Source organism: Lichenibacterium dinghuense (assembly GCF_021730615.1).
Classification (GTDB): domain Bacteria; phylum Pseudomonadota; class Alphaproteobacteria; order Rhizobiales; family Beijerinckiaceae; genus Lichenihabitans; species Lichenihabitans dinghuensis.
Genome location: NZ_JAJLMN010000001.1, coordinates 2187805 through 2299253, shown reverse-complemented (window position 1 = coordinate 2299253; position 111449 = coordinate 2187805). Strand labels below are relative to the sequence as shown.

The window sequence follows — 111449 nt, the reverse complement described above, 5'->3', positions numbered from 1 at the left end:
GCGGGCTATGCGGATTTCGGGCGCTGCGCCGGTCGAGCAGTCCTTGTGCACCACTGCGAACACGCCGAGGCGGACGTCCTTGCCGGGATCGGTGCTGATGACCTGAGGAGCCGCCGCCCCAGCCGGCGAGGCGACAACCAGGGCGGCGAGGGCGAATGCGAGGCGCATGGGCGAGATCCGGCGCGCCACGGCGGCGCGTGCACGAGGCTACCGCCGGCCCAGCCCGCTTGTCACGACCGCGCGGCGACGCGGCGCGCCTGGTGCCGGTCGGCTGCCATCAGCGCCACGAAATCGGCCGCCTCGGCGCGCGTGAGGCGCAGCTCCAGCGGCGTGCCCATCCTGGTGCGCAGCGTCACCATAAGCCTGTCCGTACCCTCGATCGGAGCGGCCGAGACGAGTTCGACGTCGAGCACGAGGCGGGGCAGGTCGGCGTCGAGCATGGCATTCCCCGGAGTGGGCGTCTTCGAGGATGCACTGCCGGTTGTTTCGCACGCGTCTGCGTCTGAGCTAAAATGTTTCACGTCTCGCCGACACGCGCCGCGGACGTCTCACGCCGTCTTCTTCGCCCTACCCCTCTTCGGCACCGGCGCGGCGGCTTCGGGCTCCGGCTGGGGCGCGGGGGCGGGCTCAGGGTCCGACATCGACTGCACCGACTTTCGACCCAGCCCCATCCCCTTGGCCAGCGCCGATCGTGCCTTGGCGTAGGCGGGCGCTACCATCGGGTAGTCGGACGGCAAGCCCCACTTGGCGCGGTAGTCCGCCGGCGTCATGCCGAGCCCGGCCAGGTAGCGCTTCATCGCCTTCAGCTTGCGGCCGTCCTCGAGGCTGACGATGTATTCGTCCGTGACGGACTTCTTGATCGGCACGGCCGGCACGAGCGGGGCGGCCGGTGCCTCGACGGGCTCGGGCTTGCCGAGCGACGCCAGCGTGTCGTGCACGGCGCGGAGCAGGTTGGGCAGTTCGCCCACCGGAACGGAGTTGTGCGCCACATAGGCGCCGACGATCTCGGCCGCCTGTTCGGTGAAGTTCTATTCCATCCGCTGTTCCTGCCCTCGGGTCGACGGCACGGCGCCGCCGTTGGGCAGAAAATGCGTCGGACGAAGCTGACGTGCAATGAAGGAGGAGGCTGACCGAGCAACTATTGCTTCAGCTTCGCGCGGTCCTGTTTGCCGGGATTGCACTCCCGGTTCGTGCCTCTGACGTAGAACTTGCCGTCCGGCGACGGATCGGTGCCCCCTCCGCATCCCGGCATGCCGTTCGACAGACCATTACCGCCGTCTGCTCCGTTGTGCTTCGGCAGGCGTTCAGCTGCCCCAGCCGTTGAGGCGATCGCCAGAGCGACGATGATGAGGGTGAGACGCATAGGGCAAGTTCCGGTGGCGTGCGCAATCAGGCGCTGGGCTGCGTAGGAGCGAGTTAGGGCGGCGCTGGGGATGGTGTCTTATCAGGGCACGACATCGACGTGCACGGTATAGTGCGACGTCCCGCTGTTCGTGTGCCCGGTCTTCTGGCTCATAGTTTCGCCGGTCCGCTCGAAAACAAACTGATCTGACCCTGTATAGCCGCGTTGCGACACATATTCGATACGATGCGGTTCCGGGATTATTACGGTTCCGTGTTGCGCTTGCTGATCTAATGTCGTGCCAGTCGTTCCACCGATATTACGCGACATACCTCGGCCGCCCGTTCTCATCGTGATGCCGCAGCGCTGCCCTGACTTGACGGTCATGTGCGCATCGGTGTCGGCGCCGAACACTGTCGAGAACGGGTCGACGTGGCAACCAGCGGCGAATGCCGGTGATCCAGAGACAGCCAGCATGGCCACGAAGCCGAAGGAGCGGAGCGACATGGGAACACTCTGATTTGAAGCAGCCTGTGTCTATTCTGAGATGGAGCTAAGCAGTTTTGCAAGCCTCCCCGCTCCAGCCCCGCGCCGTAGCCCTGGGAGTCGCCATTCCGAGCCCGCCCCGTGCTCATCCCCGCCCGCACCGCTGGCTCTGCCCGATCAACTGGCGCGAGCTGCGGCATTCGATCCGCCTCGGCCGTACCGGTCGCCGGTGCGATCGCTGCGGCCGGTCGCACGGTCAGGATATGCTGCAGCCCGACGACGGCTTGTAGTGGGACGAGGATCTGAAGGCTGTTCTGAACCAGGGAGGGTGGCCCCACCGGAGCCGTCTGCAGATGAACGGCAGGAGACTCGCGACGAGCGTGGCTCAGCCACGGCCGGGCGAGTCGACGCTCTCAGGGCCGGGAATGGCCCAGCGCCTTCGGGGTTGCGCTGCGACGGCCGGTCAGTTCGTCCGACCTTCGTTCGTACGGCCCCGCTCTACTCGGCCGCACGCCCGGCCAAGGCCGAGGCCAGCGGAGGCCGCGCCGACGACCTGCCTCTCAGGAACCGGAGAACCGGCTTCTCGACCCACAGGTGGACGCCGACTGCGACGAGGACGGAGGCCGACAGCATGGCCAGGAAGACGAGCCCATCGGGGACGGACTTCAAGATCGGAAGGCCGAAGAGCCTGATCGTCACCGACCCGACCGTCGTATGGAACAGGTACAGGACATAGGAGCACCCGCCCAGGATCCTGATCTGATCCTGGCAGGGAAGCGCCCGGCGTCTGTCGAAGCCCGTCGCACCGAAGATGACGATCGCGGAGGCTGCGAGGTAGAGGAGCGGGCTGGCGATCCCGCCCAAAGGCAGCTGTGTCGGGGAATAGTCGGACCGCCCGAGGTACCATTCCGCCGCGAGGCATGCGGCGAAGAAGGCGAGACCGGCGAGCGCGATCGTTCCGGGGCGGGACGGTCTCCAGCGGTCGGCCGCCCAGGCCGTGGCGATGCCGAGGCCGAACCCGATGTTGTAGATGTAGAAGAAGGGCATGAGGGCCTGCGGAAGCGTGCCGGAACAGGCTGTGCCGACGATCAGCACCGCCCCTTGCCAGGCGACCAACACCGCCGTTCCGATCCGCAGGTTCCAGATCGCGACCGCGAAGAGGGCGTAGAAGACCACTTCGTGCCGAAGCGTCCAGGATTGCTGTATGATCCCATCCCCGTCGGTGGGGAGCAGCAGGCCGTCGAGCACGAGGTCGGCCGCGTCGATCACACGGTGGCCGCCGAGGCCCAGAGGCGCGAGGAACCCGATGAGAAGCGGGATCCAGATGATCCAGAACACGGGATAGATCCGCGTGAAGCGCTTGACGGCGAAGGAGCCGAGCGTGCCCTTCCGCCCCAAATCCCCCCGATGGATGAAGAAGATGATGAACCCGCTGAGGACGAAGAAGAATTCGACCCCTGCGTGACCGCCCCTGAACGCCATGCCGAAGACCGGCACGCCGCGGAGGTTCACGAAAGCGAAGGAGAAATGGAAGCACGCCACCAGGACGGCGGCGACGAAGCGGCCGGCCTCGAGGCTGAGGAGGCGATGCCGCGTGTCTTCCCGAGAGGAACGCAAGTGGGGAGCCTCCGCCTGTGTGGGATGCTCGGAGCGGTCCGCCGCCGGGTTGAGGCGAACACGCCGGCGTCGGCCGCCCAAGCCTCCTGCCGGCATCCATCATAGGATCATCCTGGTCGAGAGGACCGGCGAGACACGTCCCGTCTTCCGACAGAGTTAATCTCCGCATCACGGGACAGGGGAACGGGCCGGACGCGAGCGACGGTTCCGGCGGCCGACGAGCTTGGGGCTGTTGTGAACTGGCGGCTACGTGGTCCGCCGCATGTGCGAGCGCGACCGCGCGAAGTGAGGCAGAGTCGGCGATGAGGATGGCACTGAGCCGGCGCCGTGCGGGCGCCGAGCCGCAACTGCTGCGACGCCGACGGCGACCATCACCTTCCGACAGGGATCGTTGCCGGACGTGTCCTCGCACGCCTTAACACGGTCTCACACCGTCGGCGGCTCTCCCGCTTTCAGCAGTCGAGGCCCTGGCGAAGCGCCTGGCATAGTCGGACGCGTGTCGACGCCCAGGCTCGCCGCGCGCTTCTGGCGGACGTCGGGCCACAGCGGCACGACGTGCATCTTCCGCCCGCCGCAGCGGGGGCAGACCAGCCGCAGCGATCGGCACAGGTCCAGAAACACCTCGTCGTCGGACACCCCGAGCCCATCGAGCGGCAGCGTCACCGTGTGGTGGCAGGTGTGGCCCTGCCACAGGCTGAGGCACTTGGCCGAGATGCCGATGCATCCCTGCCGGCGCACTTGGCCGAGCGTCGGCGGCGGCCCGTCGGGGCCGAGGCGCTTGCGCTTAGTGCCTTCCGACGGTCCTGTGCGAGATTCCCCGGCCCGAGCCGGCGCATCGGCTGGCAGCGGCTCGGCCGGCGGCACGACGTAGCGGATCCCGCAGCGAGCCTCGTACTGGCGCGGTTTCTCGCCGGGCTTCATCAGGGTGCAATCCGCCGCAATGAGTTCCAGGAGGCGGGCGAGCGGCACCGCGGCGCCGTAGCGCTCGGCGAGGCGCGCGAGCCGGTAACGCCCGAGGCGCGGGCACAGCGAGCATTCGACGTCGACCAGCACCAGCGGCCAGTCGACGAGGTGGCGGGGGCGCTTCGCCGCTGTCCCGAGGTTCATGGCCGCGTCTGTTTGATTACGTTACGAAATCAAATAGGGGACACGGCAGGATGGCAAGGGGTGAGATAGCCTCCCCTATCGACCGGCCACCTCTCCCGCGACAAGGCCGCGATCCGCGCCGAGCTGGAACGGCTGGCGCGGGCCCGGCGCGTCGTCACCTACGGCGAGGCCGCATCCCTGGTGGGACGCTCGGCAGCGGCGCTGATGCCTGTCCTCGCCGCGATCCGGGCCGAGGACGCGAGGCGGGGTCGGCCCGACCTGACGTGCCTCGTGGTGGCGGAGCAGGAGGGGTGTTGAAGGCGTGGGCTGTTGCGCTCATCGGTTGAAGGAGTAGCTTCCTTTGCCGGAGACTTCGCCATGCCCGACAAGCCCACCCCCGAATTCTACGACGTCATGCGGGTCGGAGAGGAAACTTACGCCGTGGTCTACGACGGCACGGACACTGTCGTCGTGCTCGACGGCGTTCCTCAGGTCGGCTTCGACATCCAGGATGCATACGATGTGGCGGAGAGCCTTGAGGCCATCAGGCACATCATGCCGAGTCGAGTCACGCGGACGGTCAACTGACCCTCACGGCGCCCGCCCCGCATTCGTCACATCGATCACCCTGTAGGGCACCCCTCCCGGCGACGCACAGCCGGAGAGGAGCAAGAGAAGGATGAGGGCGACGTAGCGCATGGGCCTGAAAACCAAAGTGCCGCACTCGGCTTCAGCTTGAACCGCGTTCGGCGTCCTCCATCCTCGTTGTAGCGATGGAGGATTGCAATGCTGCGGTTCTACTTCGATTTGTACGACGATTTATCGTCCATACCCGACGAACACGGCGAGGTCTTCGCGACGCTGGGCGAGGCCAGAGAGCAGGCCGTGGCCATCGTGCTCGACGTTTTGTCCGAAGCTCATGCCTTCCGACCTGCTCGGCACGGCTGTCGCATCCGAGGGGAGCACGGAGAGGCCTTCTGCGATGTCCGCGTGACCCTCGAGGTCATCGCTCAGCAGCCAAGCCCTGCCGCGTGACCGCGGCCCGGCCGGAGGCGCCCCGCCGGACCGCGGGCTCCGCACGGCGGCACCGCGCTCGGCTGTCAATCTTGTCACCATTCGGCGCCGCGCTATACATCTACGACGCGACGACCCGAGAATCCTTTGGGTCTCGGATGCGGAAGTTATCGGTGATTCGGGATGAGAAGCGACTGAAGTGCTTCGGGACCGTTTCCTTGAGGAATGTCAGGATCGCCTCCGCGAAGTCCTTGAATGTGGCATAGTACCGGTTGTGGGTGATGTTCTGGTGCATCACGCCCCAGAGCCGCTCGATCGGGTTGAGGTGAGGGCAGTAACTCGGGATGAAGTGAAGCACGATGCGCCGTCCCGGTTGCCTCATCCAATCCTGAACAGCACGGGCATGATGATAGCGGGCGTTGTCCAGATAGACATGGATCCGACGCATCGTCGTGTAGGCGTTCTCGATGGAGGTCAGAAGCTCGATCGTGCTTTGCGCATCGACCGAAAGCACTTCCTTCATCCGCGTCGCGCCGGTCTCCAGGTCGATCACACCATGGATGTTCATGCGATCACGGCCCGACGCCGCAGGAACCGCGACGTCGGCGCCACGCGGCATCCACACGCCCGCCGGTCGCGTCTGATGGGTCGGGTGAACGGCATCGCCGTAGACGATCGCTTCGTCGGCCCCAAGGCCGTTGCGGAGCCGCTCATGCTGCTCGATGAACGCTTCCTGCGCCGCAAGGTCGAGATGCGAGGGCACAAGGTCAGGCTTGCGCCAGACAAAATCCAGCGCCGCCATCAGCTTGATCAAACCGGATCGCGTGTACGACATGCCATACGTCGTCCGGATGTGATGACCGATCGCGCGTGTCGACGCCGGAAGCGCCTCCGTGGCCCAGGCTTTCAGGGCCGTGAGCTGCTCCACCGTCAAGGCGCGGTGCCCGCCCGCCAAGTCGAAGCGCGCCAGAGCCGGTACGCCGCCCTCGCGATAAACCTTGAACCAGCTCCGGATCGTGTCGTCGTCCAGGAGGAGAGCCTCCGAAACCTGCTCGCAACTCCAGCCCTTGTCCAACAAAAGGATCGCGTTGGCGCGCCGGGCGACCCGATGCTCCTCAAGCCCATCCCGCGCGATGCCCGTCAGCCGCGCACGATCGTCCTTGCTCAGGAAATGGCGCTTGATCATCGACACAAAACCGAATCGAAAGCGACCCCGCCGTCAACCCCGCATCCTCACGGAATCGGGCTATACAACTCTCGGATGCCCGACGCGCCCGCTCTCCGCGAGATCCTGAATGACCTCCGGGCTCTCGCTGATCGAGCTCAGAATGCCGGCTCCCCGAAGCTCCGAGCATTCATCGGCACGCTGATCCCGGTGGCACAGGCGGAGGCCGAAGCTGCGGAGCGGGGAGCTCCGGCTCGGCGGCCCGAGCAGGTAGCGCGGCGATTCGGGGAGGGGTGAGCTGAAGTCCGCCGCTACGCGAACGGGTTTTTCTTTTGCGTCACCGACGCCGCCTTCGGGACAGCCGCCCGCGCCGGTAGGTTCTTCTCGGCTTCCAGGGCAGTGATGACGCCGTCGAGCGTGGCCCGCAGCGCCCTGGCGTGGTCCAGCCCCTGGCTGTCGCGGGCGAGATCGAGGGAGCCTGACAGGCTGACGCGGTCGGTGCCGTTCTCGACCGTGAGGCCGCCGATCGTCAGCGCGCCTGCGTCGTCGGCGAAGGGTTTGAAGGCGTCGGCCATGGCGCTGCTCTCCTCAGTAGCGGCCGCGGGTCGGCGGCGGCAGGTCCGGCGCCGCGGCCTTGACGCCGGCGGGGAGTGCCGGAAACGGGTCGACGCCGGTCAGCTTCGTCAACTCGTCGATCGAGACACGCCGGTAGTCCCACCCCGGCCTGTTGTCGGCCACATAGGCGCCAGCTTGGTTCGGGACGGGGTCGTAGACGGCCTTCCAGATCCCGGTCGGGACATAGACGCGGTCCTGCAGCACGGCGATGTCGGCACCTTGGTAGAGCGGGCCCGTCACCACGTAGACCTCGCCGTCCGTCACGGCCGTATTCCGGGTCGCCTCCTCGATGGCCGACCACAGGCCCGCGTTGTTGGCGTGGTTCTGCGGGACCATGTTGGCCAGGCTGAAGCTGTCACCCTGGCTCGCCGCGTCGCCCATGTCGCCGTTCGGGGCCATGTGGCCTCGGTCGTAGCCGCTCCGGCGGTAGTCGCTCAGCTCGCTGCGGACGTCGACGGGCAGCCTTGGCTCGGGATGGAATGTGTCCACCCGCACCATGCCCCGCGCCGCCTCGATCCGGGCCGCCGTGAGGTGCTCGGCCGAGTAGACCGGCGTGCGAGTCACGCCGGAGAACAATGTGGCGAAGCCGGCGAGGCAGAGCGGATAGGTGCTGACGGCGACCTTGGGGTTCACCACACGCGGCGGGCGGCCGCCCACGAAGTCCTCCGGGCAGGCTGTGGCGGACGCTGCCGGCGCGGCGGGGCGGGGCTTCGGCACCCGGGGGTGCGCGCAGTGGAGGTGGAACGCGCAGAGCAGGGCGTCGAGCATAGGCAGATAGTCGCGCGGCGACCGGCTGACGGCAAGGCGACACAATGCTACTCCGGGTTAGAGTTGCCCGGAGTTCCGTATGCGCTTTCCCTGCCTCATCACCATCTCAATGCTGGTGCTCGCGTTACTGCTAATCACGGCCGACGCTCATCCGGGAGCGCTGGACGCCAACGGGTGTCACCGGGTCCGCAAGACTGGGCGTAGAATCTGCCACGCGGGCCACATCAGGCCCGGAGAGCATCGCCGGTACGTCGGCTTCGATGGAGCGGTGCGGCATTACAGCCATTGAGCCACTGCGGCGAGGGTTCAATCGATCAAGGCGCCGACGGACCGCTGTCATAGAGCACTTGGTCACCCTCAATCCCCATCTCCGTCCCGACCGACACGGCCGCGAGCATCTCCTCGACAACCTTTGCCAGCCGCGCCTTCTCGGCGGCGAGTTTGGTCAGGGCTTCGTGGCAGACCTCCAGCACCGGCGTGCTGGCGTGGTCGGCCCATTCCGCCATGGTGCGGCAGGTCGGGTCGGAGCGCCCGAGTTCGCGCAGCAGCTTGATGATGTCGGAGGCCTCGATTGTCACAATGGGGCGCCAATCAGGGGACGCCGTGCAGGCCCACGAGCCAGTCCTGGATACGGATGCCCCGGCCCGGCGCCGGCTCGCCGCCGTCTTCCCATGTGCCCGCGAGTAGGCGCTGGCCGTGGCGCGAGATCTCGCGCGGACGAGGGAAGCGGTGGATCGTCGCGGCTCGCCGGCTGATCCAGCTCTATCGCTTGCTGACTTTATGCTGACACGAGCCGGGAGTGGCCCAGTATTGCGTCATCTAAGTAATTGAAAACGTTGGTGGGGTGCGCAGTCGCGACAAACCTCGTCTCCGGTATCCTGCATTCCCTGCCACGCGGGAAACAGCAGGGAAAACGCGCCACCAGAGCCATCCTGGGCACGAGAGCGCGGTCGATAACCGTTCCGCGGCAGCAGGTTAGGATGCCATTTCCCTGCTTGGCGGATCAGGGAAGCTTTTCGATCGATCAGGGAATGATCTGCTGCGATCAGGGAGCGACCGCAGGCGCTCAGGTCACCCCGTATGCGGAGCACCCTTTGCCGGTATTCGGTGGTGCGACGCCGATCAGCCCGACGTCCCCGACACGATCCTGTCGTGCGTGGGTCGAAGGCAGTTTCTCAGAGCGACATCGGGATCTCGCTTGAGACCATCCTTCATGGGGACGACCTCCAGGCCAGGACGCGCCTCTCCAGAGCGGCGAGCAGCGCCGAGCTGCCGTAGCCGACCGCGCCGAGGACGATCACGCCGGCATAAAGATCGGGCGCTCTGAAGGAGCGGGCCGACAGCAGGATCCAGTTACCCAGGCCCTCGCGCGCGGCCAGCATCTCGCAGACTACGGCCAGGATCAGCGCGACCGTGAGCCCGAGCCGCATGCCGGCGAGGATGTCCGGGCCGGCGGAGGGGAGGGCGATGCGGGCGACGGTGGCCGCCCGGGACAGCTGCAGGGCGCGGGCCACCTCGTAGAGGCGGGGTTCGACCGAGGCGAAGCCGTGCACGGTCGCGAGCAGCACCGGCCAGAGCGAGCCGAAGGCGACGACGGCGAGCACCATCCCGTCCGACAGTCCGAGCACCGCGATCGCGACGGGGATCAGGGCCGAGGCGGGCAGGGGGCGCAGGAACTCCAGCAGGGGCCCGAGATAGGCCCGAAGGCGGGGCGAGGTGCCGATCACTGCCCCGAGGGCGACGCCGACCGCGGAGGCGAGGATCCAGCCCAGCACCATGCGCTCGACCGTGCCGAGGAGGTTGGCGGTGAGCGTGCCCCGCTCGAAGCCGCGCAGCAGCGCCGCCCAGGCGCGGTCCGGCCCGGGCAGAAACACGGGCGAGATGAGGCGATGGTCGGCGACCGCCTGCCAGAGTCCCACGAAGCCCGCCGCGACGATCAGGCTCGCGAGCAGCCACAGGGCGCGCCGGAGCGCCCTCACGGCCGCGCCCCCGCGGCGGCCGGCCCGAGCAGTCGCCCCTGCGCGACGCCGAGCGCCGCATTGAGGGCGAAGCCGATGAGGCCGATCCAGAGCAGGTAGGCCAGCATCAGGGCCGGCTGGAGCGCCTGCTCGGCCACCATGATGGCGTTGCCGAGGCCGCGGGGATCGGCGGCGATCTCGACCGTGACGGCCACCACCAGGGCGACGCCGACCGCGACCCGGAGCGCAACGAGGAGGCGGGGCAGGGCGGCGGGCAGCACGATCTTGACCACGCGCGCCCCGAAGGACAGGCCCAGCGCTCGCGCGACTTCCAGCAACTGCGGCTCGACGCCCGCGACGGCGGCGCGGGCCAGAATCAGGATCGGCCAAACGCAGGAGAAGGCCACAATGGCGATCTCCATGCCGGGGCCGAAGCCGAGCACCAGCAGGGCTATGGGGATCAGCGCGATCGACGGGATGGGACGGACGGCCTCGACCGTGACTTCGAGCAGCCGGTCGGCGGGGCGGCTGAGGCCGAGGAGGATGCCGAGTGCGAGGCCGACCGCACCCCCGACCACCAGGCCGAGCGCCGCGCCGTACAGCGTCTGCCCCGTGGCGGCCAGCATCGACCCATCGCGCAGCGCGCCGATGAGCGCGAACAGGACCGCGCTCGGCGGCGCCAAGGCGTCGCTGCGGAGGCCCGTCGCCCTCAGGGCCACCTCGGCGGCGAGGAGGAGCGCGGCCGGCACGGCGAGGCCCTTCAGCACGGCGTCCGGCATGGCGTCATCCTTCAGCTTGGTGGATGAAGTCGAACAGCGCGCGGCGGAGCCGCAGGAACTCCGGATGCTCCCGCGTCGCGAGTTGGTCGCGGGGCCGTGGCAGGTCGACGTCGAGCGTCAGCCCGACGCGGCCCGGGTGGGGCAGGAGGCCGATCACGCGGTCCCCGAGGTAGACGGCCTCCTCGAGGTCGTGGGTCACGAAGAACACCGTCGCGCCCGTGTCGGCGACGATGGACAGCATCTCGTCTTGCAGGCCCTGGCGCGTCATCGCGTCGAGCGCGCCGAAGGGCTCGTCCATCAGCAGGACGCCCGGCTCCTGGGCGAGGCAGCGCGCGATCTGCAGGCGCTGCTGCATGCCGCCCGACATCTGCGACGGATATTTGTCGCCCTGGCCGGCGAGGCCGACCCTGGTCAGCAGCGCGTCGATGCGGCCGGCCCGCTCCGCCCGCGGCACGCCGCCGGCTTCGAGCGCCAGGGCGACGTTGCCGGCGGCCGTGCGCCAGGGCAGGAGGGCGCGCCCGTAGTCCTGGAACACGATGGCGATGTCGCGGCGCGGCGCCGTGACCGGCCTGCCGCGGTAGAGGATGCTGCCGGCGCTCGCCCGGACGAGGCCGGCCGCGAGCCGCAGCGCCGTGGTCTTGCCGCAGCCGGACGGGCCGACGACCGACACCACCTCGCCCCGCCGGATCGTCAGGTCGAGCCCGGCGATGATGGTTCGGCCTTGGAGGTCGAGGCGGACGCCCGAGAAGGCGATCAACGGTTCGGGACCGGCGCCGCTCGGGGCACCCACGGCGGCGGGTGCTGCGAAGCCTGGAGCCCGCCCCTCGTCGATCGCCCGCGCATCCGCGGTGGCAGTCCGCGAAGAGATCCTCACGCCGCGCCCTCCGCGCCTTCGCCGTAGACGGTCGCCAGCGTCTGATCGAGGTGGCGTGCGAGGCCCTCCTGCGCGGCCTCGGCCTGCCGCGCGAGCACGAGTTCGGCGAGCGCCTCGTGCGTCTGGAGGAAGCGCTCCGGCGCCCCGAGGCGGTTCATCATCACCCGCCGGTACCGGTAGGCCTGCGCGTAAAGGTCGTCGTGGAGGGCGAGCAGCCGCGCCGAGCCGCAGCCGGCCAGGAGGGCGCGGTGGAACTGCCTGTGGCAGCGGTCGAACTCCTCCGACCCTTCCGCCATCCCCTCCGGGGCGCGCTCCAGGCAGAGCCGCAGGCGGTGGAGCGCCGCCACGATGCCGACCTCCCAGGCGTCGCCACCGCGAGCCATGGACGTGGCCAGCGCCTCGGTCTCGACGAGGACGCGCACGCGCGTAATGTCCTCGAGATCGGCGCGGCTCACGTCGGCGACGCGGAAGCCTCGCTGCCCGACGGCGGTGACGATGCCGCGCGCGACCAGCCGTGACAGCCCCTCGCGCACCGGCGTCGTGCCGATCGCGTAGGCGCCCGAGAGCGCGTGCACGCCGAGGCGGAGCCCCGGGGCCAGCGCGCCCGACAGGATGTCGCGTTCGATCAGCGACGCCGCGCGCTCGCCAAGCGTCTCCTCTGCGCGCGCTTCCCGCGCTCGGCCGACCTCGCCCGTAGATGCGGTGGCGGTCACGGGACGAGCAGCGCCTTCACATCTAGGCTGCCCTGCAGCATGTCCTGCTTCTTCATCGTATCCACCCACCAGGCGAGGCCCGGCTCGGTGAGGACCGGGTCCGACACCGAAACCTTCATGGTCCTGACGAGGTCGAGCGGCAGCTTGGTGAAGCGCGACAGGGCGGCGCGCGCCCGGTCGGGGTCGGCGTTGACGGCACTCGCGGCCTCGGCGATCGCCGCCCGGAAGTCGGCGACGGTCTTCGGGTTGGCCTCGGCCCAGGCCCGCGTCGCCGCATAGAGGATCTGCGGCTCCTTCGGCGGCACATCGGCCAGGAACTCGGCCGCCACCGTGCCGGTGCCGGCCCTGACGATCCGCCCCAGCACCGGCTCCGCCGTGACGACGGCGTCGACGGATCCCGACTTCAGCACGTCGTTCATCGTCGGGAACGTCACCTCGACGAAGGACACCTTGGCGGGGTCGACGCCGTGCCCGATGAGCCAGCGCCGGAACAGCACGTCGAGGAAGGCGCCGATGCCCGGCACCCCGACCTTCTTGCCGACGAAGTCCTGCGCGCTCTTCACGGTCTCGCCGGCCCGAACCACGGTGGCGGCCGTGTCGGCGGTCGCGGGCGAGGTGGAGGAGGCGCCCGCCACGCCCACGAGGTCGAGCCCGCCGTCGACCGCCTGCAGGAACACGGAGGGCGTCGGTCCACCGATCTGCAGCGAGCCCGACATCAGGGCCGCCGGAATGTTCGAGTTGAGGCCGATCAGGGTCAGGGTGGCATCGAGGCCGTGGCGGGCGAAGATGCCGTCCTCGACGCCGAGGGCCGCCGAAGCGCAGTCGGTGGTCGCCGTGCAGCCGATCGCGAGCGGCGTGCCGGCACGCGCCGCGATGCCGCCGGAGAAGGGACCGCCGGCGAGGAGCGCGAGGAGCGCGAGCAGCCCGGCCGGGCCCAGATGCTTGGCCATGTCGTCCTCCCTCCGGCGAGCCCTTGACAGCGAGCCCTTCCGCGTTTCTGCATAGAAGCGCAAAATATATATATTCGCAAGGGAGGACGGGGATGACGAAGCTGGCGACCTATCGCCGGGGCGGCGAGATCCGTATCGGGATCGTGCACGGGCCGGACGACCGCCTGTTCGACCTCGCCGCCGCGGCCGGGCGGGCCGGGGACGGCGCACACCCGTTCGGATCGATGCTGGACCTCATCGACGCCGGCCCGGCAGGCCTCGACCGGGCGCGGCGCCTGTTCGACGATCGGGGGCGGGACGAGGACCTATCGGCGGAGCTCCGCGACGTCGAGCTCCTGGCGCCCGTGCCGGAGCCGCGCCAGATGCGCGACGGCATGAGCTTCGAGACGCACATCCGCCAGTCCGGGCGCGGGGCGATGCACCTCGCCGCGGGGGACGACGCGGAGGCCCGCGCACGGATCGATGCCGAGCCGCTGCCGCCGCTGGCCGACGTGTACCGGCAGATGCCGATCTACTACATCACCAACCGGCTCATCGTGCGGGGACCGAACACCACCGTGCGCTGGCCGCGCTACAGCCGCGTGATGGACTACGAGCTGGAGTTCGGGATCTTCCTCAGCCGGACGGGCACGGACATCTCCGCCTCCGCGGCGCGGGACCACGTCTTCGGCTACACGATCTTCAACGACTTCTCGGCCCGCGACCAGCAGATGCGCGAGATGGCCGGCCGCCTCGGTCCCGCGAAGGGCAAGAGCTTCGACGGCGCCAACGTGCTCGGCCCCTGGATCGTCACGCCCGACGAGATCGGCGATCCCTACGACCTCGCCATGACGGCGCGAGTCAACGGCGAGACCCGCTGCACCAACCGCACGCGCGACATGCTGTTCTCCTTCGAGGAGATCATCGCCCACATGTCGCGGGACGAGACGCTGTTCGCCGGCGAGTTCATCGGCTCGGGCACGGTGGGGAATGGCTGCGGCCTGGAGACGGGCCGCTTCCTCGAACACGGCGACGAGATCGAACTGGAGGTCGAACGGATCGGCGTCCTCAGGAACAGGGTCGAGCGCCAGAACTGAAGCCGGAGCTGAAGGGAGAACACGCCATGGCCCGCAGGATCATCGACCTCTCGGTCCCGCTCGCGAACGACATCCCGGCGGATCCGCCGATCCAGAAGCCCTCGATCGAGTACATCGACCACAGGGCCTCGCTGCCCGGCCTGCTCGGCTTCTTCCCGGGCCTGAAAGGAGAGGATCTGCCCGACGGCGCCGGCTGGGCGGTGGAGCGCGTCGCCATCTCGACCCACAACGGCACCCATCTCGACGCGCCCTGGCATTACCACCCGACCATGAACCGGGGGGAGAGATCCATGACGATCGACGAGGTCCCGCTAGACTGGTGCCTGCAGCCCGGGGTCAAACTCGACTTCCGGCACTTCCCGGACGGCTACGTCGCCACCCCGGCGGACGTTGAGGCAGAACTCAAACGCATCGGCCACGCGCTCAGCCCGCTGGAGATCGTCGTCGTCAACACCGCGGCGGGCCTGCGTTTCGGGCAGGACGACTACGTCGCGAGCGGCTGCGGCATGGGCTACGACGCGACCATGTACCTCCTCGACCGCGGCGTGCGGGTGACGGGCACCGACGGATGGAGCTGGGATGCGCCCTTCGTGCACACGGCGAAGAAGTATGCCGAGACGGGCGACGCCTCCCTGATCTGGGAAGGGCACAAGGCCGGGCGCCACACCGGCTACTGCCACATCGAGAAGCTGCACAACCTGGAACAGCTGCCGGCGACGGGCTTCACGGTGAGCTGCCTGCCGGTGAAGATCGAGCGGGCCTCCGCCGGCTGGTGCCGGGCCGTCGCCATCATGGACGCGGACTGATCCGCGATCAGGCTGAACAAGCCGGATCGCGGATCGGAAGACCGCGCGGCGCTTCCCGCGAAGCCCGTCCTCGCATCGCGAAGCGGTCGAACCGGGACGGCATGACGCGCCCGACTGGACGGCTCTCGCCGGGCCTCGTTCATTGCCCCGCCAGGAAGGGTTCGACCGCGGCGAGGAAAGCCGCCGGGTCCTGAAGCTGGGGCACGTGGGCACAGCCGTCGAGCACGGCGAGTCGGGCATCCGGCAGCAGGGCGGCGAGTTCCTGGGACATGGCCGGCGGCGTCGCCTCGTCCTGCCCGCCGACCAGCACGAGCACCGGGACGCGAACCTGCCCGGCTTCCGCCCTGAGGTCGAGCGTCGCCAGAGCATGGCAGGCCGCGACGAGCACGTCCGGAGCGGTTCGGAGAAAGGCGGCGCGCCGCCCCGCCATCAGGTCCGGATGCGTGTCCTGAAACTCGGGCGCGAAGAGGCGGCGCATGGCGACATCGGCGATCTTCGCCGGCCCTCCCGCCTCGACGCCGGCCGCCATGGCGCGGAAGGCCTGACGTCCGGGTTCGGAGAAGCACGCCCCGCAGTCGGCCAGCACGAGGCCGCGCACGAGGCCGGGATGCCGGATGGCCATCTGCAGCGCCACGAACCCGCCGTAGCCGTTCCCCAGCACGACGGGAGTTTCGCCGCCCCGGTCCCGCAGCGCGTCGGCCATGCGGTCGGCGACGGCGGCCAGGCCGCCCGGAACGGGTGATGACGCCCCGAAGCCGGGCAGCTCGGGCAGGTGGACGGCGAACCGCTCGGACAAAGGTCCGCGCACGGCGGCGAAGCTGTCCCGATCCGCGAGGAGCGAGTGGAACAGCCAGAGCGGCGGCCCCTCGCCACTGAGCGAAACCGACACCGTGCCCCGCGCAAAAACCTCGTCCATTCCGCTCTCCTGATCGACAGGGAACCCCCGCTGCCAGCGACGATAGGCTGGAAGCGCACGATGCGGAAGTCGTGCATTTCACTTGACGTGATATTTCAGCAATGCCATTTTGCATCCTGTATGAACGACAAGCCATCCTCCCTCCGCGACAACGTCTACGCCGCCATCCGGTCCGAGATCCTTCTCTGCCGCCTAGCGCCGGGGGAGGACATGCGGGAGGCCGACCTCGCAGCGCGCTTCGAGGTCAGCCGCCAGCCGGTCCGCGAGGCGCTTCTGCGGCTCGAACAGGAGCGGCTCGTCACGGTGCTCCCGCGGCAGGGTTACCGGGTCAACGCCGTGTCAGTTTCGGACGCCCGCGACCTCCTGCGCTTTCGCCAGGCGCTGGAGCCGGCCTGCGTCGCCGAAGCCTGTGAGGCTGCCTCGGCGGAGACACTCGACGGGCTCGACGCCTTCCGCAGCTTCGCGGATGACAGCGAGCACGACGCCTTCATCGCCTATAACCGCGACTTCCACGCCGCCCTCGCCGCCGCGAGCGGGAACCGCCGCATGGCCCGTGCGGCGCGCGAACTCATCGAGCAATCGGACCGGCTGACCCGGGCGAGCCTGTCCGGCATCCGGGGCCGCGACCCCGCGCAACTCGTCGCCGAGCACGTCGCCATCATCGACGCCGTACAGGCGCGGGACGCCCGTACCGCTGCGCGCTTGGTGCGGGACCACGTCGCCAAGGCAGAAAAACGGATCCTGGCGGCGCTGTCGCGCGCCGCCATCGTGAACTGACGTGACCCGCGTCCCGCGCACCCGCCGGACGCTCGAACGACAATAAGGGAGGACAGCATGAACGCGCTCGACAAGGCGGCCGGACGGGTCGAGGAGCACGGCAACTTCGTGGACGGTGCCGAGATCGAAGCCGGCACGGGCGAGATGATCGACGTCCGCAATCCGGCGACTGGCGTGGTTATCGCCCGGATCCCGAACAGCGGCCCGGACGACGTCGACCGCGCCATGAAGAGCGCACGGGCCGCCTTCGAGGGTCGCGAGTGGGGCGGGATGGACATCCGCGCCCGCGCCCGCCTGGTGAACCGCATGGCTGACGCCTTCGAGGCCAACCTCGACGCGCTCTACCGGCTGGAAACGCTCAACAACGGCCGGCCCGTCAATGAGACGCGCGCCCAGCTCGCGCGCCTGCCCGACTTCTTCCGCTACTTCGCCGGCCTCGCCCTCGCGCGCCGCGACAGCGTCATCCCGGTCGAGGGACCGTACCTGAACTACACGCTGCGCAAGCCCATCGGCGTCGTCGCGAACTGCACGCCCTTCAACCATCCGCTGATGATCATGTGCAAGTCGCTGGCCGCCGTGCTGGCGACAGGCTGTACCACCGTGGTGAAGCCGTCCGAGTACACGCCCCTGACAACGCTCAAGCTCGCGGAGATCTTCAGCGAGGCGGGTCTGCCGAAGGGCGTGTTCAACGTGGTGCTGGGGCTCGGGCCCACCACGGGCAAGCACCTGGCCGAGCACCCCGACATCAACAAGCTCGTGCTGACCGGTGGCACCGAGGCGGGGCGCATCGCCGGCGCTGCGGCGGCGCGCGTCTTCGCCCACCAGACGATGGAACTCGGCGGCAAGACCCCGGTCATGGTCTTCGACGACTTCGACGTCGACCAGGCGGTGAACTACGCGGCCTTCGGCGCCTTCATCGGGGCGGGCCAGACCTGCGTCTGCGCGAGCCGCCACATCGTCCAGGCCTCGGTCTACGACGAGTTCGTGGAGAAGCTCGCGGCCAAGGCCAAGTCGATCCGCATCGGCGACCCCTTCGACCCCTCGACCCAGCTCGGCCCCGTCATCTCGGGCAGGCAGCGCGACCGCGTGCTGAGCTACGCGGGCTACGGCAACGGCGAGGGCGCGCGACTGGTGGCCGGCGGCATCGCCGCGACCGTGCCGGGCCACGAGGGCGGCTACTTCGTCGAGCCCACCGTCTTCGCCGACGTGTCGGCGAACATGCGCATCTTCCAGGAGGAGGTGTTCGGCCCCTTCACCTCAGTCACACGCTTCGAGACCGAGGAGGAGGCGCTGCGCCTCGCCAACGACTCGCCCTTCGGCCTTGCCGCGGCGGTCAGGACGCGCGACGTCGCCCGCGCCCACCGCGTCGCCGGGGCGGTCAAGGCCGGCATCGTGTGGATCAACGACCACCATCGCCTCGACCCCGCGTCCCCGTGGGGCGGCGTCGGCGACAGCGGCATCGGCAGGGAGTTCGGCACCGAAAGCTTCGACGACCACTTCGAGGTCAAGAGCGTGATGCTCGGCACCGCCGACCGCCGCGACTTCGACTGGTACCGCGACACGGCGGGCCAGGGGCGCCTCAACTGACATCTGGAGGCGCGGGGAAGGACCTCCTCGCGCCGCCCGGCACCCCAACCGGAGAGCCGGCCCGCGCCAAGACGGGTGCCTCCACTACAATCTGACGGGAGGACATCGTCATGACGGACGCGGTGAACGCAGGGGGCCGCCTGGACAGGCTGCCCATCGGCAGGTTCCACCACCGGATCATCTGGCTCATTGGCGTCGGGATGTTCTTCGACGGCTTCGACATCTACACGGCCGGCACCGTGCTGGGGGCGACGTTGAAGGGCGGGTTCTCGACGATGGGGCAGAACGCCCTGTTCGTGTCGGCCACCTTCGTGGGCATGATGGTCGGCTCGTTCATGACGGGCTTCCTCGGCGACCGGTACGGCCGTCGCTTCACCTACCAAGCCAACCTGCTCGTCTTCGGCCTCGCCTCGCTGGCGGCCGCCTTCGCGCCGAACATGGAAGTGCTGATCGTCCTGCGCTTCGTCATCGGCATCGGGCTCGGGGCCGAGAACGTCGTCGGCTACTCGACGCTGACCGAGTTCGTGCCGGCCCGGTCGCGCGGCCGTTGGCTGGGACTCATGGCCGTGTTCGTGGTAACGGGCCTGCCCATCGCCTCGCTCGTCGGCTGGCTGATCATCCCGGCCTTCGGCTGGCGTGCCATGTTCGTCATCGGCGGGCTGGGCGGCCTCGTCGTCTGGTACGCCCGCAAGAGCCTGCCCGAGTCGCCGCGCTGGCTCGAAAGCGTCGGTCGCACCGACGAGGCTGAAGCCTTGCTCACGGCCATCGAGCGCGAAGCCGAGGCGGCGACGGGTCCGCTCCCCCCGCCAGCCCCCGTTCTGCCCGTAGGAGTGCCGGCGAGCCTCGGAACGCTGTTCGCGCCGCCGCTGCTGTCGCGCCTGCTGGTCGGATGCCTGTGCTTGGTGGTCATCAACACGGTGCTTTACGGTTTCGTGGCCTGGCTGCCGACCTTCTTCGTCAAGCAGGGGCTCAGTGTCGCGCAATCGTCCGGCTTCGCGCTGCTGATGGGCCTGGGTGCCCCGGTCGGTTCCGGCATCGGCGCGCTGACCGCCGACCGGTGGGGGCGCAAGCCGACTATCATCGGCGCCTCGCTGCTGGCCTCCGCCCTGGCCATCGTTTACCCGGCGGTGTCCGACCCCGTGGCGCTGACGCTGGTCGGCTTCGCCCTGACGATCCCGATCTACGTGCTCGTGGCCCTGCTATTCGGCATCTACATCCCCGAGCTGTTCCCGACCGAGGTGCGGCTGCGCGCCTCCGGGCTCTGCAACACGCTCGGCCGCGGCGCCACGGTGGTGACGCCCTTCCTCGTGGTCTGGCTGTTCAACGCTTACGGTGTCGCCGGTGTGCTCGACCTGATGATCGGGCTGCTCGTGATCCAGAGTGTTGTCGTGTTGTTCTTCGGGATCGAGAGCCGCAACCGCCGCCTCGAAACGCTGCGGGACGACGGCGCGCCGGCCACCCTGATCATTCCCGCGACGCTCGGTGGTATCGGCGGGGAAATATCCCGACGTCCGTGATGTGCCGTTCTCGAAAGAAGACCTCAAGGGTGCGGCGGCATGCAGGCCCGACCGGGTTTGAGTCGAGCGGCGACATAGGAATTTGTTCGACGGCGCTGCCGCATCATCTTTGTTGATGAGGGGGATCAGGAACGATCATTTCGTGCGCGGGGGGGGCTCACGATAGGTCGAGGTCACCTTACCGGCGCGGCGGAGAGCTGCGCGGCGTAACGCATCCGGCGTGTGCAGTCGTCCGCATCCCGGGACGTCAGGAGTGATCATGTCGAGCCTTTCCCTGGCTGTGTCGGACAGGATCGCCGAAGCTTGCCTTTCTGAAGGCGTCGCGCGCGGCTTCGCACCCCTGACTGTCGTGGTCCTGGACGCGGGTGGGCACGTCAAGACGGCCAAGCGGAGCGACGGCTCGGGAATCCTGCGCTTCGAGATCGCCCTGGGCAAGGCATGGGGAGCGCTGGGCATGGGCCTGCCATCCCGTGCGCTGGCCGAGAGAGCCGCGTCCGCACCGGTGTTCTTCGGGGCGCTCGCGGCTGCTTCCTCCGGGCGGATGATCCCGGTCCCCGGCGGCGTGCTGGTGCGGCAGGACGGGGAGATCGTGGGCGCCGTCGGCGTCAGCGGAGACACGTCGGACAACGACGAGACCTGCGCCGTCGCAGCCATCGCCGCGACGGGCCTGGAGCCCGACTGCCGGGTGCGCTGAGGAGCGCGACGACCGGGACCATGGGAGGGAAGCGATGGCACGATATCTGAAGCGCGGCCGGGACGCGGAGGCCGCAGCCGCCGCAGATGCCGCGACGCGGGCCACGGTGGAAGGCATCCTGGCCGACGTCGGCGCACGGGGCGACGCGGCCGTGCGCGACCTGTCGGCGAAGTTCGACCGCTGGTCGCCGGACAGCTTTCGCCTGTCGGAAGGCGAGGTGGAGCGGGCCCTGTCGCGGGTGTCCGCCCGCGACCTCGACGACATTCGCTTCGCCCAGGACCAGGTGCGGAACTTCGCGCGGGCCCAGCGCGCCTCCATGGCGGACGTGGAGGTCGAGACGCTGCCGGGCGTCGTGCTCGGCCACAGGCACATCCCCGTCGCGGCGGTCGGCTGCTACGTCCCCGGCGGCAAGTATCCGATGGTGGCCTCCGCGCATATGAGCGTGGTCACCGCCAAGGTGGCGGGGGTGGGGCGCGTCGTCGCCTGCGCGCCGCCCTTCGGCGGGGAGCCTCACCCCGCGATCGTCGCCGCCATGCACCTCGGGGGCGCCGACGAGATCTACGTGCTCGGCGGCGTCCAGGCCGTCGCCGCCATGGCGCTCGGGACGGAAACGATCGCCCCGGTCGACATGCTGGTGGGTCCGGGCAACGCCTTCGTGGCCGAGGCCAAGCGCCAGCTCTTCGGGCGCGTCGGCATCGACCTCTTCGCCGGTCCGACCGAGACCCTGGTGATCGCCGACGACAGCGTCGACGGCGAGATCTGCGCGACCGACCTCCTGGGCCAGGCGGAGCACGGCATCAACTCGCCCGCGGTCCTGCTGACGACCTCCGAGAAGCTCGCGCGCGACACGATGGCGGAGATCGAGCGTCAACTCGGCACCCTCGGCACGGCCGACCTCGCGGGCCGGTCCTGGGCCGACTACGGCGAGGTGATCGTCTGCGCGGACGACGAGGAGATGGTGCGCGAGGCCGACCGAATCGCCTCGGAGCACGTCCAGGTGATGACGCGCGACCCGGACTTCTTCCTCGCCCGCATGACCAATTACGGAGCGCTGTTCCTCGGGCCCCGCACCAACGTGGCCTACGGCGACAAGGTCATCGGCACCAACCATACGCTGCCGACCCGCAAGGCCGCGCGCTACACCGGCGGGCTCTGGGTCGGCAAGTTCCTCAAGACCTGCACCTACCAGCGAGTCACGACCGACGCCGCGAGCGCGGCCGTCGGCGAGCGCTGCGCGCGCCTGTGCCGGCTCGAGGGCTTCGTCGGCCACGCCGAGCAGGCCGACATCCGCGTGCGGCGCTACGGGGGCCGGAACGACGGGTGAAGGTCTCCGCGGTCGGGAACGGAAGGGCAGGGCGATGAGGCTGCACCACAGGATCGAGGGGGACGGGCCCTGGGTCACGCTCGCCCATTCGCTGGCGAGCAACCTCACGCTCTTCGACGACCTCGCGGCGCGGCTGGCCCGGCGCCACCGCGTGCTGCGGCTCGACCTGCGCGGGCACGGCGCGAGCCCCGCCCCGAACGGGCCCTACGCGATGGCGGAGCTTGCGGGGGACGCGGCTGAGCTCCTCGACGGGCTCGGGGCCGCCGGGACGGCTTGGGTCGGGGTGTCGCTCGGCGGCATGGTCGGGCTGACGCTGGCGCTCGACCGCCCCGACCTCGTCGCCCGCCTCGTCGCTGCCGACACCACCGCCGGCTATCCGGAAGCCCTGCACGCCGGCTGGCGGGCCCGCATGGACGCCGTCCGCGCCGGCGGGACGGAGGCCGTCGTCGACGGCACCCTCGCCCGCTGGTTCACGCCGGAGTTCCGTGCTGCGAACCCGGGGCTGGTGCGCCGCTTCGCGGAATCCATTGCGGCCACGCCGGCCGAGGGCTTCCTCGGTTGCTGCGAGGCCATCCTGGGCTACGACATCGCACCCTGCCTCGCGCGGATCGCATGCCCGACCCTGGTCGTGGTCGGCGAGGCCGACGAGGCGACGACGCCCGCCATGGCGCGCGCCCTCGCCGACGGCATCCCTGGCGCGGCCCTGTCGGTCATCCCCGCGGCGGCGCATCAGGCCTGCGCCGAGCAGCCGGAGCTGTTCGCGCGGACCGTGGAGGGCTTCCTCCAGGCGGCGTGAGGCTCCTTGACCTCTCGAGGGTCGCCGTCGGGCCGCAATCAGGGAGCGCAGCCTGCGCCCGCATCGTCCCAGCGCGCGTTGAGCCGCCGCCCCTCCTCGACGAGGCGCGCCAGGAAAGCATCGGCCGGGGGGGACAGGGTGCGGTGGGTCGGCTCCACCACCACGAGATCCAGCTTGAGGACCGGCGCCGAGAGCGGGTTGATGACGAGGTTCTCGGGTTCCGCGTCGCCCGCCATCATGATCCCGGGCAGCACCGCCACCCAATCGGAGCGGCCGACCAGATCCAGCGTCCCCAGCATGGCGTCGAGCTCGATCAGGCGTTCGATCTTGACGCCGTTGGAATCGAAATAGCGGTCGATCGTCATCCTCCGCGTGTTGACGCGGCTCGGCACCACCAATCGGAGCGGCCCGAGGTCGCGGGCGCGGACCGGGTCGAGGCTGCGGCGGCCGGCATGGCTCTTCGAACCGACCAGCACCTCGGGCGTGGTCAGGTAGTGGCGGCTCCGGAGCCCCACGAAGCCGGCCGTCGCGGGCAGGACGGCGAAGTCGAGCTCGGCCGCCTGGACGAGCTTGGTCAGCGTCCCGCTGTAGCCCTCGACGATGCGCAGCGACACGTTGGGATGGGCGTCGCTGAAGGCGGCCAATGCGGGCGCCAGGACACAGCGCGTCATCGTCGGCATCAGGCCCACCACCACGTCGCCCGCGAGGCCCGTCGCAAAAGTCTGGGCCACCTTGGTGGCGGCGTCATGGGCGCGGAGCACGTCCAGGGCGCAGCGGTAATAGCTGTCGCCGGCGGGCGTCGGCGTGATGCGGCCCTTGTCGCGCGTGAACAGGTTGATCCGAAATCGCTCCTCCAGCTTGCGGATGTGCTGGGACACGCCCGACTGCGTCGCGTTCTCGCGCTGGCCCGCCGCCGTGAACGACCGCTCCTCATAGGCAGCGACGAAGAGCCTGATGTCTTGAAGCGTCCCAACCATCGCAGTCTACCCGCGGCTCATCCGATTTTCTGATGCAGATAAGAAGAAACAATCATTTTTCGTTCCTCGGCATGGCGCCTAGCTTGCCGCCATGACGATGACATCCCTTCCCCTCGACCAGGCCGGCGCCGACCCGCGCCTCCTCCGGAACGCGCTCGGGCGTTACGCCACCGGCGTGACCGTGGTCACGACGCAGATGGACGGCCGATATGAGGGGCTCACGGCCAACTCCTTCACCGCGGTGTCGCTCGACCCGCCGCTGGTCCTGTGGAGCCTTCGCCTGCTCGCCCCCTCGCTGGAGCGCTTCAAGAGTTCGGGCCATTTCGTCGTCAACGTCCTGTCGAGCCGGCAGACCGACGTGTCCCGCCATTTCGCCACGCCGCGGCACGACAAGTTCGAGGGCGTGGACTTCAGCCCCGGCATCGGCGGCTGCCCCATGCTCGACGCGAGTCTGGCCATCTTCGAATGTCGGACCGAGAGCACGATCGAGGGCGGCGACCACGTGATCTTCGTCGGGCGGGTGGTCAGGGCGCATTACCGCGATGGCGATCCTCTGGTCTTCGCCGGCGGCCGTTACGGCACGCACCTGCCGCTGTCCGCCGACGCGTGACACCCCGCGATGGCGGCCGCGAGCCCGCCTTCCCATGCCGGCCGCGGGCCGACTCCTGAGGAAACCAACAGATGATCGATGCTGCCGTCGTCGGGCTCGGGTGGTGGGGCCAGCACATCATCCGGCGTATGGCCGGATCCGAGGTTCTGCGCATCGTCAGGGCCGTCGACCGGGACCCCGCCCGCGCCGCGTTCGCGGCCGAGCACGGCGTCGGCTTCGCGTCCGACCTGTCGGAGGTGCTGTCCGACCCTGGGATCGGGGCCGTCATCCTGGCGACGCCGCACGCGCTCCACACGGCGCAGGTCGAGGCCGTTGCGCGGGCCGGCAAGCACGTGTTCTGCGAGAAGCCGCTCGGCCTCGCCCGCGCCGACGCTGAGCGCTCCGTCGCGGCTTGCCGCGATGCGGGGGTGATGCTGGGTATCGGCCACGAGCGGCGTTACGAGGCGGCGATCGGCGAAGCCCGGCGCCTGCTGCGCGAAGGGGCCATCGGCACGATCATGCACGCCGAGGCGAATTTCAGCCACGACAAGCTCGCGCATGTGCCCGAAGGCGATTGGCGGGCCTCCCCCCGCGACGCGCCCGCCGCCGGCATGACGGCCATGGGCATCCACCTCACCGACCTCTACCTCGACCTGATCGGGCCCGTCGCCGAAGTCTATGCCGCGACCGCGAGCCGCGTCGCCTACCGCCACACGGGCGACGTCATCTCGGTGCTGATGCGCTTCGCGTCCGGGGCGACGGGCTACATTAACGCCATCCTGGTGACGCCGATGTACATCGGCCTGACGATCTTCGGCTCCGAGGGCTGGATCGAGATCCGCAACCACACCCACCCCGACACGCCGGGCCCGACGAGCTTCACCCTTCAGCGCCGCGATGGCAGCCGCGAAACGCGCGACTATCCCTGGACCGACACGGTGCGGGCCGGGCTCGAAACCTTCGCACGGGCCGCCGAAACGGGGTCGCCCTACCCGTTCACCGACGGGCAGAAGGTCGGCAACGTCGCCGTGCTGGAAGCCGTGTGCCGCTCGGCCGCGGAGAACCAGCCCGTCGCGGTCGAAGCCTGACGCCGCTCGACACCGGCCCCCGCGCCTTCCGGAGACCACCATGCCGCGCCTCGACGACATCGATCCCGCGACGCTGCCGCCCGAGGGGCGCCGCGTCTACGACGCCATCCTGGCGGGTCCGCGGGGTGTCGTGGAGGGGCCGCTCCGCGTCTGGGTCAACAGCCCGGGCCTGGCCGACAAAGCGCAGGCGCTGGGCGCCTTCTGCCGCTACGGCACGAGCCTGCCGGCCCGCCTGTCCGAACTCGCCATCGTGGTCACCGGCGCGCATTGGCGGGCCGGCTTCGAATGGGCCGTCCACGCCCCGATCGCGCTGGCGGCCGGGCTCGATCCCGAGGTCGTCGAGGCGATCCGGCTCGGCCGGGAGCCCGGCTTCGCCGCCGCGGACGAGCGCGCCGTCTACCGCTTCGCCGTCGAGCTGCTGCGCGACCGTCGCGTTTCCGACGAGACTTTCGCGGGCGCCGTCGCGGAGCTGGGCCGCGTCGGCGTCGTCGACCTCGTCGGCGTGCTCGGCTACTACGGCCTGATCTCCATGACGATCCAGGCCTTCGAGGTTCCCTTGCCCGCCGGTGCTCCCGAGCCGTTCACGGCGCCGTGACGGCGCCGTCGGCGGGTCGGTGGCGCGTCCGCCAGAACGAGGGCAGCGCGGCCCCGTCCCGCGCGTCCCAGCCCGCCGAGGCAGCCTCGTCGTAGACCGCCAGCGTGGCTTCGGCGAGCGGCAGCCTGGCTCCGAGGGATCCCGCTTCGGCCACCATGGTGCGGAGGTCCTTCCGGATCGATGCCACGTCGAAGGTGGTCGCCGGTGCACCCCCCGCCAGCGCCTCGGCGATGGCCGGCCCTCGCCCCTTCAGCACGTTGGCGCCTCCGGACGTCTCGGAGAAGAAGCCGACCAGCCATCCGGGATCGAGGTCGAGGTGGCGGCACAGTGTCAGGGCCTCACCGAGCGCTTGGTAGAAGACGAGCAGGGGTAGGTTGATGGCGAGCTTCATGCTGGCGCCGGATCCGACGGGGCCGACATGCTCCACCCGGCGGCACAGCGCGTCGAGCACGGGGCGGGCCCGCGCTACGTCCTCGTCCGTTCCTCCGGCGAGGCCGAGCAGGCTGCCGCTCCGCGCCGGCCCGACGCTCCCCCCGACGGGGCATTCCACGAAGGCCCCGCCGCGCTCGGCCACGGACCGGGCGAGCGCGACCTCGACCTCCGGGCGTACGGTGCTCATCTCGATCACGAGCTTGCCGGCCAGCGGCGCCGACAGGACGCCGTCCAGCCCGTGATAGCAGGCCTCGATCGCGGCGGCGTCGGTCAGCATGGATATGATGACCTCGACCCCGTCGGCGAGCGCGCGCGGACTCGCGGCCTCTTCGCCCACGCTTCCATCCAGCCGACCGGGCGTACGGTTCCATCCCACGATCACGTGCCCGGCCTCATGCAGCCTTTCGGCCATAGCCTGCCCCATCCGGCCGAGTCCTATGATTCCGACGTGCATCGATCACTCCGCTATTTATCTATCGATAAAAAACGATATCATGCTCCGTAAGCACGACAAGCGCGATCACGGCGCGTCACGGGACAGCGGGAGGCGGGGCCATGAAGGGCAGCATTGGGATCATCGGCCTCGGCATCATGGGAGGTGCGATGTCCCGCAACCTCGTCGCCGCGGGCTGGGATGTGGTCGGCTTCGATGTGAGCGAGGCGCGTCGCGCGGAGGCCGAGGCGGACGGGGTGGCTCCTGCGGCGGACGTCGCTGACCTGGCCCGGCGCGCGCCGCTCATCCTCACCAGTCTGCCGAGCGCCGCAGCCGCGGCCGCGACGGCGGCCGCGGTGGTGGCATCTGGGGCCGAGGGGCGGGTCGTCGCGGACGCCAGCACCCTCGCGCTCGAGGACAAGCTCGCCTTCGCGCACGTCCTGTCGAGGGCCGGCCACCGCCCGCTCGACTGCCCCGTCTCCGGCACGGGCGCCCAGGCCAAGGTGAAGGACCTGGTCTTCTACGCGAGCGGCGAGGCGGCCGCGGTTGCGGAGATGATGCCCGCCTTCGCCGACCTCGCGCGCGAAGCCCACGACCTCGGCGCTTTCGGCAACGGGACGCGCATGAAGCTCGTCGCCAACCTCCTCGTGGCGATCCACAACGTGGCTTCGGCCGAGGCCATGGTGTTGGGCATGCGGGCCGGGCTGGACCCGCACCAGATCGTCAAGCTCGTCGGAGCCGGCGTCGGCAACTCCCGCGTCTTCGCGTTGCGCGCGCCCATGATGGCCGAGGATGTCTACGAGCCCGCGACGATGAAAGTGTCGACGTGGCAGAAGGATATGGACGTCATCGGGCGCTTCGCGGCCGAACTCGGCGTCGACGCTCCCCTCTTCAAGGCGAGCGCCCCGGTCTACGACGACGCACTCGCGCGCGGCTTCGCGGACCTCGACACGGCGGCCGTGTGCCGCGTCCTCGAAGCCCGTGCCGGGATGGCACGTCGGGCGGAAGGCGGCACAGCCATCACGCAATCTGATCGGGCGGGCGCGATCATATAATTTGTACGCGCGAAGCCCGCTTCTACGGTGGTGGCAGGTCGGAAGCAGCCCCCGGATCCCCGGTGGGCCACGATGAGGACGCGGACGCCAAAAGGCGCCGCGCATGTCGGGGGAGGACACCATGACCACACGCCGCCAGATCCTCAAAGGCGGACTCGCCGCGGGCGCCGTCGTGGCGATGCCGGCGGTGCTGCGCGCGCAGGCCGAGCCGTTTCGCATCGGGCTGCTCACGGTCCGCACGGGGCCGCTGGCGCAGGGCGGCCTGCAGATGGAACAGGGCCTCGCGACCTTCCTGAAGGAGAAAGGCTCCACGCTCGCCGGCCGTGCCGTGGAGCTCATTGCGGCCGACACAGGCGGAAACCCGGCGGGCGCTCGCACCAAGGCGCAGGAACTCGTCGAGCGCAACAAGGTCGGCGTCATCCTGGGGCCGCTCGCCGCCTTCGAATTGCTGGCCGTCACGGACTACGTCCGCGCCCGCAAGGTTCCGCTGATCAGCCTCGCGGCGGCGGAGGACGTCACGCAGCGGCATGTCAACCCATGGGTGGTCCGCCCGGCCGCGAGTTCGGGCCAGTGCTCGCACGTCATGGCCGACTACGCCCTGAAGGAGATGCACCTCAAGCGCGTGGCGACGATCTCCGAAGACTTTGCCTTCGGCTACGAGCAGGTGTCCGCGTTCCAGCGCGTCTTCGAGGACGAGGGCGGCAAGGTGGTGCGCAAGCTGTGGCCGCCGCTGAACGCCCCGGACTTCACGCCCTTCATCGCCCAGATCGGTCAGGTCGACGGCGTCTTCACGGGCTTCGCAGGCTCGAACCCACTGAAGTTCCTGCGCGCCTACGCTGACGTCGGCCTCAAGGGCAAGGTGCCGGTCACCGGCGGGTGGACGGCCTTCGACGACGCGCTGCTGAAAAGCTTCGGAGACGAGGCCGTCGGCGCCTATTCGTCGACTTTCTACACCTCCGACTACGGGTCGGACAGCAACAAGCGCTTCGTCGCGGCGATGGACAAGGATTACGGCGTCGTGCCCGGCGCATACTCGGCCGGCATGTATATCGCCGGTCAATGCGTCGAGGGTGCCATCGCCAAACTCGGCGGCAAGACGGATGACAAGGACGCCTTCATGGCGGCCCTGAAGGGCCTTTCCCTGACCGATACGCCGCGGGGGCCCTTCACCTTCGACACATACGGCAACGTGGTGGGCGATGTCTTCGTGAGGCGCTGCGAGCGGCAGGGCGGCAAGCTCGTCAACGCCACCGTCAAGACCTACGAGAAGGTCAGCCAGTTCTGGACCTATGATCCGGCCACATTCCTCAAGGAGCCGGTCTACGCGAAAGACAGCCCGCCTGCGAAGAACTTGGAGTGATCGACATGTGGTCGCTGCTCACGATCAACAGCATAAGCTTCGGTGGTCTGCTGTTTCTCCTGTCGGCCGGGTTCTCGCTCATCTTCGGCCTGATGCGCATCCCCAACCTGATGCATGGCTCGTTCTTCATGCTCGGCGCCTATGTGGGCGCGAGCCTGGCGCAACGCGGATACGATTTCTGGCTGGCCGCCCTGGCCGGGGCCGGCGTGACGCTGATCGTGGGTGGGCTCGTCGAGCGCGTCCTGTTGCGGCGCCTCGCGGGCCAGCCGCTTGCCCAGGTGCTTCTGACTCTGGGCCTCTCGTTCATCGTCGCCGATCTCTGCCTCATGATCTGGACTGGCGATCCCATCCAACCCGGCACCCCGGCGGGTCTGCGGAGCAGCGTCGCCGCGCTCGGGACCACCGTGCCACTGTATCGGCTCGCCGTCGTGGTCCTCGCCGTCGCGGTGGCGGCCGCCCTCTGGCTGCTGATCGAGCACTCTCGGCTCGGCGCGATGATCCGCGCCGGCGTCGATGACGCGCCCATCGCCCGCGCCATGGGCATCCGCGTGTCCAGTCTGTTCACGTTCGTCTTCTGCCTGGGCGCGGGCCTCGCCGGCTTCGCGGGCGTGGTCGGCTCACCCATCCTGTCTGTCTATCCGGGCCTCGACGCCGACATGCTGCCGCTGGCGCTGATCGTGGTGATCCTCGGCGGGGCGGGCAGCCTCGTCGGCGCCCTGCTCGGCAGTCTTCTGATCGGCTTTCTCTATAACTTCGGGCAGGCCATGCTTCCGGATCTGTCCTACGTCATCCTGTTCCTGCCGATGCTGATCGTGCTTCTGGTGCGCCCGCAAGGCCTGCTCGGGCGGGTGGCGCTATGAGCCGCGTGAACGTCATCCAGGGCGTAGCCCTGCTGCTCGGCACGGCGGCGCTGGCCACGCTGCCCCTGTGGCTGGCGGACAGCTATTACGTCAACATAGCCACGCAGATCCTCTTCTACGCCGTCTTCGCGCTCGCGCTCAACGTGCTCGTGGGCTACGCGGGTCTCACCTCGCTCGGCCACGCCGCCCTGTTCGGCGTGTCGGGCTACACGGCCGGCCTTCTCCTCGCGTCCGGCCAGGGCCAACTCGCCTCCGTGCTGGCAGCGCTCGTCGTCACGGTGCTGATGTCGGCGTTGTTCGCCGTGCTGTCGCTCAGGGCGACGGGCATCGGCTTCCTCATGATCACGCTGGCGTTGGGCCAGATCCTTTGGGGCCTCACCTATCGCTGGGCCAGCCTCACCAACGGCGACAACGGTGTCACGGTGGCGGACCGGCCGTCGCCCTTGGGCCTGAGCCTCGCCGACCCGTCGGCCTTCTACTGGCTGACGCTGCTGGCCTTCCTCGTCTGCGCGGCTTCCATGGTGCTGTTCGTGCGCTCGCCCTTTGGGGCGAGCCTGCGCGGCACGCGCGACCAGCCCCGCCGCATGAGCGCGCTGGGCTTCGACGTGTGGACGATCCGCTTCCTAGCTTTCACGTTGTCGGGTTTCTGGAGCGCGGTCGCGGGCCTGCTGTTCGTCTACTACAACCAGTTCATCAGCCCTCAGGTGATGTCGCTGCAGAGCTCCGCCGAAGTGCTGCTGATGGTCATCTCGGGCGGTACCGCGACCCTGGCCGGCCCCGTCGTGGGAGCCGCCCTCGTCGTGATCATGAAGAACGTGGTCAGCGCCTACGTCGAGCGGTGGAACATGGTCCTCGGCATCGTCTTCGTGCTGATCATCAGCTTCATGCCCGAAGGGCTCGTGCCAGGCACGGCCCGGCTCGTCCGCTCCGCCTACCGCGGCCTGTGCGGGCCTGGGAAGGCGGAGGTGCCGGCATCCGAGGGAGCCTCCGAGCAGCCCCGCGAACTGCGCGTCCGCGCCGAGGCGGGCCGATGACCGCGTCCACGAGCGCCCTCGCCATCCGCGGCCTCAGCAAGAACTTCGGCGGCCTCAAGGTCACCCGTGACGTCGACATGACCGTGGAGCCCGGCGAGCGTCGCCTGATCATCGGGCCGAACGGCGCGGGCAAGACGACGCTGTTCAACCAGATCACCGGCGACCTCCGGCCGACGAGCGGCACGATCTCGCTGATGGGGCAAAACATCACGCGGGAGCCGAGCCGGGCGCGCGCCCACCTCGGCCTCGCCCGCACCTACCAGATCATCACGCTGTTCGGCGCGGACACGATCCTGCGCAACGTCACGCTGGCGCTGCTCGGCCTGTCCCCGCTGCGCTGGAATCCCTTCGTCTCGCTCGACCGCCAGCATGCCCTCGCCGAGCGGGCCGAGGCCGCCCTGGCCCGCGTCGGCCTCGCCCACCTCAGGCATCGGCTCCTGTCCGAAACCTCCTACGGCGAGCGTCGGCGCATCGAGATCGCCATGGCGCTGGCGCAGGAACCGAAGGTGCTGCTGCTCGACGAGCCCTTCGCGGGCCTGTCGAGCGACGAGCGCCACGACATCGCGCGCCTGCTGTCGGAGATCCCGCGTGACGTCACCGTGCTGATGATCGAGCACGACATGGATGTCGCGCTGGGCTTCGCGGACCGGATCACCCTGCTCAACTTCGGTGAGGTGGTCGTGGAAGGCTCCCGCGCCGACGTCGTCGCCGACCCGCGCACCCGCGAGGTGTACCTTGGCCACTGACATCCTCGCCCTGTCCGCCGTCCAGGCCTTCTACGGCGACAGCCACGTGTTGCACGGCGTGTCGCTGCGCCTCGGGGCGGGGCGCCTGCTGGGCCTGCTCGGGCGCAACGGCGCCGGCAAGTCCACCTGCCTCAACGCCATCGTGGGGCTCGTGCAGACGCGCGGGGGCAGCATCGCCGTGGCGGGCGAGACCGTCCGCCGCCCTTCGCCCGAAGCCATGGCGTCGAGGCGCGTCGCGATCGTGCCGCAGGGGCGGCGCATCTTCCGCAGCCTGACCGTGCGCGAGAACCTCGCGGTGGCGGCGCGCCGGCCCGCGAAGGACGCGCCGGTGGCCTGGTCGCTCGACTCGGTCTTCGCGATGTTTCCGCGCCTGCGCGAGCGGCAGTCGCAGCATGCGGGCCTGATGTCGGGCGGGGAGCAGCAGATGCTCGCCATCGGCCGCGCGCTCATGACCAACCCCCGCGTGCTCCTGATGGACGAGCCTTCGGAAGGTCTCGCGCCGCAGATCGTGGCCGAGGTCGGGCGAATCATCGCACGGCTGAGGGGCGAAGGCCTGTCGATCGTGCTGGTCGAGCAGAACATCAAGCTGGCGCTCGAGCTCTGTGACGACGTCGCTCTCATCAACACGGGCTCCGTGGTCTTCACCGGCACGGCCGCGGCGCTCGCCGCCGACGAGGCGACGATCGCGCAACACCTCGGGGTGTTCTGACGGGATGGCCGCCCCGCCCCGGTCCCTTCACCTCTCGTGCGAGCGGTCGGATCTTCCAGCCGCTGGCCAGCGCGAATGCGCGCCGCCGCTCGTGCGGCGTGACCAGCCGTCGACGATCCACCGTCGACGGCGGCTGATATCAGGAGCATCACATCCCATGACCGCAACGACCGAGATCTGGAACCGCTACGTCGCCACCGAAGCGCGTAGCCACGACAAGCCTGGGCGGCAGTTCCGCCCGCGAAGCCTCACCTTCGATGCCCATGCCCACATCGCGGTCGCGGCGGCCGGTGCCTTCCTGAAGCCGCACCTCGACATGGACACGATCCCGCTCGCCCGCTGGCAGACGCCGGAAACGCGCGCCGTCAACGACCGGCAGGACGAGGATGTGAAGGTGCGCCTGTTCGACCAGGACCACAGGATCCGCAACCTCGACGCCATGGGGGTGGACATGCAGCTCGTCATGCCGACGCCCAACCAGTGCTGCTACGCGGTATCCGGCGAGGTCGGCGCCGAGGCGGCGCGGCTCGTCAACGACGGCCTGCGCGACTTCGTCGCCCGAAGGCCGGACCGCTTCGTCGCCTTCGGCACCGTGCCGATGCAGGACGCCGAACTGGCCGTGCGGGAGCTCGACCGCTGCGTAAACGAGCTCGGCTTCAAGGGCGTGCAGATCCTGACCACGCTCGCCGGGCGCGAGGTATCCGACCCGTCCCACGAGCCGTTCTGGAAGCGCGCGGAGGAACTCGGGGCGACAGTTTTCATCCATCCCAACGGCTTCACCGAGGGGGCGCGCTTCCAGCGCTTCTACTTCAACAACGTGATCGGCAACCCGCTGGAGACGACGCTGGCCCTGCATCACCTCATCTTCGACGGCGTGCTGGAGCGCTATCCCGCGCTGAAGATCGTCGCGGCCCACGGCGGCGGCTTCGTTGGGGGATATTGGGGCCGCATCGATCATGCCTGGGGAGCGCGCTCGGACTGCCGAGGCGACCTGCCCAACCCGCCCTCGAGCTACCTCAAGAAGGTCTACGTCGACTCCGTGGTGTTCACGCCCGGCCAGCTCGAGAACCTCGTGACCCTGTTCGGCGCCGACCACGTCCTGATGGGGACCGACGATCCCTTCGACATGGGCGAATACGACCCGGTCGGCCACATCGTCGGCTCGAAGCTCGACGAAGCCGCGGTCGAGGCGATCTGCGGCGGGAACGCCAAGCGGCTCCTGAACCTGTAGCGGGTCGCCGCGCCGCCGCGCACGGCGGCGCGGGCTATTCAGGCCGCGAGGAAGTGCAGCAGGGCCGTCTCCGCCATCACGGCCTCGGGCGAGCGGTGGCGCTCCGCCCGGAGACGCTGGTCGGCTGTCGCGAAGTCGCGCGTCATGTAGGCGCCGAGGTGCCGCCCCTGCGCTACGATGCGCTCCCCCACCGGCCCTCGCTCGGCCGCGAAGCGCGCGAGCGCAGCCCGAGGGTCGGTTTTGGCCCGGAGCGCGGCGGCGAGCGCCATCGCGTCGTCGCAGGCCTTGGCGGTCCCGGCCCCGACATGGGGGCGGGCGACGAAGGCGGCGTCGCCCACCAGCGCCACGCGGCCTTCGGCCATCCGCGGCGCTTCGAGGTCGTAGATCGGCTGCAGGAAGGGTTGCTCGGTCAGGCGGATCAGAGTCCGGAACTGGGGTGCGAAGACCGCGTCGGCGTGTCGCCGCATCTCGTCCACCACAGCCCGCGCGATGAGCGGAGGCGGGATGGAGATGTCGTGGGTCTGCCCAGTCTCGTCCGTCAGCAGCCGCGCGAGGTCGTCCGTGCCGGCCGGCCGGTACCAGACGAAGTTGTAGCGGCCGCGGCCCGCCCCGGCCTCGTTCCCGTCGGCCGCCACCGGGTAGCCCAGGATCTGCTCGTCCGGCGGCAGCCCGAAGCTGAAATGGCCGAACATGTCCCGGTGCGTGTCCGGCGGCAGCGCCTCCTCGGCCACGAGCCCGCGCCAGGCCACGTAGCCGGCGTAGAGCGGCTCGACGGTGGGGAACAGCAGTCTCCGCACGTTGGAGCGGAAGCCGTCGGCCCCGACGACGAGGTCGCCCCGCACCTCGCCCTGCCGGGCGAAGCGCGCCGTCACGCCCCCCTCGTCCTCGGCCAAGCCCGCGAGATCGTGGTCGAGGTGGTAGCGGTCGTCGGGAAAGCCCGCGCGCAGCACGCCGAACAGCCTGTTCCAGGACGTGGCGATGAGCGGATCCGTCGCGGTGGCGACGATGCGCCCGGCGCGGTCCAGCGTTTGGCGCCGGGACACGTCGACCCCGAAGCCGTCCGGCACCACGAGGCCGAGCGCCCCAAGCGTGCGGCGCACCTGGGGCTGGGCGATGATGCCCGCGCCCCGGCTCGACAGCGGGACCGGCGATCGCTCGAACACCTGAACGTCCCAGCCGTCCTGCAACAGCGCCGTGGCGACGAACAGGCCGCTCATCGAGCCGCCCACCACCAATGCGCGCCGTGCCGCCATCGTCCCACTCCCCTTGGTTATCAATCGATAAAGGAGTGCGCGTCCGGGATCAAGCTGGGCGACGGTGCTCCCACACCGTCCCTATCCCCTTGGCCGACGGCCGCCTGCACGGCAGCCGGAAAGCCGTCCAGGAAGCTGTCGATCGAGGCCTCCAGGAACTCGCGCAACGGCAGGTGCGGCGTCACCTCGTACATGTGCTTCCTCATGCCGTAGTAGAAAACGCCCCCGTGGAAGAGCCAGTAGATCTCGAGCTCGGCGGGCTGGATCGGGACGAGGTCCGGCGACGGCAGCCCGAGGCCGTGCCGGATCTCCGCGCAGATCCGGACGAGCACGTGCTCCTCCAGAAAAGCGATCCACCAGCGGTTCATGCCGAGCCCACGCAGGCCGGAGAACAGGTAGATCCGCATCCACTCCGGCTGGAAGATCACGTCCGTGTAGCGCTCGTAGAAGTCGATCAGCCGATCGCGCAGCGGCACGTCTCGTCGCTTGATCGCGTCGAGCCATTCTTCACGCCAGCGTCCGATATAGACTTCGTCGTAGACGGCCTTGATCAGTTCGTCCTTCGACGGGAAGTAGCGGTAGATCAGCGGCTGCGTGACGCCGAGCCGCTCCGCTAACGCGCGCGTCGCCCCGTCGAAGCCGACTTCGGCGAAATAGGCCACGGCGGCCTCAATGATCTGTCGCCGCCGGTCTGCGGGCGTCATGCGGCGGTAGCTCTTCTTCGCCGGACGCGCATTTGTCTGACGCGCGATCTCGACCGGGTCCATGCTCACGTCCGCCCGTCCCCTCACTGGGGCTCACGGACCCCGCCTTCGCCTTGACACTGCCGAGAGAGGTGATCAACTGATAAACAAGGCGGTGTCCAACCGCTTCTATGGGGAGTCACGACCGTGGCGCAAGGGATGACGCTGGGCGACCGGACCGAAACCACCGGCATGAATGAAGCGCTGATGGCCGAGCTTCGCGCGTCGCGGGGGAACGGCTGCGTGGGGACGGAGCTCGTGTCGGAGACGGACCGGGTGCGGGTGTGGTTGATCCGCCTCGCGCCCGGCGAGCGGATCGGCTTCCACGAGCACGTGCTCGACTATTTCTGGACCGCCATCACGGCGGGTCGGGCGCGGTCCAACCACGATGACGGGAGCACCTACGAGAAGACCTACGCGGCCGGTGAAACGCAGCACGCCACCTACGCGGCCGGCGACTCCAAGATCCACGACCTCACGAACATCGGCGACGCGGATCTCGTCTTCTCGACCGTCGAGTTTCTGCAGAGTGCCAACCGGCCTCTGCCGATTCCAGAGGCGATACGGCGGCGCGACGCGGGATAGGACTCCCGTCGGCCTCAGGACATGGCGGCGATGACGCGGTCGCGCGTGAGCGGGAGGTCGCGCACCCGCACGCCGAGCGCGTGAGCGATGGCGTTGCCGATCGCCGCGGCCGTGGGGCCGAGGGCCACCTCGCCGATCCCGAGCGACGGGTGCTCTGCCGCGCCGACGAAGTCCACGTGGACCTCCGGCACTTCGGAGAAGCGCAGGATCGGGTAGCGGTCCCACGTCGCGGTGGCGACCCGGCCTTCGTCGAACAGCACTTGTTCCTTCAGAGCCCAACTCGCCGCCTGGATGATGCCCCCCTCGACCTGGTTCGCGGCTCCGTCGGGGTTGACCACGAGGCCGGCGTCGACCGCGGCCCAGACCCGCCTCACCCGCACCTCGTCGTCGACATCGACCTCCGCGACCACGGCCGCATAGGCGGCCCTGTTCTTGTAACGGCTGAATGCGATGCCGCGCCCGGAGCCCGTGCCTCCCTGCGCGTTGAGCGCCCACCCCGACAGTGCCGCCGCGCGCTCCAGGACGTGGCGAGCCCGTCCGTCCGACAGCAGCGACAGGCGATAGGCCAGGGGGTCGCGCCCGCAACGGACCGCGATCTCATCGATGAAGCTCTCGATGGCGAAGGCGTTGGCGAGCGCGCCGAGCCCGCGCATCGACGAGGTCCGTGCCGGGTGGTCCCAAACGAGATGGTGGGTGATGTCCTGCGGCGGCAGGTCGTAGAGCGCGAAGGCGTTGCGGACGGCGCCACCCCCGCGCTCGTCGGGCACATCGCAGGGTTCCGGCCCGGGCCAGGGCTCGGCCAGCGCCGTGGCGGAAAGAAGGTTCACCCCTCCGTTCATGCCCGGCCGCGAGCCGTGGATGGGGCTCCACAGGTCGAGGGACCAGTCGAGCGGACGCCCGTCGGGATCGCAGCCGGCCTCGATCTCCACGACGCCGGCCGCACCGAAGGGCGAACTCGACATCTCGTCCTCTCGGCGCCACAGCACCCGCACCGGGACGCCGGCGCGCCGCATGGCCACCAGCGCCGCGTCGAGGGCGGCATCGTCGGCGCCATTGTGGCCGTAGCAGCCCGCACCCTGCCGGTGATGAATCACCACGCGGTCCGGCGCGAGCCCGACGACCCGGGCGATCGCGTCGCGCAGGGGCACCACGCCCTGGGAATGCGTCCAAACGTCGAGCCGGCCGTCGTCGAGGCGGCCGCGCTCGAACAGCGCGACCGCGCAGGATGGGCCGATGGCGCCGTGTGCGATGAACGGGCGGGAATAGCGCGCCTTCAGGCGGAAGGCGGCCCGCGGGTCCGCGATGGAGGGCGCGCCGAGGCGGCGGTCGCGCGTCGGCCGTTCCGTCAGCCGCCCGGCCTCGCCGTGCTCGGGCCGCAGCGGCGTGCCGCCGTCCCAGGCGAGCTTCTCCCAGGCGCGGGCGAGCGCTTCGGCGGCCGCGGTCTCGCCGTCCGACACGAAAGCCACGAAGTCGCCGTCGCGCACCACCGCGACGCCGGCCCCGGCCACGCGGGCGATCAGGGCATCGGGGCTCGCGAGGCGCGCGCCCGGCCAGGGGCGGTGCAGCACGGCGGCGTGGACGAGGCCGGGCAGCCGCATGTCGTGCACGAAGGGGCTGCCGAACACCTTTTCGGGCAGGTCGAGGCGCTGGAGACTCCGGCCGACCACGCGGTGCTCCTCGACGCGCTTCGGCGCCCTGGTCCCCGGGACGGGGGAAGCGAGGTCGAGGGCGAGCGACCAATAGCCGAGCCCCGTCGCTTCGCCGTCGGCGGCGACCTCGCCCGCCGCGATCCGCAGCCGGCCGGGCTCCGCGCCGAGCCGCTCCGCCGCCGCGTCGACCAGCCGCCCCCGGATCTCCGCGCAGACGAGGCGCACGGCCGCGCCCGACACCTCGACCGACAGGGAGCCCGCCGTGTAGCCCTCGTCCGGCGACAGCGCTGTGTCGCCCGACACGAGGCCCACCTGCGTCGGCTCGACGTCGAGTTCCTCCGCCGCGATCTGCCGAAGTGCCGTCAGGATGCCCTGGCCGAGCTCGACCTTGCCGCTCTTCAGCGTCACCCTGCGGTCTGGCGTGAACGCGACCCACTGGTCGGGACGCGGGTTGTCGACGAGCCCCTGGGGCAGCGCGTTCGGGATCATGCATCCGCTCCGGCCATCGCCCTCGCCGCGCATTCGACCGCCCGGACGATGCGGTTGTGTGCGCCGCAGCGGCACAGGTGCGGCTCCAGCGCTTCCACGATCTCGCGGCGCGAGGGCGCGCGGTCCCGCGCGAGCAGCGCTGCTGCCGAGATCTGGATTCCGGACAGGCAATAGCCGCACTGGCCGGCCTGCCCGTCGATGAGGGCGGTCTGGATCGGGTGAGGGCGCTCCCGCGTGCCGAGCCCCTCGACCGTGACGACGGCGCGATCCCCCACCTCTCCGACCTGCAGCGTGCAGCTGTAGCGCGGCACGCCGTCGACGAGCACCATGCATGCGCCGCACTGCTCATGCCCGCAGCCGAAGCGTGCCGAACGCAGATCGAACTCATCGCGCAGGACAGCGAGCAATGGCGTGGCATCCGGCGCCGCGACGCGCCGCTCTACCCCGTTCACGCTGATCGACCGCTGCGCCGCGACGGCGCTTCCACCGACCTCGTTCATGACACCTCGCTTGATCGTTTCCGCCGCCTGCGCTCGATCGGTCGCTTGACGCGATCTCACACTTATTTATAGATTGGTCAACAAGACGGGCCGCTGATGCCCGATCCCGCGGACGGCGGGGCGAGGGAGGGAGGACGATGGGACGGCAGCGTTCGGGCGCGTCCATCCGCTCCGGCCAGGATCGCTCGCGGCCCGCGACCCTTTCCCGACATCCGAGCAGGCCCACCACGATGACCATCGATATCGGCGCCGGCAAAGCCGCCATCTACGAAGCGGCGGAGAAGCTCAAGAATTGGGGCCGGTGGGGCGAGGCCGACCGGATCGGCACGCTGAACCACGTCACGCCCGAGATGATCGCCGCCGCGGCCGGGCTGGTGCGCAAGGGCCAAGTCTTCGCCATGGGCATCCCGCTCGACCGCCACGGGCCGCAGACGGGCCTGTTCGGCGGGCGGTGGAACCCGATCCACACGATGCTGGCCACCGGAACGGACGCCGTGGCGGGTCGGTTCGACGAGACCAACAAGCTCCGCTTCGCCGACGACGCCCTGAACATGCCGGTGCAGGCGGCGACCCACTGGGACTCGCTCGGCCACATCTTCCTCGACGACAAGATGTACAACGGGCTCGACGCCAAGCTCGTGGACGGCGGTGGCGTGCGCGAGCTCGGCATCGAGCACACCCGCGCCAAGATGGTGGGCCGCGGCGTGCTGCTCGACGTGGCGCGCCACAAGGGCGTGCCGTGGCTCGAGGACGGCCACCCCATCTCCAACGACGACCTCGACGCGACCGCCGAGGCACAGGGCGTCGAGGTCGGCCGCGGCGACTTCGTGATCGTCCGCACCGGCCAGCAGGAGCGCTGCCTCCACGAAGGTCAGTGGGGTGGTTACGCCGGGGGCGACGCGCCCGGCGTGCGGTTCGAGAACTGCTACTGGTCGCACGCCAAGGAGATCGCGGCGATCTGCTCGGACACCTGGGGCGTCGAGGTCCGGCCCAACGAGACGAGCGAAGTCCAGCAGCCCTGGCACTGGGTGGTCATCCCGGCCATCGGCCTGACGATGGGCGAGATGTTCTACGTCAAGGAACTCGCCGAGAGCTGCGCGGCGGACGGCGTCTACGAGTTCCTGTTCTGCGGGCCGCCGCTCGTCATCACGGGCGGCACCGGCTCGCCCATCAATCCGCTCGCGATCAAATGAGAGGATCGTCCCAGCCGGGCTGGGGCGAGGTGAGCATCACGGATCGAACCGATTGAGACGGGAGGAGGGAGCATGGTGGACGAAGCCGCGTCGGACGCCGTGGGACGCAGGGCGGTGCTCACGGCCGCGGCCGGCGCCCTCGCTTTCGCGGCGACGCCTTTCGGCGTCCGCAGCGCGCGTGCGCAGGAGCGACCGATCAGGATCGGCTTCCCGACCCCGCTGACGGGACCCTACGGCGCCGAAGCGCAGAACCAGGTGGCGGCCGCCCAACTCGCGGTCGCGCAGTTCAACGAAGCGGGCGGCCTCGCTGGGCGGCAGGCCGAACTGCTGGTGCGGGACGATAAGCTGAACCCCGGCGAGGCCGCCACCCGCACGCTGGAGCTGATCGAGAGCGAGAAGGTCGACTTCATCGTCGGGGGCCTGTCGGCCTCCGTTCAGCTCGCGGTCAACAACATCACGCGCGAGCGCAAGGTCCTGTTCAATTCGATCAGCCAGTCGGACGTCATCAACGAGGCGAAGGACTTCAGCCGCTACACGTTCCACGAGGCCCTGAACCCGCACATGACCGCGGGCGCGGTGGGCCGCTATGCCTTTGGTCGGTTTGGCAAGAGGGTCGTCTACCTGACGGCCGACTACGCCTATGGGCACGAGATGGTACGCGGCTTCCAGGCGGTCGGCGACGCCATGGGCGTCATGACCCTCGCCGACATCAGCCACCCGATCGGCACCACGGATTTTTCGACGCTGATGCCCCGCATCCAGGCGCTCAAGCCCGACATCCTGTGCCTTTGCAACTTCGGTCGGGACCAGCAGATCGCCGTCAAGCAGGCCGCGGACTTCGGACTGAAGCGCAACATCAAGATCATCACACCGATCCTGGTCCATACCGCGAGGGTGGCGGGCGGACCCGCAGCCTTCGAGGGCGTAGTCGGCGGCACGTCCTATTATTGGGGGCTGGAGAGCACCATCCCCACGGCGAAGAGCTTCAACGACGCGTTCCGCCAGCGCAATGGCGGCCGTGTGCCGACCGATTACGGCAGCATGGCCTACGGCGGCGTGCGCAGCGTGCTCGCCGCCGTGAAGGCGGCCGGTACGGCCGATACCGAGCGGGTCGTGGACGCGCTGCAGGCGCTCCGCTACGACTTCTACAAGGGTCCCGAATATTACCGGGCCTGTGATCACCAAGCCGTCCAGTCGGTGTTCATCATCACATCGAAGTCGAAGGACATGGCTAGTCCCGAGGATGTGTTCTCCGTCCTGTCGACCGAGGCCCCCGACGAACTCCACCTCCGCAGCTGCGCGGAGCTCGGCCATGCGTGAGTTTGGGCACGATGGGGGGCGGTCATGCTCGACGGCCTGACCTGGGATCTCGTCGCCCTCCAGCTCTTCACGGGGCTGGCGCTCGGCGCCGTCTACGTCCTGCTCGCCGTCGGCCTGTCTCTCATCTTCGGCATGCTGACGGTGGTCAACTTCGCGCACGGCGCCTTCTACCTGGTCGGTGCCTACGTGGGCTACGAGGTGCTGACGCTCGGAGGAAGCTTCTGGCTGAGCCTCGCCGTCGTGCCGGCCGCCGTGGGCCTTTTGGGCCTCGCGGTCGAGCGGGTGCTGATCCGCCCCCTCTACGGGCGCAGCGTCGACGACCCACTGCTGCTGACCTTCGGCCTTGGCTACGTCATCACCGAACTGGTCCGCATCGCCTTCGGCAAATCGGGCCTGCCTTTCGACACGCCCGACGCGCTGCAGGGCGCGGCCGATATCGGCATCGGCTTCTTCCCGCTCTATCGCCTGTTCGTCATGGCCGTGACGGCGGCCGTTCTGCTGGCGCTGTGGGTGGCCCTGGAGCGGACGCGCTTCGGCCTAATCATCCGCGCTGGCGCGCGCGATCCTGTCATCGTGCGCGTGCTCGGCGTCGACGTCGCCACCGTGTGGCTCGCCGTGTTCGGCATCGGCACGGCCATCGCCGGTCTCGCGGGCCTGATGGCGGCCCCACTTCAGGGCGTCGCCCCCGAGATGGGCTCGACGATCCTGGCCGAAGCCTTCGTGGTGACCGTGGTGGGCGGCATGGGATCGCTGGCGGGCGCCGTGGCGGCGGGGCTGGTCGTGGGCGTGGTGGTCTCGATGACGTCCCTGGTCGCGCCCGAGATGGCCAAAGTGTCGATCTTCGCCCTGATGGCGGTCGTGCTGCTGGTGCGCCCGCAGGGGTTCTTCGGCCGCGCCGGGCTGATGAGCGGCTGAACCGTGGCGGTCTCATCCATCCTCGCGCGTCCCGCGGCGGCCGTCACGTCCCCATGGCTGCTGGCGGCAGTGCGGCACCGCTTCCTGCTCGCGGCCGCCGCCCTGCTGCTCATGCCGGCGCTGGTGCCCTTCACCGCGTTGGCGACTAGCATCCTGGTCTACGGGCTCTACGCGGTGGGCTTCAACCTGATGTTCGGCTACCTGGGCGCGCTGTCGTTCGGCCACGCGGCGCTGTTCGGGGCGGGAGCTTACGGTTGCGGCATCGTGCTCGCGAGCCTCGGCTGGCCGTGGTGGCTCGCGCTCGCAGCGGGTACAGCGAGTGGGTTCGCCATGGCAGCCGCGCTCGGCACGATCGCGATCCGTGCCCGCGGCATATACTTCTCCATGGTGACGCTGGCACTCGCCCAATGCGTCTACTACGCCTTCTACCAAGCGGCGGGCGTGACGGGCGGCGAGAACGGCCTGATGCTGCCAGCCCTCGGGCGCATCCGCGTCGCCGGCCTCGCGCTCGACGGTGACGCTCCGCTCACACGCTACTACATCGTCGCCGCCTTCGTGATCCTGGCGCTGTTCGCCCTGTCGCGCATCCTCGCCTCGCCTTTCGGCGCGGCGCTGGAAGCCGTGCGCGAGAACGAGGCCCGCGCCCGTGCGTCCGGCTACGACGTCGCGGCGACACGGCTCCTCGCCTTCGCGCTGTCGGGCGCTTTCTGCGGCCTCGCCGGCGCGCTTCAGGCCCTGCAGCTGTCGATCGTGCCGATCGAGACTCTGTCGATCGACACCTCGGGACTCGCCGTCATGATGTGCCTGCTCGGCGGGGCGGGCACCTATTTCGGTCCCTTCGTCGGGGCCGCGGCCTTCCTGCTGCTGGAAGCTTCGGTGTCGGTCTGGACCGTCCACTGGCAACTCGCGGTCGGCGCGGTCTTTGTTGCCTGCGTTCTGTTCTTCCGGCGCGGCCTGTGGGGTAGCGTCGTCGCCTGGGTCGGCCGATGAGCGCCGCGGCATCCGCTGCCGACGTGCTCGTGGCCGACGGCGTCGGTCGCTCCTTCGGCCGTTTCGTCGCGCTCAAGGGCGTGTCGGCGTCCTTCCGCCGCTGCGCGCTGACGTCGATCATCGGGCCGAACGGGGCGGGCAAGAGCACGCTCTTCAACGTCCTGTCGGGCGGCGTCCGGCCCACGAGCGGGCGAATCCTCTTCGAAGGAAACGACATTACCGGCCTGCCGCAGCACCGCTTCGCCCGCCTCGGCATCGCGAAGTCGTTCCAGATCACCAACGTGTTCCCGCGATTGTCAGCTTTCGAGAACGTCCGCGTCGTCAATCAGGCGCTCGCGTCGCGCTTCGACCTGTGGCGCGCCCGCGCGAGGCTGACGGGGCCGGCCGAAGAGGCGGAAGCGCTGCTCCATCGCGTTGGCTTATGGCACCGCCGGCACGAGCCCGCCGCGGCTCTGGCCCACGGCGAGCAGAGGGCTTTGGAGATCGGCATGGCTCTGGCGAGCCGGCCACGCCTGCTGCTGCTCGACGAGCCCACCGCCGGTATGAGTCCGGAAGAAACGCGCGCCACCATGGGCCTCATCGTCAGCCTGGCCGAGGAGCGCACCGTGATCCTGGTGGAGCACAAGATGAAGCTCGTCATGGCGATCAGCCATCGCCTGCTGGTGCTGCACCACGGCGAAGTGCTGGCCGAAGGCACGCCGGACGAGATCCGGCGCGACGAGACGGTCCGGCGCGTCTACCTCGGGGAGCGGGCGGCGTGACCACGGTCTCCGAAGCGCCCGTGGTTCCGATGCTGCGCTTGGCCGGCCTCCAGGCGTGGTACGGGGCGAGCCACGTGCTCCAGGGCGTCGACCTCGACGTGAACCGGGGCGAGATCGTCTGTCTGCTCGGGCGCAACGGCGCCGGCAAGACCACGACGCCGAAGTCCGTCATGGGGTTGATGCCCCGCGCGCGGGGGAGCGTGCTATTTGACGGGATCGACCTCCTGGGCCGCCCCGCCCAGGCGCGTTTCCGTCTCGGGCTCGCCTATGTCCCCGAGGAGCGACGCATCGTCCCCGGACTTACGGTGAAGGAGAACCTGCGCCTGGGCCTCGTGGCCGTGGCCGGCCGTCCTCGCGAGGCCGCCGCCATCGCCGAGATGGCGGAGATCTTTCCCCGCCTCGCCGAGCGCCTCGACCAGGTCGCCGTCACCCTGTCGGGGGGCGAGCAGCAGATGCTGGCCATCGCCCGCGCCCTGATCGCCAAGCCCAAGCTCGTCATGCTCGACGAGCCTTCGGAGGGGATCATGCCGGTGCTGGTGGATGAGATGTTCGAGCTCTTCGTGCGCCTGCGCCAGCAGGGCGTGACGCTCCTGCTCGTCGAGCAGAACGTCGCCCTGGCCCTGGAAGTCGCCGACCGGGCATACGTGATCGACGGGGGCGCAATCGTGCATCACGCACCGGCGTCAGAGCTCCGGGCGAGCCCCGAGATCCAGGAACGCTACTGCTCGGTCTGACCGGCCGGGCGCCGAAAGGAGTCTTCCATGAGCCATGACGCGCGAGGGGCCGCAGGGCCCGGCGGAGTCCTGTCCTCCTTCCGCCTGGACGGGCGGCGGGCGCTCGTCACGGGCGCGGGCCGTGGGATCGGCCTCGGCGCCGCCCGCGCGCTCGCCGAGGCCGGCGCCCACGTTACGCTGGCGGCGCGCACCGCGAGCGAGGTTGAGGCGGCCGCGGACGGCATCCGAGCGGCCGGGGGCGAGGCCGAAGGTCTCCCGGTCGACGTGACGGACACCCAGGCCTTCGCGGCAACAATGGCAGCGGCGCAGCCCTTCGACGTCTTCGTCAACAACGCCGGCACGAACCGCCCTAAGCCCTTCATCGCAGTCTCGGAGGACGACTTCGACGCCGTGCTCGGCCTGAACCTGCGAGCCGCCTTCTTCTGTGCCCAGGCCGTGGTGCGACGGCTCCTCGACGCCGGCCGTCCCGGCTCGATCGTCAACATGTCCTCGCAGATGGGACACGTCGGCGCGGCCAACCGCACGATCTATTGCGCGTCTAAACACGCCCTCGAAGGCCTGACCAAGGCCATGGCGGTCGAACTCGGACCGAAAAGCATCCGGGTCAACACGCTCTGCCCCACGTTCATCGAGACGCCGATGACGCGGCCTTACCTCGATGATCCCGCCTTCCGCGACGCCGTCACGTCGAAGATCAAGCTCGGGCGCGTCGGAACCGTCGCGGACCTCGCCGGCGCGGTGGTGTTTCTGGCGTCCGACGCGTCCGCGCTGATGACGGGTTCGTCCCTGCTGATCGATGGTGGGTGGACCGCAGACTGAGGGTGGCCTCATCGTCATCAGGAAACCGTATCGCCCGCAGCACTTCTTATCATTTTACGCGGCGGGCCCACGGGCTCCTTATGGCCGGAGACCTTCCGACATCCGGTGCGCGACCCCATGAACCTCGGCTTTTTCACTATGCCGATCCATCCCCTCGGCAAAGACTGGCGCCAATGCCTGCGCGAGGACGCCGAAGCTTTCGTGCTGGCCGACGAACTCGGCTTCACGGAAGGCTACGTCGGCGAGCACGCGACCGACCAAGCGGAAAACATCACGTCGTGCATGCTGTTCATCGCGACGTTGATCGACAAGACGCGCCGCATGAAGCTCGGCACCGGCACGGTGAACCTCCCGAACTCGCATCCCGCCGCCGTCGCGGCCAACATCGCCATGCTCGATCACCTGCTCGATGGGCGTTTGATCTTCGGTATCAGCCCCGGCGGCCTCATTTCGGACGCGGAAGTCTTCGGGAACATGGAAGCCGACAGGCCTGCCATGTTCCTGGAATGCATCAATACCATCCTGAAGATCTGGGAGAGCGAGGCCCCTTATGACATCAGGGGCAAGTTCTGGACCGTGTCGACTGCGCGGACGCTGCTGGCCGACATCGGCCAGGGCATCCTGCCGAAGCCGCTCCAGCGTCCCCATCCGCCGATCGTCGTCACGGCCGTCGCGCCCTTCTCGAAAGGCGTCACCGAGGCGGCGGCTCGCGGCTGGGATCCGATCTCCGCGAATTTCCTGATGCCGGGCTGGGTGAAGAGCCATTGGCCGAAATACGTCGAAGGCTGCGAGCGGGGCGGCCGGTCCGCCGATCCAGCCGCATGGCGGGTCGCCCGCAGCGTCTTCGTGGCCGACGACGCCGCGACCGCGCGCGCCTATGCCACGGACCCGAACAGCCCCTACCGCTTCTACTATAGCCAGATGCTGACGAAGATGAAGCGGGCGGGGCGCCTCGAACTGTTCAAGACGAGCCGGGACATGCCTGACGAGGCCGTCACGCTCGACTTCGTCTGTGACAAGCTCGTCACCTATGGCACGCCCGACAAGGTCGCCGATGAGCTGATGAGTTTCCGCGACGAGGTGGGCCCGTTCGGAACCATGCTCTATGCCGGGCACGACTGGGCGGACCCGGCGCTCGCCCGCAGATCGATGGTGCTGCTGGCCGAGCAGGTGGTGCCGCGGATCCAGGCCGGTGAGCAGGAGCCCGCCCGTGCCGTCGCCTGAACAGGCGATCGCGACGAGGCGAACCTCCACAGCGCCCCCTCGACCGAGCCAATTGCAACATTTGTGATCTGGCTCCACCCTTCCGGAACGTTCTCCGCCAATCATCATGACCTAAGGCAAGTCTGCTGCCGACGAAACGTGAAAAGGCTTCCTGTTGAGGCGATGACGATCTAGGATGTGTGATCAAAACGACCGCTAAGGTCGAACATCGGGAGGGGCGGATGATGCTAAAGATTTGGCATTATATCCTTGAGGCTCTGCATATGACCGGCGCTGCCCATTGCGTCGGGGGAGGGCACGACCGGATGAGCCTGTTCGAACCGCGTTGGCCCGGTCGGAGCCGGCGACACTGACGGCCGCCGATTCATCCTCAGGCCATGCCCACACCCTCGTGTGTGACCACAGCATCAATCCTCGCCGATGTGGCAGCAGCGCGATCACGGCGAGTCGAAAGGGTGTGCGCCGAGCCGGCTCACACCTGACAAATCCACCTGATACCTGGAGAGCCGCATGACGTCGGAAGGCCAGCACCGGACCGAGATCCGCGACGGCATGCGGATCGATTGGGATGCGCCGATCACCACGGATGATGGCCTCGTCCTGCGCGCGGACGTGTTCCGCCCTGTCGGCGACGGTCGGTTCCCGGTCATCCTGAGCTACGGCCCCTACGCCAAAGGGCTCGCGTTCCAGGACGGTTATCCGTCCGCCTGGAACCTGATGGTATCCAAGCACCCCGACGTCGCGGCCGGCTCATCCAACCTGTACCAATGCTGGGAGGTGGTCGACCCGGAGAAATGGGTGCCGCACGGCTACGTCGTCGTCCGTGTGGACGCGCGCGGATGCGGTTGCTCGCCTGGACACATCGACCATTTCTCGCCGCGCGAGACGAAGGACTTCTACGACTGCATCGTATGGGCCGGGGAACAGCCCTGGTCGAGCGGCAAGGTCGGGCTGTCCGGCATCTCGTATTATGGCATCAACCAATGGCAGGTCGCCTCGCTGCAGCCCCCACACCTCGCCGCGATGTGCATCTGGGAAGGGGCCGCGGACTTCTACCGCGACGGCAGCCATCACGGCGGCATCTTGTCGACGTTCTGGGCCAATTGGTCCGACATGCAGGTCAAGACCGTGCAATACGGGGCCGGGGAGAAGGGCAAGCGCTCTCGCGCCCATGGTGAACTCGTCTGCGGGCCCCAAACGCTGTCCGATGAAGAACTCGCGGCCAATCGCTGCGATTTCGGCGCCGAGATCCGCTCGCATCCCCTCGACGACGAATATCACAGAGCACGATCGCCGGATTGGTCGAAGGTCGTAGTCCCGTTCCTGTCGGCCGGCAACTGGGGCGGTCAGGGTCTGCATCCGAGAGGCAACTTCGAAGGCTTCGGTCGCGCCGCCTCAGAGCACAAGTGGCTCGAGGTTCACGGCATCGAGCACTGGACACACTTCTACACTGACTATGGTCGAGAACTCCAACTCGCCTTCTTCGACTGTTTCCTCAAGGGTGAGGGAGAGACCTGGGCGAAGCAGCCGCGAGTGCTGCTCCAGGTCCGTCATCCTGGCGAGCACTTCACCGCGCGCAGCGAAGACGCTTGGCCGATCCCGCGCACCCGCTGGACGACGCTCCACCTGGACCTCGCAGGGGGCACTCTGGACGCCGCCGCCCCAGCTGAAACGAAGACCAGCGACTTCGAGGCGCTCGGCGACGGACTGACGTTCCTGACGCCACCGCTGTCGGAGGCGACAGAGATCACCGGGCCGATCGCAGCCAGCCTGTGGGTTTCATCGACGACGGAAAATGCGGATCTGTTCCTGGTGCTGCGCGTCTTCGCTCCCGACCTCAAGGAGACGACATTCATCGGCGCTATCGACCCGCACACGCCGGTGGCGCAGGGCTGGCTGCGAGCCTCGCATCGCAAGCTCGATCCGGATCTGAGCCTACCTTACCGCCCCTACCACACCCACGACGAGCAGCAGCCGCTCACGCCCGGCGAGCCAGTCCGATTGGATGTCGAGATGCTGCCGACATCCATCGTCGTCCCGGCGGGGTGGAGGGTCGGCCTTTCGATCCGCGGATGCGACTACATCTACCCGGGCCAGAGCGGGGGCCGTCTCTCGAACTTCAAGAACGAGCTGACGGGCTGCGGCCCTTTCCTGCACGATGACGCGAGCGACCGGCCCGCCTCGTTGTTCGGAGGGAGGACGACGCTGCACGCCAGCGTGGAACGTCCCTGCACTCTCCTCCTGCCTATCATTCCAAGCGCGGGCGCCGCGACGACCTGATCGGCATCTCCAATCCTGTCGCGCAGTCGGGAACATCGCGACGGGGACCGTGTTCGCCCTGTCACGGCTTCAGCGTCGCAGGATCAGGAGGCCCTCAAACATTTAAGGCGATCCGCGACCATGGTGAATGCATCACGCCCTCGACCGACGAGCGCGATCGACCAGGGGCCGGGCGAGCCGTCGACGGCCCTCCTGGGCGTTCTGACCTTGGCGGCCGGAGCCCTGATCGCCAACCTCTACTACGCGCAGCCGCTCGTCGCCGAGATCGGTCCCGCCATCGGGGTCAGCTCCGACTTTGCGGGCTCGATCGTCAGCATGACCCAGATCGGCTACGGCATCGGCCTGTTCTTCCTCGTCTCGCTGGCCGACATCGTCGAGAACAAACGGCTCGTGCTGGTAACGGTGGGCCTGACCATGGTCGGCCTCGTCGGGGCCGCGACCGCTTCTGGCGCTGGCGTCTTCCTCGCCGCCTCGCTCACGGTGGGGCTGTGCTCGACGGGCGCCCAGGTTCTGCTGCCGTTTCTCGCCCATCTCGTCCCGCCCGCCAACCGAGGCCGGACAGTCGGCAAGGTCATGGCGGGCGTTCTCACTGGCATCATGCTGGCGCGGCCCGCGGCCCTGTTCCTATCGGCGGCGCTGGGTTGGCGCGCGGTCTTCTTGCTCTCGGCCGGCCTGATGGCGGTTATCTGGCTCACTCTGAGCGTGATGATGCCCACCTATCGACCCAAGGCTCAGGCCCACTATGGCCAGATCCTGGTCTCGATGGTCGTGCTGATACGGACCATGCCGGCCGTACGATGGCGCGCCGCCTACCAAGCTCTGATGTTCTGCGCCTTCAACATGTTCTGGACCGCTGTCCCACTCTTGCTCGCCGACCGCTTTCACCTTGGACAGAAAGGCATCGGCCTGTTTGCACTGGCAGGTGCCGGTGGTGCCATGGCGGCCCCCGTCGCGGGCCGGCTGGCCGACCAGGGCCGGAGCCGAGCCACGAGCTTGGCAGCGATGTTAGTGCTCAGCCTATCCTTCTTCGTTTCCTGTTGGACCGGGGCGGGAACATTGGCCCTGATCGTCCTGACGGTGCTGGCGATCCTCATCGATGCTGCAGTCCAGACCACTCAGGTCGTGAGTCAGAAAGTGATCTTCGGCGTCGCGGCCGAGCACCGCGGACGCGTCAACGCCGTCTACATGACTTGCCTCTTCGCCGGTGGTGCGGTCGGATCGATCCTGGGGACGGTGAGCTACCACCGAGGTGGCTGGCCGGCAACGGGAGGGATCGGCACGGCGATCGGTGGCCTGCTTGTCCTACTACTCGCATTGGAGTGGCTCTCTGACCGCGCTGGCAGGACCAAGCGAGTGGAAAAGGTACCCGCCTAATCCTTGTCCGCTTCGCCGCTGAGCGCGAGATCAATCAGTGGCTACGCTAAGCCAACCACACTTCAGCGTATTATCACTATGATAAAATTTGGTAATCGCCTCACCAACGCTGCCACGATGATCCGCTCGCGCTTGATGAAGATGCCGTGGTTTATCAAAACAAGCTTCTGAAGAGCGCCATGATCCTGACCAAGCGCATAGACTGCGCCAGGAGCGACGGTTGACGCCCGTCCACCGTAGGGCAGGGCCGACCCGGAGGTGGAACATAAATTGACCGCTGGCCTGTCGGTGATCAGGTTGCCGTCACATCGTCGCACTCCGGGCCGATGAGCCCGTCGCCCGAATTTCCATTTCTTCCCGCGCTTGCTGTCACCTGCGCCAGCGACGCCATCATTGAAGCCGGGTCTGCCCCGAGCGCCTGCGCGAGGGCCACGAACTCCACCACGTCCAGCCGCCGCTCGCCGCTTTCCGTCTTGGCCACGTAGCTCTGCGGCTTGCCGAGCCGCTCCGCCACCGCGGCCTGCGTCAGCCCGGCCTCGTCGCGGGCCCGCTTCAACGACTCGCACAGATGTGTATGGGCGTCGGAGCGGAGCGTCTTTTCCATAAGCACGCCAGTGGTCGATGGCGCGCAGGGTCATGCTGGATCGGGATTATCCCATTTTGGGATCATTCCGCTGGACTGTGCCCCGCACGGGAAGCGACGTGGTCGTCGGCCGGCGCATCCCGCCCGGCCCGACACAGCACCGAGCCATCCCATGAACGACCTGTCCGCCCCGCTCGCCTCCGCCCCGATCCCGCGCGCGCCCATCGCCCCATCCGAGGCCCGCTTCATCCGCCTCGGCTCCGGCGGCCGTTGGGCTAAAACCGGCATCGACACCGGCACGCTCCGCTTCGGCGCTCCCCACGAGCCGCACGACCTCTGCCTCAAGGGCGACTGGGAGGGGGCCCGCGACACGCTGCTCGCCTCCGGCACCGCAGCCCGCGAGGTCGGCCAGCTCATGCGCGAGCTGCGCGACGTGTACACGCTCGGGCCCGACTGCCTCTGGATCACCCTGGCCGAGGGGCGCCTGTGGTGGGGCTTCGCTGAGCCCGAGGTGGTCGACCTTCGGATGACTGAGGACGGCAGCATGGGCGTCGTGGCGCGCCGCATTATCGGCGGCTGGAGCTGCCACAGCATCTTCGACGACGAACTGCTGATCCCCCGCCTGAGCTCGCGCGTCACCCAGGTCCGCGCCTATCAGCGCACGATCTGCTCGCTGCGTGAGATCGACGCCGTGTGCCGCGCCATCAACGGCCGGGCCGACGACGCCGTCGAGCACACTTTGGCGGTCGAGCACGCTCTGGTCGACGCGGTGGAATCGCTGATCAAGGGCCTGCACGAGACCGACTTCGAGATCCTGGCCGACCTGACCCTGGCGGCGCTGGGCTGGCGGCGGCGCTCGCGCCTGGGCGGCACGCTGGCCGACGCCGACCTGTTCGTCGAGCAGCCCGCCACGGGCGAACGGGCGATGGTGCAGGTCAAATCCCGTGCCGGACAGGCGGTGCTCGACGACTACGTGGCGCGGGCCGACGCCCACGCTTGCGACCGCATGTTCTTCCTGTGCCACACGCCCGAGGGCGGGCTCGACGCCGGGAGCAGGGGCGACGTGCACGTGTGGAGCGGGCGGGCCCTGGCCGAGAAGGTCGTGGCGGCCGGGCTCACCCCGTGGCTGATCGCACAGGTCCGGTGAGGCGCGGTGCGCGTTCGTAATTGGTATGACTAGACACCCATATAGGGGACTGCTACATCGCTCCCATGAGCGACGGCAGCACCCAGCGATACAAGCGTAGCCAGGTCGAGCAGGCCATCACGGCCATCGAGGCCGGCCGGGGTACCCCCGCGGCCGTGCTGCGCGCCAACGTCAAGCGCCTGCTCGACTTCGACCGCAAACCCGAGGCGCGCCTGTTCGACCGCGCCTCCGGCGACACGGCCTTCTTCGACGGCCCGCCGCCGGGGCAGGGCGCCGAGATTGCCTACCGGCCCTACCAAGCCCTCGCGCTGCTGGTCGGCGTGCGCCTGCTCGGGGGCGGCATGCCCCAGAGCCGGGTCGTGCTGTTCCTGCGCGACACCCGCGTGGACCTCGAGGCGGCCTTCGCGCGCTTGGCGGCCACCGACCCTGCGAAGCTCCGCCCCGACCTGTCGGACGAGGAGTTGTCCGACGCCATCCGTGACGGCGAACTCGTCGAGCAGGCGCGAGACATGTGTTTCGTGATCGCGCCGGCGGGCGCGAGCGTGGGGCCGGACAGCGGGCCGCGGCCGGACGAGTGGGGGCTGGCCGGCGGCAACGTGGGCGACATCGGGCTGCTCACGGAGCGCCTCGCCGCCTTCAGCCGCCACGGCCGAGTCGCGATCGTGCTCGAGCTCACCAATGCGGTCCACCAGCTCATGGACACGCTCCCCCGCACGACCGTCCGCAAGCGCGGCCGGCCGTAGCCTTTCCTCGCTCACACCGGAGAACCATCGTGGCACGCCGAAAAGAAGCTCCTACTCAGGTCCATAAAAGTGGGCCGCCCCTCGCGGGCCTGGCTCCGAAGATCGGGCCCAGGCGCGTCGCGGACCTGCGTCCCGACCCGCGCAACGCCCGCAAGCACGATCCCAAGCAGGTCGCGCGCATCGCCGAGTCGATCAGCCGCTTCGGCTTCAACAACCCCATCCTGGTCGACGGGACGGGAACGGTGATCGCCGGCCACGGACGTCTCGCCGCCGCCAAGCAGCTCGGCCTCGCGGCCGTGCCGACCTTGTGTCTCGATCATCTGTCGGAGGCGGAGCGGCGCGCCTACCGCATCGCCGACAACCGCCTGGCCGAGCTGTCGAGCTGGGACAAGGGTCTGCTGGCCATCGAGCTCGGCGAGTTGCAGGATCTCGACTTCGAGCTCGAGTTGACCGGCTTCGACCTCGGCGAGATCGGCCTCATCCTCGACGCCGCGGACGGATCGGCCCCGGAGGACGCCGTGCCGCCGTCCGCGCCCGGCCCCGCCGTGTCGCGGCCCGGCGATGTCTGGATCCTGGGCGAGCACAGGCTGTTCTGCGGCTCGGCCTTGGAGGCGACCAGCTACGAGCGGCTGATGGTCGGCGAGCGCGCCGCGATGGTGTTCACCGACCCGCCCTACAACGTGCCGATCTCCGGCCACGTGTCCGGCCTCGGGCGCAACAAGCACCGCGAGTTCGCCGCCGCCTCGGGCGAGATGAGCGAGGCCGCCTTCACAGCCTTCCTGCGCTCGGCCTTCGAGCTCATGGCCGGCAACGCCGCAGACGGGGCCGTCCACTTCGTCTGCATGGACTGGCGCCACATGGGCGAGGTCCTCGCGGCCGCCAAGGGCGTCTACTCCGAGCTGAAGAACCTGTGCGTGTGGAACAAGGACAACGGGGGCATGGGCTCACTATACCGATCAAAGCACGAGCTTGTCTTCGTCTACAAGAGCGGATCGGCGCCGCACACCAACAACGTCGCGCTCGGAAAGAACGGCCGAAACCGCACCAACGTCTGGGACTTTCCCGGGCAGAACACCTTCCACGCCGGCCGTGCGGCCGACCTCGCCGCGCACCCGACCGTGAAGCCGACGAACCTCGTCGCCGAAGCCATCCGCGATGTTTCGCGCCGCGGCGAGATCGTTCTCGACCCCTTCGGCGGCTCGGGCACGACCATCCTGGCGGCCGAGAAGGCCGGCCGGCGGGCGCGGCTGATCGAGCTCGATCCGGCCTACGTCGACGTCGCGGTGCGCCGTTGGGAGACGCTCACCGGCTGCCAGGCCGTGCTGGACGGCACGGGATCCACTTTTGCGCAGACCACGGCCGTGCGCCGCGCTGCAGAGGGAGAAAGCTACCATGAAGCCGCGTAAGCCCACGGGCGATTATGAGGTCGGCTATGGCAAGCCGCCGAAATCGGGGCAGTTCCGCAAGGGGCAGTCCGGGAATCCGAAGGGTCGGACCAAGGGCTCGCTCGACCTCAAGACCGTGTTGACGGCGGCGCTGCAGGAGAGCGTTCCGGTCACCAACAATGGGCGCTCGACCCGCAAGTCGAAGTTCGACCTGTGGATCATCGGCCTCATCAACCGGGCCGTTAAAGGTGACGCCAAGGCCGGCATGATGCTGCTCGCGCTGCTCGGCCGGACCGGCGTCGCCCTGTCGGAACCCGAGGTGCGGGATGGCGCACTCGACGCCGCCGACGACGCGATGTTCGCTGACTACCTGCAGAAGCTCGGTGGGCCGGGCGAGCCGGAGCAGGATGCGCCATGAGCGACCCGCGTCAGTTTCGGGCCGCGTTGCGCGGCGATCTCGCCTTCTTCTATCGAAAGTGCTTCGCCACGGTTTCGCCGAACGACACCTACAGTCACAACTGGCACATCGACGCCATGTCTCACGCCCTCGGGGGCGTGGCCCGGGGCGAAACACAGAATCTCATCATCACGCTCCCGCCGCGCAACGGCAAGTCGCTGCTCGGCTCGGTAGCGTTTCCGGCCTGGCTTCTCGGCCATAACCCGATGGCGCGAGTCATCTGCGCCAGCTACGCGCAGCCGCTCGCCGGCGAGTTCTCGAACCAGACACGATCCATCATGGCGTCGAACTGGTACCGCGACACGTTCCCCGGAACGGTGTTGAGCCCGCGCAAGAACAGCGAAAGCGAGTTTCAGACCACCCGCCACGGCGGCCGGCTCGCGACATCGGTGGGCGGCGTGCTCACAGGGCGCGGCGGAGATGTCGTCATCATCGACGACCCATTGAAGCCGTCCGATGCCGACTCGGAGGCGATGCGCGAGGCCGCGAAGGCCTGGTTCGACCTCACGGTCTCGTCGCGCCTGAACGACAAGAAGCGAGGGGCCTTCGTGCTCATCATGCAGCGCCTGCACGTCGACGATCTCGCCGGCCACCTGCTCGACAAGGGCGGGTGGACCCATCTCAACCTGCCCGCGATCGCGGAGAAGGAGGAGCGGATCCCCATCGGCTTCGGTCGCCATCATCAGCGCCGCGCCGGCGACCTCCTGCATCCCGAGCGCGAGCCAATGCGGGTTCTCGACCAGATGAAGGCCAACCTCGGCCCGAACGGATTTTCAGCCCAGTACCAGCAGGACCCGGTGCCGGCCGGCGGCAACATGATCGCCTGGGATTGGTTCAGGCGGTTCGCCGTAGAGCCCCGGCGGCGGCCGGGCGATACGGTTGTCCAGAGTTGGGACACGGCTTCGAAGGCGGGCGAGCTGAACGACTACTCGGTCTGCACGACATGGCTGATGCGAGACGGCTTCTACTACCTGCTCGACCTCCAGCGAGCGCGCCTCGACGCTCCGAGCCTGCGCGGGCGCGTGATGGCGCTCTACGAGCGGCACAAGCCCGAGCTGGTGCTGATCGAGGACAAGTCGTCTGGCATCTCGCTGATCCAGGAGCTCCGCCACGCGACCGCCATCCCGATCCAGGAGATCGTGCCGGAGGGCGACAAGACCATGCGGGCCTTCTCGCAGGCGGCGTCCATCGCCGGCGGCAAGGTCTGGCTGCCGGCGGAAGCACCTTGGCTCGACGATCTCAAGACCGAGGTGCTGGCCTTCCCGAACGGCCGGCACGACGATCAGGTCGACAGCATGGTGCAGTTCATGATCTGGGCCTTCGACGACGTCTATAACGCGCCCCGCATCCGCGAGCTTTGAGGGCGCGCTTCGGGGCGGGCAGGACCTTTGCCCGTCCCGCTTCTTAGACGAGGTGGAGAGGCCCGTCCGTCGCCAGCATGTCCAGCTGCCCCGTGAACCGAAACGCCTGCAACCGTTGCAGCGCGGCGGGCGTGAGCGCCAGACCGTATTCGGGCTCGGACTTCAGGCCCGGGTAGTCGCGCGACGAGAACGGCGACTGCGGCTCGCGCCAGGCCGTTGACGGGATCAGATACATCTCGGGCGCGTCGCCCTCGTTCAGCAGCACCAGGGCGAGATAGCGGTTCGCCTCGATCGTGAAGTGGCGCTTGCGCATGAACACGTAGCCCGTGGAACCCCTCGCGGTCTTGACCTGCACGTCGAGGTAGCGCGGTGGCGAGGACGGGATGCGGATGACGAGGTCGATGGCCTTGTCGTCGACCTCGGGCGAGAACACGTCGAGCCCCGCGCGGACCAGCGCCATCTTGACGAAACACTCGCCGTAGCGGCCGACCTTGAGCCGGTCGAGATGCGCCCATGATCGATCCGAGACGGGCTGCTCCGGCGGGAGGTCTGAACCGAGCGCGGCAGGCTGCCGCTCGGCGGTGCTGTCGTCCGTCATGCTGGCGTGACCTCGGCGGGATCGGTGGACGGAGAGGTGCCCCGTCATCGTTTATGACTCATAGGCTGTGGGCCGACCGGGTTCAACTCGCTGATCTCCGCCCATGGATGTCAGGGGGCGAGTCGGGCTGAACCTGCAGCGTCTGCGACGCGAGGCGGGCCTGTCGCAGGAGGAACTCGCCGACCGCAGCCGGGTCCATCAGACCTACCTCAGCGGGGTCGAACGGGGCGTGCGCAACCCGACTGTGACCGTGCTGCAGAAGATCGCCGTCGCTCTCGAGCTGGACATTGAGGATCTGGTGCGGCGTCGATAACTGATGGCCGCCCTCGGCCATTTCCGCGCCGACGTGAGAGCTTGCCTCGTCGCTATGGCCACCACCGAGGTCGACCCTATGGTGCGCGCCCGAGCCGAGGTGAGAGGGGCGACGATGGGCCATGAGCATTCTCCGGCCGATGTCGGGCAGCATCGCAGCCTGGGGAGGGCCAAGAGCGCTGCCGAGGCGTCGCGCCCTGGCGAGGGATCCCTGGTCCTATACGTCCACGAGGAACCCGGTGGCCGGCGCGTGCTGACCGGGGGCGGCGCCACGTCAGACGGGATCTACGCCGACATCTTCGCCGCCCTGCGCCCCGGCGGCGTGTGGAACGGCGTGCCCTACGAGAGCCTGCTGCCGGGGCGGTACGACATCGTCGGAGATGCCCTCGTGCGGGCGGACGGATGCCTCGTGCCTTTGAGCGAATGAGCCCTCAGCCAGCGCAGCCGGGACATCCTCATCTGGAGCGTGGGGGCCGTCCCCACACCAGCCGCAGCGCGGCGCGCTGTTCGGCCCAGCCCATCCCGACCTCGCCCAGGCGCACCACGCCGATGCCGTCGGGCAGCGTGCCGTCGAGCGCCGCCTTGACGATGTCGGGGGCCAGCAGGGCGAGGTTGACCGTCGTCCTGATGTGCCGGTCGCTGAAGCCTTCCCGTAGCGCGATGGAGCGCGTGTCGCGAGCCCTGCCCGACGTGAGGTCCGCCAGCCAAGCCCGGCCGTCGGCGATGGCCTGCACGAGGCGCGCCCGCGCCTCGGCCCGGATCGGCCGGACCTCGGCGTCCTCGGGCGCGCCCAGGATGCCTCGCCGGCGTCGCGGCGGCGCCGGCCAGGGCACGGTGAGGGTCTCGGCGTCACGGCTCTCCGGAGCGGCCTGGAGGGCGATCTCAAGCCGGTCCGCGTGGACCACGACCTCGGACACCGCGCCCGCCAGCCACGCCGCCTGCATCTCCGCCGCGTCGGGCGCGATCAGGCCGGCCCCGCGCAGGGCGTCCAACACCATCGCCTCGACGTCGGGCGCGGCCACCCGCGGCCGGCTCCCCGCCTCGGCCTTGCGGCCCTGAGCCAGCACAGAGGACACGTAGTAGCGGTAGTGCAGACCCTTCTTCTGTGCCGTGCTCGGCGTCATGCGGTGGCCGCGGCTGTCGCGGATGAGACCGGTCAGCAGGGCAGGGGCGGCCCGGTTGTCCTGGCCCGCCCGCCGCGCCCCGGTTGCGAGCTGCTTCTGCACGGCATCGAACAGCTCGGGATCGACGATGCCGGTGTGTTCGCCGGGGAAGTGCCGGCCCTTGTGCACCACCTCGCCGACGTAGCACCGGTTCTTCAGCAGCGCGGCGAGTGAGCCCAAGGTGAAGCGCACCCCGCCCCGCACGCTGCCGTCCCGCCGTGGGCTCACCTTGGTGATGATTCCGCCCGCATCGAGCTCGGCCATCAGCGCCCCGAGCGAGCCCGCCGCGAGGTAGCGGGCGAAGATGGACCGCACCGTCTCGGCCTCGGACGGTTCGGGCACGAGCTTCTTGTCGACCACGCGGTAGCCGAGCGGCACCGGCCCGCCGGTGCGCATCCCCTTGCGCCGGGACGCCGCGATCTTGTCGCGGATGCGCTCGCCCGTCACCTCGCGCTCGAACTGGGCGAAGGACAGCAGCACGTTGAGGGTGAGGCGCCCCATGCTGCTCGTGGTGTTGAAGGCCTGCGTCACCGACACGAAGCTGACGCCGTGCCGGTCGAACAGCTCGACGAGCTTGGCGAAGTCGGCCAGCGAGCGGGTGAGGCGGTCGACTTTGTAGACCACCACGACGTCGACCCGCCCGGCCTCGACCTCGCTGAGCAGGCGCTTCAGGGCCGGCCGCTCCAGGCTGCCGCCGGAGAAGCCGCCATCGTCGTAGAGTTCTGGCAGGGGGCGCCAGCCCTCGTGCGCCTGGCTCTTCACGTAGGCCTCGCCGGCCTCGCGCTGGTTGTCGAGGGAGTTGAACTCCTGCTCGAGGCCGTACTCGGTCGACTTGCGGGTGTAAATGGCGCAGCGGAGCGGCTTGCTGGCCGCGGCGGGCGCACCGCGACCGCGGTCGGCGAGGCTGCTCATGGCGCAGCCCCGTCGCCGCCGCGCTTGGCGGGCTCCCGCAGCCCGAAGAAGCGCGGCCCGTTCCAGCGCGTGCCCGTGATGGCGCGGGCGATCTCGGACAGGCTGGCGTAGGTGGCGCCGCGCCAAGCGAAGCCGCCCGCGACGACGGTGACGTGATACGTCTCGCCGCCGTGCTCGCGCATCAGCACCGTGCCGGGCTTGAGGCCCGTCGGACGCGGCACGGGGGCGACGGGCGGCACGGCCGCAGAGCGCGCCTCACCGGCCTGCCGTCGGCGGCTGCCCTCCTTTGCGACGCGGTCGAGCGCTCGGGCCGACTCGGGGTCGAGGTCGCCGAAGGCGCGCGCCTGGAGCCGGTAGGCGAGCAGCCGCACCAGCAGCGGGCGCGCCAGGGCGGGCGGCGTGCCGCGCAGCCGCCTGCGCCAGAGCGCGCGCAGGGTGTCGAGGTCGAGGCCGGGCAGGGCGGCGAGGTCGGCGGCGAGCTGCTGATCGGCCCGGCCCGGCTCGGGGCTGAGGCGGGCGGCGTCGGCCGGAGAGGGCGGGGGAGGGGCCGCGCTCATGCCGCGCCGTCCTGAGCGTCAGCGGTGCCCATCGCTCTTTCATTCGGCCGCGGGTGTGCGACCGCGAGGCGATACAGGCTGCGGCCGTCCTCCCCCGCCACGCGTTCGATCGGCGTCCCGCCCTGGCGCAGGCGGGTCAGGGCGGCCCGGACCGTGTGGCACTGCCAGCCGAGCGCGTCGGCGATGCTGTTGAGAGTGGCACCACCGTCCCGAGCGACGAGGTCGAGCAGCAGCGCCGCCTTACTGCCGACCCGCGGCGGTCGGAGGCCGCCCGGGATGCCCTCCATCGGTCCTGCCGCGTCGGGGCCGTCGGTGCTGCTGCCAACGACGGCAGCGGGTTCCTGCACCGGCCCCGGCGATGCGGCGCTATGGCCGGCCTCGGTGAGCTTGAGACCGGTGGGGCTCCCGTCCGGCTCGGCGAGCCACTTCGGCCCGTCCGCCGTGACGGCGACGGGCACGGCCATGCCGAGGGCGACGAGGCGTGCCGCCATGCGGGCCCGGGCGGCGCCGAGCAGGCGGTCCGGAGGGATCAGGAGGCAGTCAGGATGGTGAATGGCGGCTCGCAGCAGCGCGAGGTGGGCATCGGTGAGCGGGGTGGGCATGGCGGCGTCCGGGATGGCGACGGCTCGGGCCGTCACCGACGCGGCCCCGCACGCGACAGGAGCGCGGCGGGGGACCACGGGCTGTAGCGCGCGCCCGTGCCATCACCACCGCTCTTCGTGCCGTGGAAGTCCAGCGCCTCGTCGGCGCGTAGGGCAGCATCGCGCCAAGTCCCGACTTTCAGGGGTCGCCACCTTGCGGACGTTGAGGCAGATCACCGAACAGCTGGAGACGCCACTTCCGGACCTTGAGCGGGCCGACACCCTACTGGCCGGTGTCGACCCTTGTCGGACGAAAGAGCTATAGGTGCGACGGCCCAAGTGGGTCGCCGCGGTAAGCGTCAGATGTCTGTCTGTTTGGACGTCAGCAGCGCGTCGTCCGCCTTGATGCCAAGGTAGCATGTGAATATTTGTATAGAATGGCCCCTATGTGATGGGTATCGGCATACAACTTTGACCCCCTCGGATGCATCACGAGCAAGCTACACGTCATTGTTGCTGGGCGTGCGGTGGGGGGAGATGAAAGGCACGGACGCGCCGAGCGGCGCGAGCAGGCGGCCCCGAGGACATCCGCGGTGCGCGACGAGGCTGGCCTTCAGCCGGTCGATCCCGGCGACCACGCGCTCGTGTGTGTCGGTATCCGCGGGTCAGGCAGCCACGGCGATCGGTGCGAGGGTCGAAATGGCGACCGGAACATTCGTGGTCAGGGAGCGCACGATAGCGGTCATGACCGGTGCGGCCACGCCATTGCCGATGATGCGGATCTGATCGCGCCGGTTACCCTCGGTGAGCTTGAAGTTGGCGCTGGGACCGCGGGCCGGCTTGCGGGGCGCCAGCCCCATCGCATCACGGAGTTCTGGGACTTGGAGCATGCGCAGGGTGGGCTGTCCCTCGTGCCACTGCACGAGGCCGAACCGGTCAAGCGTCGTGATCGTCCGCAGCGGCCGGTCGAGGGACTGCCAGCCCCCTGCCTTGTCGGACCCGTAGTAGATCACGAGGAAGTCCTTTCCCTCGCCGAGCGCGGCGATGCCCACCCGGGCGCGGGCCAGCGTGTTCTCCGACCGGGTCGGCGTGAAGAGCGGACCCGCCTTCCAGGTGCCGAACGGCCGGATGAAGGTACGGGCCGTGACAGGCACGACATGCGTCCGCTCTGGCATCCGGGGCTTGGCTTCCTGATCGCAGATCACGAAGAGCCGCTTGCGCGCCTGCGGCACGCCGTACTCGGACGCGTCGATCACCACCGGCTCCGCATCGTAGCCAAGCAGCCTCAGGCCGCCGAGCAGCCCGTCATAGCCTTTCCAGTTCTGGAGCGGCGTGACGTTCTCCAGGACGACCCATCGGGGCGCGGAGCTGCCCATCTTCCGAAGGAACTCAACGACGAAGTTTCCCGAGCGCCGGCTTTCCTCGTCACGGGGCTTGTTTCCCTTCGCGATCGAATGGTTGGTGCATTCGGGGGATGCGATGAGCAGATCAATCTTGCCGATATCCCGGCCGAGGATCTCGGGACCTGCGTCCATGGAGAGGCGCTTGTTGACGACCCTCGCGTGCGGAAAATTGCGCTTGAAGGTGCGCGCGGCGACATCCCAGGCATCGACGGCGGCCACGATCTCGGCGCCGGCCATGCTGGCTCCCCAGCTGCTGAGGCCTCCTCCACAGAAGAGATCAACCGTCCGAACCACTACCACCCCCTGAGGCCCTGCCCACGCTCGGTCAAGCTACACCAGCCAGGCTGCCAGGTCGGCTGCCAACGAACAACACCTGAAGGAAACAGCTCCTGTGGATCTTGGCTGATTATCAAGGGGCATCGGACGGAACCGATGCCTGTGGGGACTTCGCGCATGCCGCGACGATGCGGCGTACACAGCGCGCGGGCGATGCTTTGACCTGATATTCCCAGACCCGAACCACCGACCAGCCCGCCTTCCTGAGGGCGGTCCTGTTGCGGCGATCGCGGGCGATGTTCGCCGTGATCTTGGCCTCCCACTTCTCCGAGAGTTTCAGGCGCCATTCGTCGAACCGGTGCCCGTGCCAGAAGTCGCCATCCACGAACACCGCGACCCGCTGCGCCCGCATCACGAAGTCGGGCCGGCCCGGCAGATCGCGGGCATGCATCTCGAAGGCGACCCCCTTCGCCTCCAGCCGGGCCTGAATGGTCGTCTCCGGCTTGGTTCCCTTTCCCCGGATGCGCGACATTACCGCGCTCCGGGTTTCGGGGCTCATAATGTCGCCGCGATGCAGCCTCTTCGGCGCCCCATCGTCGGGCGGAGCTTCGCTCACTGCGCCCAGGAGAAATCGAGATCCCGGAAGAAGCCGACGTCGGGATCGTCGAAAGTGCCGGCCAGCAGCGCCCGGTCGAGCAGCCTGTTACCCTCCTCGCAGCTCGTTTCTGGCAGCAGCACGCAGCTGTGGCAGGCTGCGAGATTAGACGAGAACGCCCCCTCGTCAGGACTTTCCATGCAGACCGGGTCGTTCGAGCACCATGATGCCCTGGCGAGCGCGTCGTGCACCAGCGTCTCGAAGCGTCCGGGCGCCGCCTGCGCGACGAGCCCCCCCAGCGTGCCTTCGGAATCGCCGGACGCCGTGTAGATCAGGAATCCATTCATGGGCTGCTTGGGGATCTCGATACTGCAGTACAGGCGCTCACGCAGCGACGAGGAGCCGTAGCCGCAGGTGAACGTCAGCTCCTTGATGAGGGCGTGGGCAAGCGTCTGGATCATGATGAACCGCGCGTCGACCGGCCTTGCCGCCAGCCTCCTCCCGACCCGCTTGTGATTGTACCCGCCGATGAGCGGCCTGACACGCTTGCCAGCGACGCCGTCCCTGAGCCATTCCTCTATTGCGTCGGCCCTCAACTCGACGAAGATCCCCTCACCACGCACCTCGATTGCTGGGAGCCAATCGATGGTATCGGCGATCCCGAGTGGCTGGACGGCCGGATCACCGCGGTCCGTCTGGGGCATGAGCCGGGAGAATCCGACATGCACCCGCGTCTCGCGCAGTTTGCGAACGAGACCGATGCCAGCGACGAAGCGGCCGAGCCAGCCGTAGCGGCTGCCCTCGATGCGTTCCACGAACAGGTCGTCCTGGGGCCTTCCGCCGCCGCTCCTAAGGACATCGTATTCCTGTTTGCGAAATTCCTCCTCGGTCGTCGCCACCACCAGGGCGGCAGATCCCGCGAGACGGGTTGCCACGGCCTTGGCGAGTGCGTCGGCATCGACTTGGTACACGCCCGCGATCATCGCGCAGGCTTCTTTCGGCACCTTCCCATCCACCGTGACGCTAGTGAGCGTGCGCCACACGGTCGGGTTGTCGAGAACTCGGGCGATCAGGTCGCCCTCTGCGGTCCGTGTTGGCGGGATGTAAATCGAGCTAGTGACGAGGGGGAAGTAGACGTTCGCCCCGCCTCGCTGGACGGTCTGCAGGGCCTGCCCGCACGTTGTCACACCGGTTTCGCGGCCCAGCCAGGGCTGGGCGCCGCCGCACTGCTTGTAGCCCGTCAGGGCATCCTTGTCGAAGGAGCCTGCCAAGGAGCGGCTCTTCTTGCATTTGTCGCAGTTTATCTTGATGCCGGCGAGGCTGGCAGCGCTCCGCCCCGCCTTGAAGAACAGCTTGCGATCGGCGTCGCTGCAGGCGCAGTCGATCCAGTTCTGGAACGGAAAGTCCTCGATGTGTCCGTGCTCGCAGATGGCCACGATGCGGACGGGGATCATCCGCCTGCCGTGACCCGCCTTGCTCTTGCACTCCGTGCATTGCGGCTGGCCGCCGAAGATCGTCGTCTTGCCCATGCGGAAACATCGCGGGCAGTAGTGCCACAGCGGAAAGCGGACATGAGGGATCTTGACCTTAGGGCTGCCCTCGCCCTCCCCAAAATCCGGGGGCTTCCTGAAGTGGCTGCACCCAAGGCGCGCCTCCAGCCGCTCTTCGTTCACGACCAGAGCCGGATCCAGTGCGGCCCCGTCCGGGAACCACTGGTCCAGCCCCGCGCACATCAGGGCCTCGTCGTTCCTGAAGTCGTTGATCGCGCCGATTCCGAAGGGGCTGATGACCTGCGACCTGCGTATGGGACGCCGCCGCGGCAGCTTCCTAGGCTGCATCTGGGCGCCCCTGGCTTTGCCCTTGCCGAAGTGCCCTCTGAACCCCGACCTCATCAGACGCTCCCGCTCGCGTAGGCCGAGACCAGGGTGGCCTCGCAGTCCGCATCGACGTTCCGCATCGACGTTGCGGTCGCCTTGACCGTTCCGATGAGGTGATTGAGGTTCTGCGGGAGCGCCCGCCCTGCCGGATAGATCAGCGGATCGTCCGGGATCTCGGACACCTTTCCGTAGTTCTGGGGTTTCCGACGCTGCCAATCGTCGAGAAACCGGTCGAGGGTGGCGCGCGCCCTCGACACCTCGTCGCGATCTACCAGGGCGACCCTATCCATGACGATGGCGGTCACCGCCTTCCGCTCGGCGTCCGACAGCCCAAGGTTCGGCCTGTCGCGATGCTGCGGGTAGCGGAAGCGCACGACGGCCACAGCCAGGGCGTGGATGGCACGCTCGCAGACCGGGATCGAGAAAGGCGTCACGCTGGTCGGCTCCACGTGCCGGTAGGCGTTCTCATGAAATGGCCTGAAGCTCTCGAAATGTGACCGGTCGCGAGGCTTGAATGGGTTGAAATTGGTAATGACAAGCCCCGGCTTGTCGCGCCCGCGGCCCACGCGGCTCGAAGCCTGGATGTATTCCGATGCCCCCTTCGGCTGACCGACGATCGACATGATGCTGAGGCGCGGCACGTCCAAGCCGACCTGGATCATGTTGGTCGCGTAGCAGAGGTCGACGGTCTCTGTGGACGGCTTCGCCGTAAAGAGCTTCTGCAGCACGCCCGGGATGTCACTGCTGCGCATCCGGCTGGTGAGCTCGTCGAAGTTGTTGATGAAGCGCCGCTGATCCGGGGCGCCGTAGGTCGCCTCGAAGGAGAGCCCGATTCGGTCCCAGACCGCGTTCAGGTACTCGCGGATGTCGGCCTGCACGAGCGTGGAGGCCCGGCCGAGCTCCCGCAGGCTGTTAAAGTAGACGATGAGCGACCAGTAGGGATCGACAAGCGCGTCAAGGCCGGTCGTCGCCTCCACGAGAGCGGGAGCCTGGAGCAGGGTTGCCAGAGTGCGGACCTGCGCCGTGACGTGCGAGGGAACGGCCGTGGCGAGGACGCCGACGTAGGTGCGGCCAGCCTGCCCGGATCCTTCACGCGCGAAGAACGATTCACCCGCCCTGAGCCCCTGGGGCGGGAAGAGCTTGGCGTCGCGACCGTAGACAGCTTTCACCTGCTGTCCGGCGCGTGCGATCGTAGCTGTCGACGCCACGATCTTCGCGGGGATACGGACCCCGTCAGCCACGCGGGTCGTGAACTCGTCGATCACGGTCTCGTAGTGGCCGACCATGGAGCCGAGAGGCCCGGAGATGAGGTGCAGCTCGTCCTGGATCACCAGCTCAGGAGGCGTAACCGCGTTCTCGTTGTCGATGCCAAAAAGGTGTCGTGCCTCGGGGTTCCACGGCATCATCGCGAACTTGTCGACGGTGCCGATCAGTAGTGTTGGCGGCTCCCGATAGATGCCCTCGTCCACGACCTCCAGGGGCAATCCATCCGCCGTCGAGAAGGCGCAGCCGGGGTCCTCGCAGCGGAAGCGTACGTGCTGGTCCCCGCCCGGCCTCTTCTCGCGCCGGTAGCCGAATATGCGGGTAGCGCCGTCGTAGTCGTGCGGCCCCATGTCGATCCCGCACCAGGGGCAGGACAGGATCACGAAGGGGTTGTCGCCCCCTTCGGAAGTCAACTTGCCGAACGCCACGCTGGCGGCGGCGTCCCTGTTCGGGGTCACTGACGAACCCAGCCACAGCCCGATGGTGATGGGCAGGTCACCGAAACGCTTCGGATTTTCCCGACGGACCAGTTCGAGCGCGCAGATGAGCGACGCCGCCCGCTGGAACTGCTGCGTGGTTAGCAGCCGCAGGGTGTAGCGCATGAGGACGGTGGTACCCGCGTCGACCGGATTACGTAACCTGCGGAGCAGGATCACGAGCGCCGTGAGGCCAAGATAGGCCTCGGTCTTTCCCCCGCCGGTCGGGAACCAGATGACGTCGACAAGGCTGCGCTCCTCGTGCCCGGGCTCGACGAACGAGCGAACGTTCATGAGGACGAAGGCGAGCTGGAAGGGCCGCCATCGCGTCTCGTACGGGTAGGCTGGCGCGGGATAGAGGGCCGTCGGCTCCTGGCCGCCAACTCCCTTGACCCACTTACGCCGCTTGTCGTCCTCGGATGACAGGGTGTAGTGCGCGCGCTGGCGCACCATGGCCATGTTCATGAGCTGGAACGCCTCGAAGGCATCCGGGTCGTCGACGAGCAGATCGACGCCTTTTCGGATCCTCCCCAGGCAGTCCCGGCATTCCCGCAGGTGTGCCTCTCCCCGCTCCTTCAGCTCCGGCTCGCCGGCCAGCCCGGCATCCGCCGCAAGCTCGCGTTCCCGCTCGTCGATCCAGGCCTCGTACGCATCCGCCAGGGCGCGGCAGGAGGCGGTGACATCTGCCCGGGAGGCTTCCGCGAGCCTCCGCATCGAGAGTTCCACGCCCGGCGCGTCCTCAAGCGGCAGCACCGGTGGTTGTTCGAAGACCGGTAGCGTCTCGCTTCGGATGCAGATCGGCAAACCCTCGCCACCGATATCCCAGTCGGCGGCGCAGCCATGCCCGACCGCGTAGGTCGGCCGGTGGCGGTAGAGCAGGCTCAGCGAGGCCTCCTCCTCGTCCTGCATCGAGGATGGCCTACCTGGATAAGCGAGGATGGTGGTGCCCGGCAGCGGCTCTACCGAGAGGGAGCACTGGAAGAAGCACTTCTCGTTAATGGGCCGGGAATTCTGGACGACGTTGACCAGCGTGACGGTCACCAGCCGCTCGTTCCCTCCGGCCGGGCGGCTGATCACATCGATGGTGAGCTCCCCGGCAAGGGCCGGCGGAGAAATGCGCCTGCGCGGCAGGCGGATGCGGGTCTCGCGGCCGGCGAGATCCTGAAGCGCATAGTCCTCGGACTTCTCGTCCGGTGTACGGAACCAGAGCTCGGCCTCCGATCCGTCCTTCTTGAAGCTCTGAAAACCGGGGACGGCCTCCTTGTGATAGGTGCCCCAGGTCGCCTTGACGCGAATCCCCCCGCTCACGTCCGCCAGAAAGCTGATCCCCATGGTGCTGGGCAGGAAGGTCGAGGTGGGATCGACCTCCACGTCCGTGTCGGGCGTGCGGTCCTCGCTAGCCGTCGCTTCGATCTCGGCTTGGTCGTCGATGCCGGCTTCGGCCGCGCTGCCGCCCACGCCGTCCTCGCCGACAGCGGCGGCTTCCTCGACATCTGCGGCCTCTTCCCCGGCATCCAGCGTCGCCGAGAAGTTCACGCCTGCGGGGAACAGGATGCCGGCGGAGTAGCGATAGCGGGGTGGGTCCTGGGGCCGGAGGATCTCCTGCCCATGGCGCTTGCGGTCGGCGGAGAGATCGACCTGCATGAGCGGGTAGCCCGGCGCCGGTCCGATCAGCTCCCGACGAAGGCTGTCGATAATGAAGTCCCGCACCTCGCGGGTCGTGCCGACGCTGCGACCGGTCATGATGCCTTCTGTGCAAGGGTGGCGAGGACAGCGTCCGTCAACCTCTTCTCCATTATGGGACGCGACGTCTCGGGAGCGAGGATGAACAGTCGCAGGCGTGCCCGCGACATGGCAACGTAAAGAATCGCGTCCGATTCGTCCTCGTTCCGGGCGTCGGCGTCGATGACGATGACCACCTTCCGCTCAAGGCCTTTGAACGCGTGGGCTGTCGCGTAGGCGACGCCCTGCCCGGGAGCGTGTATGTCCCTGACGGGCCAGCCTCCGACGTTAGAGACGCACGATAGCAGCGAGTTCTCCCTGCGCCGCGCTCCGAGGATGACCACGTCGGCGGCCTTAATGCCGCTCTCGCGAAGCTGCCGCACGACCGCTTCGAGTTTCGCAAGCCCTGAGGCGCGGTCGGCATGGAACTGCAGGCTGACCTGCTCGCCTTCCGGCTGCCGGTCGCTCAGCCGCTGCTCCCCGAAGCCGCTGAGGATGCCCGTCTGCATCGCGATCCGGCGCGTGTTCCTGCAGTTGAGGCGGAGGTTGAAGACGGCGACATCGCCGAGCGACGCCCTCAGAAGCTCCAGCGATGCGTCGGACGAGCCCGTGTAGAGAGCTTGTCTCGTGAAGTCGCCGAGCAGGAGAATCCACGTGCCACTGGCGGCGTGCGACCACGCCTTCAGCAGCTCCGCTAGCCGCGGCGACGGCAGATCCTGGACCTCGTCGAAGACGATGACGTCGAAGCGTTCCCCGCTCTCCTCGATGGCGAGCGCTCCTAGTTCGTAGTAGAGGCGCCCGTACAGCTGATCGCCGGAGGTTCCGGCCTGTTCCGCCTGTCGCAGATCCTCGGCGAAGGGAGAGTTTGCGATCCGGTCCCTGAGAAGACCATGCAGGTGGCCGGCCACGACGCGCCCCGGTCCGAAGCCCGCCGTCGCGTCCTGCAGCCACCCGCCCAGCCCTCCGTTAAAGCACGAGACGAGGACGCTGCGCCCCGTCTGGGCGATCCGGCGAGCCTGCTCGATGCCGATCAGGGTCTTGCCTGTTCCCGCGGGACCACGGAGGAGACAGACAGGGTTGTCCGAGACGTTGTCGAGGGCCTCGAACTGCTCCTCCGTCAGGATTTTCAGACGCTCCTCGGTGTCCCAGTGCTCCGATGCCGGGAATGGCACCCGCTCGAAATCCGGGCGAAGGAAGGACAGCATCCGCGAACAGGTCGCCGCACTCGGGGCGACGAGATCCGTCCGCCCGGCGAGTTTCGCCAGCGAGGGTGTGGTCCGTATCCGGGATCCAATATCGCCATCGAGTTCGTCCCGGGCGATGACCTCGTCCCCGGTCGCTTCCGGGGTACGCGGTGGACTCGCGACATCCGGGAACACGACGAGCCATCCGACGGGACAACGCGCCTCCTGCGAGCCTGCCCCGAACTTCGCCTTAAGCGCGGCCAGCAGCTTCCACTGGCCTTCCTGGGCCTGACGGTAGGGACTGCGTTTCAATCGATCCGTTGCGCCGTACCGGTTGCGGGTGGTCCAGACGCCGTCCGCGACGGAGACGCCCCCACCCTTCACTTCGATGCAGACGATGCCGAGACCTGGGATCAGGACGACGAAGTCGATCTCCCCGAACTCGCCCGTCCAGGCGCTCGAAACCCCGAGGGAATGGAGGACCGTCCAATTGTCGCTCGACGACGCGGACCGCAGCGCCTCGAAGACGCGCCGCTCGGACACGACGATGGACGCATCGACGTGACGTGGCACCATCACGGCCATATCAGGCGGCCCTGGCGCGCAGCTGGGACGTGAGGAGGCCCGACTTCCAGACGGGGTCCTGCCAATGGAGGCGGTTGACGTACGAGGCCGGACACTCGCGCGCCTCGTCCTCCACGCCTGCCACTTCAAGCACCCAGACGGTGCCGATGCCGAGATCGATGGCCAGCTCCGTGTCGGAGGGTTCGAGCAACATCTTGCCGCAGCGGCGGGAAAGCAGGTCGGTGAGCTTGGCTCCGGCCGTCTGATGGAGTGCCCTTAGCTCCGCGATGGCATCCGTGCACGCCTTCCACGCAGCGGGCCTGATCGTCTGATCCGGGAAAGCACGCGCGATTGCCTCGACATCGTCGACCGATCGGGGGCCGATCAGGGCCGCGTTGTGCAGCCAAGCGCGGACGGTTGCCGGATGCCGACGTACCCCGACGAGTTCCAGCCTGCGATGGATCGCTGAGTGGTCGACGGACGCAGCTTGCAGAACCCGGCGCCACAGGCTCGAATGCTGGCGGAGCGCCTCGTAGCCTTTCTCGCCCTTGATGTCCTGTGCGAGCAGGCGGATCACGTCACGGTCCCCGCCTTCCCGGACCACGATCCGAGTTTCAGGGGCGAGGTCCGCGGTATGCGCCTCGCGGACATACGTCTGCCCGCCGTCGCTTGGCACGAGCAGGGTGATCTCGTGCTCGGCGGTCATGGCCGACCACGAGCGCCCCGCGAAACGGACGATGCGAGCCTCGCAGGTCTCCTCCCCGCGCGAGGGTGCCGGGATGGTGATCCGCCGCACCCAGCTCCATTCCCTGGTCGCGCGATCGAAGCCGTCGAGGTGATCGATGTCGGCCGGCGCCAGCGGTTGCATGGAGGCCTCGTAGCGCGGCTCCGGGAATCTCGCTCCGGCGATGCTTGTGAGCTTGGTACGGGCCTTGACATCTAGCCGCATGGCCCTGCGCAAGGCATCCCGTCGACCCAGGCGGCGCCGGTAGCAGTCGGTCTCAAACTCGTATCCGAGGAACAGCGTGTTCGCCGAAGGCCACGGATCGACGAGGCGCTCGAAAAGATCCCGACGCATGACCGAGAACCCGACGATCGATGCCCTGTCCCCTTCCTGCGCTAGCTCGCGCACGGCCACGCAGCGCGTTTCGAGATCGTGGCGCCTGAAGAAGGCATCAGCCCGCTCGCGGCTCTGACGGTTCCCGGTCACGAAGATCTGTCTGTAGGTGCTCTCGCTGGCCGTCCGGGCCAAGCGAAGCAGCTCGCCGCCTTTCGCGGTGAGGCTGCCGCCGACGGCAAGCGCGCGGAAATTGTCGACCGCGTCCGCGAACTCGACCGCGGCGCCGGCGCCTTCTGGACCCAGCCTTGTTCCGATGCGATCCGCGGCGCGCCTGATCGCATCTGCGGCGGCGACGGCGCTATCAAGCTCGGCATCTTCGGGCACCGTCAACCAGTTCGCGCACGAGAAGAAGAGGTTCTGGGCGCCTGATAGCAGATCCTCCACCCATTCCTCTTCCTCGACCGACTCGTCCCCTAAGCGCAGCCCCAGGTGCGCGAGAGCCGCATCCGCCCGCCTGAGGGTATGCGATTTGCAGGAGATGAAACCCGGAGTTCTTAGCGTCTCTCCGGCAGCCGCACGGAGTGAGGCGTCGATGCCACTAGAACCCATGCGGATCTCCGACGGGCCGGCCCCGATGATCTCGTGCGCGGTCGGCTCCCAGACCACCCATCCCTTGTCCGCCAGGAACGCGATCTCCGAGCGCCTGCGAGCCTCCACAAACAGGATGAGCCGCTGCCGCTCGGCAATCCGTCCAGCCAAGCTGAGATCCCTGAGGACCATGTCGAGACGATCAGTGAGAACGAGCCTGGATCCAGGTTCAATGTCCTCAGCGAGACAGGCACGTTCTAGGTCGAGCAGTTCCCTCTCGATGGCGATCATGGGCTGCCCGGCCGAGCCGGATGGCTCGATTACGTAGGCCTTACCCGCCGCATCCAGCCCGCCAAAGGGGAGGACCCGCCTGACAGGCATCAACGCGGGGCCTTCAACGCTGACCAGCGGCAGGGATGCAAGCGTGCGGTGGAAACTCTTCCGCATGCCTGCCAGGATGACCCTGGTCCTAACGAGGCCGGTGTTCGCAAAGAGCTGGCTGCCCAACAGCATGTCCAACTGGTTCGGTTGAGGGGCGACGAACTTCGTGTGCTGGGTTCCGAGCGGCTGGTGGCGTGTGGTCGGCTCGAACCAGAAGGCCCGGTCGGCCGAAGCGTAGCGGGTGCCGTTGGACTTGTAGGTGGCCTTGTCCATCATCCGCAGTCGAAGCGACCCGTCCGCGTTGACGGCATCGAGCTCGAACACCTCTCCGCCGGGACCAAGACGGACGCGCTTGCCTGGACGCAGGCCTTCCCTGAAGGCAGGGCGGGTGCCCTCCAGATCCACCGCGAGACACTCGATGGCCGCCATCAGGCCGACGGTCTCGGAAACCTGATCCGTCGATGGAAGAACGATGCAGATCGGCTTGTCGACCTCGGTGGCGAGCGCGGTCGCCAGAAGCACGTGGAGCAGGTGCGTGGCCTCGACTGCACCAGCATCGACTTGGAAGCGGGCTCTCGCGATGGCGGCAGGCTCGATGACAAGTCGGGGTCTTGGAGCCGGCGTCGGCGCAGGTGCCACCGTCGCCACGATGTCAATGCTTAGGGGGACAAAGGCCTCGCTCTCGGTCACATTACCCTGACCGCAGCTTTCCACCGCTGCAGGGGCAGTGATTTCGCAGGGCTGCACCTCTTTCGGCTTCGATTTGCGCGACAGCAGGTGCGCGCGCCGGGCAGCGGCGATGGCCTTGTCGGCCATCATCCGATCGAGCTCCTGGCCCTTGTGCCTCCCCCCCGGAAACATTCTACGGCCCCCGCAAATCGAATGAGTCCGATGTTCTATCCCTCCATGCTGCAATCTCACGGTGACGCTTGCAAGGGCGGCGTGGCGCAAATCGCAACGGATTGTGAATGTGAACCAAATACACCTCGGGTCCGGTCGCGGCCTGCTGGTCAGACGAGAATGCACTGCCCCTGATCGAGTAATGTGTCGCCTGCGATCGAGGCATTCGACATGCGCCTCACGCGGTCATACCGGCTCGGAGCCGATTAGATAGTATTCGCGCACACGACCTTCGCCGTATCTACGCCGAGACAAGGGGAAAATGAGCATGTCCCGCCCGTCTTGGAGGGCATGCGAGCGTTCCCGCGGCCTCGCTGGCGCCATCGCAGTGCGCGCGGCTCACGTCGGTTGATTGGCGAAGCGGCCTACCAGACCGCCCCAGAGCGGACGCTTCCAATGCCCGCAATGGGTCGGCTCCAGACACGCTCAGGCAAGCCGTCACGTCAGCCACTCCCCCAGCTTCGACCATCGCCGACGCTGCCCGCCGTTCCTGACCGCCATCGCAACGGCCTTTCGCTGGCCCACCAGCACGACGAGGCGCTTGCCGCGCGTCACGCCCGTGTAGAGGAGGTTGCGCGCCAGCATGGTGTAGTGCTGCGTCATCACCGGAATCACCACGGCCGGGTACTCCGACCCCTGCGCCTTGTGGACCGTCGTCGCATAGGCCAGCACCAGGGCGTCCAGCTCGCCGAAACCGTACACCACCTCGCGGCCGTCGAAGGTCGCGACCAGCTCGCCGGCCTCCGTATCGATGCGTGCCACGATGCCGAGGTCGCCGTTGTAGACCTCCTTGTCGTAGTCGTTCTCGACTTGCATGACCTTGTCGCCCGGCCCGTAGGTCCAGCCGAAGCGCTCCACGCGGACCTCGCCAGGCAGGTTCAGCACGCGCTGGAGCTCGACGTTGAGCGAGCGAGCGCCGACGCCGCCCCGGTTCATCGGGCACAGCACCTGGACGTCGCGCACGGGATGGAGACCAAAGGCGCGCGGGATGCGCTCGCGGACCACGGCGAGGACCTTGGCGACGGCCTGCTCCGGCTCGGCCGCGTCGACCACGTAGAAGTCGCTCGGCGCGGTCCCGGCCGGCGTCGGCTCGGGCATCTGCCCGGCGTTGATCCGGTGCGCGTTGACGATGACGCGGCTGGTCGCCGCCTGCCGGAACACCTCCGTCAACCGGACCACCGGTACGGCGCCGGAGCCGATCACGTCGGCGAGGACCTGCCCCGGGCCGACGGAGGGAAGCTGGTCGACGTCGCCGACGAGAAGGAGCGCGGCTCGGGACGGCAGGGCGCGCAGGAGAGCCTTCATCAGCAGGACGTCGACCATGGACGTTTCGTCGACCACGAGCAGGTCGCACGCGAGCGGGTTCGCCTCGTCCCGCTTGAAGCCGCCGTTCTTCGGGTCGGTCTCCAACAGGCGGTGGATCGTCTTCGCCTCGACGCCGGTCGACTCCGTCAGGCGTTTGGCGGCCCGGCCCGTGGGGGCACAGAGTGCGACGGCGACGCCCTTTGCCAACAGCATCTTCAGGATTGAGTTGACCAGCGTCGTCTTACCAACCCCTGGCCCGCCGGTGATGACGAGCGCCCGGCTCGCCGCAGCGAGGCGCAGGGCCTCGCGCTGGCTCGGGGCGAGGGTGATGCCGGCGCGCGTCTCCAACCAGGGCACGGCCCGCTCGACGTCGATGGCGGGCCAAGGTGCCTCGCCGGCCGCGAGGGATCGGAGGCGTTCAGCGATGTCCCGCTCGGCGTGGTACAGGCCGGCCAGGAACACGCAGCGGCGCTCCCCGACTGTGTCGGCCACCACCGTGCCCTCGGCGAGTTCCAGCGCGAGGGCGGCTGTCAGCCGTTCCGCCATGACCTCCAGCAGCTCGGCGCCGGTGCGCAGGAGGTCGTCCTCGGGCAGGCCGCAGTGGCCCTCGTCCATCGCTTCGGCGAGGGCATAGCTCACTCCGGCCCGCACCCGGACCATGGCATCCTTAGCAATGCCGAGCTTGGCGGCGACCTGGTCGGCCGTCTTGAAGCCGATGCCGCGAATGTCGCGCGCCAGCCGATAGGGGTTCTCGTTGATGGTGGCGACCGCCTCGGCGCCGTAGGTCTTGTAGATCCGCACCGCCCGGCTCGTGCCGACGCCGTGGGCGTGCAGGAACAGCATGATCTCGCGGACGACCTTCTGTTCGGCCCACCCCGCGGCGATGCGCTTCGCCCGCACGGGCCCAATGCCCTCCACCTCGCGCAGACGGGACGGATCGGCCTCGATCACGTCGAACACGGCCTCGCCGAACGACTTCACGAGCCGCTTGGCGTAGGCCGGGCCGATACCCCGAATCATGCCAGAGCCGAGGTACCTCTCGATCCCCTCGAGCGTCGTCGGCGCGGTCGCCTTGAGAAAGGCGGCCCGGAACTGCAGGCCGTGCGTGCGGTCGTTTATCCAGGTGCCGGCAGCCTGGACCCACTCGCCGGCCGAGATCATCGCAGCGTGGCCGACCACGGTGACGAGGTCACGCTGTCCGCGCGCCTTCAGCCGCAGCACGCAGAAGCCGTTTTCCTCGTTGTGGAACGTCACGCGCTCAACGAGCCCGGCGAGGTTCTCGGTCGGGGTGGACGTCGCCAGGGCGGGGACGGAACTCATGCCGGACAGCGTCGCATGCCGCCCTGCGGCAGAGAAGTTCGCAGCCTCCGCGACAGCGACGACCGTGCCCACCACACCACGCCCGGGTCCCGCTCGGCATTGGGGAGGTCAGGAGCCGATCTCGCTGCACAGGGGGGTTAAGGCGCTCGCGAACGATGCACCCTGTACGAACTCGTGTCTCCTGGCGCGCATGAACTCGTCTCCGAACACAGGAGGACGGTTCGAATCGGAAAGTCGCTGCGTGGCGACCGGAGAAAAGGAGGGTCAAGCAGAGCCAGTGCATGCGCCGACGATGCGCACGGCCACCGACTCGAGAGCAAGTTACTGGTCGGTCCGGTATTTTGTGAGAGCAGAACGGAGACCCTAGTGGGCCTGACTACGTGGTGGAGCTGAGCGGAATCGAACCGCTGGCCTCTGCAGTGCGATTGCAGCGCTCTCCCATCTGAGCTACAGCCCCAACGTGGCGCCTTCATAGAGGGCCTCCGTCCCGCCTGTCAATCGCGACTTTCGCTTGACAGGCGGGACGGGGGTTTTTCGCTGGGCTCAGTCGTCCGTCTCGGCCCAGCTGCGGCCGTCGCGCTCGACCAGAGCGATGGCGGAGGACGGGCCCCAGGTGCCGGCCGTGTAGCTCTTCGGCGGCTCGTTCGAGCCGGCCCAGGCCTCGATGATCGGGTCCACCCAGGCCCAGGCGGCCTCGACCTCGTCGCGGCGCATGAACAGGGTCTGGTTGCCCCGCACCGTGTCGAGGATCAGGCGCTCGTAGGCGTCCGGGTTGCGCACCCCGAAGGCCGCCGCGAAGCTCATGTCGAGCGACACGTGCTTCAGCCGCATGCCGCCGGGCCCCGGGTCCTTGATCATCAGGTAGAGCTTGATGCCCTCGTCGGGCTGCAGGCGGATCAGGAGCTGGTTCGGCTGCGGGGTCTCGCCCTCGAACACCGAATGCGGCACCTGGCGGAACGTCACCACGATCTCCGACACGCGCGAGGGCAGCCGCTTGCCGGTGCGCAGGTAGAAGGGCACGTTCGCCCAGCGCCAGTTGCCGATCTCGGCCTTGATCGCGACGAAGGTTTCCGTGTTGCTCGCTTCCCCGAGCTCGTCGAGGTAGCCCGGCACGGCGCCGCCCGCCGAGGCGCCGGCCCGGTACTGGCCGCGCACCGTCAACTGCCCGGCGTTGGACGCGTCGATGCGCTTGAGGGCTTTGAGCACCTTCAGCTTCTCGTCGCGCACCGCGTCCGCCTTCATGGACGGCGGGGGCTCCATGGCGACGAGGCACAGGAGCTGGAGCATGTGGTTCTGCACCATGTCGCGCATGGCGCCGGCCGTGTCGTAGTAGCCGGCCCGCCCCTCGACGCCGAGCTCCTCCGCCACCGTGATCTGCACGTTGTCGACGTGGGACGCGTTCCACAGCGGCTCGAACAGGGCGTTGCCGAAGCGCAGCGCCATCAGGTTCTGCACCGTCTCCTTGCCGAGGTAATGGTCGATCCGGTAGATCGCCGCCTCGGGGAAGACCGCGCCGATGCCCTCGTTGACGGTCAGCGCCGAGGCGGCGTTCTTGCCGATCGGCTTCTCCAGGACGATTCGGGCGCGCGGCTGGGCGAGGCCGTGGGCGCCGATCTTCTCCGCGATGGGCACGAACAGGTCCGGGCTCGTGGCGAGGTAGTAGACGACGATGTCGTCCTCCCGCTCGCCGATGAGGGCCGCGAGCTCGTCCCAGCCCTTCTCGTCCCCGGCGTCCGCCGACACGTAGTCGATGCGGTCGATGAAGGCGTCGAGCGCCCCGTCGGCGTCCACGCCCTTCACGGCGGCGCGGGCCATCTCGCGGTAGCCGTCGCGCCCGAGGTCGCGCCGCGCCACGCCGATGATGCGGGCGAGGCGCGGGAGCTGGCCGGCCATGTCGCGGTGCAGCATGGCGGACAGGAGCTTGCGGCGGGCGAGGTCGCCCGTGGCGCCGAACACCACCAGCGTGAAGGGGTCGACGGGGATGGTGCGGCTCGTCATGGGGCAGGGGCTCTCCGTTGCGTGTCGCGGGCGCAGTGCTGGGCCCGGTCAGGCACGCGCCGTGCCAGAGCCGGCGCCCGCGGCGGCCGCCAGGGGCGGACGTCGAGCATGCCGCGCCGCCCGGGGCAAGTGACGGCGCCCCGATCGCGGAGCGCGCCGGCGCTGTGACACCTTTGGGAGCTTTCGGCGTTGACCGGCGCCCTCCCACCGAAGGATTTCAGATGAGCATCTTCGGCAACATCGTTTCCGCGCTGTTCCACCACGCCCCGGCGGCCGCGCCCGAGCAGACCGCCGCCGCGGACGCGCCGGCCTCGGCCGCCACGACCTCGGACCCCGCGCCCGCCGGCGACGGTGCCGCGACGCCCCCGGCCGGCGGCGCGCCCTCGGCGGCCGCGGCCCCGGCGTCCGCCGGCACCGCTTCCGGCGGGTCCGCGCCTCAGACCGTGGACGCCAAGGCGGTGCTGGCCGGCCTCGCCGCCAAGAACCCGCAGAAGCTCGACTGGCAGCATTCCATCGTCGACATGATGAAGCTGCTCGGCCTCGACTCCAGCCTGTCGAACCGCAAGGAACTGGCGCAGGAGCTGGGCTACACCGGCGAGATGGACGGCTCCGCCGCCATGAACACCTGGCTGCACGGCGAGGTGATGAAGAAGCTGTCCGAGAACGGCGGTCAGGTGCCGGCCAGCCTCAAGGCGTGAGGGGGCGGGCGGCTCACCGCACGGACGGGTGAGCCGCCCGCCAAAGGTCGGCGAGCGTCGCCGGGCTCTCTCACGGCTTCGGCGCGTCGGCCGAGGCGCTCGGCTGGCCGGGCGGCGTGCCGGCAGCCGGGGCCGAAGCGGCTGACGCGCTCGGCACCGGCGCCGGCTCGGCCGGCGGGGGCGGGACCGGCCCCGTCGAGCCCTGCACGTCGCCGAAGGACACCGGCGTGCCCTTGTCCACCATGGCGGCGAGGTTCAGCGCGTCCCAGTTGGTCATGCGGATGCAGCCGTGCGACTGCGTCTTACCCACGGCTTCCGGGTCCGGCGTGCCGTGGATGCCGTAGCCGTCGCCGCCGAGGTCCATCCACACGAGGCCGACCGGGTTGTTGGGGCCCGGCTGGATGCTGAAGGGCTCCTTCGCCGACACGCCCTTGAAGTGGTACTTGGGATCGTAGGTGTAGACGGGGTCGCGGTCGACACGGTGCACCGTGAAATCGCCCGTCGGCGCCGGCTTCTCCTCGGAGCCGATCGAGGCCGGGTAGAAGGCGATGAGCCGCCCGTCCGCCGCCAGCGCCTCGACGTCCGGGCCAGCCTTGTCGACCACGATCCTCGCGACCTTGACGTTGGGCTTGGCCTCGGTGACGTCGGCCACGGTGATGCGCTGCCCCGCGGCGAAGCGCGAGCCGGGGTTCAGCGCCGCGAGCAGCGTCGGGCTCATGTGGTAGCGCTCGCCGAGTTCCTCGCGGATGTCGCGGTAGCCCATGTGCGGCAGCTTCGACTGCGCCTCGAACTTCGCCGGGATCACCCTGGTGAAGGGGCCGTCCGCCTCCTCCTTCGTGACCTCGACGGACTTCAGCGGCGCCGGCGCGCCGGCGGTCAGCCTGTCCCAGGTGGCCTGGTCGAGCCGGCCCGACGCCGGCAGGCTCATCTGAAGCTGGTAGGCCTCGAGCGCGTGGCGGAAGTTCTCGCCGTCGATCCCGTCGATGGCGCCCGGCGAGAAGCGCGCCCGGTCGAGCAGCACCTCGGCCTTGACGACCTCGGGCTCGGCCCGCCCGGTCGGCTCCTCGGGCAGGGGCGTGAAGGCGGCGTCGTCGACGGCCTTGGCGGCCAGCGGCGGGGGGGCGGCGGGGTGGGCGGCCAGGGCCGGCGGGGCGCGACCGACGAGGGCGGCCGCCGCGAGCGCGACGCCGAGGGAGGAACGAGGGGTCATGGACGGATTTTCGCTCGGGGGTAGCCGGGACCAACGGGCCGGCGGGGATCGTTGTTCCAGCCAAGCTCAAGCTGAGATCCGATGCCGCAGCTTGATTCGGCCCGGCCGCGGTGGCATCGCAGGCCACGACAGGCCCAGGGTGGCCGGCCGAGGATGAACCCGCCATGACCGACCAGCCCCAGCGCCTCATCGCCGACACGCTGGACCAGACGCGCGACCTGATGGACGCCAGCGCGCGCGACGGGGCGCTGCTCGACGCGGTGGGCCGCACCGCCGCGGCCCTGACCGCGACGCTGCGCTCCGGCGGCAAGCTCCTCGTCGCCGGCAACGGCGGCAGCGCCGCCGACGCCCAGCACATCGCGGGCGAGATCGTCGGCCGCTTCCTGTTCGACCGGGCGCCGATGGCCGCGATCGCGCTGACCACCGACACATCGATCATGACCGCGGTGGCCAACGACTACGGCTTCGATGCCGTCTACGAGCGGCAGGTGCGGGGCCTCGGCAAGCCGGGCGACCTGTTCATCGGGATCTCGACCTCGGGCAACTCCGCCTCGATCCTCAAGGCCTGCGCAGCGGCGCGCGAGATGGGGATCACGGTGGCGGGGATGACGGGGGCCGGCGGGGGGCGGATGGCGGAGCACTGCGACATCCTCATGCGGGTGCCCTCCGAGCGCACCTTCATGATCCAGCAGGTCCACATCACGCTGGGCCACATCCTGTGCCTGATGGCCGAGGCGGACATCTTCGGCGCCCCCGGCCGCGCGTGACGGAACCCCTGCGCCCGGCGGTCTTCTTCGACCGCGACGGCGTGATCAACGCCGACCTCGGCTACGTCGGCGACGCGTCGCGCTTCGCGCTCCTGCCCGGCGCGGCGGCCGGCGTGCGGGCCGCCGCCGAGGCCGGCGCGCTCTGCTTCCTGGTCACCAACCAGTCCGGCGTGGCGCGCGGATTCTACGCGGAGGCGGACGTCCTCGCCCTGCACCGCCACATGGCCGACCTGCTGGCGCGCGAGGGCGCGCGCTTCGACGACATCCGCCACTGCCCGCACCTGCCGGACGCGCCGCTCGCGGCCTATCGGCTGCGCTGCGCCTGCCGCAAGCCGGAGCCCGGCATGATCCTGGACCTGATGGCGCGGTGGCCGGTCGACCGGGCGCGCAGCGCCCTGATCGGCGACAAGCCGAGCGACATGGAGGCCGCGCGCGCCGCCGGCATCCGGGGGGTGCTCTACGCGGGCGGCCCGCTGGCCGACGCCGTGCGGGCCGCGCTCGCCGGCGTCTGACGGGGAGGGGAGCGCCGCCGGGGCGGCGGACCCGGGACCGCGCCCCCTCAGGCCCCTGCGAGGTCGCGCATCACGGCCGCGCGGGCCGCGGGGCCGTCGGCGAGCAGGTGGACGTGGATCTCGTCGGCGCCCGCCGCCACCGCGGCGCGGAAGGCCCGGCCGTCGTAGAACAGGTCGGGCTGCGGGCCGGTCTCGGCGAGGGCGAGGATGCGGGGCGCGCCGGCGCCGTCGCGGCCGACCGCCATCACGACCGCGTCGGCGAACCGCGGCGCGTCCTCGCCCGGCGCGGGCTCGCCCATCGGGAACACCGAGAACAGGTGGCGGCGGCCGCTCAGCCCGCGCCAATGGCGGAAGCGGCGCGACAGGTCCGTGCCGGCGAGGCCGGCCAGGGGCGCCGCCAGGGGAGCGGAGGGGGACGCCGCCGGGGCACCCGCCCGGGCGGGCGCGGCGGCGGGGCGGACCAGCGTGGCGACCGCAGAATGTTGCATCTCTGTTCTCCCCGTCGATGAGAACAAAAATAGAACAAGACGGGAGCGAGGGTCAATCCGGCCGGGGGCGCTTCAGGCCGGGACGGAGCCCTCGGGGAACATCGACGCAAGCCTCGGGTCAGCTTGGACCGCCTCGGCCATCAGGCGGCGGCTCGCGCCCTCCACTCCCTCGATCATGCGGTCCTGGAACACCTGCCGCGGCAGGCCCGGCGGGATCACGGGCAGGAACTCGACGACCGCGGTGCCGGGGCGGCGGAGGAACGAGGCGCGCGGCCAGAACAGCCCGGAGTTGACCGCCACGGGCAGGCAGGCGGCGCCGGTCTCGGAATACACGAAGGAGATGCCGGCCTTGTAGACGGCGGGGTCGCCGGGGGCGCGCCGCGTGCCCTCGGGAAAGATGAACACCTGCCGGCCGGCGTCGAGCACGGCGCGGGCGCCCCGGCTCACCTGCTGCAGCGCGGCGCGGCCCTGGCCGCGGTTCACCGCGATCTGCCCGGAGCGGCCGAGGTACCAGCCGAACAGCGGGATGCGGGTCAACTCGCTCTTCAGAACGAAGGTGAAGTCCGGAAACAGCGCGCAGAGCGCGATGATCTCGAGGAAGCTCTGGTGCTTGGCGGCGAGGATGCAGGGCTCGGCCGGGATGTTGCCGCGCCCCCGGAACACCACGCGGGTCCCGCAGACCACGCGCAACAGCCACAGCGAGCCCCGGGCCCACAGGTTGGCGAGCCGCAGCACGCCGCGCGTGCCGAACAGCGCGGTCGGCAGGCCGAACACCATCAGGGCGATGAGATAGGCGTAGAAGAGGAGGTTGAAGACGGCGGAACGCAGGGCCAGCATGCCTTCGTTTTGCCAGACCACGCGGGGGCAGGCAAACCCGGAGGCCTCGGCGCGGGCGAGGGGGCCGCCCCGCCTCCGGCCCGAGCGACCCGGACTTGTGTCCGGTCAGGCCCCGGTGGAGCCCGTCAGCCCGCCGCCCGCGCCAGGTTGAAGCCGAGGCCGACGAAGCCGGCGACGAGCAGCATGCCGCCGACCCATTCGAACCGCTCCCGGCGCTCCGGGTGGCGCTGCCCCGTCGCCACCAGGCCCAGGCCGCCGAGGAGAGTGGTGATGATCGCCATGGTGAACCTCGCCTGTGCGGTTTCGGACGCTCTGAAGATGGCGCGGATTCGTGAAGAAACAGGCCGCCGACACCCGATCCGCCTTCGTCTTGGGCCGGCCCTGCCCAATGCGCGGCCACAAGCAATGAGGCGCTTGCCTGACATTTCGGCGTCACATTTGTGACGGGACAGTCCCGACCTTCGCCGTTTCAGAATGAAACAAATCCCTTGCAATTTTCTCTCATGAGTTAACCATCGGCCCCGGACGGCCTGGACGAATCGCATGAACGCGGTTAAAAAAAGCTAACATCTCAAAACAGAGGTCACCATGCTGCGCTTTATGAAAAATAAAGCGACGGGCTTCCTGTCGCCTGCGCTCGCCATCGCCGGCATCCTCGGTTCCATCGACAATGCCAGCGCTCATGTGAAGTGGTTCTGTGCTTTCGATGTCGCCGGTCAACCTGTCGGGCTGGCCAATGTGTTGTGCCTCGATTTCGAGGAACTGACCGCGCTCACGGTCTTCGTGCTCGTCGCGGCCGGGATCATCGAGCGCACCCCGCTCGGCACCGCGCTGGTGCGGTCCATCGTCAGCTTCATGTCGCCGGTTCGGTGGAGCTCGGACGTCCTGATCCGCGGCATCGCCGGCTTCTTCTTCGTCAGCCTGTGGAGCATGGGCGGCATCATCATCACGCCCGAGCTGAAGACGACGTCGGAACTCATCCCGCTCCTCCAGCTCGGCATCGCCGCCTGTCTGCTGTGGCGCCAGACGCTGGTGCTGTCGGCCGCCGGCATCGTGACGCTCTACGCCATCGCGCTGCACGACTACGGGCTGTTCCACCTGATGGACTACCCGATCTTCCTCGGCCTCGCCGCCTATCTGGCGCTGACGGGCCTCGGCGTTCAAAACCTCGGCGGCCTTCGCCCGCTCGACATCGCCCGCTGGGCGGCCGCCGTCACGCTGATGTGGGCCTCGATCGAGAAGTGGGCCTATCCCGAGTGGACGGCGCCGATGTTCATCAGCCATCCCCGCGTCGCCATGGGCTTCTCCCCGGACTTCTTCATGCGGGCCGCCGGCGCGGTGGAGTTCGGCCTGTCCTTCGCCCTGATCTGGACCCCCCTGGTCCGCCGGGCCGGCGCCCTGATCCTCACCGGCATGTTCCTGTCCGCCGTGCTGGAGTTCGGCAAGATCGACGCCATCGGGCACTCCTGCATCATCGCCCTGCTGCTGGCCATCGCGGCGGACGACAGGGTCGAGGCCGTGCCGGTGCGGCAGATCGTGTGGACGCCGGTGGGCTACGCCGCCTCACTCGCGATCGTCCTGCTCGGCTACTACGAGCTGCACTCGACGCTCTTCGGCACCAGCCTGATCTGACGCCGCCGTCCCGCGCGGCGCAGGATCGACGAGACCGCCCGGACGACCCCGTCCGGGCGGTCTCGCGTTCCGGCTCCGACGGTCGAGGGGGTGATCACTCCCGGACGGTGACGACCAGCTTCATCTTGGGGTGGATGCCGCACAGCACGTTGAAGGTGCCGGGCTTGGTGAAGACGATGTCGGCCTTGGCGCCGGGCTCCTGATCGCCCGAATCGAAGGAGAACTCGGGGTCGTCGACGTAGGCGTGGTGCATCAGGTCGCCGTCGTCGTTGACCACCTCGACCGTGTCGCCCTGCTTGATCGTCAGCGCGCCGGGCAGAAAGGTTCGGCCGCGCTGGGACACCACGATCCGGCTGCCCGTGGACGCCCACGCCGCCCCGGCCAGCACGGCCAGGACCAGCGCCGCCGCCAGTCCGGGCTTCGTCCATCGTGTCGCCGTCATGCCCCGTCCCTTCGGCTGCCGGCGCCTCGGCCGGTCGTCGATCCGAGATGATGTATGGGGACGATGCCTTAATCCTTGGTTGCAGCAAGGTGATAGTCGCTTCATCCCGCCTTTACCACTTCCGGGGCAGAACGCGGGGGAACTCCCGGAAGACCGCCCGATGGACTGCACCCTGGCCAGGATGCCCTCAGCCGCCGACAGGTGCAGCCGCGGCTTCGGCTTGGCGGTCCGGCTCACGCGCACCATCCGCGGACGGATCCTCGTGGCGTTCCTGGTGATGGCCGTGATCACCGGGGCGCTCGGCCTCTACGCCGTGATCCGCATCCGGGAGGCGGGCGAGCTCGCCACCCGGACCTTCGACCAGTCCCTGATGTCGGTGAACTACGCCCGCGCCGCCGCGGCGGACTTCACCCTCATGCAGAACGCCTTCATCCGCTGCGCTGTCGAGACCGACCCCGCCGAGCGCGCGCGGCTGGCCGGCATCGTGGCCGAGGCGCGGACCTCGCTCGTCGAGGATCTGTCCATCGCGGGCGAGCGGGCGCAGTCGCGCCGCGCCGAGGAGGCCGGGAACAGCGCCAAGGCGGCCGTGGCCCTTTGGGACGCCGCCCGCGAGGGTCTCGCGAGCCGGCACGGCGTCGCGGAGAGCTGGCGCGCGATGGACGGCACCGCCGCCGCGGTCAACCAGCAGATCGACCTGCTCGTCAACTACACGGCGGGGGACGGCTTCGCGTACCGGCAGAAGGCCCGCGCCATCGTGGCCGCCGACATCCAGGCGACGCTGGCCGGCACCCTCCTGGCGCTGCTCGCCGCCGCCGCCGTGGCCTGGCTGCTGGCGCGGCGCATCATGGGGCCGGTCGCAGCGGCCTCGTCCGCGGCCGACGACATCGCCCGCGGCAAGCTCGACGGGGCCATCCCCCCGGGCAGCGGCGACGAGCTCGGGGCGCTGCTGTCCGCCATGGCGGTGATGCGCGACAACCTGAGGGTCATGATGGAGCGCGAGGTGTCGCAGCGCCGCTCCGCCCAGGCCCGCCTCGCCGACGCGCTCGAAAGCTCGGCGGAAGGCATCATCGTGGTGGACGCCGACGGGCTCATCGCGCTGGCGAACTCGCAGGTCGCCGACTTCCTCGCCGCCTCGCCGCGCGTGCTCCAGCCCGGCACGCCGGTGGCGGCCCTGGCGGCGCTGATCGAGGCGCCCTCGCTCGGCCGCTCCGGCACGGCTTCGCGCCTCGACGACGAGATGCGCCTCCCCGACGGCCGCTGGCTGCGCGTCAGCCGCAGCGCCACGCGGGACGGGGGCTTCGTGGCGGTGCTGAGCGACGTCACCATGCTCAAGGAGCAGGAGGAGAAGCTCAAGGCCACCAACCTGAGCCTCGATGCCGCGCTCGAGAACATGTCCCAGGGGCTGTGCCTCTACGACGGGAACAGCCGCCTCACGGTGGTCAACCGCCGCTTCGCCGAGATCTACCGGGTCGACCCCGGCGCGGTGCGCCCGGGCCTCGCCTTCGACGACGTGCTCCGCCTCAAGATCGCGGCCAGCGGCGAGACCGTCGAGCCGGCCGAATACCTGCTCCGCCGCCGGGAGGTCATGCGCCGCACCGGCACGGAGGTCTTCGAGGAGACCGCTCACGGCCACACCATCGCGATCGTGCGCCACCCGCTGGCCGGAGGGGGCTGGATCGCCACCTACGAGGACGTGACGGAGCGCCGCCAGGCGGAGCGCCAGATCCTCTTCATGGCGCGCCACGACGCGCTGACGGGGCTGCCGAACCGCATGCTGTTCGGCGAGCGGATCGACGAGGCGCTGAAGCGGCTCGGCCGCGGCGAAGGCTTCGCGGTGCTGTGCCTCGACCTCGACCGCTTCAAGCAGGTCAACGACACGCTGGGCCACCCCGCCGGCGACGAGCTGCTGCGCCAGGTGGCGGAGCGGCTCAGCGCCTGCGTGCGCGAGGTCGACACGGTGGGGCGGCTCGGCGGCGACGAGTTCGCCATCGTGCAATGCGGCATCGCCGGCGAGGCCGACACGATCGCCCTGGCCCACCGCATCATCGCGGCGGTGGACCGGCCGGTCGACATCGACGGCCGGCAGGTGACCGTCGGCGTGTCGGTGGGCATCGCGGTGGCGCCGCGCGACGGCACGTCCCGCACCAAGCTCCTGAAGAGCGCCGACGCCGCGCTCTACCGCGCCAAGGGCGAGGGCCGCGGGGTGTGGCGCTGCTTCGAGCCCGAGATGGACGCCCGCATGCAGGCCCGCAGCGCGCTCGAGCTCGACCTGCAGCGCGCGCTGGCCGAGGACCAGTTCGAGGTCTTCTATCAGCCGCTCTTCGACGTCGCGCGGGACCGCATCGGCGGCTTCGAGGCGCTGCTGCGCTGGCGCCATCCCGTGCGCGGGATGGTGTCGCCGGCCGAGTTCGTCTCCGTCGCCGAGGAGATGGGCCTCATCGTGCCGCTCGGGGAATGGGTGCTGGCCCGCGCCTGCGCCGAGGCCGCGGCCTGGCCCGAGCACCTCAAGGTCGCGGTCAACGTGTCGCCCGCCCAGTTCCGCTCGGCGCGGCTCCTCGCCGCCACGTCGGAGGCGCTGGCCTCCTCCGGCCTGTCGTCGGGCCGGCTCGAGCTGGAGATCACCGAATCGGTGCTGCTGTCGGACGGCGAGGCGACGCTGGACATCCTGCACAGCCTGCGGGCCGCGGGCGTGCGCTTCGCCCTCGACGACTTCGGCACCGGCTATTCGTCGCTGAACTATCTGCTGTCCTTCCCCTTCGACAAGATCAAGATCGACCGCTCCTTCATCCGCGATCTCACCACCCGCAGCGAGGCCGGCGCCATCGTGCGCGCCGTGAGCCAGCTCGCCACCGACCTCGGCATGCGGATCACCGCCGAGGGCGTCGAGAACCGCGAACAGTTCGAGCGGCTCCGGGACGACGGCTGCGACGAGGTGCAGGGCTTCTACTTCAGCCGGCCCGTGCCGGCCGCCGAGGTGGGCGGCCTGCTGCGCAAGTGGGACGCGGTGGCGGCCTGACGCCGCCCCTCGCCTCGGCGCCGCATCCGTGCGACAAGTCGGGCCCGCGCTCCGGCCCGCGACGCCGGCGCGCCCCCTCCGGACTCCCGCGATGACGGCCGACATGTGGGTCAAGTTCTGGGGCGTGCGGGGCGGCATCCCGTGTCCCGACCCGGAATACGCGCGCTACGGCGGCAATACCGCCTGCGTGGAGCTGCGCTGCGGGGCGCGCACCCTGGTGTTCGACGCCGGGAGCGGCATCCGCCCGCTCGGGCGCAGCCTCGTCGCGGAAGGGCGCGGGCGGGACCTCGACCTCCTGGTCAGCCACTGCCACGTCGACCACCTCATCGGCCTGCCCTTCTTCGCCCCCGCGTTCCGGAAGGACGCCACCATCCGCCTGTGGACCGGCCACCGCGGCCGCGACGAGCACCTGCACGACGCCGTGGCGCAGCTGATGACGCGGCCGCTCTTCCCCATCACGCCCGAAACCTTCGCGGCCACGCTGGTGTACCGCGACTTCCGGGCCGGCGACGCCTTCGACATGGGCGACGGGCTCGCGCTCCGCACCGCGTCGCTGAACCACCCCGGGGGCGCCACCGCCTACCGCGTCGACTTCCGCGGACGGTCCTTCGGCTACTTCACCGACCACGAGGCGGCCGGCGACGCGCCGGACCCCGCCCTCGTCGCGCTGGCGCGCGGCCTCGACCTCCTGGTCGTCGACGCCAGCTACACGCCGGCCGAGGTCGCCGACCGCCGCGGCTGGGGCCACTCCTCCTGGGCGCAGGCCGTGGCGCTGGGGGAGGCCGCCGGCGTCGGGCGCCTCGCCCTGTTCCACCACGACCCGTGCCACGACGACGACGCCATGGTGCGGATCGAGGCCGAGGCCGCCGCGGCGCGCCCCGGCACCTTCGCGGCCCGCGACGGGCAGTCCCTGGAGATCGGCGCCGCGCCGTCCGGTTGAGGGCAACGGACCCATCGGGGCTTTGACGGGGCCGCCCCGGCCCGGTACATCGCGGCACGCCGCGGCGCCCGGGGCCGACGACCGCCCCCTCCAGCGCCCGCCCTTCCCGCGTTCATCAGCCCGGAGCGGAGCCCATGTCGTCGCAGATCCCCGGCCCGAGGCCCGAATTCGCCGTCCGCCCGCATCCCTCGCCCGTGCCGGCGGAGCGCCGCGCGGAGCTCGTCGCCGATCCCGGTTTCGGCCGCGTCTTCACCGACCACATGGTGGTGATCAACTACACCGAAGGGCGCGGCTGGCACGACGCCCGCGTCGAGGCCCGCGCGCCGATCCCGATGGACCCCGCCGCCGCGGTGCTGCACTACGCGCAGGAGATCTTCGAGGGCATGAAGGCCTACGCGACCGGCAACGGCGGCGCGTCGCTGTTCCGGCCCGAGGCCAACGCCCGGCGCTTCGCCGAATCGGCCGCGCGCCTCGCCATGCCGGCGCTGCCGGACGACCTGTTCGTGGAGTCGATCCGGCAGATCGTGTCGGTCGACCGCGAGTGGATCCCCACCGCGGCGGGGTCGAGCCTCTACATCCGCCCCTTCATGATCGCCAGCGAGGTGTTCCTGGGCGTCAAGCCCTCGGCCGAGTACCTCTACATCGTGATCGCCTCGCCGGTGGGCCGCTACTTCAAGGGCGGCTCCGAATGCGTCACCGTGTGGGTGTCGCAGGACTACACCCGCGCGGCCCCCGGCGGCACCGGCGCCGCCAAATGCGGCGGCAACTACGCCGCGAGCCTCGTGGCCCAGGCCGAGGCGGCGCGCCACGGCTGCGACCAGGTCGTGTTCCTCGACGCGGCCGAGCGCCGCTGGGTCGAGGAGCTCGGCGGCATGAACGTCTTCTTCGCCTTCGACGACGGCTCGCTCGCCACCCCGCCGCTCGGCACCATCCTGCCCGGCATCACCCGCGATTCCGTGATGGAGCTCGCGCGCCGCGAGGGCATCCCGGTGCGCGAGGAGCCCTATTCGATCGAGCAGTGGCGCGCCGACGCCGAGAGCGGCCGGCTGCGCGAATGCTTCGCCTGCGGCACCGCCGCGGTGATCACGCCGATCGGCACGATCAAGATGGCGGACGGCGGCTTCACCATCGGCGGCGGCGAGGCGGCCGGCGAGATCACCAAGCGGCTGCGCACCGCCCTGACCGACATCCAGCGCGGCATCGCCCCGGACCCGTTCGGCTGGGTCCAGCTGGTGTCCTGACGCGCCGCCGGACGGCGGTCCGCCGGTGAGCCCCTCGCCCGACCTCGGCGCGCTCGACGGCGCGGCGCCCGTCACCCTGCGGCGCGCGCGGGTGCCGCTGCCGTTCCTCGCCGCGCCGGTCGCGGGCGCGGAGGTCGACCGCGACGGCGCCGCCCTGGTCGACCTGCGCCTCGCCGGCGGCCGGATCGCGGGGATCGCGCCCGCGGGCGGGCCGGCCGGCCCGGGAGACCCGGACCTCGGCGGGCGCCACCTGTGGCCGACGCTGGTGGACGTCCACGCCCACCTCGACAAGGCACATATCGTCGACCGCGCCCCGAACCCGGCGGGCGACTTCGCCGGCGCGCTCGCCGTCGTGAAGGCCGACCGCGTCGCCCGCTGGCGCGGGCCCGACCTCCGGCGCCGCATGGACTTCGGGCTGCGCTGCGCCGAAGCGCACGGCGTGTCGGCGATCCGCACGCACCTCGACTCGGACGAGGCGCAGGCCGCCGAAAGCTGGGCCGCCTTCCGCGAGACGCGCGGCGCCTTCGCGGGGCGGATGACCCTGCAGGCCGTGGCGCTGGTCGCGCTCGACGCGTGGCGCGAGCCCCACGGCCGGCGCCTCGCCGACATCGTGGCCGCGACGGGCGGGAGCCTCCTCGGCGGGGTGGCGCGCGCGCCGGCCGGGCTGCCGGGTGCGGCCCTCGACGCGCTGGATGCTGCGCTCGACGCCCTGTTCACCCTGGCGCGCGAGCGCGACCTCGACGTCGACCTCCACGTCGACGAATCCGGGGACACCGGCGGCACGGCGCTGCCGGCGGTCGCGCGCGCTGCGATGCGGCACGGCCACGAGGGCCGCGTCGCCTGCGGCCATTGCTGCGCGCTGGCGCTGCAGGACGCGGGCGCGCTGGCCGAGCACGTCGCCCTCGTGCGCGACGCCGGGATCTCGGTCGTGACACTGCCCACGGTCAACATGTACCTTCAGGACCGCACGCCCGGCCGCACCCCGCGCTGGCGCGGCGTGGCGCCCGTGACGGAACTGCGCGCCGCCGGCGTGCGCGTGGCCGTGGCCGGCGACAACTGCCGCGACCCGTTCCACGCCTACGGCGACCACGACATGCTGGACACCTGGCGCCAGGGCGTCCGCGTGCTCCACCTCGACCACCCGTTCGGCGATGCCGCGGCGCTCTGCGGCCCGGCGCCGGCGGCCGTCATGGGGCTGCCCCACGCGGGGCGCATCGCGGTCGGCGGGCCGGCGGACCTGATCCTGATGAACGCCCGCACGATGGATCAGGTGATGGCCCGGCCGCAGGCGGACCGCGTCGTGATCCGCGGCGGCCGGCGGCTCGCGCGCGGCGTGCCGGACTACGCGGAGCTGGAAGGCGGCTGAGGGCGGCTCCGCCGTGCTGGTCGGCCGGGGCGGGCGGTCAGCGCGGCGTCAGAACACGATCGCCCGCCGGATCGGGTGGTCGTGGTCGAAGGTGGTCTCGAACAGGGCCGCGAGGTCGCGGGTGAAGCCGTAGCCGGCGTCCTTGAGGTCGCGGAACACGGGGTCGTCGCGCTCGCGCCGCGTCAGCTTCTCGAGGCGCCGGCGCACGCCCGGCTTGGCCAGCCGGTCGAGGAAGTGGTCGTAGCTGTCGCGGATGGGGCCGACCGCGGCCGCCCCGCAGATCTCCGCCATGCGGTCGAGCGGCGTCAGCCCGAGCAGCCCTTCCAGCCGCTCGACCTTGGCGCCGGCGTCCCCGTCCCGCGTGGCGCCGAGCGCGAAGAGCCCGCTCGCGTAGAGGAGCTTGCGCGAGAACACGAGCTTCAGGTTGCGCAGGCCCCAGGGCTTGTCGGCCTCGCCGGTCTTGTACTCGTAGTCGACCGCGATGGTGCGGTAGTAGCGGATCAGGTCGTTGAGCAGGAACAGCGGCAGCATGCCGTCGCCGACGCGGGGCGCGATGTAGCGGTCGAGCAGGGCGCGGCGGGCGAAGCGGAAACCCTCGCGCTCGCTCAGGGGCTCGCCCTCCAGCAGGAACAGCATGCGCCGCGTCAGGCGCTGGTTGGTGTCCTCCTGCCCGCCCATGTTGCGCACCATGTCGCTCAATCGCTCCACGGCCGTGAAGGGGCCGCCGCGCGCGGGCTCGATCGGCACGACCTCCTTCAGCGCCGCCGCGAGCCGCTCGACCCAGGCGGGCTCGTCGTTCTCCTCGCCGCCGAGCCGGATCACGAAATAGTCGAGGTCCGAGGACGCGCAGGCTTCCCGCCGGGCGAAGGACCCGCAGGCCACCACCACGGCGTCGGCCGGCACGGCGCCGCGCACGAGCTCCTTGAGGGAGCGCAGCTTGCGGTCAGAATAGGTCCGGGCCTTCGCGATCGCGGCGTGCGTCATTGAACAGGTCCTGTCGCAGCTCCTCGATCCGCTCGTCCGTCAGCTCGCGCACCTCCAGGATGCGCTCGGAGCGCTTCTGGCGGTAGCGGGCCCTGTCGTCTCGCGCGAAGAAGTCGATCGTCGGGTCGGTGAAGAAGCGGCGCGTGCGGGCCCGCAGCGGCGCCGTGAGGGCCCGGCGGGCTTCCCGCTCGAAATGCGGGGCGGTGAGCAGGGCCCGCAGCTCGGGCAGCTTCGCGAAGAGCTTGCGCTCGGTGCTGAGGTAGTCGGCGCGGGTGAAGCGGCCGATCTCGCGGCGCATCGCGTCCTGGCACACGGCGTCGGCCAGCATGCCCTTCTCGCAGTTGATGATGTTGCCGTAGACCATGTCCTTGCAGCGCCAGAACTCGTCCACCGTGTCGCGGTCGGCGGCGTCGCGGCGCCGCGTGGCCGCCATCGTGACGGTCTCGGGGCTGAGGCGCGGGGCCGGCTTCTCGTAGGTGTGCGAGCGCAGGATGCCCTCGATCGTGTCGAAGTTGATCGGCCCGGCGAAGAAGCCGTCGTGGCCCTCCTCGCGCCCCTCGATCACGGCGGCGAGCCGCTCGACGTCGATCCCCGCTTCGCGCAGCGCCGCGTGGACCTCCGCGCCGAGCGGCACGCGGCCGAACAGCACGTCCGCCGTGGCGAGGTGGTGGTCGATCCTGAAGGCCTCCTTGAACACGGGCTCCAGCGAGTGCGACAGCGGCGCGTGGCCGATGTCGTGCAGCAGCGCCGCGGCGCCGATCAGCCGGCGCTCGTCGGGCGGCAGCCCGCGCAGCTCCGCGTAGAGCAGCGCCAGCCGCGCCACGCCGAGGCTGTGCTGGTAGCGGGTGTAGCGGCGGCTGCCCGGCCGGCCGTTGGGCGCCGGGATGCGGGCGTAATCGATGCCGCCGAGGAAGCGCACGTTGGAGAGCCGCGCGAAGGCCGGCGTGCCGATCAGGCGGGACAGCAGGGGATCCGCCGCGGCCGCGGCGTCGAGCGGCGCCTTGAAGTTGAAATGCGGCCGGCCGATCAACTCTGCTGTCACGCTGCGGAGCCTTCCCCTTCGTCCGGTCGACGCGCCTTCTCCTACCGGAATGCGCCGCGGGGTGCCACACAAAGCCCCGAAGTGTCACATCGTTGCATTTTGGGAGAGGGACGCGCTTGCATGCTTCGGGTGGAACCTGCAGAACACGCGGGGAGCCGAAAATGAAACCCGTTGTCACCTGCCGCCCCGCGGCGCCGAACGCCCTGGAGAGCGTCATCAGCCCGCAGAAGCCATCCGGCGCCCGCATCCACGGCCAGATCGTCGGCACGCTCGCCCGCGAGGTGCTGGGCGGCGCGCTCGCGCCCGGCGACGCCCTGCCCAACGAGGACCTGCTGGCGGCGCGGTTCGACGTCAGCCGCTCGTCGGTGCGCGAGGCCGTCAAGACGCTGGCCGCCAAGGGGCTGATCGAGAGCCGACAGCGCGTCGGCGCCCGCATCCGCCCGCGGGCCGACTGGCACATGCTCGACCCCGACCTGCTGGCCTGGCACCCGGACGTGCTGCACGACAGGCCCCTGATGGAGGGGCTGCTGGAAACGCGGCGCATCATCGAGCCCGCCGCGGCCGAGCTCGCGGCGGCGCGCGCCACCGACGCCGAGTTCGACGCCCTCGCGGCCGCGCTCGACGCCATGGCGGAAGCGGCGCCGCACGACATCGACGCCTGCGCCGAGGCCGACCTCGCCTTCCACGGCGGCATCATCGCGGCGTCCCGCAACGTCGTGCTGGGGGGCCTCGTCGCCACGATCGCGGCGGCGCTCCGGGCCTCGCTGCGCGCCACCAACGCCGTCACCGACGACCAGGCCCGCTCGGTCGCGAGCCACCGCGCCGTGCTCGACGCCATGCGCCGGCGCGACGGCGCCGCGGCCCGCGCCGCCATGAGCGCCGTGCTCGACAACACCGAGCACGACCTCCATGCTGTCTGAGTGACGAAAAACCGCCCCCTCGTGCCGGCCCTTCTGGGGCTCGCCCTCCTCGCCGGCCCCGCGCGGGCGAAGCAGCCCGACTGGGCCGACGCGCCGGAGTCGAAGCGCCCGGACTACGCGGCCTCGCGGGCGATCTGCGCGAAGCTGAAGGGCGTCGTGCCGCCCGCCGCCGACGCGCCGACGCCGGCCGAGGCCGCCAGCCTCGCCGATTGCTCCTCCGAAGCGCTGTATTTCGGCATCGCCCGCCCGGCCGACCCGAAGGCGGCGCGGCTCTGCGCCTTCGTGGAGAAGCGCAACGCCGACCCGCAGGTGACCAACTTCGGCTATACGGGCGACAACACGCTGATGCTGGTCTACGCCAACGGCCTCGGCGCCGCGCGGAACCTCGACGTCGCGACGGCCCTCGCCTGCCGGGTCGACGGTGCTCCCGCCGAGAACGACGGCCGCGTGAAGCACCTCGCCGACCTCAAGGCGAAGAACTGGCAGGGCACCGACTTCAGCCTCTGCGACGACATCACCAGCGGGCTGATGATGGGCGTCTGCGCCGCCCACGAGCAGCTCATCACCCGCGCGAAGCGCGAAGCCACGCTCGCCAAGGCGATGGCGGGATGGAGCCCGGCCGAGCGGGCCGCCTTCGCGCCGCTGAAGCGCGCCGAGGGGGCCTTCGCCGACGCGCACGGCCGCAACGAGGTGGACCTGTCCGGCACGGGCCGCGGCGCCTTCGAGACGGAGGCCGAGGAGCAGGTCAACGACGCCTTCCTGGCCCTCGTCGGCGACGTCGACGCCGGCAGGGTCGCGGCCGACGGCGCGGCCGGCGCCAAGGCGGCCGACGACGCGCTGAACGCGGCCTACAAGGCGCTCCTGGCGCGCGCGCCGGAGCTGTCCCGCTACGGCTCGGGCATGTCGGCCGCGGGCTTCGCCGAGACGGAGCGGCTGTGGATCCGCTACCGCGACGCCTGGGTGGCCTTCGCCAAGGTGCGGAAGCCGGACCTGGCGCCGGACGCGCTCCTGGCCCGGCTGTCGCGCGAGCGCGCGGCGCAGCTCAAGGCCGTCGCGGGCGGCTGACCGCTTTGCGCCCGCCCTGCGGGCCCGGCGACGCGCGCGATGCGGTCAGGGCCACAGGATCTGGGTCTCGACCGAGATGATCGGGTCGATGTCGCCCGCGAAATTCGGCAGATCGGCCAGCAGCGTCACGCCTTCGGGGCTGGCGAAGGCGGCCTTGAGGTCCTCCTCCGAGTCGAACCACAGCTCCGAGAAGCCGTCGTAGTCGAACTTGGGGAAGCGCTCGCGATCGACGAGGTTGACCGAATAGCGGCGCAGGCCGGGCAGCTTGGCGCAGAGCGGCGCGTGGGTGCCGAGCCAATGCGCCTCGAAGGCCTCGTGCGTCATGCCGTCCTTCTTGCGCAGGATGCCGAGGCGCTTGGTGTAGGTCCTGGTGGCCATATCGTGGGAACCTCCTGTTCCGATGGGGTCGCGCGGCGGCCGGGGCGCCGTGCGTGTCGTGGATCCGGGGCCGGGCCCGATGGACGCCCCGGCGGTCGCGGGTGGGCGGCATCACGCGACCCGGTTGCCGACCTCCCGCCCCGCCAGCACCGCCTCGACGCTGTCGAGCAGCAGCTCGCCCATGCGCACGCGGGTGCCCACCGTCGCGCTGCCCTGGTGCGGCTGCAGGAACACGTTGGGCAGGTCGAGGTAGCCGGGGTGGAGGGCCGGCTCGCCGTCGAACACGTCGAGCCCCGCCGCCGCCACGCGGCCGGTCCGCAATGCGGCGATCAGCGCCTCGTCGTCGACGAGCCCGCCGCGCGCGACGTTGACCACCACGGCGTCGGGCGGCAGCCGCGCGATGCTGTCCGCGTTCAGGAACCGCGCGGTCTCGGGCGTCGCGGGCGCGGCCAGCACCAGGAAGTCGCTGACGGCGAGGAGGTCGGCCGCGCTGTCGCAATAGGAGGCGCCGTCCTCGAGCTCCGGCGCGAGCCGGCTGCGGTTGAAGTAGTGCACCTCCATGTCGAAGCCACGCGCGAGGCGGCGGGCGACCGCCCGCCCGATCCGGCCCATGCCGAACACGCCGAGGCGCCCGCCGGTGACGTCGCGCCCGAGCAGCAGCGTCGGCGACCAGCCGCGCCACCGGCCCTCGTAGATCAGGCGCGCGCCCTCGTGGGCGCGGCGGGCGGCGCCGAGCAGGCACAGCACCGCCATCTCGGACACGGCGTCGCTGAGGACGTCCGGCGTCGTCAGCACGGCGATGCCGCGCGCGCGGGCGGCGTCGAGGTCGAGGTGGTCGTGGCCGACCGAATAGGTCGCGATCGCGCGGACACTGGGGGGCAGCGCCGCGATGAGCGCGGCGTCGACCCGGTCGGTCGCCGTCACCACCAGCGCGTCGGCGGCGTGGTCCGCCGCGGTGACGGCGATCTCGGCCGCCGTCAGGGGCTCGTCGTCGAGGTTGACCCAGGCGCCCGCGGTGGCGAACCGGTCCATCAGGGCCGGGGCGAAGCGGCGCGTCACCACGATCCGGGCTGGCGTTCCGCGTTCGTCGCTCAAGGCTCGCTCCCGTCGATGAAGCCGGCTCGGCCGGTCGGCCCGGTGGCGCGCCGGTCCAGCCTCGGCCGCAGTCCGCGTCAGATCGTGCGGCCGCCGTCCACCTCGAGGATCACGCCGGTGACGAACTCGGCCTCGTCGGAGGCGAGGTAGAGCGCCGCGTTGGCGATGTCCTTCGGCTCGCTGAGGCGGCCGAGCGGGATGGTGGCGATGAAGCGGGCGCGGTTCTCGGGCGTGTCGGGCACGCCCATGAAGGACTCCAGCAGCCCCGTCGCGCCCATCACCGGGGCGATGCAGTTCACGCGGATGCGCTCGGGCGCGAGCTCCACCGCGAGCGAGCGGGTCAGCAGGTTCACGGCGCCCTTGGTGGAATTGTACCAGGTGAGGCCGGGGCGCGGGCGGATGCCGGCCGTCGAGCCCACGTTGACGATCACGCCGCCGCGGCCCTTCAGGCGCGGCACGGCGGCGGACACCATGTGGTAGATGGATTTGACGTTGATGGCGTAGACGCGGTCGAACTCGTCCTCCGTCACCTCCAGCAGCGGCTTGTTGCGGTGGGTCCAGCCGGCGTTATTGACGATGATGTCGAAGGCGCCGCCGCCGTGCTCGGCCGCGGCGTCGAGCGCGCGGTCCACGTCGGCGCGGGACGTCACGTCGCCCGCCACCGCGAGCGCGGCGGGGCCGATCTCGGCCGCGACGGCCTCGGCGCCCGGCCCGTTGAGGTCGAAGAGGACGACCTTCGCGCCCTCGCGCGCGAAAACCCTGGCGATCTCGGCGCCGAATCCCGACGCGGACCCGGTCACCAGAGCGGTCTTGCCTGCGAGGCGCATCGCGGTCTCCTTCCCCATCCGGCGGCGTCGGCGGCCGCTCCCGGCTTCACGCTACCCCGATAGCGCCGATCCGTCACGGGCCCCCATCGCTTCGGCCGATCCCGGCCAGCGCGCGCCGCTATGACGGCCGAGCGGCGCGGTCAGGCGACCTCCCGGTCCGGCGCGTCCGCCGCGGCCCGGCCGGCCAGCAACGCCCCGGCCAGCCGCGCCGCCTGCTGGCGGATGTCGGGCACGGCCACGATCTCCCAGAAGGTGCCGGCCGTGACCGGGCCCGCGGCGAAGAGCCTGTCCGAGGCGCGGCCCGCGGCGTCGACGAGCGCGCAGCCGTCCGTGACGTCGAGGCCGAGCCCGAGCGCGTCGGGCCTCGCCCGGCCGCCGCGCAGGAGGTCCTGCAGGGCCGGGTTCTCGGACCGGGTGACGTCCGCGGCGCGGCCGCGGCACTCGAACACCGCCGCGGCTTCGAGCACCTCCGCGCCCTCCGCCCCGCGCGGCTTCACCGACACGGCGACGCCGCCGGGGCAGGGGTCGAAGCCGGTCACGTGGCCGGCCAGCACCCTGAGCTGTCCGCGCGCCCTCGCCTCATCGAGCCGGGCCTCGGCCTGCGGCGCGATGCGGTGGCGGTGCACGTCCCAGAACGGCCTGGCGTGGCGCAGGAAGCGCCGCCGCTCGGCCTCCGGCAGGCCGGCCCACAGCGCCTGGGTGTGCGGGCGCAGCCCGTCCACCGCCGCGCGCCAGCCGGCCCCGGCGCGCTCGGCCGCCGCCGCCCGGCCGCGCAGCCATCCCGTCAGGGCGAGCACCGGGGCGCCGAAGGGCACCTCGCCGACGGCGAAGGCCGCCGCCGGGCGGTGGGCCTGCGGCATCAGCCCGTGGCGCGACACCGCCGTGATCGGGCCCGAGTGCCCGTCGTGCAGCAGCCACATCACGCGGTCGACCATGGTCAGGCCCGTCCCGATCACCACGACGGGCGCGTCGTGCGGGATCGGGGGCCGCTCCTGCTCGCCGCCCCAGCCGGCGTAGCGCCAGGGCTCCGGCGGCAGCGACGGCCCCTCGTTGCCGGTCGCCACCACGGCGACGTCGCCGCGCAGGGCCGTCTCGGGCCCGCCCTCGCGGCGGCACAGGACCTCGACGCCGGACGCGTCGTCGCGCAGCGCCACCGCCTCGCCGCGCACGCGCCGGAGCTGGCCGTCGAGGAACAGCGGGTCGGTCAGGTGGGCGAGGTAGTCGCGGTAGAGGCGCCGCGGCGCGAAGCCGTCCGGGCCGCAGTTGCCCGTGCCGGCGGTTCCGGCGAGCCAGCGGGCGAAGTGGCCGGGGTCGTCCGGGAAGGCGCTCATGTTGGACGCGCGGACGTTGAGCAGGTGGTCCGGGTGCCGGGTCGCGTAGGCGACGCCGGCGCCGAGCTCCGGCCGCTTCTCGACCAGCGTCACGATCAGCCCGTCGGGCCGGTGGCGGAGCAGGTGGACGGCCAGAAGCACGCCGCTGGCGCCGCCTCCCACGATGACGATCCGCCTCATCCCCGTCATGCGCACTCCTTCATCCGCGTCACAGGCCGTCCGGGTGATCGGCTCGGGACAGATCTGCGCGGTCGCGCCCGGTCCGCCTCCTCCACCGCGCTGCGCGCGGTCCCCCTCCTCCGCAGGCGGAGGAGGATCGAGGCGGCGACCGTCGTGCGCCGATCCTCCTCTGCGGAGCGGAGGAGGGGGACCATGCGAAGCATGGTGGAGGAGGCCGGCCGGGTGCGACCGAGCCGATGTCGCGGAAACCGCGTCACGCTCGCGCCGCCCGGCGCACCGCCCCGGCGGCGTGGGCCTCGTCGAGCCTGTCGCCGCGCCCGAACAGCTTCGCCCGCAGCGTGCCGGCGCCGTATGCCCGCTTGTGGAGCCCGCGCTCCTGCAGGGCCGGCACGGCGATCCGCACGAAGTCGTCCCAGCATTCCGGCACCACCGTGCGGGTGAGGTTGAAGCCGTCGACCTCGCCCTCGTCCATCCAGGATTCGAGCTCCCGTGCGATGCCGGCGCCGTCGCCCACCACCAGCGGGTAGCGGCCGCCGAGCGCCACCTGGGCGAGGAGCTGGCGCACCGTGAAGCCCCGGCTCCTGGCCACCTGCGTGGTCGACTGGATGCCGTTGCCCGTCCCGTAGTCGATCTCGTCGTCGAGCCCGTAGCGCGAGACGTCGACGCCGGACCCGGCCGCGAAATGGGCGAGGCCGGCCTCGGGGCTGGCATGGGCGACGTAGTCGGCGAGCTTGTCCCGCGCCTGCGCGTCCGTGTCGCCCGCCACCACGCTGATCCCCATCAGCACCTTCACGTCCTCGGGCCGCCGGCCGGCCGCCATCACCTCGGCCCGCAGCCGGCGCGCGGTCTGCCGCGCCGTGGCCTTGTCGGGCGCCGAGATGAAGACGCATTCGGCGTGGCGCGCGGCGAAGCGCTGCCCGCGCCCCGAGGCGCCGGCCTGGAACAGCACGGGCGTGCGCTGGGGCGAGGGCTCGGCGAGGTGGACGCCCTCGCAGGCGTAGAACGGCCCCTCGTGGCGCACGCGGTGGATCCGCGACGGGTCGGCGTAGACGCGGGCCGCCCGGTCGCGGCGCACGGCGTCGTCGTCCCAGCTCGTCTCGAGCAGCTTGTAGGTGAGGTCGAGGTAGTCGTCGGCGCGGTCGTAGCGGCTGTCGTGCTGGGCGAGAGCGTCCTCACCCACCGCGCGGGCGGCGCTGTCGAGGTAGCCCGTCACCACGTTCCAGCCGACGCGCCCGCCCGTCAGGTGGTCCAGCGTCGCAAGGCGGCGCGCGAAGGTGTAGGGATGCTCGCCCGCGATGTTGACCGTGACGCCGAAGCCGAGGTCCTTCGTCACGGCCGCCATGGCGGGCACGAGCAGCGTCGGCTCGTTGACCGGAAGCTGGATGCTCTCGCGCGCCGTGAGGTCGACCGAGCCGCCGTAGACGTCGTAGACGCCCACGATGTCGGCGATGAAGACGGCGTCGAACAGCCCGCGCTCCAGCGTGCGGGCGAGCGCCGTCCAGTGGTCGAGGCGGGTATAGTCGGCCGAGCGGTCGCGCGGGTGCGTCCACAGGCCGTGGTTGATGTGGCCGACGCAGTTCATCGTGAAGGCGTTGAGGACCATCTCGCGGCGGGGCGGCATCGGCGGTCTCCCTCGGATCGCGCCGTGGCGCGGCGGGCGCTCGCCCCGGTGCGGCGACACTGCCCCGATCCCGGCGGAAAGTCTAGTATTTCACTATACGGAACGGGCTGCCGCCTCCGCGCTGCCGAGCGTGCGGATGAAATCCGCCGTGCGGGCCTGCCGCGGCGCGCCGAAGACCTGCGCGGCCGGGCCGGACTCGACCACGCGGCCGCCTTCCAGGAACACGACGTCGCGCGCGATCGAGGAGGCGAGGCGCAGGTCGTGGGTGGCCATCACCATGGTGACGCCCTCGGCCGCGAGGCGGCGCAGCACCGCGGAGACCTCCGCGGCGAGTTGAAAGGTGAAGGGCGGGTAGGTGCCCTCGACGCCGACCCGCAGCGTGCCGGCCGCTTTGACGCGGTCGAGCGCCGGATCGGCGAGGGCCGGGCCGGCCGCCAGCAGGAACAGGGAGGCCGCGGCGAGGAGGGCGGCTCGAGGCTGGGTCATGGATGGGCTGCGCGGCGGACCGCGGCGCGCCCGGTCCGGGTGCGGGCGGGTCTATCGCGCGCCGCGTGACTCCGCCAGCTCGTGTGAGATCAATCTATAAATTTTGTGGATTTCCGGCCGGAAGCGGGCCGCCTACAGCCGCCGGCCGTCCAGCGTCGCCAGCCGCAGGGCCGGGCGCTCGCGGGGGCCCACGCGGAGGTCCTCGCCGATCGCCAGCAGCAGGTCCGCGCCGACGGCGAACTCGCGCCAGGCGAGCGGCCCGCCGTCCGGGCCGAGCCGCGCGAGGTCGCGCTCGCTGACCACGATGCCGCGCACCACGTTGATGGAGCGGCCGGCCGCGTCCTCGTTGATCAGCACGTCGATGAGGCGGACCTCGCCGTCGGCGAAGGGGCGCCGGTCGGCGATGCGCCGGCGCACCAGCACGTCGCCGACGATCTCGTAGCGATGCAGCACGGAGCGGGTTCCGTCGACCGGCCCCACCGCGACGCCCGCCGCGCTTCCATGGACATATCTCGCCAACCCGACCTCCTCCGACGCGCGATCGACCGCTGCGACGGCCCGATGGAGCGCTACGACGTTCTAAGGTCGGGCGACGATCGTCCCTCGCATTTGAGATGAATGCCGCGCAAGCCGCCGTCACGCCGCGGGCGGCTCGCCGGCCCCCGGCGGGCGGGGCGGGGGAGCCGTGCCCGGCATGACGGGCCGGGAGTCGACGCCGAGGCTGGCCGCGCGTTTCTGCCGGACGTCGGGCCACAGCGGCACCACGTGCATCCTGCGCCCGCCGCAGCGGCCGCACACGAGGCGCAGCGACCGGCACAGGTCGAGGAACACAGCGTCGTCCGGCGCGCCCAGGCGGTCGAGGGGCAGGGTGGTGGTGCGGTGGCACGGGTGGCCCTGCCACAGCCCCTGGCAGGTGGCCGACAGGGCCGTGATGCCGCGCCCGCGCAGCATCGCCAGCGTGGGCGGGGGCCCGTCGGGGCCGAGGCGCCTGCGGGCCGCGCCCTTCGCGGTGCCTCCGGCCGGGGCGGCCCGCGGCGCCCCGGCGCGGGCCGGCGCGTCGGCCGGCAGCGGCTCGGCCGGCGGCACGACGTAGCGGATCCCGCAGCGGGCCTCGTAGTGCCGGGGTTTCTCGCCCGGCTTCATCAGGGTGCAGTCGGCCGCGATCAGCTCCAGGAGGCGGGCGAGCGGCACCGCGGCGCCGTAGCGCTCGGCGAGGCGCGCGAGCCGGTAGCGCCCGAGGCGCGGGCAGAGCGAACATTCGACGTCGACCAGCACCAGCGGCCAGTCGACGAGGTGGCGGGGCGCCGTCACGGATGCGGGGGCGGGGCGCCGGCCCGGCCGGCGTCGAGCACGAAATCCTCCGCCGACAGCGGCGCCAGCCAGCCGTAGAGCTGGTCGGGATAGGCCACGGCGATGCGCAGCCCGTCGTCGTCGTCGTCCTAGAAGGTGTCGACCACCCGGCCGACCTCGTCGGCGAAGGGTTCGAGCCGCTCGCGCAGCGGGCTGCCCGGCTTCAGGCGGACGGAATCGCCGATCCTCATGCGAAGGCTCCCGCGGCCGAGGTTCAGAAGGTCCGCACGATGCCGGTCACGACGCCCCACACCTCGAAGGCGGAGGCTTCGTCGATGGCGATGTCGGGGAAGTCCGGGTTGGCGGCCTCCAGCACCACGGCGCCGCCCGCCTTCAGCCGGTAGGTCTTGACCGTGAACTCGCCGCCGACGAGGCCGAGCACGATGCAGCCGCTCACCGGCGAGCGCGCGCGGTCCACCACGGCGACGTCGCCGGGCAGCAGCCCGCGGTCGCGCATGCTTTCGCCGGAGATCCGCACCGCGAACGTGGCCTGGGGATTGCGGACCAGGAGATCGTTGAAGTCGAGCGGCCCGTCCATGTGGTCGTCGGCGGGGCTCGGGAAGCCGCAGGCCGCCGCGGTCGAGGCCAGCGGCACGGACGCCTCGCTGCGCGGCGCCACGTCGAGGAAGGCGTTGATGTCGCCCGCGCGCAGGCTGCCGTCCTTCATGCGCCGGGCGATGGCGGCGAGCGGCAGCGGCAGGCGCACGACCTCGGACGGGCCTCCGGGCCGCCCGGCCCCCGGCCGGCGGCCGCCTCGCTTCGGAACCTCGGCCATCGCCGCCCCCGTTTGATTACGTAACGTAATCAAATAGGCGCCGGCGCGGCGCGGCAAGGGGCTTCGGCGCGGTGGGTGTGGACAAACCGCAACGGGGAGGAACTCAAGCGGAGGAGAAGCGGCGGCTCACCTCGAGGCGACGGCACCGCTCCGGGCGTGCAACGCCATAGCGGACCGGCTCGCCCCCTGTACCCGTCATAGCGATCCGGTCGGTCGCGTTTTAGGCTGCCCGGATCGAGCCGGCCTACCGAGAGCAACCCATCGCCCCCTGAGCTTTGAGCCCCTGGGGGGGACCCGTGCCTCGGCAGGATGCCACGGTGGATGCCTGGTGGGGAGTCCGCGCCTTCGAGCGCCAGTACAGGGATCGGCAGGCACTGTGGCGGCTCGAAGCCGATGGAGGGTGTCGTGGAGGAACGAGGTCGGGACTGGTTCGTGGGCGTCGACTGGGCATCGCAGACGCACCACGTGTTCGTGATCGATGCCCAGGGCCGCAAGATGGGCGAGCGCGGCTTCGCCCACGGCGGCGAGGGCCTGGCCGAGATGGCGGCCTGGATCGAGAAGCAGACCGGGGCGGCACCGGATGCCGTGTCGGTGGCCATCGAGGTGCCGCACGGCCCGGTGGTGGAGAGCCTGATGGAGCGCGGCTTCCGCGTTCATTCCATCAATCCGAAGCAACTCGACCGCTTCCGGGACCGCTTCTCGCCCGCCGGCGCCAAGGACGACAGCCGCGACGCGCATGTGCTGGCCGACGCGCTGCGCACCGACCCGCGCTGTCTGCGCCGCCTGGAGCCGCTCGACCCGGTCATCGTCGAGCTGCGAGAGTGGTCCCGCATCAGTGATGATCTGCGCCACGACCGCAACCGGCTCGGCAATTGCGTCCGGGAACTGTTGTGGCGTTACTATCCGCAGATGCTGGACTTGGCCGACGACGTCGCGGCGCCCTGGTTCTTGGAACTCTGGAAGCTCGTGCCGACGCCGGAGAAGGCCAAGAAGGTCCGTGAAGGAACTGTCGCTCGACTGCTGAAGAGCCACCGCATCCGGCGCTTCACCGCGGCCCAAGCGCTCGAACGCCTGCGCGCAACACCGGTCGCCGTCGCACCCGGCACGGTGAGCGCGGCCACAGCCCATATCGAGGCAGTGGCCAAGCGGCTCCAGCTCGTGAACCGCCAGATCGCGGACGCCGACGCCCAGCTCGATCGGCTGACGGGGCAACTGGCCGAGGCCGCCGACGCGCCGGGGCAGCATCAGGAGCAGCGCGACGTGACGATCCTGAGATCCTTGCCGGGAGTCGGAAGGATCGTCATCGCCACGCTGCTCGCAGAAGCGTTTGAAGCTCTGCACCGGCGAGACTACCAAGCCCTGCGCTGCTTGTCCGGCGTGGCGCCCGTCACGAAGCGATCCGGCAAAAGCTGCGTCGTGCTGATGCGTCAGGCGGCCGATGTCCGGCTGCGCAATGCCGTCTACCACTGGGCGCGCGTCGCCGCCCAGAATGACCCGACCTGCAAGGCCCGCTACAAGGCCCTGCGAGCGCGCGGCCACGGCCATGCCAGGGCACTCCGCTCGGTGGCCGACAGGCTCCTCGGCGTGGCCTGCGCCATGCTGAAAACCGGGTCGAGCTTCGATCCCAACCTCACCGCAAAAACCGCTTGATAAACGGTGGGGAGTCCCCCCCCCCCTGCCGGTCACGGGCGATCGCCGAGCCCAGGCGGCCGCGCCCATCGGCGGCGCTACGGTCTTTCGACCCTCATCAGCGGCGACCTCATCGCCGCGACGTCGATGCGGAACAGGATCGTGCCCGCGTGGTCCGTGACCTCGATGCGCCATTCCTCGCCGAGCCTGTCCCACTCCCTCGCGTCCTTGATGAGGTCGCCGGCGAGGATGCGGGCTTCGCGCCAGGCCGCGTCCACGTCCGGCAGGACGGTCCCCTCGGTGTCGATGTCGGAGACGCCGTCGAGGACGTTGAAGTGAAAGAGCGGCACCGACGTTTCCTTCCCGTCAGGGGACGCGGGGAAACCATCAAAAAGCATAGTTTGTTCGGCCGAACGGGTTGGAGCCAGCTCCCGGCACGGTCGCGGCCGATCCGGCTCACGGGATCGGGGCCGATCCTCAGACGGACCGGCCCTCGATCACCATCGTGACGCGGTAGATCGGCTGCTCGTCGTCCTGCCTGACCGCACAGGAGAAGACGCTGGAGCCTTCGAGCCTCATGCCGTGGGCGAGGTCGCGGAGGAGCGAGGCGGCCTCGGCCTTGGCGATCTCCCGGCCGGAAAGGACGGTGCCGCTGCAGTCGCGCCTCACGTGCTCGCCGTCATCCGTATCGAAAAAGAACCTCGGCACGCCAATCCCGCTCCCGCCTGAGCCAAATCAGCGCGGGAGTAGGGCGTGGCCAACCTGCACGCAATGAAAAAGTCCGACAGGGGGCCGATCGCGCACCGCGACCCCACCGTCTGCGATCACGGGTAGGCCTCCACCGCCAGGAGCGCCGGCGCCGCGGGCGCGATCGCGCGCCCTGCCCGCAACATCGGGAGTGACGCGCGCATTTCCGCCCGTGAACGCGCCGGGCCCGTAGGCCCGGCGCACCACAGAAGGGTCACGCCATGGTGGTGAAGCTGAAACCCGTGTCCGAGCAGGTCATCGTGATCACCGGCGCGTCGTCCGGCATCGGGCTCGCCACGGCCCGCATGGCGGCGCGGCAGGGCGCCAAGCTCGTCCTGGCCGCCCGTTCGACGAACGCCCTCGACGCGCTGGCGGCCGAGATCGAGGCCGGCGGCGGGCAGGCCCTGGCGGTGCCGACCGACGTCGCCAAGGAGGAGGACGTCGAGGCGCTGGCGAAGGCGGCCGTGGACCGCTTCGGCGGCTTCGACACCTGGGTCAACAACGCCGGCACGGGCATCTACGGCCGGCCGGAGGAGATCCCGGTCGACGAGATGCGAAGGCTGTTCGACGTCAACCTGTGGGGGCTCGTCTACGGCTCGCGCGCGGCGCTGAGGCACCTACGGCGCCGCGGCGGCGCGCTGATCAACGTGGGCTCGACCGAGTCGCACCGCGCCGTGGCGCTGCAGGGCGTGTATTCCGCCTCGAAGCACGCCGTGAAAGCCTTCACGGACGAGTTCCGCGTCTTCGTCGAGGCCGACGGGGCACCCGTCGTCGTGACGCTGGTCAAGCCCGGCGCCATCGACACGCCCTTCCCGCTCAACGCCAAGAACTACCTCGACAGCGAGCCGCAGCACGTGCCGCCGGTCTACGCGGCCGGCACGGTGGCGGAAGCGATCCTGCACTGCGCCGCGGTGCCGACGCGCGACCTGTTCGTCGGCAGCGGCGGCAAGATGATCGAGGCCATGGAGCATTACGCGCCGTCGCTCGCCGACACCGTCATGCTGCGCAACGTCATCCCCGACACGCCCAGCGGCCGCCCGCCGCGCCGCGCGCGCGACGACAGCGGGCTCGAGCGGCCGAGCGAGAACCTGGCCGAGGGCGGCAACTACCCCGGCCACGTGCAGCAGGTGAGCCTCTACACCCGCGCGACCGAGCACCCGCTGGTGACCACCGCCGTGGTGGCGGGCGTCGGCTTGGCGCTGGCCACGGTGGCGTCGCTGGGCGCCCGCAAGCCGGGGCGGTGAGGACGCTTCCCTCCCTCCCCTGTAGGGCTACCCGTGTTCGTACATCTCGGTGGCTGGGAGGTGTGGCCCTTCTCCCGCGAGGGGAGAAGGACGCCAACCCCGATGTTTCGAGGTTTGTGAAACACGCATCCTGTGGGAGTGAGGTGTCGCCCGAGGTGACGACGCGCCGGAGTGGCCCGGCGGACCTCCCGGGCGGCGGTCAGGTGATGACCGACGGCTCCGTGCGCCCGGTGTGGCCGGGGATGTCCGGCAGCGAGCGCGACAGGGCGATGAGGTCCTTCAAGGCCTCGCCGGTCTCCATGTCGAGCTTCTCGCCCTCGAAGCGCTCGATGTAGACGCGCAGCGTGGCCCCCGCCGTGCCGGTACCAGACAGGCGGTACACGATGCGCGAGCCGTCCGCGAAGAGCACGCGGATGCCCTGGTGGGCCGAGTCCGAGCCGTCCACGGGGTCGTGGTAGGCGAAGTCGTCGGCCCCCGTCACGGTCAGCGCCCCGAAACTCTGGCCCGGCAGCGAGCCGAGCCGGTCGCGCAGGCCCTTCATCAGCGCGTTGGCGCCCTCGGCCGCCACCTCCTCGTAGTCGTGGCGGGCGTAGTAGTTGCGGCCGTACGTCTTCCAATGGTCCCGCATGATGTCGAGGACCGATTCCTTGCGGGCCGACAGGATGTCGAGCCACAGCAGCACGGCCCAGAGCCCGTCCTTCTCGCGGACGTGGTCGGAGCCCGTGCCGGCGCTCTCCTCGCCGCAGATCGTCGCCATGCCGGCGTCGAGCAGGTTGCCGAAGAACTTCCAGCCCGTCGGGGTCTCGTAGGCCTTGAGGCCCTTGGCCTCCGCCACGCGGTCGGCCGCGGCCGAGGTCGGCATGGAGCGCGCGATGCCCTTGAGGCCGCCGGCGTAGCCGGGCGCGAGATGCGCGTTGGCCGAGAGCGCCGCGAGGCTGTCCGACGGCGTCACGAAGATGCCGCGGCCGATGATGAGGTTGCGGTCGCCGTCGCCGTCCGAGGCGGCGCATAGGTCCGGCGCGTCCGGCCCCATGGCGAGGTCGTAGATCCCCTTCGCGTGGACGAGGTTCGGGTCCGGGTGGTGGCCGCCGAAGTCGGGCAGGGGGGTGCCGTTGATGACCGTGCCGGGCGCGGCGCCGAGCGCGCCCTCCAGGATCGCCGTGGCGTAGGGGCCCGTCACCGCCGACATGGCGTCGAAGGTCATGCGGAAGCCCCCCGCGAACATCGCCCGGATGCGGGGGAAGTCGAACAGCTTCTCCATCAGCGCCCGGTACTCGGCCACGGGGTCGACGACCTCGACCGTCATGTCGCCGAGCCTCGTCTCGCCGATCCGGTCGAGGTCGACGTCCGGCGCGTCGAGGATCCTGTATTCCGTGATGGCCTTCGTCTTGGCGAAGATGGCGTCGGTGATCTTCTCGGGCGCGGGGCCGCCGTTCGACGCGTTGTACTTGATGCCAAAGTCGCCGTGCGGTCCGCCGGGATTGTGGCTGGCCGACAGGATGATGCCGCCGAAGGCGCCGCGCACGCGGATCAGGTTCGAGGCGGCGGGCGTCGACAGGATGCCGCCGCGCCCGACGATGACCCGCCCGAAGCCGTTGGCGGCCGCCATCTTCATGGCGGTCTGGATGGTCTCGCGGTTGAAGTAGCGGCCGTCGCCGCCGATCACGAGGTCCTGGCCCGCGAAGCCGTCGAGGCTGTCGAAGATCGACTGCACGAAGTTCTCGACGTAGCGCGGCTGCTGGAAGTGCGGCACCTTCTTGCGCAGGCCGGAGGTGCCGGGCTTCTGGTCTGTGTAGGGGGTCGTCGGGACGGTCGTCATCGCGGCTGCAGTCATGGATGCGCTCCGGCGTCGGAGGTGAGGAGGTCGCGGTAGAGGGCGGCGAGCTTGCGGGCCGGGCGGCGCCAGGACACGTCGGTCGCCATGCCGGCCACCACCATGCCGGCCCAGTCCTCGGGGTCGCGGAAGATCGCGGCGGTGCGGCGCAGCGCCGCCTCGAGCGCCGGCAGGGTGACGGGTGCGAAGACCACGCCGGTGGCGGCGCCGGCCGCCAGCGCCATCTCGTTGGCGTCCACCACCGTGTCGGCGAGGCCGCCGACGCGCGACACCACCGGCACGGCGCCGTAGCGCAGCGCGCAGAGCTGCACGAGGCCGCAGGGCTCGAAGCGCGAGGGCACCAGCACGGCGTCGGCGCCGGCCTGCACGAGGTGGGCGAGCCGCTCGTCGACGCCGATGACGGCGCCGACGCGACCGGGATAGCGCTCCGCCGCGGCGCGGAACGAGTCCTCGAACCAGCGGTCGCCCTCGCCCACCACGACGAGCTGGCCGCCGAGCTCGGCGATGAGGGGCAGGGCGTCGAGCACGAGGTCGAGGCCCTTCTGACCGCTCAATCGGCTGACCACGCCGAACAGCAGCGCGTCCGGCGCGGGGTCGAGCCCGAAGCGCTCCTGCAGGGCGGCCTTGTCGACGGCGCGGCCGCCCATGTCGCCGACCGCGTAGGGGGCGGGGATGTCGGGGTCGTTTGACGGGTCCCAGATCGCATCGTCGATGCCGAGGCGCACCCCGGTCACGGTGGCGGCGCGGGCCCGCAGGAGCCCGTCGAAGCCCATGCCGCCCTCGTGCGTCATGATCTCGTCGGCGTAGCCCGGCGACACCGCCGTGACGTGGTCGGCGTAGAACAGCGCCGCCTTCAGGAAGCTCAGCGTGCCGTGGTATTCGAGGCCCTCGGTGCGGTAGGCCTCCTCGGGCAGGCCGAGCGCCGACAGCGTCCAGGCCGGGAACTGGCCCGCGAAGGCGAGGCTGTGCACCGTCGCGACGGTGCGGGGCTTCGGATGTTGCGCGAAGTGGAGGTAGGCCGGGGCGAGGCCAGCCTGCCAGTCGTGGCCGTGGACGACGTCGGGCCGGTAGTCCTGAAGCAGGCCCGTGCCGATGCGGGCCGCGACGAGGCCGAGCGCGCCGAAGCGGGCCGCGTTGTCGGGCCAGTCGGTGCCGTCGGGGGCGAGGTAGGGGGTGCCGGGCCGGCCGTAGAGGTGCGGGGCGTCGATCGCGACGAGGTCGAGGCCGGCCGCCGTGCCGGCCAGCAGGCGCGCCGGGCCGCCGAACAGGTCGGGGATCTCGGCCGCGACCGCGGCGCCGGCCAGGGCTTCGAGCACGGCGGGATAGCCCGGCACGAGCGTGCGGACCGCGACGCCCTCCCGCTCCAGCGCGGCCGGCAGGGCGCCGACCACGTCTGCGAGGCCCCCGGTCTTGACCAGCGGGTGGATCTCGGAGGCGACCGACAGGACGCGGATGGTGAGGCTGCGCGTCAGCTCGGCGACGCCGTCGTCGCGCTCCGCGTCGAGTTCGGTCGTCGGCCCGCGCTCGGCGGTCGACGGGATGATGGTCGCCATGGACATGAGGGACACTCGAACGATCGGTCTCCAAAGGCCCGAAGCCTTTGGCGGGGTTCGGGGCAGCGCCCCGAGACAGAGATTTGTTCGGGGCTCCGCCCCGAGCCCCGCGAAGGGCGCGAGCGCCCTTCGATCCGCCGCCTCAGGTGTTCATCTTGTCGAGCATGGACTGCGTCACGAGGCAGATGCCGCGGTCGGTGCGGCGGAACCTCCGGCCGTCGAGCTCGGGGTCGTCGCCGATCACCATGCCGTCGGGGATCTGCACGCCGCTGTCGACCACGCAGTTCCTGAGGCGCGCGCCGCGGCCGACGTTGACGTAGGGCAGGATCACGGCGCGGTCGACGTGGCTGTAGGAGTTCACCCGCACGCCGGTGAACAGCAGCGAGTTGTGGATGCCCGCGCCCGACACGAGGCACCCGCCGGACACCAGCGACGAGATGGCGACGCCGCGGCGATGGTCGGAATCGTGCACGAACTTCGCCGGCGCGGTCAGCTCGTTGTAGGTCCAGATCGGCCAGTTCTGGTCGAACAGGTCCAGCGCCGGCACCACGGCGGTGAGGTCGATGTTGGCCTCCCAATAGGCGTCCACCGTGCCGACGTCGCGCCAGTAGGCCTCGTTCTCGTGGGTCGAGCGCACGCAGGACTGGGAGAAGTGGTGCGCCACGGCTTTGCCCTGCGCCACGATCTCGGGGATGATGTCCTTGCCGAAGTCGCGCTGCGAGTGGGGGGTGGCGGCGTCGCGCTTGAGCGCGTCGATCAGGAACTTGGTTTCGAAGACGTAGATGCCCATCGAGGCCAGGGCCACGTCGGGCTTGCCCGGCATGGCCGGCGGGTCCTTGGGCTTCTCGAGGAACGACAGGATCCTGTTGGTCTCGTCGATGTGCATCACCCCGAAGGCCACGGCCTCCAGGCGCGGCACCTCCAGGCAGCCCACCGTCACGTCGGCCCCCGAGTCGACGTGCTGCTGCAACATCTTCTCGTAGTCCATCTTGTAGACGTGGTCGCCCGCCAGGATGACCATGTATTTCGGGTCGTAGGACTCGATGATGTCGATGTTCTGGTACACCGCGTCGGCGGTGCCGAGATACCACATGTTCTCGTCGACGCGCTGGGACGCGGGGAGCACGTCGAAGCTCTCGTTGCGTTCGGGGCGCAGGAAGTTCCAGCCGCGGCCGAGGTGGCGGATCAGGCTGTGGGCCTTGTACTGCGTCGCCACCGCGATGCGGCGGATGCCCGAGTTCAGCGCGTTGGACAGGGCGAAGTCGATGATGCGCGTCTTGCCGCCGAAGTAGACGGCGGGCTTGGCGCGCCGGTCGGTCAGCTCCAGCAGGCGCGAGCCGCGCCCTCCGGCCAGCACGTAGGCCATGGCGTTGCGGGAGATCGGGGCCTGGCCCGGTGACCTGTCGTACATCGCTTCTTCCCCCCGGGCCCGTGCGGCGCCCCGCCGCCGGCCCTTGTCTATCGATCTCGCGCCGGGCGCGGAGCCTTCAATGGACCCCGTCGCCCGCGAAGCTGAAGAACACCGTCGCCAGCGGCGGCAGCACCACCTCGGCCGAGGCCGGCAGCCCGTGCGACGGCTCGGCCTTGGCCATAACGCCGCCGAGGTTGCCGAGGTTCGACCCGCCGTAGCGCGCCGCGTCCGTGTTGAGCAGCTCCCGCCAGTGCCCCGCCAGCGGCAGGCCGAGCCGGTAGTTCTCGCGCGGCACGGGGGTGAAGTTGGACACGACCAG

At 70.0% G+C, this 111449-nt stretch carries 106 protein-coding genes, 1 tRNA gene and 3 pseudogenes (2 of these 110 only partly in view); 51 read left to right on the top strand and 59 right to left on the bottom strand.

All coding sequences use genetic code 11. From position 1 onward, the window contains the following. From L7N97_RS11175 to L7N97_RS11145, 7 genes and pseudogenes are all read right to left on the bottom strand, one after another. Positions 1–168, bottom strand: partial view of a hypothetical protein gene (locus L7N97_RS11175; protein ID WP_237478361.1) — the beginning only. The gene continues 225 nt to the left of window position 1, outside the view; the window shows 168 of its 393 coding nt (coding positions 1–168); its start codon is at positions 166–168; its stop codon lies off the left edge, out of view. A gap of 62 nt (positions 169–230) precedes the next feature. Continuing rightward, a complete protein-coding gene (locus L7N97_RS11170) occupies positions 231–440 on the bottom strand; it encodes a hypothetical protein (protein ID WP_237478360.1) in 210 nt (69 codons plus the stop codon). A gap of 108 nt (positions 441–548) precedes the next feature. Continuing rightward, a pseudogene (locus L7N97_RS11165) lies at positions 549–1019 on the bottom strand (Ros/MucR family transcriptional regulator); the annotation flags it as partial. 119 nt (positions 1020–1138) lie between these two features. Continuing rightward, a complete protein-coding gene (locus tag L7N97_RS11160; protein WP_237478359.1) occupies positions 1139–1363 on the bottom strand; it encodes a hypothetical protein in 225 nt (74 codons plus the stop codon). Between the two features lie 81 nt (positions 1364–1444). Next, a complete protein-coding gene (locus L7N97_RS11155; protein WP_237478358.1) occupies positions 1445–1849 on the bottom strand; it encodes a hypothetical protein in 405 nt (134 codons plus the stop codon). Between the two features lie 477 nt (positions 1850–2326). Then, on the bottom strand, positions 2327–3445 hold the full coding sequence (locus L7N97_RS11150) for an acyltransferase family protein (protein WP_237478357.1): 1119 nt from the start codon (positions 3443–3445) through the stop codon (positions 2327–2329). Positions 3446–3871: 426 nt separating this feature from the next. Continuing rightward, positions 3872–4552 (bottom strand): hypothetical protein, encoded by a 681-nt coding sequence (locus tag L7N97_RS11145; RefSeq protein ID WP_237478356.1) that lies wholly within the window; start codon positions 4550–4552, stop codon positions 3872–3874. A gap of 357 nt (positions 4553–4909) precedes the next feature. Between L7N97_RS11145 and L7N97_RS11140 the strand changes: the two genes are divergently transcribed. Together L7N97_RS11140 and L7N97_RS11135 are read left to right on the top strand one after the other, a co-directional pair. After that, positions 4910–5119 (top strand): hypothetical protein, encoded by a 210-nt coding sequence (locus L7N97_RS11140; RefSeq protein ID WP_237478355.1) that lies wholly within the window; start codon positions 4910–4912, stop codon positions 5117–5119. 198 nt (positions 5120–5317) lie between these two features. After that, entirely contained in the window at positions 5318–5566 is a 249-nt protein-coding gene (locus tag L7N97_RS11135) for a DUF6894 family protein (protein WP_237478354.1), read from the top strand. 100 nt (positions 5567–5666) lie between these two features. Here the strand turns inward: L7N97_RS11135 and L7N97_RS11130 are convergent, their stop codons facing one another. The 3 genes from L7N97_RS11130 to L7N97_RS11120 form a co-directional block, all read right to left on the bottom strand. Beyond that, positions 5667–6731: an IS630 family transposase gene (locus L7N97_RS11130; RefSeq protein WP_237482154.1), complete on the bottom strand. Its 1065-nt coding sequence runs from the start codon at positions 6729–6731 to the stop codon at positions 5667–5669. 290 nt (positions 6732–7021) lie between these two features. Beyond that, positions 7022–7285 carry a hypothetical protein gene (locus tag L7N97_RS11125; protein ID WP_237478353.1) on the bottom strand — a complete coding sequence of 88 codons (264 nt, stop codon included), beginning with the start codon at positions 7283–7285 and terminating at the stop codon, positions 7022–7024. A 13-nt stretch (positions 7286–7298) separates the two neighbouring features. Next, complete coding sequence (locus L7N97_RS11120; RefSeq protein ID WP_237478352.1) at positions 7299–8093, bottom strand: DNA/RNA non-specific endonuclease; 795 nt, start codon at positions 8091–8093, stop codon at positions 7299–7301. A gap of 79 nt (positions 8094–8172) precedes the next feature. Here L7N97_RS11120 and L7N97_RS30525 point away from each other — a divergent pair, with 79 nt between their 5' ends. Next, positions 8173–8382 carry a YHYH domain-containing protein gene (locus L7N97_RS30525; protein WP_428980983.1) on the top strand — a complete coding sequence of 70 codons (210 nt, stop codon included), beginning with the start codon at positions 8173–8175 and terminating at the stop codon, positions 8380–8382. Positions 8383–8407: 25 nt separating this feature from the next. Here L7N97_RS30525 and L7N97_RS11115 read toward each other — a convergent pair whose 3' ends face one another. From L7N97_RS11115 to L7N97_RS11090, 6 genes are all read right to left on the bottom strand, one after another. Further along, a complete protein-coding gene (locus L7N97_RS11115; protein WP_237478351.1) occupies positions 8408–8671 on the bottom strand; it encodes a hypothetical protein in 264 nt (87 codons plus the stop codon). Between the two features lie 633 nt (positions 8672–9304). Beyond that, a complete protein-coding gene (locus L7N97_RS11110; RefSeq protein ID WP_237478350.1) occupies positions 9305–10072 on the bottom strand; it encodes an ABC transporter permease in 768 nt (255 codons plus the stop codon). Beyond that, positions 10069–10830, bottom strand: coding sequence for an ABC transporter permease (locus tag L7N97_RS11105; RefSeq protein WP_237478349.1), 762 nt, complete (start codon positions 10828–10830; stop codon positions 10069–10071). Before L7N97_RS11105 ends, L7N97_RS11110 begins: the two co-directional genes overlap by 4 nt. A 4-nt stretch (positions 10831–10834) precedes the next feature. Next, positions 10835–11620, bottom strand: coding sequence for an ABC transporter ATP-binding protein (locus L7N97_RS11100; RefSeq protein ID WP_428981056.1), 786 nt, complete (start codon positions 11618–11620; stop codon positions 10835–10837). An 80-nt stretch (positions 11621–11700) separates the two neighbouring features. Next, positions 11701–12417: a GntR family transcriptional regulator gene (locus L7N97_RS11095; RefSeq protein ID WP_237478347.1), complete on the bottom strand. Its 717-nt coding sequence runs from the start codon at positions 12415–12417 to the stop codon at positions 11701–11703. Then, positions 12414–13367, bottom strand: a complete 954-nt coding sequence (locus L7N97_RS11090) for an ABC transporter substrate-binding protein (protein ID WP_237478346.1) — start codon at positions 13365–13367, stop codon at positions 12414–12416. Before L7N97_RS11090 ends, L7N97_RS11095 begins: the two co-directional genes overlap by 4 nt. A 92-nt stretch (positions 13368–13459) precedes the next feature. On the opposite strand from L7N97_RS11090, the gene L7N97_RS11085 reads away from it, so the two are divergent. Further along, on the top strand, positions 13460–14443 hold the full coding sequence (locus L7N97_RS11085; RefSeq protein ID WP_237478345.1) for a fumarylacetoacetate hydrolase family protein: 984 nt from the start codon (positions 13460–13462) through the stop codon (positions 14441–14443). A 26-nt stretch (positions 14444–14469) separates the two neighbouring features. Further along, the gene (locus L7N97_RS11080) at positions 14470–15249 is read left to right on the top strand and encodes a cyclase family protein (RefSeq protein WP_237478344.1); all 780 of its coding nucleotides are present in this window, start codon (positions 14470–14472) and stop codon (positions 15247–15249) included. Positions 15250–15388: 139 nt separating this feature from the next. On the opposite strand, the gene L7N97_RS11075 is transcribed toward L7N97_RS11080, so the two are convergent. Continuing rightward, positions 15389–16165: an alpha/beta fold hydrolase gene (locus L7N97_RS11075; RefSeq protein ID WP_237478343.1), complete on the bottom strand. Its 777-nt coding sequence runs from the start codon at positions 16163–16165 to the stop codon at positions 15389–15391. A gap of 120 nt (positions 16166–16285) precedes the next feature. Here L7N97_RS11075 and L7N97_RS11070 point away from each other — a divergent pair, with 120 nt between their 5' ends. From L7N97_RS11070 to L7N97_RS11045, 6 genes are all read left to right on the top strand, one after another. Then, positions 16286–16942 (top strand): GntR family transcriptional regulator, encoded by a 657-nt coding sequence (locus L7N97_RS11070; protein WP_237478342.1) that lies wholly within the window; start codon positions 16286–16288, stop codon positions 16940–16942. A gap of 57 nt (positions 16943–16999) precedes the next feature. Further along, positions 17000–18529 (top strand): aldehyde dehydrogenase, encoded by a 1530-nt coding sequence (locus tag L7N97_RS11065; protein WP_237478341.1) that lies wholly within the window; start codon positions 17000–17002, stop codon positions 18527–18529. Between the two features lie 110 nt (positions 18530–18639). Continuing rightward, complete coding sequence (locus L7N97_RS11060; protein ID WP_237478340.1) at positions 18640–20046, top strand: MFS transporter; 1407 nt, start codon at positions 18640–18642, stop codon at positions 20044–20046. 259 nt (positions 20047–20305) lie between these two features. Then, positions 20306–20740 (top strand): GlcG/HbpS family heme-binding protein, encoded by a 435-nt coding sequence (locus L7N97_RS11055; RefSeq protein ID WP_237478339.1) that lies wholly within the window; start codon positions 20306–20308, stop codon positions 20738–20740. Between the two features lie 34 nt (positions 20741–20774). Continuing rightward, positions 20775–22064: a histidinol dehydrogenase gene (gene hisD, locus L7N97_RS11050; protein ID WP_237478338.1), complete on the top strand. Its 1290-nt coding sequence runs from the start codon at positions 20775–20777 to the stop codon at positions 22062–22064. A gap of 34 nt (positions 22065–22098) precedes the next feature. Beyond that, a complete protein-coding gene (locus tag L7N97_RS11045; RefSeq protein ID WP_237478337.1) occupies positions 22099–22860 on the top strand; it encodes an alpha/beta fold hydrolase in 762 nt (253 codons plus the stop codon). Positions 22861–22898: 38 nt separating this feature from the next. Here the strand turns inward: L7N97_RS11045 and L7N97_RS11040 are convergent, their stop codons facing one another. Continuing rightward, complete coding sequence (locus tag L7N97_RS11040; RefSeq protein ID WP_237478336.1) at positions 22899–23837, bottom strand: LysR family transcriptional regulator; 939 nt, start codon at positions 23835–23837, stop codon at positions 22899–22901. A gap of 91 nt (positions 23838–23928) precedes the next feature. On the opposite strand from L7N97_RS11040, the gene L7N97_RS11035 reads away from it, so the two are divergent. The 3 genes from L7N97_RS11035 to L7N97_RS11025 all read left to right on the top strand — a co-directional run bounded on the left by L7N97_RS11035 (position 23929) and on the right by L7N97_RS11025 (position 26109). Further along, a complete protein-coding gene (locus tag L7N97_RS11035; protein ID WP_237478335.1) occupies positions 23929–24447 on the top strand; it encodes a flavin reductase family protein in 519 nt (172 codons plus the stop codon). Positions 24448–24518: 71 nt separating this feature from the next. Beyond that, positions 24519–25514 carry a Gfo/Idh/MocA family protein gene (locus tag L7N97_RS11030; protein ID WP_237478334.1) on the top strand — a complete coding sequence of 332 codons (996 nt, stop codon included), beginning with the start codon at positions 24519–24521 and terminating at the stop codon, positions 25512–25514. A gap of 40 nt (positions 25515–25554) precedes the next feature. Next, positions 25555–26109, top strand: coding sequence for a carboxymuconolactone decarboxylase family protein (locus L7N97_RS11025; protein ID WP_237478333.1), 555 nt, complete (start codon positions 25555–25557; stop codon positions 26107–26109). Here L7N97_RS11025 and L7N97_RS11020 read toward each other — a convergent pair. Continuing rightward, a complete protein-coding gene (locus L7N97_RS11020) occupies positions 26096–26995 on the bottom strand; it encodes an NAD(P)-dependent oxidoreductase (RefSeq protein WP_255721645.1) in 900 nt (299 codons plus the stop codon). The two genes, L7N97_RS11025 and L7N97_RS11020, sit on opposite strands and share 14 nt — an antisense overlap. A gap of 101 nt (positions 26996–27096) precedes the next feature. Between L7N97_RS11020 and L7N97_RS11015 the strand changes: the two genes are divergently transcribed. The 7 genes from L7N97_RS11015 to L7N97_RS10985 all read left to right on the top strand — a co-directional run bounded on the left by L7N97_RS11015 (position 27097) and on the right by L7N97_RS10985 (position 33969). Next, positions 27097–28029, top strand: coding sequence for an NAD(P)-dependent oxidoreductase (locus L7N97_RS11015; RefSeq protein WP_237478331.1), 933 nt, complete (start codon positions 27097–27099; stop codon positions 28027–28029). A gap of 121 nt (positions 28030–28150) precedes the next feature. Beyond that, the gene (locus tag L7N97_RS11010) at positions 28151–29389 is read left to right on the top strand and encodes an ABC transporter substrate-binding protein (protein ID WP_237478330.1); all 1239 of its coding nucleotides are present in this window, start codon (positions 28151–28153) and stop codon (positions 29387–29389) included. 5 nt (positions 29390–29394) lie between these two features. After that, positions 29395–30249: a branched-chain amino acid ABC transporter permease gene (locus tag L7N97_RS11005; protein WP_237482179.1), complete on the top strand. Its 855-nt coding sequence runs from the start codon at positions 29395–29397 to the stop codon at positions 30247–30249. After that, a complete protein-coding gene (locus L7N97_RS11000; protein ID WP_237478329.1) occupies positions 30246–31283 on the top strand; it encodes a branched-chain amino acid ABC transporter permease in 1038 nt (345 codons plus the stop codon). The genes L7N97_RS11005 and L7N97_RS11000 overlap by 4 nt, the downstream gene beginning before the upstream one ends. Further along, positions 31280–32029 (top strand): ABC transporter ATP-binding protein, encoded by a 750-nt coding sequence (locus tag L7N97_RS10995; RefSeq protein ID WP_237478328.1) that lies wholly within the window; start codon positions 31280–31282, stop codon positions 32027–32029. The genes L7N97_RS11000 and L7N97_RS10995 overlap by 4 nt, the downstream gene beginning before the upstream one ends. Then, positions 32019–32738 (top strand): ABC transporter ATP-binding protein, encoded by a 720-nt coding sequence (locus tag L7N97_RS10990; protein WP_237478327.1) that lies wholly within the window; start codon positions 32019–32021, stop codon positions 32736–32738. Before L7N97_RS10995 ends, L7N97_RS10990 begins: the two co-directional genes overlap by 11 nt. A gap of 157 nt (positions 32739–32895) precedes the next feature. After that, a complete protein-coding gene (locus L7N97_RS10985) occupies positions 32896–33969 on the top strand; it encodes an amidohydrolase family protein (protein WP_237478326.1) in 1074 nt (357 codons plus the stop codon). A 38-nt stretch (positions 33970–34007) separates the two neighbouring features. Here L7N97_RS10985 and L7N97_RS10980 read toward each other — a convergent pair whose 3' ends face one another. Beyond that, on the bottom strand, positions 34008–35222 hold the full coding sequence (locus L7N97_RS10980; RefSeq protein WP_237478325.1) for an FAD binding domain-containing protein: 1215 nt from the start codon (positions 35220–35222) through the stop codon (positions 34008–34010). A gap of 20 nt (positions 35223–35242) precedes the next feature. Next, positions 35243–35989: a TetR/AcrR family transcriptional regulator gene (locus L7N97_RS10975; RefSeq protein WP_237478324.1), complete on the bottom strand. Its 747-nt coding sequence runs from the start codon at positions 35987–35989 to the stop codon at positions 35243–35245. A 135-nt stretch (positions 35990–36124) separates the two neighbouring features. On the opposite strand from L7N97_RS10975, the gene L7N97_RS10970 reads away from it, so the two are divergent. Beyond that, entirely contained in the window at positions 36125–36550 is a 426-nt protein-coding gene (locus tag L7N97_RS10970; RefSeq protein ID WP_428981055.1) for a cupin domain-containing protein, read from the top strand. A 14-nt stretch (positions 36551–36564) separates the two neighbouring features. Here L7N97_RS10970 and L7N97_RS10965 read toward each other — a convergent pair whose 3' ends face one another. Both L7N97_RS10965 and L7N97_RS10960 read right to left on the bottom strand, forming a co-directional pair. After that, on the bottom strand, positions 36565–38688 hold the full coding sequence (locus L7N97_RS10965) for a xanthine dehydrogenase family protein molybdopterin-binding subunit (protein WP_237478323.1): 2124 nt from the start codon (positions 38686–38688) through the stop codon (positions 36565–36567). Beyond that, on the bottom strand, positions 38685–39188 hold the full coding sequence (locus L7N97_RS10960; RefSeq protein WP_237478322.1) for a (2Fe-2S)-binding protein: 504 nt from the start codon (positions 39186–39188) through the stop codon (positions 38685–38687). Before L7N97_RS10960 ends, L7N97_RS10965 begins: the two co-directional genes overlap by 4 nt. A gap of 230 nt (positions 39189–39418) precedes the next feature. Here L7N97_RS10960 and L7N97_RS10955 point away from each other — a divergent pair, with 230 nt between their 5' ends. The 10 genes from L7N97_RS10955 to L7N97_RS10910 all read left to right on the top strand — a co-directional run bounded on the left by L7N97_RS10955 (position 39419) and on the right by L7N97_RS10910 (position 50798). Continuing rightward, positions 39419–40381: a cyclase family protein gene (locus L7N97_RS10955; protein WP_237478321.1), complete on the top strand. Its 963-nt coding sequence runs from the start codon at positions 39419–39421 to the stop codon at positions 40379–40381. A 72-nt stretch (positions 40382–40453) separates the two neighbouring features. Next, positions 40454–41701, top strand: coding sequence for an ABC transporter substrate-binding protein (locus L7N97_RS10950; RefSeq protein ID WP_237478320.1), 1248 nt, complete (start codon positions 40454–40456; stop codon positions 41699–41701). 24 nt (positions 41702–41725) lie between these two features. Then, the gene (locus L7N97_RS10945; RefSeq protein WP_237478319.1) at positions 41726–42616 is read left to right on the top strand and encodes a branched-chain amino acid ABC transporter permease; all 891 of its coding nucleotides are present in this window, start codon (positions 41726–41728) and stop codon (positions 42614–42616) included. A gap of 3 nt (positions 42617–42619) precedes the next feature. Next, entirely contained in the window at positions 42620–43606 is a 987-nt protein-coding gene (locus tag L7N97_RS10940; RefSeq protein ID WP_237478318.1) for a branched-chain amino acid ABC transporter permease, read from the top strand. Beyond that, on the top strand, positions 43603–44367 hold the full coding sequence (locus tag L7N97_RS10935; protein ID WP_237478317.1) for an ABC transporter ATP-binding protein: 765 nt from the start codon (positions 43603–43605) through the stop codon (positions 44365–44367). Before L7N97_RS10940 ends, L7N97_RS10935 begins: the two co-directional genes overlap by 4 nt. A 29-nt stretch (positions 44368–44396) precedes the next feature. Beyond that, on the top strand, positions 44397–45101 hold the full coding sequence (locus L7N97_RS10930; protein ID WP_237482175.1) for an ABC transporter ATP-binding protein: 705 nt from the start codon (positions 44397–44399) through the stop codon (positions 45099–45101). Positions 45102–45128: 27 nt separating this feature from the next. Beyond that, positions 45129–45920: an SDR family NAD(P)-dependent oxidoreductase gene (locus L7N97_RS10925; protein ID WP_237478316.1), complete on the top strand. Its 792-nt coding sequence runs from the start codon at positions 45129–45131 to the stop codon at positions 45918–45920. Between the two features lie 105 nt (positions 45921–46025). Then, a complete protein-coding gene (locus L7N97_RS10920; protein ID WP_428980982.1) occupies positions 46026–47144 on the top strand; it encodes an LLM class flavin-dependent oxidoreductase in 1119 nt (372 codons plus the stop codon). 510 nt (positions 47145–47654) lie between these two features. Continuing rightward, entirely contained in the window at positions 47655–49424 is a 1770-nt protein-coding gene (locus L7N97_RS10915; protein ID WP_237478315.1) for a CocE/NonD family hydrolase, read from the top strand. A 120-nt stretch (positions 49425–49544) separates the two neighbouring features. Then, positions 49545–50798, top strand: coding sequence for an MFS transporter (locus L7N97_RS10910; protein ID WP_237478314.1), 1254 nt, complete (start codon positions 49545–49547; stop codon positions 50796–50798). A 292-nt stretch (positions 50799–51090) separates the two neighbouring features. Here L7N97_RS10910 and L7N97_RS10905 read toward each other — a convergent pair whose 3' ends face one another. Then, the gene (locus tag L7N97_RS10905; protein ID WP_237478313.1) at positions 51091–51354 is read right to left on the bottom strand and encodes a helix-turn-helix domain-containing protein; all 264 of its coding nucleotides are present in this window, start codon (positions 51352–51354) and stop codon (positions 51091–51093) included. A gap of 199 nt (positions 51355–51553) precedes the next feature. Between L7N97_RS10905 and L7N97_RS10900 the strand changes: the two genes are divergently transcribed. The 5 genes from L7N97_RS10900 to terL all read left to right on the top strand — a co-directional run bounded on the left by L7N97_RS10900 (position 51554) and on the right by terL (position 56474). After that, positions 51554–52528: a hypothetical protein gene (locus tag L7N97_RS10900; protein ID WP_237478312.1), complete on the top strand. Its 975-nt coding sequence runs from the start codon at positions 51554–51556 to the stop codon at positions 52526–52528. Positions 52529–52593: 65 nt separating this feature from the next. Next, positions 52594–53271, top strand: a complete 678-nt coding sequence (locus L7N97_RS10895; RefSeq protein ID WP_237478311.1) for a hypothetical protein — start codon at positions 52594–52596, stop codon at positions 53269–53271. Positions 53272–53300: 29 nt separating this feature from the next. Further along, positions 53301–54677: a site-specific DNA-methyltransferase gene (locus L7N97_RS10890; RefSeq protein ID WP_237478310.1), complete on the top strand. Its 1377-nt coding sequence runs from the start codon at positions 53301–53303 to the stop codon at positions 54675–54677. Continuing rightward, a complete protein-coding gene (locus L7N97_RS10885; RefSeq protein WP_237478309.1) occupies positions 54664–55074 on the top strand; it encodes a DUF5681 domain-containing protein in 411 nt (136 codons plus the stop codon). The genes L7N97_RS10890 and L7N97_RS10885 overlap by 14 nt, the downstream gene beginning before the upstream one ends. Then, positions 55071–56474, top strand: coding sequence for a phage terminase large subunit (gene terL, locus L7N97_RS10880; protein ID WP_237478308.1), 1404 nt, complete (start codon positions 55071–55073; stop codon positions 56472–56474). Before L7N97_RS10885 ends, terL begins: the two co-directional genes overlap by 4 nt. Positions 56475–56517: 43 nt before the next feature. On the opposite strand, the gene L7N97_RS10875 is transcribed toward terL, so the two are convergent. After that, positions 56518–57072, bottom strand: coding sequence for a DUF4365 domain-containing protein (locus L7N97_RS10875; RefSeq protein ID WP_237478307.1), 555 nt, complete (start codon positions 57070–57072; stop codon positions 56518–56520). Between the two features lie 103 nt (positions 57073–57175). Here L7N97_RS10875 and L7N97_RS10870 point away from each other — a divergent pair, with 103 nt between their 5' ends. Then, on the top strand, positions 57176–57385 hold the full coding sequence (locus L7N97_RS10870) for a helix-turn-helix domain-containing protein (RefSeq protein ID WP_237478306.1): 210 nt from the start codon (positions 57176–57178) through the stop codon (positions 57383–57385). A gap of 3 nt (positions 57386–57388) precedes the next feature. Continuing rightward, positions 57389–57811 (top strand): hypothetical protein, encoded by a 423-nt coding sequence (locus L7N97_RS10865; RefSeq protein ID WP_237478305.1) that lies wholly within the window; start codon positions 57389–57391, stop codon positions 57809–57811. 28 nt (positions 57812–57839) lie between these two features. Here L7N97_RS10865 and L7N97_RS10860 read toward each other — a convergent pair whose 3' ends face one another. From L7N97_RS10860 to zwf, 12 genes are all read right to left on the bottom strand, one after another. Beyond that, positions 57840–59459 (bottom strand): recombinase family protein, encoded by a 1620-nt coding sequence (locus L7N97_RS10860; RefSeq protein ID WP_237478304.1) that lies wholly within the window; start codon positions 59457–59459, stop codon positions 57840–57842. Beyond that, positions 59456–60016: a DUF2924 domain-containing protein gene (locus L7N97_RS10855; RefSeq protein ID WP_237478303.1), complete on the bottom strand. Its 561-nt coding sequence runs from the start codon at positions 60014–60016 to the stop codon at positions 59456–59458. The genes L7N97_RS10860 and L7N97_RS10855 overlap by 4 nt, the downstream gene beginning before the upstream one ends. Then, the gene (locus L7N97_RS10850; RefSeq protein WP_237478302.1) at positions 60013–60618 is read right to left on the bottom strand and encodes a DUF3489 domain-containing protein; all 606 of its coding nucleotides are present in this window, start codon (positions 60616–60618) and stop codon (positions 60013–60015) included. Before L7N97_RS10850 ends, L7N97_RS10855 begins: the two co-directional genes overlap by 4 nt. A 644-nt stretch (positions 60619–61262) precedes the next feature. Next, positions 61263–62294: a DNA cytosine methyltransferase gene (locus tag L7N97_RS10845; protein ID WP_309242788.1), complete on the bottom strand. Its 1032-nt coding sequence runs from the start codon at positions 62292–62294 to the stop codon at positions 61263–61265. A 115-nt stretch (positions 62295–62409) separates the two neighbouring features. Then, positions 62410–62835, bottom strand: a complete 426-nt coding sequence (locus tag L7N97_RS10840) for a very short patch repair endonuclease (protein ID WP_255721644.1) — start codon at positions 62833–62835, stop codon at positions 62410–62412. Between the two features lie 53 nt (positions 62836–62888). Further along, the gene (drmB, locus tag L7N97_RS10835; protein WP_237478299.1) at positions 62889–64763 is read right to left on the bottom strand and encodes a DUF1998 domain-containing protein; all 1875 of its coding nucleotides are present in this window, start codon (positions 64761–64763) and stop codon (positions 62889–62891) included. Next, positions 64763–68230, bottom strand: coding sequence for a helicase-related protein (locus tag L7N97_RS10830; RefSeq protein ID WP_237478298.1), 3468 nt, complete (start codon positions 68228–68230; stop codon positions 64763–64765). The genes drmB and L7N97_RS10830 overlap by 1 nt, the downstream gene beginning before the upstream one ends. Continuing rightward, positions 68227–69978, bottom strand: a complete 1752-nt coding sequence (locus L7N97_RS10825) for a nuclease-related domain-containing DEAD/DEAH box helicase (protein ID WP_237478297.1) — start codon at positions 69976–69978, stop codon at positions 68227–68229. Before L7N97_RS10825 ends, L7N97_RS10830 begins: the two co-directional genes overlap by 4 nt. 1 nt (position 69979) lies before the next feature. After that, positions 69980–72805: a DISARM anti-phage system protein DrmE domain-containing protein gene (locus L7N97_RS10820; protein ID WP_237478296.1), complete on the bottom strand. Its 2826-nt coding sequence runs from the start codon at positions 72803–72805 to the stop codon at positions 69980–69982. A gap of 519 nt (positions 72806–73324) precedes the next feature. Then, the gene (gene recD2 / locus L7N97_RS10815; RefSeq protein ID WP_237478295.1) at positions 73325–75511 is read right to left on the bottom strand and encodes an SF1B family DNA helicase RecD2; all 2187 of its coding nucleotides are present in this window, start codon (positions 75509–75511) and stop codon (positions 73325–73327) included. A 381-nt stretch (positions 75512–75892) separates the two neighbouring features. Next, positions 75893–75968 (bottom strand) — tRNA-Ala (locus L7N97_RS10810). A gap of 86 nt (positions 75969–76054) precedes the next feature. After that, entirely contained in the window at positions 76055–77509 is a 1455-nt protein-coding gene (gene zwf / locus L7N97_RS10805; protein WP_237478294.1) for a glucose-6-phosphate dehydrogenase, read from the bottom strand. 221 nt (positions 77510–77730) lie between these two features. Between zwf and L7N97_RS10800 the strand changes: the two genes are divergently transcribed. Then, entirely contained in the window at positions 77731–78207 is a 477-nt protein-coding gene (locus tag L7N97_RS10800; RefSeq protein ID WP_237478293.1) for a DUF3597 domain-containing protein, read from the top strand. 70 nt (positions 78208–78277) lie between these two features. Here L7N97_RS10800 and L7N97_RS10795 read toward each other — a convergent pair whose 3' ends face one another. Then, the gene (locus L7N97_RS10795) at positions 78278–79417 is read right to left on the bottom strand and encodes a L,D-transpeptidase family protein (protein ID WP_237478292.1); all 1140 of its coding nucleotides are present in this window, start codon (positions 79415–79417) and stop codon (positions 78278–78280) included. 164 nt (positions 79418–79581) lie between these two features. Between L7N97_RS10795 and L7N97_RS10790 the strand changes: the two genes are divergently transcribed. Both L7N97_RS10790 and L7N97_RS10785 read left to right on the top strand, forming a co-directional pair. After that, positions 79582–80184, top strand: a complete 603-nt coding sequence (locus tag L7N97_RS10790) for a D-sedoheptulose-7-phosphate isomerase (RefSeq protein WP_237478291.1) — start codon at positions 79582–79584, stop codon at positions 80182–80184. Next, positions 80118–80696, top strand: a pseudogene (locus tag L7N97_RS10785) (D-glycero-alpha-D-manno-heptose-1,7-bisphosphate 7-phosphatase); the annotation flags it as partial. The gene L7N97_RS10790 and the pseudogene L7N97_RS10785, both read left to right, overlap by 67 nt. A 47-nt stretch (positions 80697–80743) precedes the next feature. On the opposite strand, the gene L7N97_RS10780 reads toward L7N97_RS10785, so the two are convergent. The 3 genes from L7N97_RS10780 to L7N97_RS10770 all read right to left on the bottom strand — a co-directional run bounded on the left by L7N97_RS10780 (position 80744) and on the right by L7N97_RS10770 (position 82302). Continuing rightward, on the bottom strand, positions 80744–81184 hold the full coding sequence (locus L7N97_RS10780) for a hypothetical protein (protein WP_237478289.1): 441 nt from the start codon (positions 81182–81184) through the stop codon (positions 80744–80746). Between the two features lie 72 nt (positions 81185–81256). Next, on the bottom strand, positions 81257–82021 hold the full coding sequence (locus tag L7N97_RS10775; RefSeq protein WP_237478288.1) for a lysophospholipid acyltransferase family protein: 765 nt from the start codon (positions 82019–82021) through the stop codon (positions 81257–81259). A 125-nt stretch (positions 82022–82146) separates the two neighbouring features. Further along, complete coding sequence (locus L7N97_RS10770) at positions 82147–82302, bottom strand: hypothetical protein (RefSeq protein ID WP_237478287.1); 156 nt, start codon at positions 82300–82302, stop codon at positions 82147–82149. A gap of 307 nt (positions 82303–82609) precedes the next feature. Between L7N97_RS10770 and L7N97_RS10765 the strand changes: the two genes are divergently transcribed. Further along, positions 82610–83653 carry a hypothetical protein gene (locus L7N97_RS10765; protein ID WP_237478286.1) on the top strand — a complete coding sequence of 348 codons (1044 nt, stop codon included), beginning with the start codon at positions 82610–82612 and terminating at the stop codon, positions 83651–83653. Positions 83654–83747: 94 nt separating this feature from the next. On the opposite strand, the gene L7N97_RS10760 is transcribed toward L7N97_RS10765, so the two are convergent. Then, the gene (locus L7N97_RS10760) at positions 83748–84095 is read right to left on the bottom strand and encodes a cupredoxin domain-containing protein (protein WP_237478285.1); all 348 of its coding nucleotides are present in this window, start codon (positions 84093–84095) and stop codon (positions 83748–83750) included. A 160-nt stretch (positions 84096–84255) separates the two neighbouring features. On the opposite strand from L7N97_RS10760, the gene L7N97_RS10755 reads away from it, so the two are divergent. The 4 genes from L7N97_RS10755 (at position 84256) to L7N97_RS10740 (ending at position 90658) form a co-directional block, all read left to right on the top strand. Next, positions 84256–87111, top strand: a complete 2856-nt coding sequence (locus L7N97_RS10755) for an EAL domain-containing protein (RefSeq protein WP_237478284.1) — start codon at positions 84256–84258, stop codon at positions 87109–87111. Between the two features lie 91 nt (positions 87112–87202). Further along, positions 87203–88051: an MBL fold metallo-hydrolase gene (locus tag L7N97_RS10750; RefSeq protein WP_237478283.1), complete on the top strand. Its 849-nt coding sequence runs from the start codon at positions 87203–87205 to the stop codon at positions 88049–88051. A gap of 134 nt (positions 88052–88185) precedes the next feature. Next, on the top strand, positions 88186–89292 hold the full coding sequence (locus L7N97_RS10745) for a branched-chain amino acid aminotransferase (protein WP_237478282.1): 1107 nt from the start codon (positions 88186–88188) through the stop codon (positions 89290–89292). Positions 89293–89317: 25 nt separating this feature from the next. Beyond that, positions 89318–90658: a cytosine deaminase gene (locus L7N97_RS10740; RefSeq protein WP_237478281.1), complete on the top strand. Its 1341-nt coding sequence runs from the start codon at positions 89318–89320 to the stop codon at positions 90656–90658. A 48-nt stretch (positions 90659–90706) separates the two neighbouring features. Here the strand turns inward: L7N97_RS10740 and L7N97_RS10735 are convergent, their stop codons facing one another. Continuing rightward, positions 90707–91642: a DUF294 nucleotidyltransferase-like domain-containing protein gene (locus L7N97_RS10735; RefSeq protein ID WP_237478280.1), complete on the bottom strand. Its 936-nt coding sequence runs from the start codon at positions 91640–91642 to the stop codon at positions 90707–90709. Then, positions 91602–92684 (bottom strand): HD domain-containing protein, encoded by a 1083-nt coding sequence (locus L7N97_RS10730; protein ID WP_237478279.1) that lies wholly within the window; start codon positions 92682–92684, stop codon positions 91602–91604. The genes L7N97_RS10735 and L7N97_RS10730 overlap by 41 nt, the downstream gene beginning before the upstream one ends. A gap of 161 nt (positions 92685–92845) precedes the next feature. Here L7N97_RS10730 and L7N97_RS10725 point away from each other — a divergent pair, with 161 nt between their 5' ends. Further along, complete coding sequence (locus L7N97_RS10725) at positions 92846–93604, top strand: FadR/GntR family transcriptional regulator (RefSeq protein ID WP_237478278.1); 759 nt, start codon at positions 92846–92848, stop codon at positions 93602–93604. A 21-nt stretch (positions 93605–93625) separates the two neighbouring features. After that, positions 93626–94669 carry a lysozyme inhibitor LprI family protein gene (locus tag L7N97_RS30215; protein ID WP_237478277.1) on the top strand — a complete coding sequence of 348 codons (1044 nt, stop codon included), beginning with the start codon at positions 93626–93628 and terminating at the stop codon, positions 94667–94669. A gap of 45 nt (positions 94670–94714) precedes the next feature. Here L7N97_RS30215 and L7N97_RS10715 read toward each other — a convergent pair whose 3' ends face one another. From L7N97_RS10715 to L7N97_RS10675, 9 genes and pseudogenes are all read right to left on the bottom strand, one after another. Then, positions 94715–95047, bottom strand: a complete 333-nt coding sequence (locus L7N97_RS10715) for an EthD family reductase (protein WP_237478276.1) — start codon at positions 95045–95047, stop codon at positions 94715–94717. Between the two features lie 111 nt (positions 95048–95158). Then, complete coding sequence (locus L7N97_RS10710) at positions 95159–96142, bottom strand: 2-hydroxyacid dehydrogenase (RefSeq protein WP_237478275.1); 984 nt, start codon at positions 96140–96142, stop codon at positions 95159–95161. 77 nt (positions 96143–96219) lie between these two features. Then, the gene (locus L7N97_RS10705) at positions 96220–96969 is read right to left on the bottom strand and encodes a glucose 1-dehydrogenase (RefSeq protein WP_237478274.1); all 750 of its coding nucleotides are present in this window, start codon (positions 96967–96969) and stop codon (positions 96220–96222) included. Between the two features lie 140 nt (positions 96970–97109). Next, positions 97110–98489 carry an FAD/NAD(P)-binding protein gene (locus L7N97_RS10700; RefSeq protein WP_237478273.1) on the bottom strand — a complete coding sequence of 460 codons (1380 nt, stop codon included), beginning with the start codon at positions 98487–98489 and terminating at the stop codon, positions 97110–97112. 244 nt (positions 98490–98733) lie between these two features. After that, positions 98734–100101: an LLM class flavin-dependent oxidoreductase gene (locus tag L7N97_RS10695; RefSeq protein WP_237478272.1), complete on the bottom strand. Its 1368-nt coding sequence runs from the start codon at positions 100099–100101 to the stop codon at positions 98734–98736. A 93-nt stretch (positions 100102–100194) separates the two neighbouring features. Continuing rightward, positions 100195–100437, bottom strand: a pseudogene (locus L7N97_RS10690) (amino acid ABC transporter ATP-binding protein); the annotation flags it as partial. Positions 100438–100719: 282 nt separating this feature from the next. Next, positions 100720–101106, bottom strand: coding sequence for a hypothetical protein (locus L7N97_RS10685; protein WP_237478271.1), 387 nt, complete (start codon positions 101104–101106; stop codon positions 100720–100722). 117 nt (positions 101107–101223) lie between these two features. Next, on the bottom strand, positions 101224–101898 hold the full coding sequence (locus L7N97_RS10680; protein WP_237478270.1) for a hypothetical protein: 675 nt from the start codon (positions 101896–101898) through the stop codon (positions 101224–101226). Positions 101899–102151: 253 nt separating this feature from the next. Beyond that, positions 102152–102712 carry a LexA family protein gene (locus tag L7N97_RS10675; RefSeq protein ID WP_237478269.1) on the bottom strand — a complete coding sequence of 187 codons (561 nt, stop codon included), beginning with the start codon at positions 102710–102712 and terminating at the stop codon, positions 102152–102154. A 432-nt stretch (positions 102713–103144) separates the two neighbouring features. Here L7N97_RS10675 and L7N97_RS10670 point away from each other — a divergent pair, with 432 nt between their 5' ends. Beyond that, positions 103145–104362 carry an IS110 family RNA-guided transposase gene (locus tag L7N97_RS10670; protein WP_237478268.1) on the top strand — a complete coding sequence of 406 codons (1218 nt, stop codon included), beginning with the start codon at positions 103145–103147 and terminating at the stop codon, positions 104360–104362. A gap of 77 nt (positions 104363–104439) precedes the next feature. On the opposite strand, the gene L7N97_RS10665 is transcribed toward L7N97_RS10670, so the two are convergent. Continuing rightward, positions 104440–104691 carry a DUF6894 family protein gene (locus tag L7N97_RS10665; RefSeq protein WP_237478267.1) on the bottom strand — a complete coding sequence of 84 codons (252 nt, stop codon included), beginning with the start codon at positions 104689–104691 and terminating at the stop codon, positions 104440–104442. A 127-nt stretch (positions 104692–104818) separates the two neighbouring features. Next, positions 104819–105049: a DUF6894 family protein gene (locus L7N97_RS10660; protein ID WP_428980981.1), complete on the bottom strand. Its 231-nt coding sequence runs from the start codon at positions 105047–105049 to the stop codon at positions 104819–104821. 260 nt (positions 105050–105309) lie between these two features. On the opposite strand from L7N97_RS10660, the gene L7N97_RS10655 reads away from it, so the two are divergent. Continuing rightward, positions 105310–106332, top strand: coding sequence for an SDR family oxidoreductase (locus L7N97_RS10655; RefSeq protein WP_237478265.1), 1023 nt, complete (start codon positions 105310–105312; stop codon positions 106330–106332). A 199-nt stretch (positions 106333–106531) separates the two neighbouring features. Here L7N97_RS10655 and L7N97_RS10650 read toward each other — a convergent pair whose 3' ends face one another. The 4 genes from L7N97_RS10650 to glgB all read right to left on the bottom strand — a co-directional run. Further along, positions 106532–108166: an alpha-D-glucose phosphate-specific phosphoglucomutase gene (locus L7N97_RS10650; protein WP_428980980.1), complete on the bottom strand. Its 1635-nt coding sequence runs from the start codon at positions 108164–108166 to the stop codon at positions 106532–106534. Continuing rightward, complete coding sequence (glgA, locus tag L7N97_RS10645) at positions 108163–109725, bottom strand: glycogen synthase GlgA (protein ID WP_237482168.1); 1563 nt, start codon at positions 109723–109725, stop codon at positions 108163–108165. The genes L7N97_RS10650 and glgA overlap by 4 nt, the downstream gene beginning before the upstream one ends. A 136-nt stretch (positions 109726–109861) precedes the next feature. Then, on the bottom strand, positions 109862–111130 hold the full coding sequence (gene glgC / locus L7N97_RS10640) for a glucose-1-phosphate adenylyltransferase (protein ID WP_237478264.1): 1269 nt from the start codon (positions 111128–111130) through the stop codon (positions 109862–109864). Between the two features lie 76 nt (positions 111131–111206). Then, a protein-coding gene (gene glgB / locus L7N97_RS10635; protein ID WP_237478263.1) for a 1,4-alpha-glucan branching protein GlgB crosses the window boundary here: on the bottom strand, positions 111207–111449 show its end. The gene runs 1962 nt beyond the window's last position; the window shows 243 of its 2205 coding nt (coding positions 1963–2205); the start codon falls outside the window, past its right edge; the stop codon is at positions 111207–111209.

What these genes read in the sequence shown, in the direction of transcription:
- L7N97_RS11170 (WP_237478360.1), bottom strand. Translation starts at nt 440, where the DNA reads ATGCTCGACGCCGACCTGCCCCGCCTCGTGCTCGACGTCGAACTCGTC.
- L7N97_RS11160 (WP_237478359.1), bottom strand. Translation starts at nt 1,363, where the DNA reads ATGCGTCTCACCCTCATCATCGTCGCTCTGGCGATCGCCTCAACGGCT.
- L7N97_RS11155 (WP_237478358.1), bottom strand. Translation starts at nt 1,849, where the DNA reads ATGTCGCTCCGCTCCTTCGGCTTCGTGGCCATGCTGGCTGTCTCTGGA.
- L7N97_RS11145 (WP_237478356.1), bottom strand. Translation starts at nt 4,552, where the DNA reads ATGAACCTCGGGACAGCGGCGAAGCGCCCCCGCCACCTCGTCGACTGG.
- L7N97_RS11140 (WP_237478355.1), top strand. Translation starts at nt 4,910, where the DNA reads ATGCCCGACAAGCCCACCCCCGAATTCTACGACGTCATGCGGGTCGGA.
- L7N97_RS11135 (WP_237478354.1), top strand. Translation starts at nt 5,318, where the DNA reads ATGCTGCGGTTCTACTTCGATTTGTACGACGATTTATCGTCCATACCC.
- L7N97_RS11130 (WP_237482154.1), bottom strand. Translation starts at nt 6,731, where the DNA reads ATGATCAAGCGCCATTTCCTGAGCAAGGACGATCGTGCGCGGCTGACG.
- L7N97_RS11125 (WP_237478353.1), bottom strand. Translation starts at nt 7,285, where the DNA reads ATGGCCGACGCCTTCAAACCCTTCGCCGACGACGCAGGCGCGCTGACG.
- L7N97_RS11120 (WP_237478352.1), bottom strand. Translation starts at nt 8,093, where the DNA reads ATGCTCGACGCCCTGCTCTGCGCGTTCCACCTCCACTGCGCGCACCCC.
- L7N97_RS30525 (WP_428980983.1), top strand. Translation starts at nt 8,173, where the DNA reads ATGCGCTTTCCCTGCCTCATCACCATCTCAATGCTGGTGCTCGCGTTA.
- L7N97_RS11105 (WP_237478349.1), bottom strand. Translation starts at nt 10,830, where the DNA reads ATGCCGGACGCCGTGCTGAAGGGCCTCGCCGTGCCGGCCGCGCTCCTC.
- L7N97_RS11090 (WP_237478346.1), bottom strand. Translation starts at nt 13,367, where the DNA reads ATGGCCAAGCATCTGGGCCCGGCCGGGCTGCTCGCGCTCCTCGCGCTC.
- L7N97_RS11085 (WP_237478345.1), top strand. Translation starts at nt 13,460, where the DNA reads ATGACGAAGCTGGCGACCTATCGCCGGGGCGGCGAGATCCGTATCGGG.
- L7N97_RS11080 (WP_237478344.1), top strand. Translation starts at nt 14,470, where the DNA reads ATGGCCCGCAGGATCATCGACCTCTCGGTCCCGCTCGCGAACGACATC.
- L7N97_RS11075 (WP_237478343.1), bottom strand. Translation starts at nt 16,165, where the DNA reads ATGGACGAGGTTTTTGCGCGGGGCACGGTGTCGGTTTCGCTCAGTGGC.
- L7N97_RS11070 (WP_237478342.1), top strand. Translation starts at nt 16,286, where the DNA reads ATGAACGACAAGCCATCCTCCCTCCGCGACAACGTCTACGCCGCCATC.
- L7N97_RS11065 (WP_237478341.1), top strand. Translation starts at nt 17,000, where the DNA reads ATGAACGCGCTCGACAAGGCGGCCGGACGGGTCGAGGAGCACGGCAAC.
- L7N97_RS11060 (WP_237478340.1), top strand. Translation starts at nt 18,640, where the DNA reads ATGACGGACGCGGTGAACGCAGGGGGCCGCCTGGACAGGCTGCCCATC.
- L7N97_RS11055 (WP_237478339.1), top strand. Translation starts at nt 20,306, where the DNA reads ATGTCGAGCCTTTCCCTGGCTGTGTCGGACAGGATCGCCGAAGCTTGC.
- hisD (WP_237478338.1), top strand. Translation starts at nt 20,775, where the DNA reads ATGGCACGATATCTGAAGCGCGGCCGGGACGCGGAGGCCGCAGCCGCC.
- L7N97_RS11045 (WP_237478337.1), top strand. Translation starts at nt 22,099, where the DNA reads ATGAGGCTGCACCACAGGATCGAGGGGGACGGGCCCTGGGTCACGCTC.
- L7N97_RS11040 (WP_237478336.1), bottom strand. Translation starts at nt 23,837, where the DNA reads ATGGTTGGGACGCTTCAAGACATCAGGCTCTTCGTCGCTGCCTATGAG.
- L7N97_RS11035 (WP_237478335.1), top strand. Translation starts at nt 23,929, where the DNA reads ATGACGATGACATCCCTTCCCCTCGACCAGGCCGGCGCCGACCCGCGC.
- L7N97_RS11030 (WP_237478334.1), top strand. Translation starts at nt 24,519, where the DNA reads ATGATCGATGCTGCCGTCGTCGGGCTCGGGTGGTGGGGCCAGCACATC.
- L7N97_RS11025 (WP_237478333.1), top strand. Translation starts at nt 25,555, where the DNA reads ATGCCGCGCCTCGACGACATCGATCCCGCGACGCTGCCGCCCGAGGGG.
- L7N97_RS11020 (WP_255721645.1), bottom strand. Translation starts at nt 26,995, where the DNA reads ATGCACGTCGGAATCATAGGACTCGGCCGGATGGGGCAGGCTATGGCC.
- L7N97_RS11015 (WP_237478331.1), top strand. Translation starts at nt 27,097, where the DNA reads ATGAAGGGCAGCATTGGGATCATCGGCCTCGGCATCATGGGAGGTGCG.
- L7N97_RS11010 (WP_237478330.1), top strand. Translation starts at nt 28,151, where the DNA reads ATGACCACACGCCGCCAGATCCTCAAAGGCGGACTCGCCGCGGGCGCC.
- L7N97_RS11005 (WP_237482179.1), top strand. Translation starts at nt 29,395, where the DNA reads ATGTGGTCGCTGCTCACGATCAACAGCATAAGCTTCGGTGGTCTGCTG.
- L7N97_RS11000 (WP_237478329.1), top strand. Translation starts at nt 30,246, where the DNA reads ATGAGCCGCGTGAACGTCATCCAGGGCGTAGCCCTGCTGCTCGGCACG.
- L7N97_RS10995 (WP_237478328.1), top strand. Translation starts at nt 31,280, where the DNA reads ATGACCGCGTCCACGAGCGCCCTCGCCATCCGCGGCCTCAGCAAGAAC.
- L7N97_RS10985 (WP_237478326.1), top strand. Translation starts at nt 32,896, where the DNA reads ATGACCGCAACGACCGAGATCTGGAACCGCTACGTCGCCACCGAAGCG.
- L7N97_RS10980 (WP_237478325.1), bottom strand. Translation starts at nt 35,222, where the DNA reads ATGGCGGCACGGCGCGCATTGGTGGTGGGCGGCTCGATGAGCGGCCTG.
- L7N97_RS10975 (WP_237478324.1), bottom strand. Translation starts at nt 35,989, where the DNA reads ATGGACCCGGTCGAGATCGCGCGTCAGACAAATGCGCGTCCGGCGAAG.
- L7N97_RS10970 (WP_428981055.1), top strand. Translation starts at nt 36,125, where the DNA reads ATGACGCTGGGCGACCGGACCGAAACCACCGGCATGAATGAAGCGCTG.
- L7N97_RS10965 (WP_237478323.1), bottom strand. Translation starts at nt 38,688, where the DNA reads ATGATCCCGAACGCGCTGCCCCAGGGGCTCGTCGACAACCCGCGTCCC.
- L7N97_RS10960 (WP_237478322.1), bottom strand. Translation starts at nt 39,188, where the DNA reads ATGAACGAGGTCGGTGGAAGCGCCGTCGCGGCGCAGCGGTCGATCAGC.
- L7N97_RS10955 (WP_237478321.1), top strand. Translation starts at nt 39,419, where the DNA reads ATGACCATCGATATCGGCGCCGGCAAAGCCGCCATCTACGAAGCGGCG.
- L7N97_RS10950 (WP_237478320.1), top strand. Translation starts at nt 40,454, where the DNA reads ATGGTGGACGAAGCCGCGTCGGACGCCGTGGGACGCAGGGCGGTGCTC.
- L7N97_RS10945 (WP_237478319.1), top strand. Translation starts at nt 41,726, where the DNA reads ATGCTCGACGGCCTGACCTGGGATCTCGTCGCCCTCCAGCTCTTCACG.
- L7N97_RS10935 (WP_237478317.1), top strand. Translation starts at nt 43,603, where the DNA reads ATGAGCGCCGCGGCATCCGCTGCCGACGTGCTCGTGGCCGACGGCGTC.
- L7N97_RS10930 (WP_237482175.1), top strand. Translation starts at nt 44,397, where the DNA reads ATGCTGCGCTTGGCCGGCCTCCAGGCGTGGTACGGGGCGAGCCACGTG.
- L7N97_RS10925 (WP_237478316.1), top strand. Translation starts at nt 45,129, where the DNA reads ATGAGCCATGACGCGCGAGGGGCCGCAGGGCCCGGCGGAGTCCTGTCC.
- L7N97_RS10915 (WP_237478315.1), top strand. Translation starts at nt 47,655, where the DNA reads ATGACGTCGGAAGGCCAGCACCGGACCGAGATCCGCGACGGCATGCGG.
- L7N97_RS10910 (WP_237478314.1), top strand. Translation starts at nt 49,545, where the DNA reads ATGGTGAATGCATCACGCCCTCGACCGACGAGCGCGATCGACCAGGGG.
- L7N97_RS10900 (WP_237478312.1), top strand. Translation starts at nt 51,554, where the DNA reads ATGAACGACCTGTCCGCCCCGCTCGCCTCCGCCCCGATCCCGCGCGCG.
- L7N97_RS10895 (WP_237478311.1), top strand. Translation starts at nt 52,594, where the DNA reads ATGAGCGACGGCAGCACCCAGCGATACAAGCGTAGCCAGGTCGAGCAG.
- L7N97_RS10885 (WP_237478309.1), top strand. Translation starts at nt 54,664, where the DNA reads ATGAAGCCGCGTAAGCCCACGGGCGATTATGAGGTCGGCTATGGCAAG.
- terL (WP_237478308.1), top strand. Translation starts at nt 55,071, where the DNA reads ATGAGCGACCCGCGTCAGTTTCGGGCCGCGTTGCGCGGCGATCTCGCC.
- L7N97_RS10875 (WP_237478307.1), bottom strand. Translation starts at nt 57,072, where the DNA reads ATGACGGACGACAGCACCGCCGAGCGGCAGCCTGCCGCGCTCGGTTCA.
- L7N97_RS10870 (WP_237478306.1), top strand. Translation starts at nt 57,176, where the DNA reads ATGGATGTCAGGGGGCGAGTCGGGCTGAACCTGCAGCGTCTGCGACGC.
- L7N97_RS10865 (WP_237478305.1), top strand. Translation starts at nt 57,389, where the DNA reads ATGGCCGCCCTCGGCCATTTCCGCGCCGACGTGAGAGCTTGCCTCGTC.
- L7N97_RS10860 (WP_237478304.1), bottom strand. Translation starts at nt 59,459, where the DNA reads ATGAGCAGCCTCGCCGACCGCGGTCGCGGTGCGCCCGCCGCGGCCAGC.
- L7N97_RS10855 (WP_237478303.1), bottom strand. Translation starts at nt 60,016, where the DNA reads ATGAGCGCGGCCCCTCCCCCGCCCTCTCCGGCCGACGCCGCCCGCCTC.
- L7N97_RS10850 (WP_237478302.1), bottom strand. Translation starts at nt 60,618, where the DNA reads ATGCCCACCCCGCTCACCGATGCCCACCTCGCGCTGCTGCGAGCCGCC.
- L7N97_RS10840 (WP_255721644.1), bottom strand. Translation starts at nt 62,835, where the DNA reads ATGAGCCCCGAAACCCGGAGCGCGGTAATGTCGCGCATCCGGGGAAAG.
- drmB (WP_237478299.1), bottom strand. Translation starts at nt 64,763, where the DNA reads ATGAGGTCGGGGTTCAGAGGGCACTTCGGCAAGGGCAAAGCCAGGGGC.
- L7N97_RS10830 (WP_237478298.1), bottom strand. Translation starts at nt 68,230, where the DNA reads ATGACCGGTCGCAGCGTCGGCACGACCCGCGAGGTGCGGGACTTCATT.
- L7N97_RS10825 (WP_237478297.1), bottom strand. Translation starts at nt 69,978, where the DNA reads ATGGCCGTGATGGTGCCACGTCACGTCGATGCGTCCATCGTCGTGTCC.
- L7N97_RS10820 (WP_237478296.1), bottom strand. Translation starts at nt 72,805, where the DNA reads ATGATGGCCGACAAGGCCATCGCCGCTGCCCGGCGCGCGCACCTGCTG.
- recD2 (WP_237478295.1), bottom strand. Translation starts at nt 75,511, where the DNA reads ATGAGTTCCGTCCCCGCCCTGGCGACGTCCACCCCGACCGAGAACCTC.
- zwf (WP_237478294.1), bottom strand. Translation starts at nt 77,509, where the DNA reads ATGACGAGCCGCACCATCCCCGTCGACCCCTTCACGCTGGTGGTGTTC.
- L7N97_RS10800 (WP_237478293.1), top strand. Translation starts at nt 77,731, where the DNA reads ATGAGCATCTTCGGCAACATCGTTTCCGCGCTGTTCCACCACGCCCCG.
- L7N97_RS10795 (WP_237478292.1), bottom strand. Translation starts at nt 79,417, where the DNA reads ATGACCCCTCGTTCCTCCCTCGGCGTCGCGCTCGCGGCGGCCGCCCTC.
- L7N97_RS10790 (WP_237478291.1), top strand. Translation starts at nt 79,582, where the DNA reads ATGACCGACCAGCCCCAGCGCCTCATCGCCGACACGCTGGACCAGACG.
- L7N97_RS10780 (WP_237478289.1), bottom strand. Translation starts at nt 81,184, where the DNA reads ATGCAACATTCTGCGGTCGCCACGCTGGTCCGCCCCGCCGCCGCGCCC.
- L7N97_RS10775 (WP_237478288.1), bottom strand. Translation starts at nt 82,021, where the DNA reads ATGCTGGCCCTGCGTTCCGCCGTCTTCAACCTCCTCTTCTACGCCTAT.
- L7N97_RS10770 (WP_237478287.1), bottom strand. Translation starts at nt 82,302, where the DNA reads ATGGCGATCATCACCACTCTCCTCGGCGGCCTGGGCCTGGTGGCGACG.
- L7N97_RS10765 (WP_237478286.1), top strand. Translation starts at nt 82,610, where the DNA reads ATGCTGCGCTTTATGAAAAATAAAGCGACGGGCTTCCTGTCGCCTGCG.
- L7N97_RS10760 (WP_237478285.1), bottom strand. Translation starts at nt 84,095, where the DNA reads ATGACGGCGACACGATGGACGAAGCCCGGACTGGCGGCGGCGCTGGTC.
- L7N97_RS10755 (WP_237478284.1), top strand. Translation starts at nt 84,256, where the DNA reads ATGGACTGCACCCTGGCCAGGATGCCCTCAGCCGCCGACAGGTGCAGC.
- L7N97_RS10750 (WP_237478283.1), top strand. Translation starts at nt 87,203, where the DNA reads ATGACGGCCGACATGTGGGTCAAGTTCTGGGGCGTGCGGGGCGGCATC.
- L7N97_RS10745 (WP_237478282.1), top strand. Translation starts at nt 88,186, where the DNA reads ATGTCGTCGCAGATCCCCGGCCCGAGGCCCGAATTCGCCGTCCGCCCG.
- L7N97_RS10735 (WP_237478280.1), bottom strand. Translation starts at nt 91,642, where the DNA reads ATGACGCACGCCGCGATCGCGAAGGCCCGGACCTATTCTGACCGCAAG.
- L7N97_RS10725 (WP_237478278.1), top strand. Translation starts at nt 92,846, where the DNA reads ATGAAACCCGTTGTCACCTGCCGCCCCGCGGCGCCGAACGCCCTGGAG.
- L7N97_RS10715 (WP_237478276.1), bottom strand. Translation starts at nt 95,047, where the DNA reads ATGGCCACCAGGACCTACACCAAGCGCCTCGGCATCCTGCGCAAGAAG.
- L7N97_RS10705 (WP_237478274.1), bottom strand. Translation starts at nt 96,969, where the DNA reads ATGCGCCTCGCAGGCAAGACCGCTCTGGTGACCGGGTCCGCGTCGGGA.
- L7N97_RS10700 (WP_237478273.1), bottom strand. Translation starts at nt 98,489, where the DNA reads ATGACGGGGATGAGGCGGATCGTCATCGTGGGAGGCGGCGCCAGCGGC.
- L7N97_RS10695 (WP_237478272.1), bottom strand. Translation starts at nt 100,101, where the DNA reads ATGCCGCCCCGCCGCGAGATGGTCCTCAACGCCTTCACGATGAACTGC.
- L7N97_RS10675 (WP_237478269.1), bottom strand. Translation starts at nt 102,712, where the DNA reads ATGGCCGAGGTTCCGAAGCGAGGCGGCCGCCGGCCGGGGGCCGGGCGG.
- L7N97_RS10655 (WP_237478265.1), top strand. Translation starts at nt 105,310, where the DNA reads ATGGTGGTGAAGCTGAAACCCGTGTCCGAGCAGGTCATCGTGATCACC.
- L7N97_RS10650 (WP_428980980.1), bottom strand. Translation starts at nt 108,166, where the DNA reads ATGACTGCAGCCGCGATGACGACCGTCCCGACGACCCCCTACACAGAC.
- glgA (WP_237482168.1), bottom strand. Translation starts at nt 109,725, where the DNA reads ATGTCCATGGCGACCATCATCCCGTCGACCGCCGAGCGCGGGCCGACG.
- glgC (WP_237478264.1), bottom strand. Translation starts at nt 111,130, where the DNA reads ATGTACGACAGGTCACCGGGCCAGGCCCCGATCTCCCGCAACGCCATG.